This is a genomic window from Nocardioides sp. NBC_00368, from assembly GCF_036090055.1.
Classification (GTDB): domain Bacteria; phylum Actinomycetota; class Actinomycetes; order Propionibacteriales; family Nocardioidaceae; genus Nocardioides.
In genome coordinates this window covers 5,052,405-5,165,461 of sequence record NZ_CP107970.1, presented here as the reverse complement: position 1 = coordinate 5,165,461, position 113,057 = coordinate 5,052,405, and the positions used below count along the sequence as shown (strand labels likewise).

General features: G+C 69.1%; 112 protein-coding genes and 5 tRNA genes (1 of these 117 only partly in view). 44 read left to right on the top strand and 73 right to left on the bottom strand.

Features of this window, described 5'->3' with window-relative positions; genetic code table 11:
* The first annotated feature begins 44 nt into the window (after positions 1–44).
* Both OG984_RS24665 and OG984_RS24660 read left to right on the top strand, forming a co-directional pair.
* Positions 45–554 carry a hypothetical protein gene (locus tag OG984_RS24665; RefSeq protein WP_328528810.1) on the top strand — a complete coding sequence of 170 codons (510 nt, stop codon included), beginning with the start codon at positions 45–47 and terminating at the stop codon, positions 552–554.
* A 40-nt stretch (positions 555–594) separates the two neighbouring features.
* Positions 595–1,077: a MarR family winged helix-turn-helix transcriptional regulator gene (locus OG984_RS24660; RefSeq protein WP_328528809.1), complete on the top strand. Its 483-nt coding sequence runs from the start codon at positions 595–597 to the stop codon at positions 1,075–1,077.
* 22 nt (positions 1,078–1,099) lie between these two features.
* On the opposite strand, the gene OG984_RS24655 is transcribed toward OG984_RS24660, so the two are convergent.
* The 3 genes from OG984_RS24655 to OG984_RS24645 are packed head-to-tail and all read right to left on the bottom strand — an operon-like array spanning position 1,100 to position 2,090.
* The gene (locus OG984_RS24655; protein ID WP_328528808.1) at positions 1,100–1,366 is read right to left on the bottom strand and encodes a transcriptional regulator; all 267 of its coding nucleotides are present in this window, start codon (positions 1,364–1,366) and stop codon (positions 1,100–1,102) included.
* 5 nt (positions 1,367–1,371) lie between these two features.
* Complete coding sequence (locus OG984_RS24650; protein WP_328528807.1) at positions 1,372–1,716, bottom strand: zinc ribbon domain-containing protein YjdM; 345 nt, start codon at positions 1,714–1,716, stop codon at positions 1,372–1,374.
* 41 nt (positions 1,717–1,757) lie between these two features.
* Positions 1,758–2,090, bottom strand: a complete 333-nt coding sequence (locus OG984_RS24645) for an ArsR/SmtB family transcription factor (protein WP_328528806.1) — start codon at positions 2,088–2,090, stop codon at positions 1,758–1,760.
* A 115-nt stretch (positions 2,091–2,205) separates the two neighbouring features.
* Here OG984_RS24645 and OG984_RS24640 point away from each other — a divergent pair, with 115 nt between their 5' ends.
* From OG984_RS24640 to OG984_RS24625, 4 genes are all read left to right on the top strand, one after another.
* On the top strand, positions 2,206–2,445 hold the full coding sequence (locus OG984_RS24640) for a hypothetical protein (protein WP_328528805.1): 240 nt from the start codon (positions 2,206–2,208) through the stop codon (positions 2,443–2,445).
* A gap of 9 nt (positions 2,446–2,454) precedes the next feature.
* Positions 2,455–4,131, top strand: coding sequence for a SulP family inorganic anion transporter (locus OG984_RS24635; protein WP_328528804.1), 1,677 nt, complete (start codon positions 2,455–2,457; stop codon positions 4,129–4,131).
* A 122-nt stretch (positions 4,132–4,253) separates the two neighbouring features.
* On the top strand, positions 4,254–7,370 hold the full coding sequence (gene icmF, locus OG984_RS24630) for a fused isobutyryl-CoA mutase/GTPase IcmF (RefSeq protein ID WP_328528803.1): 3,117 nt from the start codon (positions 4,254–4,256) through the stop codon (positions 7,368–7,370).
* 91 nt (positions 7,371–7,461) lie between these two features.
* Positions 7,462–8,199: a helical backbone metal receptor gene (locus OG984_RS24625; protein WP_328528802.1), complete on the top strand. Its 738-nt coding sequence runs from the start codon at positions 7,462–7,464 to the stop codon at positions 8,197–8,199.
* On the opposite strand, the gene OG984_RS24620 is transcribed toward OG984_RS24625, so the two are convergent.
* The 9 genes from OG984_RS24620 to OG984_RS24580 form a co-directional block, all read right to left on the bottom strand.
* Complete coding sequence (locus tag OG984_RS24620; protein WP_328528801.1) at positions 8,147–8,542, bottom strand: YrdB family protein; 396 nt, start codon at positions 8,540–8,542, stop codon at positions 8,147–8,149. The two genes, OG984_RS24625 and OG984_RS24620, sit on opposite strands and share 53 nt — an antisense overlap.
* 31 nt (positions 8,543–8,573) lie before the next feature.
* Complete coding sequence (locus tag OG984_RS24615) at positions 8,574–9,572, bottom strand: cytochrome d ubiquinol oxidase subunit II (protein ID WP_328528800.1); 999 nt, start codon at positions 9,570–9,572, stop codon at positions 8,574–8,576.
* A complete protein-coding gene (locus OG984_RS24610; protein ID WP_328528799.1) occupies positions 9,569–10,954 on the bottom strand; it encodes a cytochrome ubiquinol oxidase subunit I in 1,386 nt (461 codons plus the stop codon). Before OG984_RS24610 ends, OG984_RS24615 begins: the two co-directional genes overlap by 4 nt.
* 89 nt (positions 10,955–11,043) lie before the next feature.
* Positions 11,044–11,799 carry a DinB family protein gene (locus tag OG984_RS24605; protein ID WP_328528798.1) on the bottom strand — a complete coding sequence of 252 codons (756 nt, stop codon included), beginning with the start codon at positions 11,797–11,799 and terminating at the stop codon, positions 11,044–11,046.
* Positions 11,800–11,846: 47 nt separating this feature from the next.
* Positions 11,847–12,605, bottom strand: coding sequence for an enoyl-CoA hydratase-related protein (locus OG984_RS24600; protein WP_328528797.1), 759 nt, complete (start codon positions 12,603–12,605; stop codon positions 11,847–11,849).
* A gap of 48 nt (positions 12,606–12,653) precedes the next feature.
* Entirely contained in the window at positions 12,654–14,030 is a 1,377-nt protein-coding gene (locus OG984_RS24595; protein WP_328528796.1) for an ABC transporter substrate-binding protein, read from the bottom strand.
* Positions 14,031–14,072: 42 nt separating this feature from the next.
* Complete coding sequence (locus OG984_RS24590; RefSeq protein WP_328528795.1) at positions 14,073–14,921, bottom strand: carbohydrate ABC transporter permease; 849 nt, start codon at positions 14,919–14,921, stop codon at positions 14,073–14,075.
* Entirely contained in the window at positions 14,918–15,832 is a 915-nt protein-coding gene (locus OG984_RS24585; protein ID WP_328528794.1) for a carbohydrate ABC transporter permease, read from the bottom strand. The genes OG984_RS24590 and OG984_RS24585 overlap by 4 nt, the downstream gene beginning before the upstream one ends.
* Before the next feature lie 97 nt (positions 15,833–15,929).
* Complete coding sequence (locus OG984_RS24580) at positions 15,930–16,604, bottom strand: dihydrofolate reductase family protein (RefSeq protein WP_328528793.1); 675 nt, start codon at positions 16,602–16,604, stop codon at positions 15,930–15,932.
* Positions 16,605–16,647: 43 nt separating this feature from the next.
* Here OG984_RS24580 and galE point away from each other — a divergent pair, with 43 nt between their 5' ends.
* Positions 16,648–17,625 (top strand): UDP-glucose 4-epimerase GalE, encoded by a 978-nt coding sequence (galE, locus tag OG984_RS24575; protein ID WP_328528792.1) that lies wholly within the window; start codon positions 16,648–16,650, stop codon positions 17,623–17,625.
* Positions 17,626–17,770: 145 nt separating this feature from the next.
* On the opposite strand, the gene OG984_RS24570 is transcribed toward galE, so the two are convergent.
* The 3 genes from OG984_RS24570 to OG984_RS24560 all read right to left on the bottom strand — a co-directional run bounded on the left by OG984_RS24570 (position 17,771) and on the right by OG984_RS24560 (position 19,877).
* Positions 17,771–18,358 (bottom strand): hypothetical protein, encoded by a 588-nt coding sequence (locus OG984_RS24570; protein WP_328528791.1) that lies wholly within the window; start codon positions 18,356–18,358, stop codon positions 17,771–17,773.
* Positions 18,336–18,779, bottom strand: coding sequence for a helix-turn-helix domain-containing protein (locus OG984_RS24565; RefSeq protein ID WP_328528790.1), 444 nt, complete (start codon positions 18,777–18,779; stop codon positions 18,336–18,338). The genes OG984_RS24570 and OG984_RS24565 overlap by 23 nt, the downstream gene beginning before the upstream one ends.
* Before the next feature lie 141 nt (positions 18,780–18,920).
* Positions 18,921–19,877: an asparaginase gene (locus OG984_RS24560; protein ID WP_328528789.1), complete on the bottom strand. Its 957-nt coding sequence runs from the start codon at positions 19,875–19,877 to the stop codon at positions 18,921–18,923.
* Positions 19,878–19,905: 28 nt separating this feature from the next.
* Here OG984_RS24560 and OG984_RS24555 point away from each other — a divergent pair, with 28 nt between their 5' ends.
* A complete protein-coding gene (locus OG984_RS24555; RefSeq protein ID WP_328528788.1) occupies positions 19,906–20,841 on the top strand; it encodes a sulfite exporter TauE/SafE family protein in 936 nt (311 codons plus the stop codon).
* A gap of 123 nt (positions 20,842–20,964) precedes the next feature.
* Here the strand turns inward: OG984_RS24555 and OG984_RS24550 are convergent, their stop codons facing one another.
* Positions 20,965–22,347, bottom strand: coding sequence for a bifunctional dTDP-4-dehydrorhamnose 3,5-epimerase family protein/NAD(P)-dependent oxidoreductase (locus OG984_RS24550; protein ID WP_328528787.1), 1,383 nt, complete (start codon positions 22,345–22,347; stop codon positions 20,965–20,967).
* The gene (rfbB, locus tag OG984_RS24545; RefSeq protein ID WP_328528786.1) at positions 22,348–23,346 is read right to left on the bottom strand and encodes a dTDP-glucose 4,6-dehydratase; all 999 of its coding nucleotides are present in this window, start codon (positions 23,344–23,346) and stop codon (positions 22,348–22,350) included.
* 94 nt (positions 23,347–23,440) lie between these two features.
* Here rfbB and rfbA point away from each other — a divergent pair, with 94 nt between their 5' ends.
* Complete coding sequence (rfbA, locus tag OG984_RS24540; protein ID WP_328528785.1) at positions 23,441–24,313, top strand: glucose-1-phosphate thymidylyltransferase RfbA; 873 nt, start codon at positions 23,441–23,443, stop codon at positions 24,311–24,313.
* Between the two features lie 64 nt (positions 24,314–24,377).
* Here rfbA and OG984_RS24535 read toward each other — a convergent pair whose 3' ends face one another.
* Both OG984_RS24535 and OG984_RS24530 read right to left on the bottom strand, forming a co-directional pair.
* Positions 24,378–24,749 (bottom strand): phosphomannose isomerase type II C-terminal cupin domain, encoded by a 372-nt coding sequence (locus tag OG984_RS24535; protein WP_328528784.1) that lies wholly within the window; start codon positions 24,747–24,749, stop codon positions 24,378–24,380.
* Between the two features lie 141 nt (positions 24,750–24,890).
* Positions 24,891–26,057 carry a nucleotide sugar dehydrogenase gene (locus OG984_RS24530; protein ID WP_328528783.1) on the bottom strand — a complete coding sequence of 389 codons (1,167 nt, stop codon included), beginning with the start codon at positions 26,055–26,057 and terminating at the stop codon, positions 24,891–24,893.
* A gap of 89 nt (positions 26,058–26,146) precedes the next feature.
* Here OG984_RS24530 and OG984_RS24525 point away from each other — a divergent pair, with 89 nt between their 5' ends.
* The 5 genes from OG984_RS24525 to cysC all read left to right on the top strand — a co-directional run bounded on the left by OG984_RS24525 (position 26,147) and on the right by cysC (position 30,915).
* The gene (locus OG984_RS24525; RefSeq protein ID WP_328528782.1) at positions 26,147–26,425 is read left to right on the top strand and encodes a type II toxin-antitoxin system Y4mF family antitoxin; all 279 of its coding nucleotides are present in this window, start codon (positions 26,147–26,149) and stop codon (positions 26,423–26,425) included.
* On the top strand, positions 26,425–27,276 hold the full coding sequence (locus OG984_RS24520; RefSeq protein WP_328528781.1) for a HipA N-terminal domain-containing protein: 852 nt from the start codon (positions 26,425–26,427) through the stop codon (positions 27,274–27,276). Before OG984_RS24525 ends, OG984_RS24520 begins: the two co-directional genes overlap by 1 nt.
* Positions 27,277–27,445: 169 nt before the next feature.
* The gene (gene cysD, locus OG984_RS24515) at positions 27,446–28,360 is read left to right on the top strand and encodes a sulfate adenylyltransferase subunit CysD (RefSeq protein WP_328528780.1); all 915 of its coding nucleotides are present in this window, start codon (positions 27,446–27,448) and stop codon (positions 28,358–28,360) included.
* The gene (locus OG984_RS24510; protein ID WP_328528779.1) at positions 28,360–29,610 is read left to right on the top strand and encodes a sulfate adenylyltransferase subunit 1; all 1,251 of its coding nucleotides are present in this window, start codon (positions 28,360–28,362) and stop codon (positions 29,608–29,610) included. Before cysD ends, OG984_RS24510 begins: the two co-directional genes overlap by 1 nt.
* Positions 29,611–29,721: 111 nt before the next feature.
* Complete coding sequence (cysC, locus tag OG984_RS24505) at positions 29,722–30,915, top strand: adenylyl-sulfate kinase (RefSeq protein WP_328528778.1); 1,194 nt, start codon at positions 29,722–29,724, stop codon at positions 30,913–30,915.
* 9 nt (positions 30,916–30,924) lie between these two features.
* Here cysC and OG984_RS24500 read toward each other — a convergent pair whose 3' ends face one another.
* Complete coding sequence (locus tag OG984_RS24500) at positions 30,925–32,076, bottom strand: FAD-dependent oxidoreductase (RefSeq protein ID WP_328528777.1); 1,152 nt, start codon at positions 32,074–32,076, stop codon at positions 30,925–30,927.
* 110 nt (positions 32,077–32,186) lie between these two features.
* On the opposite strand from OG984_RS24500, the gene OG984_RS24495 reads away from it, so the two are divergent.
* The gene (locus tag OG984_RS24495) at positions 32,187–32,765 is read left to right on the top strand and encodes a TetR/AcrR family transcriptional regulator (protein ID WP_328528776.1); all 579 of its coding nucleotides are present in this window, start codon (positions 32,187–32,189) and stop codon (positions 32,763–32,765) included.
* A 209-nt stretch (positions 32,766–32,974) separates the two neighbouring features.
* Here OG984_RS24495 and OG984_RS24490 read toward each other — a convergent pair whose 3' ends face one another.
* The 6 genes from OG984_RS24490 to OG984_RS24465 form a co-directional block, all read right to left on the bottom strand.
* Positions 32,975–33,799 carry a 3-keto-5-aminohexanoate cleavage protein gene (locus OG984_RS24490; protein ID WP_328528775.1) on the bottom strand — a complete coding sequence of 275 codons (825 nt, stop codon included), beginning with the start codon at positions 33,797–33,799 and terminating at the stop codon, positions 32,975–32,977.
* A gap of 117 nt (positions 33,800–33,916) precedes the next feature.
* Positions 33,917–34,216, bottom strand: a complete 300-nt coding sequence (locus tag OG984_RS24485) for a DUF1416 domain-containing protein (protein ID WP_328528774.1) — start codon at positions 34,214–34,216, stop codon at positions 33,917–33,919.
* Positions 34,217–34,218: 2 nt separating this feature from the next.
* Positions 34,219–35,067, bottom strand: a complete 849-nt coding sequence (locus tag OG984_RS24480; protein ID WP_045549622.1) for a sulfurtransferase — start codon at positions 35,065–35,067, stop codon at positions 34,219–34,221.
* 37 nt (positions 35,068–35,104) lie between these two features.
* The gene (locus OG984_RS24475) at positions 35,105–35,551 is read right to left on the bottom strand and encodes a DUF4395 domain-containing protein (RefSeq protein ID WP_328528773.1); all 447 of its coding nucleotides are present in this window, start codon (positions 35,549–35,551) and stop codon (positions 35,105–35,107) included.
* Between the two features lie 242 nt (positions 35,552–35,793).
* A complete protein-coding gene (locus tag OG984_RS24470) occupies positions 35,794–36,255 on the bottom strand; it encodes a thioredoxin family protein (RefSeq protein ID WP_328528772.1) in 462 nt (153 codons plus the stop codon).
* A 29-nt stretch (positions 36,256–36,284) separates the two neighbouring features.
* Positions 36,285–36,575 carry a MerR family transcriptional regulator gene (locus OG984_RS24465; RefSeq protein WP_328528771.1) on the bottom strand — a complete coding sequence of 97 codons (291 nt, stop codon included), beginning with the start codon at positions 36,573–36,575 and terminating at the stop codon, positions 36,285–36,287.
* A 93-nt stretch (positions 36,576–36,668) separates the two neighbouring features.
* Here OG984_RS24465 and OG984_RS24460 point away from each other — a divergent pair, with 93 nt between their 5' ends.
* Entirely contained in the window at positions 36,669–37,103 is a 435-nt protein-coding gene (locus OG984_RS24460; RefSeq protein ID WP_328528770.1) for an Hsp20/alpha crystallin family protein, read from the top strand.
* Positions 37,104–37,173: 70 nt separating this feature from the next.
* On the opposite strand, the gene OG984_RS24455 is transcribed toward OG984_RS24460, so the two are convergent.
* Positions 37,174–37,443 (bottom strand): MoaD/ThiS family protein, encoded by a 270-nt coding sequence (locus OG984_RS24455; protein WP_328528769.1) that lies wholly within the window; start codon positions 37,441–37,443, stop codon positions 37,174–37,176.
* A 122-nt stretch (positions 37,444–37,565) separates the two neighbouring features.
* Here OG984_RS24455 and OG984_RS24450 point away from each other — a divergent pair, with 122 nt between their 5' ends.
* From OG984_RS24450 to OG984_RS24440, 3 genes are read left to right on the top strand one after another with little or no spacing between them, the layout of a single operon-like run.
* Entirely contained in the window at positions 37,566–38,312 is a 747-nt protein-coding gene (locus OG984_RS24450; RefSeq protein ID WP_328528768.1) for a response regulator transcription factor, read from the top strand.
* Positions 38,313–38,321: 9 nt separating this feature from the next.
* A complete protein-coding gene (gene mshD / locus OG984_RS24445) occupies positions 38,322–39,158 on the top strand; it encodes a mycothiol synthase (protein ID WP_328528767.1) in 837 nt (278 codons plus the stop codon).
* An 11-nt stretch (positions 39,159–39,169) separates the two neighbouring features.
* Entirely contained in the window at positions 39,170–40,141 is a 972-nt protein-coding gene (locus OG984_RS24440) for an ADP-ribosylglycohydrolase family protein (protein ID WP_328528766.1), read from the top strand.
* A gap of 126 nt (positions 40,142–40,267) precedes the next feature.
* Here OG984_RS24440 and ygfZ read toward each other — a convergent pair whose 3' ends face one another.
* Genes ygfZ through OG984_RS24425 form a run of 3 tightly spaced genes read right to left on the bottom strand, consistent with a single transcriptional unit; the run spans position 40,268 to position 42,204 of the window.
* Entirely contained in the window at positions 40,268–41,251 is a 984-nt protein-coding gene (ygfZ, locus tag OG984_RS24435; protein WP_328528765.1) for a CAF17-like 4Fe-4S cluster assembly/insertion protein YgfZ, read from the bottom strand.
* Positions 41,248–41,682: a Fur family transcriptional regulator gene (locus OG984_RS24430; protein ID WP_328528764.1), complete on the bottom strand. Its 435-nt coding sequence runs from the start codon at positions 41,680–41,682 to the stop codon at positions 41,248–41,250. Before OG984_RS24430 ends, ygfZ begins: the two co-directional genes overlap by 4 nt.
* 21 nt (positions 41,683–41,703) lie before the next feature.
* A complete protein-coding gene (locus tag OG984_RS24425; protein ID WP_328528763.1) occupies positions 41,704–42,204 on the bottom strand; it encodes an FABP family protein in 501 nt (166 codons plus the stop codon).
* A gap of 60 nt (positions 42,205–42,264) precedes the next feature.
* Here OG984_RS24425 and OG984_RS24420 point away from each other — a divergent pair, with 60 nt between their 5' ends.
* Together OG984_RS24420 and OG984_RS24415 are read left to right on the top strand one after the other, a co-directional pair.
* Positions 42,265–42,624, top strand: coding sequence for a DsrE family protein (locus OG984_RS24420; RefSeq protein ID WP_328528762.1), 360 nt, complete (start codon positions 42,265–42,267; stop codon positions 42,622–42,624).
* Between the two features lie 105 nt (positions 42,625–42,729).
* Complete coding sequence (locus tag OG984_RS24415; protein WP_328528761.1) at positions 42,730–45,366, top strand: hypothetical protein; 2,637 nt, start codon at positions 42,730–42,732, stop codon at positions 45,364–45,366.
* Positions 45,367–45,454: 88 nt separating this feature from the next.
* On the opposite strand, the gene OG984_RS24410 is transcribed toward OG984_RS24415, so the two are convergent.
* Positions 45,455–46,513 (bottom strand): alpha/beta hydrolase, encoded by a 1,059-nt coding sequence (locus OG984_RS24410; RefSeq protein WP_328528760.1) that lies wholly within the window; start codon positions 46,511–46,513, stop codon positions 45,455–45,457.
* Between the two features lie 117 nt (positions 46,514–46,630).
* Between OG984_RS24410 and OG984_RS24405 the strand changes: the two genes are divergently transcribed.
* The 3 genes from OG984_RS24405 (at position 46,631) to OG984_RS24395 (ending at position 50,537) form a co-directional block, all read left to right on the top strand.
* Positions 46,631–48,826, top strand: coding sequence for an RNA degradosome polyphosphate kinase (locus OG984_RS24405; RefSeq protein WP_328528759.1), 2,196 nt, complete (start codon positions 46,631–46,633; stop codon positions 48,824–48,826).
* An 82-nt stretch (positions 48,827–48,908) separates the two neighbouring features.
* Positions 48,909–49,526, top strand: a complete 618-nt coding sequence (locus tag OG984_RS24400) for a DUF47 domain-containing protein (RefSeq protein WP_328528758.1) — start codon at positions 48,909–48,911, stop codon at positions 49,524–49,526.
* Positions 49,527–49,535: 9 nt separating this feature from the next.
* Positions 49,536–50,537 (top strand): inorganic phosphate transporter, encoded by a 1,002-nt coding sequence (locus OG984_RS24395; protein ID WP_328528757.1) that lies wholly within the window; start codon positions 49,536–49,538, stop codon positions 50,535–50,537.
* A 126-nt stretch (positions 50,538–50,663) separates the two neighbouring features.
* Here OG984_RS24395 and pstB read toward each other — a convergent pair whose 3' ends face one another.
* The 5 genes from pstB to OG984_RS24370 form a co-directional block, all read right to left on the bottom strand.
* Positions 50,664–51,437, bottom strand: coding sequence for a phosphate ABC transporter ATP-binding protein PstB (gene pstB, locus OG984_RS24390; RefSeq protein ID WP_328528756.1), 774 nt, complete (start codon positions 51,435–51,437; stop codon positions 50,664–50,666).
* Between the two features lie 9 nt (positions 51,438–51,446).
* Positions 51,447–52,526: a phosphate ABC transporter permease PstA gene (pstA, locus tag OG984_RS24385; protein WP_328528755.1), complete on the bottom strand. Its 1,080-nt coding sequence runs from the start codon at positions 52,524–52,526 to the stop codon at positions 51,447–51,449.
* Positions 52,523–53,479 (bottom strand): phosphate ABC transporter permease subunit PstC, encoded by a 957-nt coding sequence (pstC, locus tag OG984_RS24380; protein ID WP_328528754.1) that lies wholly within the window; start codon positions 53,477–53,479, stop codon positions 52,523–52,525. The genes pstA and pstC overlap by 4 nt, the downstream gene beginning before the upstream one ends.
* Before the next feature lie 100 nt (positions 53,480–53,579).
* Entirely contained in the window at positions 53,580–54,677 is a 1,098-nt protein-coding gene (locus tag OG984_RS24375) for a phosphate ABC transporter substrate-binding protein PstS (protein ID WP_328528753.1), read from the bottom strand.
* A gap of 177 nt (positions 54,678–54,854) precedes the next feature.
* Positions 54,855–55,721 carry an NUDIX hydrolase gene (locus OG984_RS24370; RefSeq protein ID WP_328528752.1) on the bottom strand — a complete coding sequence of 289 codons (867 nt, stop codon included), beginning with the start codon at positions 55,719–55,721 and terminating at the stop codon, positions 54,855–54,857.
* A gap of 50 nt (positions 55,722–55,771) precedes the next feature.
* On the opposite strand from OG984_RS24370, the gene OG984_RS24365 reads away from it, so the two are divergent.
* Complete coding sequence (locus OG984_RS24365) at positions 55,772–56,905, top strand: hypothetical protein (RefSeq protein WP_328528751.1); 1,134 nt, start codon at positions 55,772–55,774, stop codon at positions 56,903–56,905.
* A 13-nt stretch (positions 56,906–56,918) separates the two neighbouring features.
* Here the strand turns inward: OG984_RS24365 and OG984_RS24360 are convergent, their stop codons facing one another.
* The 5 genes from OG984_RS24360 to OG984_RS24340 all read right to left on the bottom strand — a co-directional run bounded on the left by OG984_RS24360 (position 56,919) and on the right by OG984_RS24340 (position 59,309).
* The gene (locus OG984_RS24360; protein ID WP_165111317.1) at positions 56,919–57,065 is read right to left on the bottom strand and encodes a hypothetical protein; all 147 of its coding nucleotides are present in this window, start codon (positions 57,063–57,065) and stop codon (positions 56,919–56,921) included.
* A gap of 240 nt (positions 57,066–57,305) precedes the next feature.
* Positions 57,306–57,509 carry a cold-shock protein gene (locus tag OG984_RS24355; protein ID WP_008360626.1) on the bottom strand — a complete coding sequence of 68 codons (204 nt, stop codon included), beginning with the start codon at positions 57,507–57,509 and terminating at the stop codon, positions 57,306–57,308.
* Between the two features lie 421 nt (positions 57,510–57,930).
* Complete coding sequence (locus OG984_RS24350) at positions 57,931–58,221, bottom strand: hypothetical protein (protein ID WP_328528750.1); 291 nt, start codon at positions 58,219–58,221, stop codon at positions 57,931–57,933.
* Positions 58,222–58,334: 113 nt separating this feature from the next.
* A tRNA-Lys gene (locus OG984_RS24345) sits at positions 58,335–58,407 on the bottom strand.
* Between the two features lie 32 nt (positions 58,408–58,439).
* Entirely contained in the window at positions 58,440–59,309 is an 870-nt protein-coding gene (locus OG984_RS24340) for a helix-turn-helix domain-containing protein (RefSeq protein ID WP_328528749.1), read from the bottom strand.
* A 145-nt stretch (positions 59,310–59,454) separates the two neighbouring features.
* Between OG984_RS24340 and OG984_RS24335 the strand changes: the two genes are divergently transcribed.
* On the top strand, positions 59,455–60,150 hold the full coding sequence (locus OG984_RS24335) for a TetR/AcrR family transcriptional regulator (protein WP_328528748.1): 696 nt from the start codon (positions 59,455–59,457) through the stop codon (positions 60,148–60,150).
* A gap of 65 nt (positions 60,151–60,215) precedes the next feature.
* On the opposite strand, the gene OG984_RS24330 is transcribed toward OG984_RS24335, so the two are convergent.
* The 8 genes from OG984_RS24330 to OG984_RS24295 form a co-directional block, all read right to left on the bottom strand.
* Complete coding sequence (locus tag OG984_RS24330) at positions 60,216–62,066, bottom strand: bifunctional metallophosphatase/5'-nucleotidase (protein WP_328528747.1); 1,851 nt, start codon at positions 62,064–62,066, stop codon at positions 60,216–60,218.
* A gap of 107 nt (positions 62,067–62,173) precedes the next feature.
* Positions 62,174–63,493, bottom strand: a complete 1,320-nt coding sequence (locus OG984_RS24325) for a M20 family metallopeptidase (protein WP_328528746.1) — start codon at positions 63,491–63,493, stop codon at positions 62,174–62,176.
* 25 nt (positions 63,494–63,518) lie between these two features.
* Positions 63,519–65,342 (bottom strand): serine hydrolase, encoded by a 1,824-nt coding sequence (locus OG984_RS24320; protein WP_328528745.1) that lies wholly within the window; start codon positions 65,340–65,342, stop codon positions 63,519–63,521.
* Between the two features lie 79 nt (positions 65,343–65,421).
* On the bottom strand, positions 65,422–66,897 hold the full coding sequence (locus OG984_RS24315; protein WP_328528744.1) for an amidase: 1,476 nt from the start codon (positions 66,895–66,897) through the stop codon (positions 65,422–65,424).
* Between the two features lie 38 nt (positions 66,898–66,935).
* Positions 66,936–67,997 carry an L-glyceraldehyde 3-phosphate reductase gene (mgrA, locus tag OG984_RS24310; protein ID WP_328528743.1) on the bottom strand — a complete coding sequence of 354 codons (1,062 nt, stop codon included), beginning with the start codon at positions 67,995–67,997 and terminating at the stop codon, positions 66,936–66,938.
* Complete coding sequence (locus OG984_RS24305; protein WP_328528742.1) at positions 67,994–68,398, bottom strand: DoxX family protein; 405 nt, start codon at positions 68,396–68,398, stop codon at positions 67,994–67,996. The genes mgrA and OG984_RS24305 overlap by 4 nt, the downstream gene beginning before the upstream one ends.
* Positions 68,399–68,410: 12 nt before the next feature.
* A complete protein-coding gene (locus OG984_RS24300) occupies positions 68,411–69,427 on the bottom strand; it encodes a type II toxin-antitoxin system HipA family toxin (RefSeq protein ID WP_328528741.1) in 1,017 nt (338 codons plus the stop codon).
* On the bottom strand, positions 69,411–69,653 hold the full coding sequence (locus OG984_RS24295) for a helix-turn-helix transcriptional regulator (RefSeq protein ID WP_328528740.1): 243 nt from the start codon (positions 69,651–69,653) through the stop codon (positions 69,411–69,413). The genes OG984_RS24300 and OG984_RS24295 overlap by 17 nt, the downstream gene beginning before the upstream one ends.
* Positions 69,654–69,989: 336 nt before the next feature.
* Between OG984_RS24295 and OG984_RS24290 the strand changes: the two genes are divergently transcribed.
* Together OG984_RS24290 and OG984_RS24285 are read left to right on the top strand one after the other, a co-directional pair.
* Positions 69,990–70,059 (top strand) — tRNA-Arg (locus OG984_RS24290).
* Between the two features lie 43 nt (positions 70,060–70,102).
* Entirely contained in the window at positions 70,103–71,053 is a 951-nt protein-coding gene (locus OG984_RS24285) for a ribonuclease Z (RefSeq protein ID WP_328528739.1), read from the top strand.
* A 55-nt stretch (positions 71,054–71,108) separates the two neighbouring features.
* Here OG984_RS24285 and OG984_RS24280 read toward each other — a convergent pair whose 3' ends face one another.
* The 4 genes from OG984_RS24280 to OG984_RS24265 form a co-directional block, all read right to left on the bottom strand.
* Entirely contained in the window at positions 71,109–72,098 is a 990-nt protein-coding gene (locus OG984_RS24280) for a hypothetical protein (RefSeq protein ID WP_328528738.1), read from the bottom strand.
* Positions 72,099–72,167: 69 nt separating this feature from the next.
* Positions 72,168–73,193 carry a 4-hydroxy-2-oxovalerate aldolase gene (gene dmpG, locus OG984_RS24275; protein ID WP_328528737.1) on the bottom strand — a complete coding sequence of 342 codons (1,026 nt, stop codon included), beginning with the start codon at positions 73,191–73,193 and terminating at the stop codon, positions 72,168–72,170.
* Entirely contained in the window at positions 73,190–74,149 is a 960-nt protein-coding gene (locus OG984_RS24270) for an acetaldehyde dehydrogenase (acetylating) (RefSeq protein ID WP_328528736.1), read from the bottom strand. Before OG984_RS24270 ends, dmpG begins: the two co-directional genes overlap by 4 nt.
* Positions 74,150–74,153: 4 nt before the next feature.
* On the bottom strand, positions 74,154–74,969 hold the full coding sequence (locus tag OG984_RS24265) for a 2-keto-4-pentenoate hydratase (RefSeq protein WP_328528735.1): 816 nt from the start codon (positions 74,967–74,969) through the stop codon (positions 74,154–74,156).
* 69 nt (positions 74,970–75,038) lie between these two features.
* Here OG984_RS24265 and OG984_RS24260 point away from each other — a divergent pair, with 69 nt between their 5' ends.
* The gene (locus OG984_RS24260) at positions 75,039–75,809 is read left to right on the top strand and encodes an IclR family transcriptional regulator (protein WP_328528734.1); all 771 of its coding nucleotides are present in this window, start codon (positions 75,039–75,041) and stop codon (positions 75,807–75,809) included.
* A 7-nt stretch (positions 75,810–75,816) separates the two neighbouring features.
* Here OG984_RS24260 and OG984_RS24255 read toward each other — a convergent pair whose 3' ends face one another.
* From OG984_RS24255 to OG984_RS24230, 6 genes are all read right to left on the bottom strand, one after another.
* Positions 75,817–76,098 carry a hypothetical protein gene (locus OG984_RS24255; RefSeq protein WP_328528733.1) on the bottom strand — a complete coding sequence of 94 codons (282 nt, stop codon included), beginning with the start codon at positions 76,096–76,098 and terminating at the stop codon, positions 75,817–75,819.
* Complete coding sequence (locus OG984_RS24250) at positions 76,095–76,628, bottom strand: GNAT family N-acetyltransferase (RefSeq protein ID WP_328528732.1); 534 nt, start codon at positions 76,626–76,628, stop codon at positions 76,095–76,097. The genes OG984_RS24255 and OG984_RS24250 overlap by 4 nt, the downstream gene beginning before the upstream one ends.
* Before the next feature lie 57 nt (positions 76,629–76,685).
* Positions 76,686–77,774 carry a PDR/VanB family oxidoreductase gene (locus OG984_RS24245; RefSeq protein ID WP_328528731.1) on the bottom strand — a complete coding sequence of 363 codons (1,089 nt, stop codon included), beginning with the start codon at positions 77,772–77,774 and terminating at the stop codon, positions 76,686–76,688.
* On the bottom strand, positions 77,771–78,706 hold the full coding sequence (locus OG984_RS24240) for a metal-dependent hydrolase (protein WP_328528730.1): 936 nt from the start codon (positions 78,704–78,706) through the stop codon (positions 77,771–77,773). Before OG984_RS24240 ends, OG984_RS24245 begins: the two co-directional genes overlap by 4 nt.
* The gene (locus tag OG984_RS24235; protein ID WP_328528729.1) at positions 78,703–79,542 is read right to left on the bottom strand and encodes an alpha/beta fold hydrolase; all 840 of its coding nucleotides are present in this window, start codon (positions 79,540–79,542) and stop codon (positions 78,703–78,705) included. Before OG984_RS24235 ends, OG984_RS24240 begins: the two co-directional genes overlap by 4 nt.
* A gap of 147 nt (positions 79,543–79,689) precedes the next feature.
* Complete coding sequence (locus OG984_RS24230; RefSeq protein WP_328528728.1) at positions 79,690–81,132, bottom strand: NAD(P)/FAD-dependent oxidoreductase; 1,443 nt, start codon at positions 81,130–81,132, stop codon at positions 79,690–79,692.
* A 312-nt stretch (positions 81,133–81,444) separates the two neighbouring features.
* Between OG984_RS24230 and OG984_RS24225 the strand changes: the two genes are divergently transcribed.
* The 3 genes from OG984_RS24225 to crcB are packed head-to-tail and all read left to right on the top strand — an operon-like array spanning position 81,445 to position 83,264.
* Entirely contained in the window at positions 81,445–82,389 is a 945-nt protein-coding gene (locus tag OG984_RS24225) for an ATP-binding protein (protein WP_328528727.1), read from the top strand.
* Between the two features lie 18 nt (positions 82,390–82,407).
* Entirely contained in the window at positions 82,408–82,902 is a 495-nt protein-coding gene (locus tag OG984_RS24220; protein WP_328528726.1) for a fluoride efflux transporter FluC, read from the top strand.
* Complete coding sequence (gene crcB / locus OG984_RS24215) at positions 82,899–83,264, top strand: fluoride efflux transporter CrcB (RefSeq protein ID WP_328528725.1); 366 nt, start codon at positions 82,899–82,901, stop codon at positions 83,262–83,264. Before OG984_RS24220 ends, crcB begins: the two co-directional genes overlap by 4 nt.
* A gap of 161 nt (positions 83,265–83,425) precedes the next feature.
* Here the strand turns inward: crcB and OG984_RS24210 are convergent, their stop codons facing one another.
* Positions 83,426–83,782, bottom strand: coding sequence for a metallopeptidase family protein (locus tag OG984_RS24210; RefSeq protein WP_008360579.1), 357 nt, complete (start codon positions 83,780–83,782; stop codon positions 83,426–83,428).
* 30 nt (positions 83,783–83,812) lie between these two features.
* Positions 83,813–84,160 (bottom strand): WhiB family transcriptional regulator, encoded by a 348-nt coding sequence (locus OG984_RS24205; RefSeq protein ID WP_328528724.1) that lies wholly within the window; start codon positions 84,158–84,160, stop codon positions 83,813–83,815.
* A 282-nt stretch (positions 84,161–84,442) separates the two neighbouring features.
* On the opposite strand from OG984_RS24205, the gene OG984_RS24200 reads away from it, so the two are divergent.
* On the top strand, positions 84,443–85,492 hold the full coding sequence (locus OG984_RS24200; protein WP_328528723.1) for a hypothetical protein: 1,050 nt from the start codon (positions 84,443–84,445) through the stop codon (positions 85,490–85,492).
* A gap of 179 nt (positions 85,493–85,671) precedes the next feature.
* On the opposite strand, the gene OG984_RS24195 is transcribed toward OG984_RS24200, so the two are convergent.
* The 6 genes from OG984_RS24195 to OG984_RS24170 form a co-directional block, all read right to left on the bottom strand.
* A complete protein-coding gene (locus OG984_RS24195; RefSeq protein WP_328528722.1) occupies positions 85,672–86,343 on the bottom strand; it encodes a hypothetical protein in 672 nt (223 codons plus the stop codon).
* Positions 86,344–86,981: 638 nt separating this feature from the next.
* Positions 86,982–87,055: transfer RNA gene (locus tag OG984_RS24190), tRNA-Asp, on the bottom strand.
* 76 nt (positions 87,056–87,131) lie between these two features.
* Positions 87,132–88,925, bottom strand: coding sequence for a PGAP1-like alpha/beta domain-containing protein (locus OG984_RS24185; protein WP_328528721.1), 1,794 nt, complete (start codon positions 88,923–88,925; stop codon positions 87,132–87,134).
* A 35-nt stretch (positions 88,926–88,960) separates the two neighbouring features.
* Positions 88,961–89,620 (bottom strand): response regulator transcription factor, encoded by a 660-nt coding sequence (locus OG984_RS24180; RefSeq protein WP_328528720.1) that lies wholly within the window; start codon positions 89,618–89,620, stop codon positions 88,961–88,963.
* Entirely contained in the window at positions 89,593–90,714 is a 1,122-nt protein-coding gene (macS, locus tag OG984_RS24175) for a MacS family sensor histidine kinase (RefSeq protein WP_328528719.1), read from the bottom strand. The genes OG984_RS24180 and macS overlap by 28 nt, the downstream gene beginning before the upstream one ends.
* Before the next feature lie 108 nt (positions 90,715–90,822).
* Positions 90,823–90,895, bottom strand: a tRNA-Glu gene (locus OG984_RS24170).
* 115 nt (positions 90,896–91,010) lie between these two features.
* On the opposite strand from OG984_RS24170, the gene OG984_RS24165 reads away from it, so the two are divergent.
* The 3 genes from OG984_RS24165 (at position 91,011) to OG984_RS24155 (ending at position 95,984) form a co-directional block, all read left to right on the top strand.
* Positions 91,011–91,084, top strand: a tRNA-Phe gene (locus OG984_RS24165).
* A gap of 122 nt (positions 91,085–91,206) precedes the next feature.
* The gene (locus tag OG984_RS24160; protein WP_328528718.1) at positions 91,207–94,635 is read left to right on the top strand and encodes an SCO7613 C-terminal domain-containing membrane protein; all 3,429 of its coding nucleotides are present in this window, start codon (positions 91,207–91,209) and stop codon (positions 94,633–94,635) included.
* A gap of 50 nt (positions 94,636–94,685) precedes the next feature.
* Positions 94,686–95,984 (top strand): hypothetical protein, encoded by a 1,299-nt coding sequence (locus OG984_RS24155; protein WP_328528717.1) that lies wholly within the window; start codon positions 94,686–94,688, stop codon positions 95,982–95,984.
* Between the two features lie 50 nt (positions 95,985–96,034).
* Here the strand turns inward: OG984_RS24155 and OG984_RS24150 are convergent, their stop codons facing one another.
* Positions 96,035–96,226, bottom strand: coding sequence for a DUF3073 family protein (locus tag OG984_RS24150; RefSeq protein ID WP_008360564.1), 192 nt, complete (start codon positions 96,224–96,226; stop codon positions 96,035–96,037).
* Between the two features lie 287 nt (positions 96,227–96,513).
* On the opposite strand from OG984_RS24150, the gene OG984_RS24145 reads away from it, so the two are divergent.
* Positions 96,514–98,631: a PhoX family protein gene (locus OG984_RS24145; RefSeq protein WP_328528716.1), complete on the top strand. Its 2,118-nt coding sequence runs from the start codon at positions 96,514–96,516 to the stop codon at positions 98,629–98,631.
* A gap of 111 nt (positions 98,632–98,742) precedes the next feature.
* Here the strand turns inward: OG984_RS24145 and purM are convergent, their stop codons facing one another.
* Entirely contained in the window at positions 98,743–99,810 is a 1,068-nt protein-coding gene (gene purM, locus OG984_RS24140) for a phosphoribosylformylglycinamidine cyclo-ligase (RefSeq protein WP_328528715.1), read from the bottom strand.
* Between the two features lie 14 nt (positions 99,811–99,824).
* Positions 99,825–101,342, bottom strand: coding sequence for an amidophosphoribosyltransferase (gene purF / locus OG984_RS24135; RefSeq protein WP_328528714.1), 1,518 nt, complete (start codon positions 101,340–101,342; stop codon positions 99,825–99,827).
* A 179-nt stretch (positions 101,343–101,521) separates the two neighbouring features.
* Between purF and OG984_RS24130 the strand changes: the two genes are divergently transcribed.
* From OG984_RS24130 to OG984_RS24120, 3 genes are all read left to right on the top strand, one after another.
* Entirely contained in the window at positions 101,522–103,411 is a 1,890-nt protein-coding gene (locus tag OG984_RS24130; protein WP_328528713.1) for a sensor histidine kinase, read from the top strand.
* 47 nt (positions 103,412–103,458) lie between these two features.
* Positions 103,459–105,303, top strand: coding sequence for a sensor histidine kinase (locus OG984_RS24125; protein ID WP_328528712.1), 1,845 nt, complete (start codon positions 103,459–103,461; stop codon positions 105,301–105,303).
* Positions 105,304–105,443: 140 nt separating this feature from the next.
* A complete protein-coding gene (locus OG984_RS24120) occupies positions 105,444–107,249 on the top strand; it encodes a sensor histidine kinase (protein WP_328528711.1) in 1,806 nt (601 codons plus the stop codon).
* On the opposite strand, the gene OG984_RS24115 is transcribed toward OG984_RS24120, so the two are convergent.
* Positions 107,246–108,610, bottom strand: coding sequence for a dipeptidase (locus OG984_RS24115; RefSeq protein ID WP_328528710.1), 1,365 nt, complete (start codon positions 108,608–108,610; stop codon positions 107,246–107,248). The genes OG984_RS24120 and OG984_RS24115 overlap by 4 nt on opposite strands.
* Before the next feature lie 9 nt (positions 108,611–108,619).
* The gene (locus OG984_RS24110; RefSeq protein ID WP_328528709.1) at positions 108,620–108,976 is read right to left on the bottom strand and encodes a sterol carrier family protein; all 357 of its coding nucleotides are present in this window, start codon (positions 108,974–108,976) and stop codon (positions 108,620–108,622) included.
* Between the two features lie 62 nt (positions 108,977–109,038).
* Here OG984_RS24110 and OG984_RS24105 point away from each other — a divergent pair, with 62 nt between their 5' ends.
* From OG984_RS24105 to OG984_RS24095, 3 genes are read left to right on the top strand one after another with little or no spacing between them, the layout of a single operon-like run.
* Positions 109,039–109,767, top strand: coding sequence for a hypothetical protein (locus OG984_RS24105; RefSeq protein WP_328528708.1), 729 nt, complete (start codon positions 109,039–109,041; stop codon positions 109,765–109,767).
* Positions 109,768–109,777: 10 nt separating this feature from the next.
* Complete coding sequence (locus OG984_RS24100) at positions 109,778–110,542, top strand: serine hydrolase (RefSeq protein WP_328528707.1); 765 nt, start codon at positions 109,778–109,780, stop codon at positions 110,540–110,542.
* A gap of 34 nt (positions 110,543–110,576) precedes the next feature.
* Entirely contained in the window at positions 110,577–111,128 is a 552-nt protein-coding gene (locus OG984_RS24095) for a GNAT family N-acetyltransferase (protein WP_328528706.1), read from the top strand.
* Here OG984_RS24095 and OG984_RS24090 read toward each other — a convergent pair.
* Entirely contained in the window at positions 111,108–112,064 is a 957-nt protein-coding gene (locus OG984_RS24090; RefSeq protein ID WP_328528705.1) for a helix-turn-helix transcriptional regulator, read from the bottom strand. The two genes, OG984_RS24095 and OG984_RS24090, sit on opposite strands and share 21 nt — an antisense overlap.
* 216 nt (positions 112,065–112,280) lie before the next feature.
* Between OG984_RS24090 and OG984_RS24085 the strand changes: the two genes are divergently transcribed.
* Positions 112,281–113,057, top strand: the 5' portion of a protein-coding gene (locus OG984_RS24085; RefSeq protein WP_328528704.1) for an ATP-binding cassette domain-containing protein. The gene runs 234 nt beyond the window's last position; only the first 777 of its 1,011 coding nucleotides appear in the window; it begins with the start codon at positions 112,281–112,283; its stop codon lies off the right edge, out of view.

The window sequence follows — 113,057 nt, the reverse complement described above, 5'->3', positions numbered from 1 at the left end:
TCGTGTCCCCTCATACGAGGCCTTTCTTCGAACATGTCGCGCGCGTGTGCGACGGCACGCCCTACAAGGCGACCGAGACGGCGCGCGGGTTCGACGTCGAGCTGGACCTGGCCGATGAACGCTGGCACTCCACGCTGCTGGACGCCAAGCTGAACTGGGTCTTCACCTACCACGTGTCGATGCCGTCGCGGAACTCCTACGCGATCATCGAGGACACCCGCAGCATCGTCTGGTTCGGCGATGTGCCCCACACCCAGAAGACCGGCGTACGCCGGATCGAGGCCGACGACGACCAGACCGACCAGGGCGTGTGGACCGTGCACGACCCCGCGGCGGTCCCCGACCTGGACCAGTACCGCTTCGACGCGGAGGAGGGCCGCACGCTGATCACCAGCGTCGCCCGGCTCTACGCGTTGCAGCAGCGCGGCGCACGGCACGAGGGGGCCGGTTTCTCCGTCGCGGTCGGCCTGGTCGTGACCCTCTCGGCGATCGCGACGGTCATCGGCGTAGCCGTGATCCTCAACCTGATCGGCACCTTCGGCGCGCCATCGTGATCACCGTCTCGCATGGCCGATCTGTGTGATGCTGGCCCGCATGGATCCGATCCGCGAGGCGACACGGCAGTGGATCGCGCACGGCTGGGCCGACGCTGCCGACGGGATGGCACTGGTGACCTCACTCGTGCGCGTGCACCAGCTCGTCATGGAACGCGTCGACGCAGCACTGCGCCCCCACGACCTCTCCTTCGCCCGCTACGAGGTGCTCCGCCTCCTGTCCTTCACCCAGGAGGGCCAGCTCCCGATGGCCAAGCTGGGCTCCCGCCTCCAGGTCCACCCCGCCTCGGTGACCAGCGCCGTCGCCCGTCTGGAGAAGCAGGGTTTCGTACGCCGCAGCCGCTCCGACGCCGACGGGCGAGTCGTCCTCGCCGCCATCACCGGCGCGGGACGTGAGGTGGTCGAGGCGGCCACGGTCTCGCTCAACACCGAGGTCTTCGAGAAGCCTGGGATCGAGGACGTACCCGGCGTGACCGCGCTGCTCACCCAGCTCCGCGCGGCCTCCGGCGACACGGTCGACTAGCGCGGGGTAGCTGCGGAGCCGGCTATCTCCAGAGCACGAAGTAGTAGACGAACAGCGGGATCACGGGCGCTACCAGAAACCAGGGCGTGACCAGGGAGATCTTGTTGATCAGGCGGACGCCGGCCACAGCCATCACGCCGAGAAGCACCGAGATCACGAAGAGCCCCTCGCGCGCGCCGCCCTTGTCGGCACCGGTCGCGCCCAGCGCGGCCATCGCCAGGGAGTGCAGGAGCACCACCGCGCAGAGCAGCGAGGATGCGACGTACTTCTTGACCTGCTCGATGTGCATCGGGCTCAGCTCTTCTTGACGTATTCCGACTTGAGCTGCATCGGCCCGATGCCCTCGATCCTGCAGTCGATGTCGTGACCGCCGAAGCCGTCGCCGAGTCGGATGTTCTTGACCTTGGTGCCGACCTTGACGACGAGGGAGGATCCTTTGACCTTCAGGTCCTTGATCACGGTGATCGAGTCGCCATCGGCGAGCGGGGTCCCGTGGGCGTCGGTGATCTGCCCGGCATCGGTGGTCTCGGTGTCCTCGGGGTTCCACTCGTGTCCGCACATCGGGCAGACGAGCAGGGCACCCTGCTCGTAGGAGTAGGCCTCGGAACATTCCGGGCATGGGGGCAGTGCGTCGGTCATCGGACTCTCTTCGATGTCGCTCACGGTCAGGGTGGTCGGTGTCAGTCGTCGGCGACGGTGAGTTCGTCCTCGAACTCGCTGCGGGTCTCGGCGAGGTTGACCAGGATGGTGCGGGCGGAGAACAGGAGGTCGCGGACCTCGGGGATGCTGATGGAGTACACCACCTCGCTTCCCTGTCGGTAGGAGGCCACCAGCGAGGTGCGTCGCAGCACCGAGAGCTGCTGCGACAGGTTGCTGGGCTCGATCGCGATCCGCTCCAACAGCTCATGGACGGCGTGGTCGCGCTCGGCGAGAAGCTCGAGGATGCGGATCCGTGCCGGGTGGCCGAGGGTGCGGAAGAACTGCGCTTTGGCCTGGTAGAGCGGGACGCTCATCGAGGCCTCCGTCGAACAGGAATGAAGGGGAGTTCCGCCATGGGGCTATGATACATGAATTGAAGATATCTTCATGTCATGTATTCGTTCTTCGCTCGACCTTCAGGAGCACATCGTGGCCAACGTGAGTGCCAGTCGGATCGAGATCGGCGATGTCATCACGATTCCGGGGACACCGATGCGTCGGTGTCGCGTGCGCCTGATCCGAGCAGCCGCTCCGGGAGTCGTGTGGCTGTATCTGACCGATTCCACCGGCGAGCGGCTCCGTCGTCACGTCGCCCTCCCGCTGGACCAGAGCGTCCTGCGCCACCACACGACACCGTTCGATCCCGATCAGATCCCGGAAGACGGCTAGGTGTTCGACGTGCCGTCGGTGTCGCTCGCGCAGCTGAGGGATCGTGTCGTCGCCCTGTTGCCGGGCCGCGAAGACTGGGAGGCCGTCACGCGGGACCCGAGGAGAGACCTGCTCGCCGGGCTCACGGTCGCCGTCGTGGCGCTGCCGCTGGCGCTCGCGTTCGGGGTGTCCTCCGGGATGGGAGCGTCGGCAGGGATCGTGACGGCCGTGGTCGCCGGCATCGTCGCTGCGGTGTTCGGCGGCTCGAACCTGCAGGTCTCCGGGCCGACCGGGGCGATGACGGTCGTGCTGGTGCCGATCATCCACGACTTCGGCCGCGACGGGGTGCTGATGGTCGGGCTGCTGGCAGGGATCATGCTGCTGATCGCCGCCGGACTCGGTCTCGGGAAGCTGGTGCGCTACCTGCCGATCCCCGTGATCGAGGGATTCACCGTTGGTATCGCCGTGGTGATCGGCCTGCAGCAGGTGCCGGCGATGTTCGGGATCGACGGCGGCGAGTTCGAGCACACCTGGCAGGTCGCTCTCGACGTGGTCCGCCGCTGGCTCGGGCAGCCACAGTGGGCGCCGGTGGTGATGACGCTGCTGGTGGCGACGTTCATCCTGGTCGCGCAGCGGTGGCGGCCGGCGGTTCCGTGGTCGCTGGTCGCGATCGTGCTGGCCACCGTCGGCGGGTTGTGGCTACCCGTCGCCGGGATCGGCGAGCTGCCGCCCGGCCTGCCTGCGCCGAGCGCCGGATTCGTCTCGATGTCCGGGCTGACCGCACTGGTCCCGGCGGCCGCGGCGGTTGCCGCTCTTTCTGCACTGGAGAGCCTGCTGTGCGCGACCGTGGCGGACTCGATGACCGTGGACGAGTCCCACGACCCCGACCGCGAGCTCGTCGGCCAGGGGCTGGCGAACCTCGCGGTGCCGTTCTTCGGCGGCGTGCCCGCGACGGCGGCGATCGCACGCACCGCCGTGAACGTGCGCGCCGGGGCGCGCTCCAAGCTGGCCGCGGTCACCCATGCGGTGGTCCTGCTGGTGATCGTGAGCGCGTTGGCCGGTCTTGTCGCCCATATCCCGCTCGCGGCGCTCGCCGGCGTGCTGTTGGCCACCTGCGTACGCATGATCGAGGTCGCCTCCGTCCTCGCGCTGCTGCGCTCGACCCGTGGCGACGCGGCCGTCCTCGTGCTCACCTTCGTGGTGACGGTCGCCTTCGATCTCGTCGATGCGGTGATCGCGGGCCTCCTGGTCTCGATCCTGTACGCACTGCGGCAGGTCGCGCGGAGCGCGGTCGTCGAGCGGGTCGAGCCGTTCGGACCCGCTCACGGAACCCACTCCGAGGAGGAGCACGAGCTGCTGAAGAAGCACATCGTCGTGTACCGCTTCGACGGACCACTCTTCTTCGCCGCCGCCCACCGCTTCCTGCTCGAGCTCTCCGAGGTCTCCGATGTCCGGGTCGTGGTGCTGAGGATGTCCCGGGTGACCACGATCGACGCGACCGGCGCAAAGGTCCTGGACGAGGTCGTCTCCCGTCTCGAGCGACGGGGCAAGGTCGTCATGATCTCGGGCATCTCGCCAGAGCACGCCGAGGTCCTGGCTCGCCTCGGGGTCGCCGACCACCTGCGCCGCGACAACCGCATCCACAGCACGACCCCGGAGGCCATCTCACGCGCGTTGGAACTGGTCGCCGAGCACGCCGCGACCTGAGGCAGCGGACCCACCGAAGAAGGTATCCCGACCACACCCGGAGCCGCGTACTGGCGAGTATGTGATCCACGACCTATCCTGGAAATACTTGGACGTCCAACTATTCCCTGGGAGACCCGCCCATGTCCGACCTCCACATCCCCCAGCACCACGTGCGGATCGTGACCGCGAGCAGCCTCTTCGACGGTCACGACGCCGCGATCAACATCATGCGCCGGATCTTCCAGTCGCAGGGGTGCGAGGTGATCCACCTCGGTCACAACCGCTCGGTGACCGAGATCGCCGACGCCGCTGTCCAGGAGGACGCCCACTGTGTCGCGGTCTCCTCCTACCAGGGCGGCCACGTGGAGTTCTTCGAGTACCTGGTCAGCGCGCTCAAGGACCGCGGGGCCGGCCACATCAAGGTCGTGGGTGGTGGCGGCGGCGTCATCGTTCCCTACGAGATCGAGCGGCTGGCCAACTCCGGCGTCAAGATCTTCTCCCCCGAGGACGGCCAACGGCTGGGCCTGCCGGGGATGATCAACTCGGTCGTCCGCGACATCGACCACGACCTGTGGCCGACCTTCAAGTTCGCCGCCCAGGACGTGCTGGCCGGCTGCCCGCTCTCGCTGGCGCGGTCCATCACCGCGGCCGAGCAGGGACGGCTGCCTGCCGAGATCGCCGATCCCCTGCGTCAGGCCGACCAGGCGATCGTTCTCGGCATCACCGGCACGGGCGGCTCCGGCAAGTCCTCGCTCACCGACGAGCTGGTCCGGCGTCTGCGCACCGACCAGGAGGACAAGATCCGCATCGGCGTGCTCGCCATCGACCCGACCCGCCGCCGCGGTGGCGGTGCGCTGCTCGGCGACCGGATCCGGATGAACTCGCTGGCCGCGATCACCGACGGCGGTTCGACGACGTTCTACCGGTCCCTGGCCACCCGCGGCGGTCACGAGGTGCCCGAGCACTTCGCCGACGTGCTCGCGGTGATGAAGTCCGCCGTCGACCTGGTCATCGTCGAGACGCCCGGCATCGGCCAGGGCGACACCGGGATCAGCGACTTCGTCGACGTCTCTCTCTACGTGATGACGCCCGAGTTCGGCGCCGCCTCGCAGCTGGAGAAGATCGACATGCTCGACTTCGCCGACGTCGTGGCGATCAACAAGTTCGAGCGGCGGGGGGCCGAGGACGCGCTGCGCGACGTGTCCCGCCAGCTCGTCCGCAACCGCGAGGCGTTCACCTCCTCCCCCGACGACATGCCGGTCTTCGGCACCTCGGCCGCCGCCTTCGACGACGACGGCGTCACCGCGCTCTACCAGCACATCAAGGGCCTTCTCGGCGAGGCCGGCCTCGCGCTGAGCGAGGGCACGCTCCCCCGCGTCTCGACCCGCCACTCGACGGGTCTGCACCCGATCATCCCCGAGAAGCGGGTGCGCTACCTGGCCGAGATCGCCGGCGACGTACGCGACTACCACGCGCGCACCGTCGAGCTGATCGCCGCGGCGCGCAAGGAGCAGGCCTACGAGATCGTGTCGGCGGACCACCCCGAGCTCGAGGTCCCCGCCTCCGAGCTCCCCGAGGACCTGCGCACGCAGCTGGACTCGTGGCAGGAGACGAAGGAGACGTACGCCGCCGATGACAGCGGCCGGACCTCGCTGGCCGGCAACTACATCCCGCGGGTGGCGACCCCGGGCTACACCGACCGCGGTGAGTTGACCCGGTTCCTGCGCAACGAGAACCTCCCCGGGTTCTTCCCGTTCACCGCGGGCGTCTTCCCCTACAAGCGGGCCAACGAGGACCCGGCGCGGATGTTCGCCGGTGAGGGCGACCCGTTCCGCACCAACCGCCGCTTCAAGCTCCTCTCCGAGGGCCAGCCCGCCACCCGGCTCTCGACCGCGTTCGACTCCGTCACCCTCTACGGCCGCGACCCCGACGTACGCCCCGACATCTACGGCAAGGTCGGCACCTCCGGCGTCTCGGTGGCAACGCTGGACGACATGAAGGCGCTCTACGACGGCTTCGACCTGCTCGCCCCGACGACCTCGGTCTCGATGACGATCAACGGTCCGGCGCCGACGATCCTGGCGTTCTTCCTCAACACCGTGATCGACCAGGCGCGCGAGCGCGGGATCGACCCGGCCAAGGCGCTGCAGACGGTCCGCGGCACGGTCCAGGCCGACATCCTCAAGGAGGACCAGGGACAGAACACCTGCCTGTTCTCCACGGAGTTCTCGCTGCGCTGCATGGCCGACATCCAGGAATGGTTCATCGAGAACGGGGTGCGCAACTTCTACTCCGTCTCGATCTCGGGCTATCACATCGCCGAAGCCGGCGCGAACCCCATCTCCCAGCTCGCCTTCACCCTGGCCAACGGCTTCACCTACGTCGAGTCCTACCTCGCCCGCGGCATGAACATCGACGACTTCGCGCCCAACCTGTCCTTCTTCTTCTCCAACGGGATGGACCCGGAGTACTCCGTCATCGGCCGCGTCGCCCGACGGATCTGGGCCATCGCGATGCGGGAGCGCTACGGCGCCTCGGAGCGCTCGCAGAAGCTGAAGTACCACATCCAGACCTCGGGCCGGTCCCTGCACGCGCAGGAGATGGACTTCAACGACATCCGCACCACGCTGCAGGCCCTCATCGCGATCTACGACAACGCCCAGTCGCTGCACACCAACGCCTTCGACGAAGCCGTCACCACCCCGTCGGAGGAGTCGGTGCGGCGCGCCCTGGCGATCCAGCTGATCATCAACCGCGAATGGGGCCTGGCGTTCAACGAGAACCCGCTCCAAGGCTCCTTCATCATCGACGAGCTCACCGACCTCGTCGAAGAAGCCGTCCTGAAGGAGTTCGACCGGATCTCCGAACGCGGCGGCGTCCTCGGCGCCATGGAGACCGGCTACCAGCGCGGCAAGATCCAAGACGAGTCCATGCTCTACGAGCACCGCAAGCACGACGGCACCCTGCCCATCGTCGGCGTCAACACCTTCGTCCGCGACACCAACGGCACCCCCGCCGGCCCCGTCGAGCTCGCCCGCGCCACCGAGACCGAGAAGAAGTCCCAGCTCGACCGCGTCCACGCCTTCCAAGCCGCCCACTCTCGCGAGGCCGAAGAGGCGATCACCCGCCTCAAACAAGCCGCCACCTCCGACGAGAACATCTTCGCCGCCCTCATGGACGCCGCCCGCGTCTGCTCCCTCGGACAGGTCACCGAGGCCTTCTTCGAGGTCGGGGGCCAGTATCGGCGGAACGTCTGATGGATGTTCGTCTAGGTATGCAGCCGAACCGTCACTCCCCGGGCGGAGTTCCGCACGGGGAGTGACAACCGACCTGCATACCTTGATGAACATGCGCGACGACCTAGGCACCCCGTACGACGGACCGCACCCGGCGACCCGGGTGGTCTCGCTGGTCCCGTCGCTGACCGAGGCACTCGCCTCGGTCGCGGCGGACCGGCTGGTCGGAGCCACCGACTGGTGCACGCACCCGGCGGGCCTGGACGTGCCACGAGTGCGTGGCACAAAGAACCCGGACCTGGCCGCGATCACGGCGCTGGCACCGGACGTCGTGGTCGCCAACAAGGAGGAGAACCGAGAGCTGGACGTACGCCGCCTGCGGGAGCGTGGCGTCCGGGTCTGGGTGACGGACATCGAGACGGTTCCCCAGGCGGTCGCGTCGATGGAGAGCCTCCTCGACGGCCTCGGCTGGGAGCGCCCCGACTGGCTCGCGGAGGCCCGCCGGCTGTGGTGCGGCCCGCTCCCCCGGGTCAGCCGCCGGGTCGCGGTGCCGATCTGGCGCGACCCGTGGATGGTGGTCGGGTCACGGACGTTCACCGGGGACCTGCTGCGGCGGCTGGGCTGGGAGAACGTCTACGATCCCCACCCGGATCGCTATCCGCACGTCGACTTGGCCGACATCGACGGCGCCGGGGCCGATGCCGTGCTGCTCCCCGACGAGCCGTACGTCTTCACGGCCGAGGACGGTCCGGAGGCCTTCACGCGGACGCCGACGGAGCTGGTCAGCGGTCGGCTGATCACCTGGTACGGGCCGAGTCTCCTCGAGGCACATCGGTGGGCAGCCGGCTGATCGCCGGCAGCTGAGCCAGGCCGTTGACCACGACCGAGAAGACCAGCAGGGCGAGCGCCCATCCCGGCTGACCGGCATGGAGCAGCGCCAGCGAGGCGAGCCCGAAGACGATCACCTTCACGACCGGCCGGATCACCGGCCCGCCACGAGGCGCCTTCGGCGAGGCGAACGACCACCAGACGAGCATCGCCGCCAGCGGCAGCAGCCAGACCAGCAGCCATCGCGGCTCGTGCTGCCAGCCCCACACCCCGAAGGCCGCCATTGCCAACAGCTCGTCGACGAACACCAGAGTCAGCACGAACCAGCCGAAGACCTTCACGGCGACATCGTAGGATCGGCCCACGCGTACGGCGCCTGAATATCGTCGTCGCGGGTTACCTGCTCCACCGCTCGGTCTGAGTGAGGCGGAACAGCAGGACCAGCGGAGGTCCGACCACGATTCCCGCGATCGCGACGGCCACCAGCAGCGCCTGCAAGGTCGCATCGGCGCCGCCCGCATCGGCGAGACGAACCTCGTCGACCAAGAGCCACGGATACTGGCCGATCCCCCAGCCTGAGATCACGGTGGCCACCGCGATCAGGGCGGGCAGCCGAGCGATCGCGAAGCGGCTCTTCCAGAGCAGCCGCAAGGTGGCGACTCCGGCCAGGAACGAGCAGACGATCAGCGGTGCGGCCTGGGTCTCCAACCCCTCGGCCAGCGTCGGCGCATCCCTCTGGATCGGGATCAGCGCGATGAAGACGATCGATCCGGTGGCCAGACCCACCCCGAGGGTCCGGACCCGGAGGGTCGAGGCAAGAGCGGGCTTCCCGGCACGTACGGCGTCAGCGCAGAGGAACACACCGGCGAGGAAGGCACAGGTGCCGACGGCGATGATCCCTCCGAAGACCGAGGTGGGGTTCACCCACGACGACCAGCGGTCGCCATACCCCTCCGCGGGGACCCTGCCGGAGGCGATCGCACCCGCGACGGTCCCCAGGAAGAACGGCGTGATGATGGAAGAGACCGCGAAGACGGCACCGAAGGTACGGGCCTGCGACAGCGTCGCGGAGTACTTGCGGAACGCGAACGAGGCACCTCGGAGCACGATCCCCAGCAGCGCGAACAGCAACGGCACGATCAGCGTCGTCATCACCGCTGCGAACGACTCGGGGAACGCTGTCCACCACACCACCAGGCAGTAGATCAGCCAGACGTGGTTGGCCTCCCACACCGGGCCGATGCTGTGGTCGACCAGCGTTCGAAGCTCCGCGCCCCGCCGCGCCCCACCAGCGGTGAGGTCGAAGAAACCGGAGCCGAAGTCGGCTCCGCCGAACAGGGCGTACGCCAGGACCCCGACGAACAGCGCCGCGGCGACCGCCACCTCCAGGCTCATGACCGGCTGTCCGCAGAGATCGCAGCCGGACCGTACGGGCTGGGAAGGTCCTCGCCGCCCTCGCGCCATCGCCGCGCCATCGAGCGGAGCACCAGGACGGCGCCGATCGTCAGGAGCGTGTAGACGACCACCATCGTGCCGAAGACCCACCACAGGCCGGGGTTGTCCCCGGCCGCGTCTATGGTGCGCATGACGTCGTAGACGACCCACGGCTGGCGGCCGACCTCGGTGGCGACCCAGCCTGCCTCGAGCGCGATGACGGCAAGCGGTCCGGCGACGACCGCGAACCGGCAGAACCAGCGGCTCTCCAACAGGTCCCGGCCACGCCAGCGAAGCAGCCAGTAGACGATGGCGGCCAGCATCATCAGGCTCCCGATGCCGATCATCGTCTGGAACGCGAGATGGGTGATGTTGACCGGCGGGATGTCGGAGGCCGGGAAGGTGTCGAGTCCGCGCACCGGCAGATCGAAGCTGCCGCGGGCGATGAAGGACCCCCAGTTGGGGATCTCGATGTAGAAGCGCGGCTCGCCGTCGATCATCAGGCCACCCAGGCGCAGCGGCGCCGGTTGCTCGGTGGTGGCGGCGAGCTCGAAGGCAGCCAGCTTCGCCGGCTGTGTCTCGCCGAGCCGGATGCCGAGGACGTGGCCGACGACAGGCTGGAGAACGGCCGCGACCGAGGCGAAGGCGAACGGCACCGTGAAGCCGAGCCGGTGATGGCGGTCGCGCCGGCCGCGGAGGACGCCGGCGGCGTAGACCGCAGCGACCACGAACCCCGCCACCATGAAGGCTGCCAGCCACATGTGCAGGAACTGCAGCAGTGCGCCCTCGTTGAACATCGCCTTCCAGGGTTCGACGTCGACCACGTCTCCGTCGGCGTCGATGCGGAAGCCGGTGGGCATGTTCATCCAGGCGTTGACGGAGATCACGCAGAAGGTGCCGAAGATCCCGGCGGCCGCCATCGGCACCAGGCAGAGCAGGTGCAGGCGGGGCGAGATCCGTCCCCAGCCGTAGAGATACAGGCCCAGGAAGATCGCTTCGGTGAAGAACGAGAGCCCCTCGAACGCGAACGGCAGCCCGAGGACATCGCCGAACTTGCCCATCAGTCCTGGCCAGAGCAGCCCCATCTCGAAACTGAGCACCGTGCCCGAGACGGCGCCGATCGCGAAGAGCACCGCGGAGACCTTCGCCCACCGTTTCGCCAGGACGAGCGCCACCTCGTTGCCACGAAGGCCGAGGAGGTGGACGACGAAGATCATGCTCGGGAAGGCGACGCCGAAGCAGGCCAGGATGATGTGCCATCCGAGCGAGAAGGCCATCTGCTGTCGCGCCGGTAGGAGCCCTGCGGGCTCCTCGGCGGCGAAGGCAAGCGCTTCGGCGATCACGGTTCGACCCTACGCACTCCCCGGGCCGACTTGCCACCCGCAGCGCGGCGTCCGGCCCTGATGACCGGGCGGACGCTCCGGGCGGACGCTCAGCTGCGCGAGGTCAGAACGGCCAGATCGCGTGCGGCGTAGCGGTGGTGCTCGGCCTCCTCCGCGAGCACGACCTTGAGGCAGCGGCGTACGGAGTAGTCGGCCTCGGGATCGTTACCGACCGGCGGGCGGGAGCACAGCCGTTCGAGGTCCGCATCGGTGAGTCCCGCGACGAACGCGCGCATCGTGCCCATCCGGGCGAGACGGGGCTCCAGCACCGCGGCCAGCGAGGGGTCGGCGTCGACGGTGAGCCCTGTGCCGGTCTCGTCCACGCCGGCCGGCCCGTAGCCGAGCGGGTGATAGGGGTCGTCCTCCTCGAGGACCGGGTTGCCGAGCCACTTGTCGCTGGCATGGAGCAGGTGGCGCAGGGTCTCGATGAACGACCACTCGTCGTCGACCCGCTGGTGGAGCACCTCCTCCGGCAGCGCCCGCACCTGCTCGACCGTTGCCGCCCAGGTCGCCTCGATCGCCGCCCAGGCGGCGCGGATCTCCTCCGCGGTCTCCGCCTCACGGGCCAGCACCCGGTTGGGCTCGACGCGGTCGAGCTCGGACGCCACGTACGCGGTGACGTCGACATCGTTGACCACGACCCGGCCGAAGTCGCCACCCAGATAGACGTCGCGGCCCCAGCAGTCGACGATCTTGAGCCGCTCCTCGAACCAGCAGTCCCGGATCTCCAGACCGCTGAGATCGCTCTGCGTGATCAGCGCTCGGCGGAACTGGTCGGTCTCGGCGTACGTCTGCTCAGAGGGCATACGCCATCGTCGACCGACGTGGCCCACCCGTCAACGGACTAAACGGCCTAGCGGAAGGCGGGCTTCTCCTTGGCCAGGAACGCGCGCACGCCCTCCTTGAAGTCAGCACCGGTGTAGACCTCGCGCAGCAGGTCCTCGTCGCCTTCGGGCGAGGCCTCGGTGCGGGCGGCGTACGCAGCGAGCTGGCCCTTCGTGGCCCGGACGGTGACGCCGGAGAGCGCCAGGATGCCCTCGACCAGCGCGTCCACCTCGTCGGCCAGCGAGTCCGTGACGGCGGTCAGCGCGCCGGTGGCATAGGCACGGTCGGCGTTGATCAGGCGAGCGGCGAGGAGCATCTCCCGCACGATCGGCTCACCGAAGACCGCGGCCGCGCGGTAGACGATGGAGGCCGCGAGCGCGTTGCCGAGCGTCTTCGCGATCGGGTAGCCGAAGCGGGAGTGGGGCGTCGCGACCCGCAGGTCGCAGTGGGTCGCGACCGCGAGCCCGCCACCGACGCAGACCCCGTCGATCGCGGCGATGGTGACCTGCGGGAGGGCGAAGAGCTTCTCGAGCAGCGCGCGGATCCAGTCCTCGTAGTCCACCGCGTCGCGAGAGAGGAAGTCGGAGATCTCGTTGCCGGCCGCGAACGCCCGTCCGCCGGTGCCGGTCAGCACCAGCACCTTCACCGACTCGTCCGCAGCGAGCTCGTCGCACAGATCGTGCAGCGCACCGTACATCGCGTGCGTGAAGGCGTTGTGCTTCTGCGGCCGGTTGAAGGTCACCTGCACGACGCCGGGGCGCCGCTCCACTACCAAGTCCTCGCTCACGGGAACCGAGCGTAGGGCACCCCTGCGGGTGCCCTACGGTGGCGTTCGTCACACGTGCGGCTTCACCTGGTCGGTGTAGATCTTCTCCAGCGCCGCCTTGAGGCTGTCCATCTCGGTCTGGACGTCCTTGTTCTCGGTGAGGACGGCGGCCATGTGGTTGGCCATCTCCAGGTCGCCGCCGGGCAGGAAGACACGGGCGTAGTCCTGCGAGCGGGTGTTGGGGAGCTGGTCGATCGCGACCTGGGCCTGCGGGGTCTTCTTCAGGATCGCGGCGGGGTCGGCGGACTTGCGGATCGGCACGTAGCCGGTCGCCTCGGAGAACTTGATCGCCTGCTCGGGCTCGGTGAGGAACTTGATGAAGGTGCCGGCCGCGAGCTGCCGCTCCGGGCTGATGTCCTTCGGGATGCCGACGCCGGACCCGCCGGTCGGGCAGATCTTCTCGGTCTCCGCCGGGCCGGCGGGCAGCGGGGCCACGCCGACGTCGAACTTCGCGGAGGTGATCGCGGTGATCAGGTCGCCGGTCGAGCCGACGGTGGCGCTGGCGACACCCGCCGCGAAGTCCTGGATCTGGTCGACCCCGGCGACCCCGGCGACCTTGTCCTTGTAGACCCAGTCCTTGAGGAAGGAGAGCGCCTCGACCGACTCGGCCGAGTCACAGGTGATGTCGAACGACTCCTCCTTCGACCAGCCGCCGCCCCAGCCCCACAGGTTGTTCTGCAGGGTCCAGCCGGCGTAGCCCGCCAGGGCCGGGAACTGGAAGGCGAACTTCGCGCCGCTGGCCTGGGCGAGCTTGGTCTTCCACTCGCCGAACTCCTCCCAGGTCTGCGGGCCCTGATCGGACAGTCCGGCCTTCTTCCAGTGGTCCTTGTTGTAGTAGAAGAGCGGCGTCGAGCGCGCCCACGGCACCGCCCAGTGGGCGTCGTCGTAGAGGTAGTCGCCCAGCAGCGAGTCGACGTAGTCGTCGGTGTCGAACTCGAGCGCCTCGAAGAGGGAGTCGAGCGGGATGATCTGGTCGTTCATCTTGTAGCGGAACCACCACACGTCCGACAGGTTGATGATGTCGGGCAGGTCGCCGCCGGTCTGCGCGGTCTGGAACTTCTGCGCGATCTCCTCGTAGTCGGCGCCGGCCGTGACCAGCTTGACCGTGATGTCGGACTGCGAGGCGTTGAAGGCGTTGACGATCTCGGTGCTGACCTTGATCGAGTCACCGGGGTTGGAGGTCCAGAAGGTGATCTCCTTGGCCGGCTTCACTCCACTGAAGTCGATCTGCTCGACGGTGCTCGCGCCGCCTCCGCCGCCGCTGGTCGAGGGGCCGCCGCCACAGGCGGAGAGCGCCGCCGCGGAGATGCCCAGGGCGCTGAGGCCGAGGAACCGTCGTCGGTCCAGGATCAGGCCCGAGCGATGCAGGTTGGACGAGGTGTTCATGAAGCATCCTTTCCCTGTTGTGCCAACTGTGGGCTGAGAACGTCAGCCTTTGACGCCGCCTTGGGTGAAGCCGTTGACGATGTGGCGCTGCAGGAGCGCGAAGACGGCGAGGATCGGCAGCAGCACCATCACGGTGCCGGCCATCAGGACCCCGAACGAGCTGGCCGCGGACTCGCTGTTCTGCAGCAGCGTCAGGCCGCGCGGCAGCGTCATCATCTCGGGCTCGGAGATGATGATCAGCGGCCACAGGTAGTCGTTCCACTCGTAGACCACGTTGACCAGCGCCACGGTCGCGATGCTCGGCAGGGCCATCGGCACGACGTGGTGCCACAGCCGCTTCCAGTGGCCGGCGCCGTCGAGGTGGGCCGCCTCGATCACCTCGTAGGGCAGTTGCAGGAAGGCCTGGCGGAGCAGGAACGTACCGAAGCCGGTGCCGAGGCCCGGCAGGATCAGGCCCCAGTAGGTGTTCTCGCCGCCGAGGCTGCTGATGAAGACGTAGTTGGGCAGCGCGGTGACCTGCGGCGGCACCATCATCGTGGCGAGCACACCCCAGAAGAGGTACTTCTTGCCGGGGAACTCGCAGAAGACCAGGCCGTACGCCGTCAGGATCGCGAGCAGCACCTTCAGTCCGGCGCCGACGACCGTGACGATGCCGGAGTTGAGGAAGAGCCGCCCGAAGGGGACCTTCTGCGCGGCCTCGGAGTAGTTCTCCGGCTTCCAGACCTCGGGGAAGACGACCAGGTCGGTCGTCGCCAGGTCGCCCGGGCCCTTGAAAGAGGCCAGGATCATGTAACCGAGCGGCAGCACCACGACGAGCACCGCGAGCAGCAGCACCAGGTAGTCGCGTACGGTCAGCGGCGTCAGCCGCACTCTGCGTGAGGGAGCGCTCATCGGTAGTGGACCCGCCTCTCCACGACGATCAGCTGGACGAGCGTGAGCATCACGAGGATCGCGAAGAGCACCGTGGACAGCATCGCGGAGTAGCCCGCCTGGCTCTGCTCCTTGAAGCCGGTCAGGTAGGCGTCGAAGATCAGGGTGCGGGCGCCGCGGCCGAGCTTGTCCATCGCGATCAGCAGGTCGAAGGCCTGCAGGCTGTTGAGGATCGTGGTGACCATCAGGAAGAAGGTGGTCGGCGACAGCAGCGGCAGGGTCACCGTGAAGAACCGCCGCACCGGCCCGGCACCGTCGAGGTCGGCCGCCTCCAGCAGGTCGCCCGGGACGGCCTGGAGACCGGCGAGATAGACGACCGCGGCGTAGCCCAGGTTCTTCCAGACGTAGACGATGATCACCATCGTCAGCGTCCACGGCGGGGAGTTGATCCACTCCGGGCTGTTCAGGCCGACGTCACGCAGGATCGCGGAGAGGGCGCCGATGTTCGGATCGAAGATGTAGAGCCAGGCGAGCCCGACGCCGTAGCCGGAGAGGATGTACGGCGCGAACACCGTCGCCTGCGCGAACCCGGCGCCCGGGAGCCTGCGGTTGAGCGCCAGTGCGACGCCGAGGCCCAGCGCGAGGGTGAGGCCGACGGTCGCGACGGTGAAGATCGCCGTCGTGGTGAGCACCTTGCTCGCCTCGCCGGAGGAGAAGAAGTCGCGGTAGTTTCCCAGCCCGACCGGCGTCGCGAACTTCGAGCCCAGGGTCCAGTTGAGCGTCGAGTAGTAGATGTTCTGGAAGAGCGGGCGGTAGATGAAGACCGCGATCAGGGCGACGTTGGGCAGCACGAACGCCAGAAAGATCAGCCACTCCCGTACGCGTCTTCCCGAGAGTGCCTGACGTGGTCGCTTGGTCGTGACGGCCGTCATACCTGGCACGATCGGTGAGTCAAGCGGCTGGGTCGGACCCCGTCAAGAGTAAAACTCTCGGTCTCAAGATTTCGTTACCGGAAACTGATGGTGAACGTCATCTGGTTACCAGCCAACGTCCGAGCAACGTGCCGTCGTGCTCGATGAGCGATCCCAAGGACACCGGTACGTCGGTGGGCGGCCCGGTCACGATCCGCCGGCCGTCACCGGCGAGGAGCTTGGGCGTGATCGTGTGGCAGAGCTCGTCGACCACCCCGGCCTCGAGCAGCGAGCCGAGCAGGCTCGGCCCGCCTTCGCACAGCACGTGGCGCATGCCCTCCTCGTGGAGTCTGCGCATCAGCGCGGGCAGGTCGACCTCGGAGGCGCCGACGACGTAGACGTTCTCCTCGCCGATCTCGTCGCGGGCGGCGTCCAGTCCGGGCGCATCCGCCACCGTGGCAAGCCGCACCGCGCCCGGCTCGCACCCGCGGAGCTCGTCGGGCACCCGGCCCCGACGGGAGACGATGACGATCGGCGCACCCTTGGCCGTGTAGGTCTCGGCGTCGGCGGTCCCGGCCCCGACCAGGACCACGTCGGCGAGCTCGCGCAGGACATGGAAGACGTCCACGTCGACGGCGTTGTTGACCGTGCCGGAGAGGCCGTCGGAGCCGGTCGCCGCACCGTCCAGGGAGCTGACCATGTTGACCCGTAGCCAGGGTAGGCGCCGAGGCGTGTAGATGGCCCGCAGGCCTTCGCGGGTCGTCGGGTCGCCGTCACCGTGCAGGAGGATCACCCTGCCAACGTTAGGCGCTGGGACCTGCCGCTATCTTCTTCGCATGAGTTGGTTGGTTACCGGAGGCGCGGGCTACATCGGATCGCACGTCGTACAGGCGCTGCTCGACGCAGGCCTGGAGCCGGTCGTCATCGACGACCTGTCGTCGGGCTTCGCGAAGTTCGTGCCCGACAACGTCGCGTTCGTCGAGGCGACGCTGCTGGACAAGGCAGCGATCGAGCAGGCGATCACCGACAACGGCGTCGAAGGAGTCATCCACCTCGCCGGCTTCAAGTACGCAGGCGTCTCGGTGCAGCGGCCGCTGCACACGTACGCCCAGAACGTCACCGGCACCGCCAACCTCCTCGAGGCGATGGTGGCCACCGGTGTCGACAAGCTGGTCTTCTCCTCCTCCGCCGCCTGCTTCGGCACCCCCGACGTCGACCTGGTCACCGAGACCACGCCGACCAACCCGGAGAGCCCCTACGGCGAGTCGAAGCTGATCGGCGAGTGGCTGATCGCCGACGTGGCGCGCGCCGAGGGCCTCTCCCACACGTCGCTGCGTTACTTCAACGTGGTGGGCTCGGGCAGCAAGGACCTCTACGACACCAGCCCCCACAACCTGTTCCCGCTCGTCTTCGACGCGCTGGCCAAGGGCAAGACGCCGCAGATCAACGGCGACGACTACCCGACCCCCGACGGCACCTGCGTACGCGACTACGTGCACGTCGCCGACCTCGCCCACTCCCACGTCGTGGCCGCCAAGCGGCTCGCCTCGGGTGCGGATCTGGAGGCCGTCTACAACCTGGGATCCGGCGACGGCTCCTCGGTGCGGCAGATCATGGACGCCATCCGCGAGGTGACCGGCATCGACTTCGAGCCGGTCATCAAGCCTCGCCGTGCCGGCGACCCCGCCCGCATCGTCGCCACCGGCGAGCTCGCCCGGCGCGACCTCGAGTGGGAGATGCGCCACGACCTGCGCTCCATGGTCGCCACCGCGTGGGAGGCTCGCCAGGCGGCGGGTGCGGACTACCCGAGTTGACGTCGGGCGGGATGTTCACCGAGGCGATGTCCTGAGCTTGTCGAAGGGTAACTCGGTCAGCGCCCGCTCCCTTCGCGGAGCTCCACGAAATCAGCGACGGCTCACCGAGTCACCTCGGTGAGCCGTCGGGCGTGCTGGGCCAGGATCAGGCCTTCTTGGCAGCCGTCTTCTTGGCCGGAGCCTTCTTGGCGGGAGCCTTCGGCTTCTCGGCCGGAGCGGCCTCGGCCTTCGGGGCCTCGGTCTTCGGGGCCTCGGTCTTCGGGGCCTCGGTCTTCGGGGCCTCAGCCTTGGGGGCCTCGGTCGCAGCCTCGGTCTCGGCCTCGGCCTTCTTGAACTTCGCGACGAAGGTCTCCCCGCGGGTGGCGAGCTTGTCGTAGGTGCCGGTGGCCGAGCCGGTGGTCTCGTCGAGCTTGGCCTTGACGGTGGTCTTCAGCTTCTCGGGAAGGACGGTGTACTGCTCCTTGGCCAGGGCCGGGAGGGTCTTCGGGTCGAAGCCGGTCACGGTCGCCTTGGCGGCGGTGGCCCGCTCGGTCGCGTGGGTGCGGTAGGCGGTGGCCTTCTCGGTCGCCTTGGTGCGAGCGTCGGTCAGCTTGGTGGTCGCCTCGGAGCGGTAGCCGTCGACCTTCTTCTGCAGGTCGGTGGCGAGGTCCTTGACGGTCTCGTAGGCCAGGTCAGCGACGCCGGCGACGGCGTTGAGGGGCTTGGTGGTCTCAATCTTGGGCAGCGTGGGCATCTGGGTTCTCCTCGTGATGGGGTTCTTCGTCGGTTTCATCGGCGGCCGGCGCATCGTCGGTGACACGACTGTTGAGAGCAAGGAACGAGTGGTAGACGTCGAGCAGCGAGTGCTTCTGCCGCTCGGTCAGACTCGGATCGGCGAGCACCGCGAGCTCCACGGATCCTCCGACGTTGGAGTCGGGGCTGAGGATCCCGGCACGGACATAGACCTGCTCCGCCGAGATGCGCAGCGCCTTCGCGATCTGCTGGAGGACCTCAGCCGATGGCTTGCGCAGACCGCGCTCGATCTGGCTGAGGTAGGGGTTGGACACGCCTGCCTGGTCGGCGAGCTGACGCAGAGACATCTCGGCAGAGATCCTCTGTTCCTTCAGATACTCGCCGAGCGAGCCGACCGCACTCGTGACCTTGCTCTTGACCATGACTCCAGTGTGCTAACAATTGCTAGCAAACACAAGTCCCGGGCAACCGAAGTGACACACATCACCCACTAGTTGCCCCGTCAACCGGCGGAAACACGCCTGAAACCTGGATCGGGGTCTCGCTAGCCGCCCGCTAGCAACTCACAGCAGCGCACGGATCTCGCCCACCGGGTGGCCACCACCGAGGATCCGCGCCTCCCCCGTCGCCCGCAAGGCGTCGGCGTCGACCCCGTCCAGGTCACCGACCCCGTCGCGCAGCAGCGCGGCCGCCATCACGACCGCGCGCGCCCGGTCACCGCCATCGTCGGCCTTCAGCGCCCAGGCACGGCCGTCGGGCAGCGCGACCGCGTAGACCGCCTCGGCGCCGAGCTTGCCGATCAGTCCCGGCACCGCCCTGTGCAGCGCGACCTCGTCCCGTGTGGTCCCCGAGACGTACTCGGGGTGGGACCGCATCGCCTCGGCGACCCGCGCACCCGGTCCGTCCACCGCCGAGGCGATGGTCGAGAACGCCCGCGCCAGCCCGGTCAGCGACGTCGACAGAGCCGGTGCGCCGCAACCGTCGACCGTGACGTACGCAGCCTCGCCGGTGCACGCCTCGAGGATCTCCTGGATCCCCTCCTGAAGCGGGTGCTTGGGGTCGAGATAGTCCTCCAGCGGCCACCCGGCGGCGACGCAGGTGGCGAGCATCGCGGCGTGCTTTCCGGAGCAGTTCATCGCCAGCCGGCTCTTCGCCTCGCCGCGACGGAGCGCCTCCTCCCGCGCCTCCACGCCGAACGGGTAGTCCTCGATGTTGCCGAGCGCGGACTCGTCGAGGCCGACGGTGGCGAGGATGCGACGTACGCCGTCCTGGTGGAACGCCTCCCCCGAGTGGGAGGCGCAGGCGAGGGCGAGCAGGTCGGGCGGCAGATCGAGGCCGAGGATCACCATCGCCAGGGCCTGCACCGGCTTGTTCGACGACCGCGGGAGTATCGCCGAGTCGACGTCGCCGAGCGACCACTCCACCGTGCCGTCGGCCGACAGGGAGAGGGCGGATCCGTAGTGGTGTCCCTCGACGAAGTCGGAGCGGATGATCTCGGCGAACGGCACAGGTGCTGGCATGGGGGCGAGACTATGTGAGAGTTGCCCCGTGTTCGCCGACCTCCTCACCCAAGACGCGCTCAGCGTGCTCGTGGTCAGCTTCGGCATCGGCATCGTCGTCGGGCTGACCGGCATGGGCGGTGGCGCCCTGATGACGCCGGCGCTGATCTTCCTCGGGGTGCCCCCCACGACCGCGGTCGCCAACGACCTCGTCGCCGCCTCGGTCAACAAGTCGGTCGGCGCCGCGGTGCACTGGCGCCACGGCTCGCCCAACATCCGGCTGGCGACCTACCTGATCATCGGCTCGGTGCCGTGCGCGTTCCTGGGCACCTTCGTCCACAAGCTCGCGCCGGGCGACACCGACCACTTCCTCAAGATGATCCTCGGCGGTGCGCTGCTGTTCGCCGCGGCGTCCTACATGTTCCGGATGTACCTCCAGCTGCGCCAGGTCGCTTCCGGCAACGTGGCTCCCGAGGACGACCCCGACCTGAAGCCGGTGCTCACCATCGTCATCGGCGCGCTCGGCGGCCTCCTGGTCGGCATCACCTCGGTCGGCTCGGGCTCGGTCATCATGATCGCGCTGCTGCTGCTCTACCCGACGCTCTCGGCGGTCAAGCTCGTCGGCACCGACCTGCTCCAGGCCGTGCCGCTCGTGCTCGCCGCCGCGATCGGCCAGGTGATCAACCACGGCGTCGACTGGGCGGTGCTGATCCCGCTCATCCTCGGCGGCACCCCCGGCACCTTCCTCGGCTCCCGGATGGCGCGCTGGGTCTCGCAGTCGGTCATCCGCCGCGGCATCGTCATCATGCTGACCCTCTCGGGTGCCAAGATGCTCGGCGCGGACGCCACCTTCCTGCTGCTTCTCGGCGGCGCGATGCTGCTCCTCGGTCCGCTCCTGTGGGGCTTCATCCGCCAGTCGCGCGGTCTGGCCCCCTTCGACAACAACGCCGCCGCCTGGCGGCTGCCGGAGCGCTCGGAGAAGTAGCCCCCGTCGAGTCGGCGCATCTGTCTCACCACAGAGCATCGAGTCGGCGCGTCTGTCCCACTTTCCTGGGACAGACGCGCCGACTCGGCGTCATTTTCTGGGACAGACGCGCCGAGTCGGCGGTCAGGCCTTCAGGTAGCGGCGCAGCGCGTCGAGGTGGTCCTCGGGCTCGAAGCCGGTGGCGGTGAGCTTGTCGAGGGACATCACCGAGTTGAGCGGCCGCGGGGCGACGCCGTCCTTGCCGGCGAAGTAGGCCTCGGTCGAGGTGGCGCCGACGTCGGCCCGGTCACGCCCGGACAGCGAGAACACCTCGGCGGCGATGTCCCGCCACGAGCACGGCTCGCCGGCGTTGGTGCAGTTGTAGACCCCGTACGCAGCCCCGGACCGCAGCAGGTGAGCGGTGGCCGCGGCGAGCGTGTCGGTGAAGGTGAGCCGGCCGATCTGGTCGTCGACCACGGTGGGCGAGACACCCTTCTCGGCGAGGGTCGCCATGGTGCGTACGAAGTTCTTGCCGTCGCCGACGACCCAGGAGGTGCGCAGGATGTAGTGGCGCGGGGTGCCGGCGACGGCGATGTCGCCGGCGGCCTTGGACTGAGCGTAGACGCCGAGCGGCGAGACGGGCTCGTCCTCGGTGTGCTCGGCGGCGGTGCCGTCGAAGACGTACTCGGTCGAGTAGTGCACCAGGGTCAACCGGTGCTCGGTCGCGACCCGGGCGAGCAGCGCCGGCGCCGTCGCATTGGCGGCCCAGGCGGTGCGCCGGCCGTCGGGAGTCTCGGCGACGTCGACGGCGGTGTAGGCCGCGGCGTTGAGGACGAGCTGGTAGTCGGCCCACGGCCAGGCCGCGACCGCCTTCTCGTCGGAGATGTCGAGCTCGTCGAGGTCGACCGCGTCGGCCTCCGGGAAGACGGCGGTCAACGCGCGGCCGAGCTGGCCGTTGGACCCGATGATCAACGTCTTCTTCGGCTTCATCGGGGTGATCTCGGCCAGGCGTGGGTTGGCCTTGTCCTTCTCGGAGATCTCGGCGGAGTCCAGCGGGATCGGCCAGGCGATCGCGGCGGTCTCGTCGGCCAGGTTGAGGGCCGGGTAGGCGAACCCGGGACGCCAGTGGTCGTTGACCAGGTAGGAGTAGACCGTGAGGTCCTCCAGCGCCTGGTAGGAGTTGCCGACTCCGCGCGGCACGAAGACGGCGGTCTCCGGGCCGATCTCGACCGAGAACGTCGTCCCGAACGACGAACCCTCGCGCATGTCGACCCAGGCCGCGAAGACCCGCCCGCAGGCCACGGAGACGAACTTGTCCCACGGCTCGGTGTGGATGCCTCGGGTCGCCCCGCGGCTGGCGTTGAAGGACATGTTGTTCTGCACCGGCCCGAAGTCGGGCAGCCCGAGCGCGATCATCTTCTCGCGCTGCCAGTTCTCCTTGAACCAGCCGCGGGCGTCTCCGTGCACGGGCAGGCGGACGACCAGCAGACCCGGAATCGGCGTCCGCTCAACGGCGAGCTCCGACATTCACTGCCCCTTCGCGGCGTACTTGGCTTCGGTCTCGTGCTTGAGCGGCGACCACCAGGCCTCGTTCTCCTGGTACCAGGCGATCGTCGCGGCCAGGCCCTTGTCGAAGTCCTGGTACTTCGGCTCCCAGCCGAGCTCGCTGCGAAGCTTGCCGGACTCGATGGCGTAGCGGCGGTCGTGTCCGGCGCGGTCGGTGACCCACTCGATGTCGTCCTCCGGCTTGCCGAAGTGGCGCAGGATCGCACGGACCACATCGACGTTGGACTTCTCGCCGTCGGCGCCGATCAGGTAGGTCTGCCCGATCCGGCCCTTCTCCAGGATCGTCCAGACGGCCGAGGAGTGGTCGTCGGTGTGGATCCAGTCGCGGACGTTGAGCCCGTCGCCGTAGACGCGCGGCCGGCGCCCCTCGATCACCTCGGTGATCTGGCGCGGGATGAACTTCTCGACGTGCTGCCAGGGGCCGTAGTTGTTGGAGCAGTTGGAGATCGTCGCGCGCACGCCGAAGGAGCGCACCCAGGCGCGGACGAGGTGGTCGGAGCCGGCCTTGGTGGCCGAATAGGGCGAGGACGGCTGGTAGGGGGTGTCCTCGGTGAACCGCTTGGGGTCGTCGAGGTCGAGGTCGCCGTAGACCTCGTCGGTGGAGACGTGGTGGAACCGCACCTCGTGACGACGGACCGCCTCGAGCAGGACGAAGGTGCCGACGATGTTGGTCTGGACGAACGGCGCCGGGTCGGAGAGCGAGTTGTCGTTGTGCGACTCGGCCGCGTAGTGCACCACGGCGTCCGACTCCGCGACCAGCGGCTCGACCACCGCGGCGTCCGCGATGTCGCCGACCACAAGGCGAACCCGGTCCTCCGGGAGCCCGGCGAGCGATGCCTCCGAGGAGGCATAGGTCAGCTTGTCGAGCACCGTCACGTACGCATCGGTGTTGGCCACGAGGTGGTGCACGAAGTTGGAGCCGATGAACCCGGCCCCGCCTGTCACAAGAATCCGTCTCACCGGCTCATCGTAGGCAGAATTAACCACCCGGTGGTCGCCTCGCCCCGGTGGGTTCCCTAGAACGTGGGGTGAACATCCGTAGGATCAACTGATCATGAAGGGCATCATCCTTGCCGGAGGCACCGGCTCACGTCTGCACCCGATCACTCTCGCGATCAGCAAGCAGCTGATGCCGATCTACGACAAGCCGATGATCTACTACCCGCTGACCACGCTGATGCTGGCCGGGATCCGGGACATCCTGGTGATCACCACGCCCCACGAAGCCTCCGGCTTCCACCGGCTCCTGGGTGACGGCAGCCACCTCGGCGTCAACATCAGCTACGCCGAGCAGCCCTCCCCCGACGGCCTCGCCCAGGCCTTCACGATCGGCGCCGACGTCGGCTTCCTCGACGAGTCCGAGGACGGCGTCGGCCTGGTCCTGGGCGACAACATCTTCTACGGCCCCGGCCTCGGCACGCAGCTGGCCCGCTTCAAGACGATTCACGGCGGCGCCGTCTTCGGCTACCGCGTCGCCGACCCGCGCGCCTACGGCGTCGTCGAGTTCGACGAGAATCGCAAGGCCGTCTCCTTGGAGGAGAAGCCCGAGAAGCCGAAGAGCCCGTACGCCGTCCCCGGCCTCTACTTCTACGACAGCTCGGTCGTCGAGCACGCTCGCAACCTGCGCCCGTCCGCGCGCGGCGAGCTCGAGATCACCGACCTCAACCGGATCTACCTGGAGGCCGGCACCCTCTCCGTCGAGGTGCTGCCCCGCGGCACCGCGTGGCTCGACACCGGCACCCTCGAGGACCTCAACGAGGCCGCCAACTTCATCCGCGCCATCGAGCACCGCCAGGGCACCAAGATCGGCGCCCCCGAGGAGGTCGCCTGGCGTCAGGGCTGGCTCTCCGACGAGGAGCTCTCCGAGCTCGCCCAGCCGCTGCTGAAGAGCGGCTACGGGAAGTACCTGCTCGGTCTGCTGGCCTGACCTCCGCCTCAGATAAAGACGTACGCGGCGGGGCACTGCCCCGCCGCGTACGTCTTTCGTGGTCTCAGGCCGTCGCGGTCTTCTCGGCCTCGGCCCGGCCGAAGTCGTCCTCGAGCCGGACGATGTCGTCCTCGCCGGTGTAGCCACCGCGCTGGACCTCGATGATCGAGAGCGGCTCGTCGGTCTCGTTGCAGATCCGGTGGGCCTGGCCGACGGCCACGTCGACGGACTCACCAGGGCCGGCGATGGTGGTCACGCCGTCGATGATGCAGGTCGCCTTGCCGTAGATGACCACCCAGTGCTCGGAGCGGTGGGTGTGGGTCTGATAGGAGAGGCGGCTGTTGGGCAGCACCTCGATCCGCTTCACCTTGTAACCCGGACCGATGTCGATGACATGCCACGAACCCCAGGGGCGGGTCTCGGAGTCACCAGCCATGATGTTGCCTCATTCCTAGACACTGAACAGAAGACGCGACCATAACTGTACGCATTCGCGCACGGTTCATTGCGAGCCGATGTTCACCGGTCCGTTACCCGCAGGTCGCCCACGGGAGCAGTTCTCCCCCGCCGGAGCGGCTCAGTCGCGCCCGTAGATGTCGCGTGTGTAGACCTTGTCGGCGACGTCGGCGAGCACCTCGGTGCGCCGGTTGGCGATGATCACGTCGGCCCGCTGCTTGAACTCGTCGAGGTCCTTGATGATCTCGGAGTGGAAGAACTCCGGCTCGTCGAGCTCGGGCTCGTAGATGACGACCTCGACGCCCTTGGCCTTGATCCGCTTCATCACACCCTGGATCGAGGACTCGCGGAAGTTGTCCGAGCCGGACTTCATGATCAGCCGGTAGACGCCGACGACCTTCGGCTCACGCCGCAGGATGTCGGTCGCGACGAAGTCCTTGCGCGTGGTGTTGGCCTCGACGATCGCCGAGATCAGGTTCTGCGGGACGTCCTGGTAGTTGGCCTGCAGCTGCTTGGTGTCCTTCGGCAGGCAGTAGCCGCCGTAGCCGAAGCTCGGGTTGTTGTAGTGGGAGCCGATCCGCGGGTCCAGGCCGACGCCCTCGATGATCTGGGTCGTGTTGAGACCGTGGGTGGCGGCGTACGTGTCGAGCTCGTTGAAGTAGGCGACCCGCAGCGCCAGGTAGGTGTTGGCGAACAGCTTGATCGCCTCGGCCTCGGTGGCACCGGTCATCAGCACCGGTACGTCGGGCTCGAGGGAGCCCTCGAGCAGCAGCTCGGCGAAGCCCTTCGCGGCCGCGGAGTCGTCGCCGACGACGATGCGGGAGGGGTGCAGGTTGTCGTGGAGCGCCTTGCCCTCGCGGAGGAACTCGGGGCTGAAGAAGAGCATCGCCTCAGGGTGCTGCTCACGCTTGGCCGCGACGTAGCCGACCGGGATGGTCGACTTCACCACGATAGCCGCCTCGGGCGCGTAGGTGACCGCGTCCGCGATCACGCCGTCGACGGTGGAGGTGTCGAAGTAGTTCGTGGCCTCGTCGTAGTTCGTCGGGGTGGCCACGATGACGTACGCGGCGTCCGCGTAGGCGTCCTCCTTGTCGAGGGTCGCGCGCAGGTCGAGCTCCTTGGTGGCCAGGAAGCTGGTGATCTCGGCGTCCTCGATCGGCGTCCGGGCCGCGTTGACCAGGTCGACCCGCTCCTGGGAGATGTCCAGGACGACGACCTGGTGCTTCTGCGCGAGCAGGACGGCGAGCGACATCCCGACGTAGCCCACGCCGACAACGGTGATCTTCATGCTCGGACTGTAAGCAGCGGATCGGACGACCTCCCAGCGACTTCTGCCGTTGATGTTCCCGTACGGGAACATCACGTAGAGTGTTCATCGTGCCGTCGCCGTACCTGACCTCACCGGCCGCCTTCGGGTCGGCCGTGCGCGCGGCCCGACGCCGTGCCGGCCTCACCCAGGGCGACCTGGCGCACCGCGCCGGCGTGGGCCGGCGGTTCGTCGTCGACGTCGAGTCCGGCCACCCGCGCGCCGAGCTCGGGAAGGCTCTCGCGCTGCTGGAGGTCCTCGACGTCTACCTCGCGCCCACGCAGCTCTCCCCGATCGCCCCGCCGCTGGAGGACGTCGACCTCGACGCCGTCCTGGCCCACCACCTGTGATGCGTGAGCTGTACGCCTTCGCCGGCCGCCGCCGGATGGGCACCTTCCGCCAGGTCGGCGACCAGGTCGACTTCACCTACGCGGAGACCGCCGGCCCCACGCCGATCTCGCTCTCCCTCCCCCGCACCGGCCCGGCCCTCTCCCCGGGAGCCGCCCGCGCCTGGCTCGACAACCTGCTCCCCGCCCGCGAGGAAGTACGCCGCCGATGGGCGCGCGAACGAGGGCTGCCGGACACCGAGCCGATGACGCTGCTCGCCTCCTACGGTGATGACCTCGCCGGGGCGGTCTCGCTCTCGGCCGACCCCGACCTGCCCTGGCGCCGGGCGCCGCATCCCGTCGAGGCGCCGCTGCCCGAGATCGCGACCCGGCTCGCGGCGCTGCGCAACCAGCCCACCTCGTGGCTCGACCAGCGGGCCCGGCCACGGTTCTCCCTCGGCGGTCACCGGGGGAAGTTCGCGCTGCGACGGGCCTCAGGAAAGTGGTTCTGGCCGACGTACGAGCATCCGTCGACGCACATCCTGCGGCCGACGACGCCGGAGGCTGCCACCCAGCAGCTCGCGGACCTCGACCTCGCCCGCGCCCGCGAGATCCCTGCCACCCGCACCGAGCTGGTCACCTTCGGCGCGCAGCCGGCGCTCGTCGCGGAGCGCTGGGACCGCCTCGGCGGCCGGCGCATCCATGCCGAGACGATCCGGCAGGCGCTGGGGCTGCGGCCCGACGAGGACGTCGAGCCCGGCGGCGTACGCGATCTGTTCCTGCGCCTCGGGCAGGCTCAGCCGCCGGTCGACGACATCGGCCGGATCGCCTTCCTCCTGGCCGGGGACCGGGTCGTGGTGGCGCCACGGCGCTGAGGCATCTCGCCGGCCACATCTCACCGTGCGGGTGCGGCTACCGAGGTGGGCCCCGCTCCTGCGTACACTCGGAGTCCAGCCCACGCGGGGATGGGACATTTCGCCGTGCCGTGGAAGCCGCCACTAGCATGGGCGCCTCAACCTGACGGAGAGGTCCTCTGGTTCCGTAATGACTGCAACACACGCCGACTACCGGCTCAGCCAGCTCGACCAGCTGGAAGCCGAGTCGATCCACATCTTCCGCGAGGCCGCGGCAGAGTTCGAGAAGCCTGTCCTGATGTTCTCGGGCGGCAAGGACAGCATCGTGATGCTGCGACTTGCGGAGAAGGCTTTCTTCCCTGCCAAGATCCCGTTCCCGGTCCTCCAGATCGACAACGGCCTCGACTTCCCCGAGGTCGCCGAGACCCGTGACCGCTGGGTCAGCCGCCTGGGCGTACGCCTGGTGATCGCGAGCATCGATGACGCCATCGCGCGCGGCATCGTCGTCGACGACGGCAAGACCTCGCGCAACCGCCTCCAGACGCCCACCCTGCTGAACGCGATCGAGGAGAACGGCTTCACCGCCGCCTTCGGTGGCGGTCGTCGCGACGAGGAGAAGGCCCGCGCCAAGGAGCGCGTCTACTCCCACCGCGACGAGTTCGGCCAGTGGGACCCGAAGAACCAGCGCCCCGAGCTCTGGTCGCTCTACAACGGCCGCCTCCACGAGGGCGAGCACATGCGGGTCTTCCCGATCTCCAACTGGACCGAGCTGGACATCTGGGACTACATCGGCCGCGAGGGCATCGAGATCCCGTCGGTCTACTTCGCCCACCAGCGCCGGGTCTTCGAGCGCGACGGCATGCTGCTCACCGAGACCCCGCTCAACCCGCTGCGCGAGGGCGAGGTCGTCACCGAGCGCACCGTTCGCTACCGCACCTGCGGCGACATGACCCTGACCGGCTGCGTCGAGTCGACCGCCGCCACCATCCCCGAGATCATCGAGGAGGTCGCCGCCGCCCGGGTCACCGAGCGCGGCGCGACCCGCGGTGACGACCGGTTCTCCGAGGCCGCCATGGAGGACCGCAAGAAGGAAGGTTACTTCTGATGGCCATGGACCTCCTGCGGTTCGCCACCGCCGGCTCGGTCGACGACGGCAAGTCCACCCTCATCGGGCGGCTGCTGTTCGACTCGAAGTCGATCTTCACCGACCAGCTGGAGTCGGTCGAGAAGACCTCGCAGGACAAGGGCCACGGCTACGTGGACCTCTCGCTGCTGACCGACGGTCTGCGCTCCGAGCGCGAGCAGGGCATCACCATCGACGTGGCCTACCGCTACTTCGCGACGCCCAACCGCAAGTTCATCATCGCCGACACGCCCGGCCACGTGCAGTACACGCGCAACATGGTCACCGGTGCTTCGACGGCTGACCTCGGGCTCGTCCTGGTCGACGCTCGTCACGGCCTCACCGAGCAGTCGCGCCGCCACGCGGTGCTCCTGTCCCTGCTGCGCGTGCCGCACCTGGTGCTGTGCATCAACAAGATGGACCTCGTCGACTACTCCGAGGAGGTCTACAAGAAGATCTCCGCCGAGTTCACCGCGTTCGCGACCAAGCTCAACATCCCGGACCTCGAGGTCATCCCGATCTCGGCGCTCCAGGGCGACAACGTGGTGACCCGGTCCACCAGCATGGACTGGTACTCCGGCCCGACGCTGATCCACCACCTCGAGCACGTCCACGTCGCCTCCGACCGCGACCTGGTCGACGTGCGCCTCCCGGTGCAGTACGTCATCCGGCCGAAGTCGGACGACCACCACGACTACCGCGGCTATGCGGGCCAGGTGGCCGGCGGCGTGCTCAAGCCGGGTGACGAGGTCATGGTCCTGCCCTCCGGGATGACCAGCAAGATCGCCGGGATCGACCTGTTCGACAAGGAGATCCCCGAGGCGTTCCCGCCGATGTCGGTGACGGTCCGCCTCGAGGACGACGTCGACGTGAGCCGTGGCGACATGATCTCGCGGGTCAAGAACGCCCCCGAGCCGAGCCAGGACATCGACGCGATGATCTGCTGGATGACCACCGCTCCGCTGCGCCCACGGCAGAAGCTGGCCATCAAGCACACCTCCAACTCGGCTCGAGCGCTGGTCAAGGACATCCAGTACCGCCTGGACGTCAACTCGCTCCACCGTGACCTGGAGACCAAGGAGCTCGGCCTCAACGAGATCGGCCGCGTCCAGCTGCGCACCACCAAGCCGCTGCTGTGCGACCCCTACTCGAAGAACCGCACCACCGGCTCCTTCATCCTCATCGACGAGGCGACCGGCGTCACCGTCGGCGCGGGCATGATCAACGACTAGCGAGCGTTCAGCGAGACACGAGTCGGCGCGTTTGCATCGCCGTCTTTCGAGCGAAGCGAGAAAGCAAGGTGCGAACGCGCCGACTCGTGGTGAGCCCCATAAGGTTGCCCCGTGCCAGTGCCGCAGTTCTCCCCGTCCCCGCGCGAGCTCGACGACATCGAGCTGATCGTCTCCGGCGTCCTCCCGGGCCCGCTGAACGCCCCGGGCTCCCCGCTGACCCTCGATCTTCCGTCGTCGGTCGCCTCGGCCGCGGCCGAGGACGGCTCGGTGGAGATCGTCGACCCCGAGGGTCTCCCGCTGGCACGTGTCACCTGGCCCGCCGGCGAGGTCACCGGCCTCTCCTCCCCCGCCTACGGTCCGTTCCGGAGGCTCTACCTCACCCCGGAGCAGACCCGGAAGGCGTACGCCGGGAGGACGGTCGTCCCGGTCACCGATGCACTGACCACCGCCGAGGTCGCCGAGATCGCGGACCTCGGGCCGGTGCTGTTGCTCGCCCTGGTCGGCCACGGCACCCCGGCGCTCTCGCCGGTCGCACTGCTGCGCGCCTCGTTGCTGGCCGCTGAGACCCTGCCCGACGCGGCCGTCGTCGCGGTGCCCTTGGCAGCTCACGACGACCCCGAGGCCGATCATGCGCTCGGCGTGGCGGTCGTGGAGGCGTACGCGGGTGGGGAGGCGGTGCACGCGCTGGCCTCTCCGGCGTCGGACGACTACCCCGACGACATCGCCGCGGTCATCGACGCCGACCAGCCCGCCCCCGAGGACCAGGGCCTGGTCATCTTCTTCACCGGCCTGTCGGGCTCCGGGAAGTCCACCCTTGCCCGCGCGCTGATGGATCGGATCCTCGAGCAGGGAGCGCGCACGGTCACCTCCCTCGACGGCGACGTCGTGCGCCGCAACCTCTCCGCCGGGCTGACCTTCTCCAAGGAGGACCGGGAGACCAACATCCGCCGGATCGGCTGGGTGGCCGCCGAGATCTCCCGCCACGGCGGACTCGCCGTCTGCTCGCCCATCGCACCCTTCGACTCGACCCGCCAGGACGTCCGCGGGTTCGTCGCCGATGCCGGCGGCGCCTTCTTCCTGGTGCACGTGGCCACGCCGCTGGAGGAGTGCGAGCGGCGCGACCGCAAGGGCCTCTACGCCAAGGCCCGACGCGGCGAGATCCCGGAGTTCACCGGGATCTCATCACCCTACGAGGAGCCGGCCGACGCCGACGTCCGTGTCGACACGACCGGACGCTCGATCGACGAGGCGCTGGAGGACGTCATCGCCGGCCTGCGCGAGGCGGGCTATCTCGACCTCGCCTGAGCTGCTGGCTCAGCGGTCCCGGTAGACCAGCCCGGACAGGCGCCAGGCGAGCATCCGGCGGAAGCGCGGGAGCTTCGCGAGCGTGGACAGCACCAGGTTGCGTACGCTCCGCCGGACGCCCTGCGCGATGCCGAACCGGGTCAGCCGGTCGGAGAGCTCGATGACCTCCTCGGCGACCGGCCGACGACGGTTGGCGTAGTCGTCGAGCGCGGCGTCGTCGCCATCGGTGATTGTGGCGACGAGGGCGTCGCCGAGCACGACCGCGTCCTGGAGGCCGGTGTTCATGCCCTGGCCGCCGGCGGGGCTGTGCACATGGGCGGCGTCTCCGGCGATCAGCACCCGTCCGGCACGGTAGGCGTCGGCGACGCGGTGGTGGACCCGGAACCGGGATCCCCACACCACCTCGGTGACCTTGACCGGGCTGATGACGCCACCGCGACGGTCGAGAAGACCCTGGACGTAGTCGACGTCGGGCTCCTCCGGAGCCTCGGGGACCGGCGCCACGAACCGGAACGAGCCGTCGGGCAGCGGCGCTGAGACCAGGGTGCCCTCGGGCGAGAAGTAGAGGATCACCTCGTCGTGCGGCAGGTCGCCCTCGACGCGGACGTCGGCGAGGCTGAACGACTCGGCGTACTTGCCTCCCGGGAACCCGATCCCGGCCCTGTCGCGCACGGTCGAGTGCATCCCGTCGGCACCGACGAGGTAGCGGGCGCGGATCTCGGTGCCGTCCTCGGTGGTGGCGGTGACGCCGGTGTCGTCCTGGACGAGATCGACGAGGGTGAGCGGCCGGCGTACGTGGCCACCGAGCTCGGTGAGGCGCTCCAGGAGGATGCGCTCGGTGACGGCCTGGGAGACCATGAGGGCGTAGGGGAAGTCGCTGGGCAGGTCGTCGAAGCGGATCGGGACCAGGACCTTGTCGCGGTCGCGGATGGTGAAGCGCGACGCCTCGATCCCCTCCTCGACCAGGCGCGCGGAGACGCCGAGCTCGGCGAGCACCTCCAGCGTGCGGGCGTGGACGACCGCGGCCCGGGAGGTGTTGTCGCCGGAGGCCTGGTTGTCGATGACGGTGACGTCGATGCCAGCGGCGGCCAGCTTGGCCGCCACCGCCAGCCCGGTGGGGCCGGCGCCGGCGACGAGGACGTCAGTGGTGATGGTGGACATGATGCGCTCCTTGGTCTCGTTGTTGGTCAACACGTGTTGGCCAACCGGTGTTGACCAAGCTAGCGCGCCATCGGATTGACGTCAACAGGTGTTGGCCTACACTTGTTGGCATGACCGATACGCGCCGATCCGGAGCCGAGACCCGCGAACGCATCCTCGCCGTCGCACGAGAGCACTTCGCGAGGCGGGGATATGACCGCACCACCATCCGGGCGATCGCGTCCGAGGCACAGATCGACCCGTCGATGGTGATGCGCTACTTCGGCAGCAAGGAGGAGCTCTTCACCGCCGCCGCCTCGATCGACCTGGCGCTACCCGACCTCACCACGGTCCCCGAGGGCGACGCGGGCCGCGTGATGACCGCCCACTTCGTACGCACCTGGGACTCTGAGGGCACCCTGATGGCCCTTCTCCGCCGGGCCGCCTCCGACCCCCAGGCAGCGGAGCAGATGCGGGGCATCTTCGCCACCCAGGTCGCCGCCGCCGTCGCACCGCTGTGCCCCGACCCCGCCCAGGCGGCGCGCCGGGCAGCCCTCGTGGCCACCCAGCTCCTCGGCATCGCACTGGGCCGCTACGTACTCGATCTTCCACCCATCGTCGAGATGGACGCCGAGGAGATCGTCGAGTGGGTCGCCCCGACGATCGACCGCTACCTCACCGCCGACCCGGCGCAACTGCCCCGCCCCTAGCACCCGAGTCGGCGCGTCTGCCCCACAAACTCCCGCCGAGTCGGCGTGCATGTCCCGCAAGAGTCCATCGAGTCGGCGCAAATGTCCCAGCCCCGAACTCGTTCGCAGCGGAGACCGGAACAGACGCGCCGACTCGAGAACCCGAAACGAGACAAACGCGCCGACTCGGCGGCTTGAAACGGGACAGACGCGCCGACTCGGCGGGACGGTTAGCGCTTCAGACCGAGGAGAGCCCAGGCCTCGTCGGTGCTCATCGGCGTCCGCTGGGCGACCGCGGCAGCCTCGACGGCACGCTCGACGAGCTGGCGGTTGGCGTCGACCGGGACACCCTTGGCCAGCGTGAGGACGTCCTCCATCCCGACCCGCAGGTGCCCGCCCATGGCCAGCGAGGTGAGCATGACCGGGAGGGTCGAGCGGCCGATGCCGGTCGCCGACCACGAGGTCACCTCGGCCGGCAGGGCGGCGACGGCCGCGACGAGCGCCGCGGAGGTGCCGGGCATGCCGCCGGGCACGCCCATGACGAAGTCGACGTGGACCTTGCCGCCGGCCGGCAGTCCGTACTTCCCCAGCAGCCGCTGCAGCGCGGCGACGTGCCCGAGGTCGAAGAGCTCGAACTCCGGCACCACGCCGCGCTCCTGGGTGAGCTGGTAGAGCTCGGTGATGAACGGCCACGGGTTGGAGAAGACGTCGTCCCCGAAGTTGGTGGTGCCCATCGTCAGCGAGCACGAGTCAGGCCCGGCGTCGAGCACCTTCAGCCGCTTGTCGAGCGGGTCGTGGACCGAGCCGCCGGTGGAGAGCTGCACGATCAGCTCGGTCTTCTCGTGGAGTGCGTCGACCGTCTCGGTGAGCCGCCCGAGGTCGAGCGTCGGCGCATGGTCGTCGTCGCGGATGTGGACGTGGATCATCCGCGCCCCGGCCTCCTCGCACTCGACGGCCGTCGCCACCAGCTCCTCCAGCGTCGTCGGCAGCTGCGGGCAGTCTTCCTTCGCGGTCTCCGCCCCGGTCGGCGCCACGGTCACAAGCAGTCCAGTCACCCGGACAATCTAGCGCCATTCACATGATTCGCCGCAATATCTCCATCACAGGACGGCAAAACGACATGGGAGCCCCGGTGTCAGCCAGTGACATCGGGGCTCCCACGTCAGAGATCGTCAGCCGATCGGGATCGTCACCTCGGCGACGTTGCCGATCGCGGCGTGGACCTTCTTGTCCACGGGCTCGGCCTTCGGCGCGAGCGTACGCAGGGTCCACTCGCCGTCCCCGGCGAAGAACCGGAAGTGGCCGGTGGCCGAGGTGGGCACCTCGGCGGTGAACTCGCCGGTGCGGTCGAGGAGCCGCACGTAGGCGCCCTGGACCGGCTGCCCCTCACGGGTCACCTGACCCTGGATGACTGCTTCCTTGGCGACGTCGACGCCGGCGAGCGAGAGCCCGCCCTCAGTTGCTCCGCACATGCTCAGGCCTCCCCGGGCTCGTCGCCGGTGACGACCGGAACGCCGACGAGGGAGCCGTACTCGGTCCACGAGCCGTCGTAGTTCTTCACGTTCTCCTGGCCGAGGAGCTCCTTGAGCACGAACCAGGTGTGCGAGGAGCGCTCGCCGATGCGGCAGTAGGCGATGGTGTCCTTGCTCCAGTCGACGCCGGCCTCGGTGTAGATCTCCTTGAGCTCCTCGTCGGAGCGGAAGGTGCCGTCGTCGTTGGCCGCCTTGGACCACGGGACGTTGGCCGCGGTCGGGATGTGACCGGCGCGCTGGGCCTGCTCCTGCGGGAGGTGAGCCGGGGCGAGGAGGCGGCCCGCGAACTCGTCGGGCGACCGCACGTCGACCAGGTTCTGGGTGCCGATGGCCTCGACGACCTCGTCACGGAAGGCGCGGATCGAGTGGTCCTGCTCCTGCGCGGTGTAGGTGGTCGCCTCGCGGGTGACGGCCTCGTCGGTCAGCTCGCGGGAGTCCAGCTCCCACTTCTTGCGGCCGCCGTCGAGCAGCTTGACGTCCTGGTGGCCGTAGAGCTTGAAGTACCAGAAGGCGTACGCGGCGAACCAGTTGTTGTTGCCGCCGTAGAGCACCACGGTGTCGTCGTTGGCGACGCCACGCTCGGAGAGCAGAGCGGAGAACTGGTCCTTGTTGACGAAGTCGCGACGGACCTGGTCCTGCAGGTCGGTGGTCCAGTCGAGCTTGATGGCACCCTTGATGTGGCCCTTGTCGTAGGCGGTGGTGTCTTCGTCGACCTCGATCAGCACCACCTTCGGGTCATCGAGGTGCTCCTCCACCCACTGGGCGGAGACGAGGGAGTTCTCGCGGGTCATCTAGGTACCTTTCGTTGTGTTTCTTGCGTTCAGGGGACTAGGCGAAACGCCTGATCAGCAGGTAGATCTCGCAGCCGAGGCAGAACCGGAAGACGGCATTGAGCACGGCCGCCACCAGCGCGAGGCCGAGGGCGATCTGCGCCACGAGCGTGGCGCCGAGGAGGTAGCCCACGAGCGCGACCACGAGGAAGGCGAGGCCTACCCCCTGGGCGAACCGGGGCGGGGCCGGGTCCTCGAGCTCGTCCGGCGCACCTAGGCGGGGACGTACGAACTTCTTGAAGAGCCAGGCATGAGGGGTCCGCTGAACGCCGAGACCTGCCCCGATCGCGAAGAGCACGGTCTGGATGGCCGTGACCACCAGAGCCCACGGCTGCGGAAGCAGCAGAGCCAGGAGGATCACGACAACGGTCAGCGCCGCAGCGAACTGCGGGCCACGGGGGTCGATTCCGGTCTGTGTAGCCGTCGTGCTCGAGGTCTCGGACATAGGTGTGCTCCTGCGAGAGTGGAGGGGAGGTCGTCAGGACGAGCCTGACAGGCGAAAGCGATCCCCGGTGTCGACTGCGTCGACAAATCTCAAGGAATCAGCGGCAGGAACGACACAGCGCCGAGCGCACGCGGCAGTGATCCACTGCGCGGCGCTTGGTCAGCATGGTCGAGAACATGCGATGACAGTAGCGCGATGCTCGACGGGCACGAAACGAATGTCTCGGAATACGGACGAGCGTGTCAGGATTCGAGATCGTAGGCCGGGATCGCGCTCAGGACCTGCTCCTTGCGCGGGGCACCGGAAGCCCGCGCCACCTCGTTGCCGGCGCCGTCCAGCACCAGCGTCGTAGGAGTCCGCAGGATGTCGAGGCGGCGGACCAGGTCGAGGTGGTGCTCGGCATCGATCTCGATGTGCACCACGCCCGGGACGATCTCGGCGACCTCGCCCAGGATCCTCCGCGTCGCCCGGCAGGGCGCGCAGAAGGCGCTGGAGAACTGCACGAGCGTCGCCCGTTCACCGAGCTCGGTCTCACCCAGCGCGTCGGTGACCGCATCCCAGGCGTGCGGCTCGGGCGGATGATCCTCGTGGGCCACGTGGAGCTCCTTCGTGCCTCGGAAGCGGCCGTCGGTGAGCAGTCGGAACACGCCGAAGGCGAGCGCGACGGCTATCGCGATGACGGCGATCCAGGCTCCGGTGCTCATGTGACCATTCAACCGGTAACCCGCCCCGCTCATTCCCCCGAGGCGCGCCGAAGTCTCTCGTTGGCGGCTCTCAGACGGCGTACGTCCTCCTCCAGGGCGAGCACGCGGGCGATCCCGGCGAGGTTCAGACCGTCGGCGAGAAGGTCGCGGATGCGGATGAGGCGCTCGATGTCGGCGACGGAGTAGAGCCGGGTGCCACCGGCCGTGCGCGCGGGGTCGACCAGCCCTCTGCGTTCGTAGACACGGAGGTTCTGGATCTGCATCTCGGCCATCTCGGCTGCCACCGAGATGGCGTAGACGGCCCTGGTTCGCTCCTTCACAGGAGCGATTCTGACATGTGGACTTGAAATTCCCTAGGCACTGGAATATATAAAAGGTGTATCCGCTGATATAGATCCCGTGAGGAGGGAATCATGCTGATCCGAAGCACCGATCCGTTCCGCGAGTTCGACCGCATCACCCAGCAGCTCCTGGGCGGCGGCACCACCAACCGCCCGGCCGTGATGCCGATGGACGCCTGGCGCGAGGGCGACCGGTTCGTCATCGAGTTCGACCTTCCCGGCGTCAGCCCGGACACGATCGACCTCGACGTCGAGCGCAACGTGCTCACGGTCAGGGCCGAGCGCGTCGCCAGGAACGGCGACTGGCAGATGCTGGCCAACGAGCGCGTGCGCGGCAGCTTCAGCCGTCAGCTCGTGCTCGGCGACAACCTCGACCTCGACCACATCGAGGCGGCGTACGACGCCGGCGTGCTGCGCTTGGTCGTGCCGGTCGCCGAGAAGGCCAAGCCGCGCAAGATCCAGATCGCCACGGGGGGCCAGCCGGAGCCCGCCGCGATCGAGAGCTGAGGACCTGCCCGCCCCGGCAGGCCCTTACGCAGGTGAGTCGCCGGGCGCGGGCTCCCCAGCCATCTGTGATCTAGCCACCCGCGAACGGCGGGAGGAACTCGACCGTCGACCCCGGTGGGACCTCGATCCCACCGGGGTCGGCCGTTCCTGCCGGACGGTCACCGATGAGTGCCGAGCAGACCTTCAGCACCTCGGGGAGGCGGGTGCCGGCGTGCAGCTCCGCGGCACGGCGTACGACCTCGGCCAGGGTCAACGGACCGTCGACCTCGATCTGGTCCGACGCGGTTCCGGCCGCGGACTTGGCTGCCGCCCAGTAGCGGACCTCTATAACATTCGTCACTTTCTCGTGGACAACCTTCCTATGTCACCGCGAGGTTTCGTTAATATGGTCCAACGATCACCTCACCGAGGCTCAATGTTGCGTTTCGGTGCTCCTCTTTCTCTGACCGAGAGGCACCCCCAATGAGCTCGCTTCTGTTGCTGACCAGTTCGCTCCAGCCTTCGGCAGACGTCCTTCCGGGGCTCTCGCTCCTCGGCCACCAGGTGAAGATCCTTCCTGCTGAAGGTAGCGCGCTTCTCGAGGCGCCCGACTCCGACCTGCTGCTGGTGGACGGCCGACAAGACCTCGCCCAGGCCCGCGACCTGTGTCGTCTGATCCGTACGACCGGCACCGACATCCCCGTGCTGCTGATCGCCACCGAGGGTGGGCTCGCGGTCGTCTCGCACGACTGGGGCATGGACGACGTCGTGCTGCACACCTGCGGTCCGGCCGAGCTCGAGGCCCGGATCAAGCTCGCGATCGGCCGCAACTCGGCTGCCCGCGAGGCTTCCGACCCCGAGGCCCACGTCATCCGCTCCGGCGAGGTCGTCGTCGACGACGCCACCTACACCGCCAAGATCGGTGGCCGCCCGCTCGACCTGACCTTCAAGGAGTTCGAGCTCCTGAAGTTCCTCGCCCAGCACCCCGGCCGCGTCTTCTCCCGCCAGCAGCTGCTGCAGGAGGTGTGGGGCTACGACTACTTCGGCGGCACCCGCACCGTCGACGTCCACGTACGTCGCCTCCGCGCCAAGCTCGGCCCGGAGAACGAGACCCTCATCGGCACCGTCCGCAACGTCGGCTACCGCTTCGTGCTGCCCTCGAAGAACAACGAGGCCGCGGCTGACGGCGCCCGCCTGACCCCGTCTCCTCGCCTGGGGGCCGACGCCTAGGCTGCTCCTATGGCACTCAGCGTCGAGCAGGTCCTGGACATCGCGAAGGCGACCGAGGCGTACGACGGGGTGGCACCGCTCGACGAGGCGACCCTGCTCACGCTGCGCAACCGTCCGGAGGACGCCACGATCTGGGGGGACGTACGTGGCTTCGGGCTGTTGGTCTCGACAGGCTCGACCACCGGTGGAGAGCTGTCGCTGGTGGTGCTGACCCAGCATCGCGGCGTGGGCCTGGGGCGCCAGCTGCTGCTCCGCGCGCCTTCGCTTCCGGCCGGGACGACGGCGTGGTCACACGGGGACAACCCGGCTGCGGCGCGGCTGGCCGCGAAGCAGGGCTGGGAGCGCACGCGTGAGCTGTGGGTGATGCGGCGCCCCGCATCCGGACTGCCGGCCGCTCCCGAGCCTCCCGAAGGGATCGTCGTGCGCGGCTTCGAGGCCGGTGACGAGGCCGAGCTGCTCCGGGTCAACGCCGCCGCCTTCGCGCACCATCCCGAGCAGGGCTCGCTCGACGAGGCCGGGCTGCGGGAGCGGATGTCGGAGCCGTGGTTCGACGCATCGGGGCTGGTCACCGCGTGGGAGGGCGGGAAGCTCCTCGCGTTCCACTGGACGAAGCGCCACAGCGAGACCGAGGGCGAGGTCTACGTCGTCGGCGTCGATCCTGCCGCCCAGGGTCGCGGGCTCGGCAAGCTGGTCACCCTCCTCGGGCTGCGTCACCTGGCAGATGCCGGGGTGGATGCGATCCACCTCTACGTCGAGGGCGACAACACCCCGGCCGTACGTCTCTACGAAGGGCTCGGCTTCACCCGGGCCGCGGCGGACACGCACGTCCAGTACACGCGCAGCTAGTGTCTGGTCGCGTGGAGCTGAACGAGTCTCAGAGTGACCGGGCCGTCGGGGCCATCGTCGGGACCGCGGTGGCGGATGCGCTCGGGGCTCACTACGAGTTCGACCGGCCCCCGCTCGGGGCGGACGAGAAGGCTCAGATGCTCGGCGGCGGGCTCGGCCCGTTCGCGCCCGGGGAGTGGACCGACGACACGACCATGGCGTGGTGCATCCTCGACGCTGCCGCCGGCGGGCTCGACCTGCGTACCGAGGAAGGGCTGACCGCGGTCGCCCGCAACTTCCGGACCTGGGCGGAGTCGGAACCGAAGGACATCGGCAACCAGACGGCCCGGGTGCTCAACACCGCCGGCCCCGCACCGACCGCCGCGGACCTGCGGCTCGTCTCGGAGAAGCTGCACGAGATGACCGGTCACACCGGTGGCAACGGCTCCCTGATGCGTACGGCTCCGGTTCCTCTCCGCCATCTCGGCGACCGTCCGGCCGTCGCGGAGGCCGCGGCGGCGGTGAGTGCCCTGACCCACTGGGACGAGCACGCCCGGTCCGGCTGCGTGCTGTGGTCGCTGGCCATCGAGCACGCGGTGATGCACGGCGAGATCGACGTACGCTCCGGCCTCTCCCTCCTCTCCCCCGCCGAGGCCGGCTTCTGGACCGAGAAGCTCGACGAAGCCGAGACCGCGCCGCCGGCGACCTTCAACCCCAACGGCTGGGTCGTCACCGCGCTGCAGGCCGCGTGGTCCTCGATCGCCCAGACCCCGGTGCCCGAGGCCGATCCGGGGAGCCACTACGTCGAGGCGCTGAACACCGCGATCCGGATCGGCAACGACACCGACACGGTCGCCGCCATCGCCGGCGGCCTCCTCGGCGCCCGCTGGGGCGCCTCCGCCATTCCGGCCGAGTGGCGCGCCCTCAGCCATGGCTACCCCGAGATCTCCGGCAACGTCCTCGCCACCCTCGCCCTCGACGCCGTTGCCGCGACCCGTCCCTGACGGTCGAGTCTGCAGAACTGGCGGGCCGAGAAGGTAGTTGTGGGCGACGAATCTCTACTTTCGTCGCCCACAACTACCTTCTCGGCCACCACTACTGCAGGGTCGAGCCCAACGGGCTGGACCCGGTCAGCGCAGCGGGCGGATGTGGAGGCCGATCTCGGGGTCGACGAGGACCTCCTGAGCGACCGGCATCCCGTCCACGACAAGCTGTGCGTCCACAGGTACGTTGCGCTTGACCAGCCCCAACGCGATCGGGCCGAGCTCGTGGTGACGAGCGGACGAACCCACGAACCCCACCGTCTTCTCCCCGAAGACGAGCTCGGAGCCGGCTACAGGCAGCCGGTTCTCGGAGCCGTCGAGGTGGAGCAGCACCAGGCGCCGCGGCGGGCGGCCCAGGGTGTGGACGCGGGCGACCGTCTCCTGGCCGCGGTAGCAGCCCTTGTCGAGGTGGACGGCGTACTCCGGGCCGACCACGTCAGCAGCCCCCGGCACCCAGCCGACCTCGTTGGGGATCGTGCGCGCGTCGGTGTCCACGCCGAACCGTGGCTCACCACGCTCGATCCGGAGAGCCTCGAACGCCCAGAATCCGCAGGCGGGGCCCGCGGCAGCGGCGTACGTCTCCAAGGACTCGCGCGGGACAAAGGAGTAGCCCTGCGCCGGACGCCAGACGGACGCCTGCGACGACTCGAGCGTCACGGTGACGTCGGACCAGAACTTCATCCGCTCCAGGTAGTCGACCAGCGCCGAACCGGCACCCGGCTCGGTCCACGCCAGGAAGGCGGTGCCGTCGTCGACGCCGGAGAAGAAGTGCTCGACATGTCCCTGCGGCGACAGGATCAGGGCCGAGGTCCAGGCGCCCGGGGCCAGGCCCTCGAACGCCTGCGAGGTCAGCGAGTGCAGCCAGGGCAGCCGATCGGGCCCCGCGATCCGCAGCACGTCTCGGTGGGAGAGGTCGACGAAGCCCTCACCGGAGGCCAGCGTCCGCTGCTCCAGGTTGAACGAGCCGTAGTGCGCGGCGACCGGCGCGTCGGCACCATCACCCGCGACCGCACCGGGCAGGGACAACAGTGGGCTGATCATGCTGTGCTCAGTCAGACCGTGCTCGTTCATGTGGGCTCCTCGGCAGAACAGTCGACGCACGCCCCGAAGACGGTCAGATGAGCGACATCTGCCTCGAAGGCGTACTCCTCACGCAGCCGCTCGCAGATTCCGTCGGCCACAGAGGGGTCAACACTCGTGACCTTCTGACACTTCCTGCACACCGCATGAAAATGCGGGCGCCCGGAGACCGAGTGGTAGGTCGAGGCCCGCTCGCCCAGGTGTGCGTGGCGCACCAGGCCGAGCTCCTCGAGCACCTCGAGGTTGCGGTAGACGGTGGAGAGGTTGATCGCGGAGGACGACTCGCGCACGACCGCGAGCACCTCCTCGGGGGTGGCGTGACGCAGCCGCTCGACGGCTCCGAGGACCAGCTCGCGCTGGGGCGTGAGGCGATAGCCCTTCGCCCGAAGGGCCTCGCGCCAGTCCTCAGCCGCCTCGGTCATCGCGACTACTTCCTCCGCCTGTTACCTGGCTCGCTTGAGCCGCGCCCACAGGTGCGGCTGCAGCGCCTGACCCATCGCGGCCATGTCGTACGCATAGAGCAGGTCACCCTCGACGTTGCCGTAGAGGCGCTTGCCGGCGGTGTACTCCTTGGCCGTCTCCGTGCGAGCGACCGCGTCGGTGACGACGTCGAGCTTGCCGCCCTCGGCCTTGCCGTACCAGACCTCGATGATGCCGCTGCTGTGCGTCATCACCCACTCGACCTCGCCCTCGGGGCGGAAGCGCAGGAAGCCGGTCTCGAGGGCGGCGTCGCGCACCTTCTCGCCGGTCTCGGGGTCGATGATCCACGAGCGCGAGAAGTAGTGGAAGAACGGCCGGCCGTCGTGGGTGAAGATCAGCTCCTGCCCGAACTCGAACTTGTCGATCGTCGGATAGTCACCGTGCCCGTTGCCCTGCCAGGTGCCGAGCATCCACGCGCAAGGACCGGCGTCGGGGTGAAGGTTCTCCGGAAGTTCGAAAGCCACACACCGAGTTTAGGCCGTACGTCGCCTACGACCCGAAACGCAAGCGCTAGTGTGCTCGTCATGCAAGAACTCGTGGTGAAGGTGACCGTGGGCGCCGAGACGCCCGAGCGCACGAACCAGGCCTTCACGGTCGCCTCGGCGGCCGCGACCGCCGGAGCCAAGGTGTCCCTGTGGCTCACCGGCGAGGCGACGTGGTTCGCCGTGCCCGGGCGCGCGGAGGAGTTCACGCTGGAGAACGCGGCGCCCCTGCAGGAGCTGCTCGCCCTGGTGATCGAGGCCGGCGAGGTCACCGTGTGCAGCCAGTGCGCCTCCCGCCGAGACCTCACCGAGGACGACCTGATCAAGGGCGTCACCATCAAGGGTGCGGTCGTGTTCGCCGAGGAGATCCTCCGCGACGGCGTGCAGGCTCTCGTCTACTGATTTCGACGCCGTCCGGAATTACACCCATGTAGTTCCAGGTAGCACGCGTGTTAATCCTCTCGGAGACTCCACACGCCGCCTACTTCGCCGTTAGCATTCACCCTCGTGAGCACGCAGACCCCCAGTGGCAAGTGGTGGAGCCGGGATTCGGCCGCCCAGCCGGGTGACGACGAGGACCTGACGGCGCGCGCTGCGGAACTGGCCCGCGCGGCCGCCGCAGCCGAGTCACTTCGCATCGCAGCCGAGCAGGCGGCCGCCGAGCAGGCGGCCGAGCGGCTGGTGGCCGAGGAGTCCGCCGCCCAGCACGCAACCGCCCGCGCCAAGGCCGACGAGACCGCCAAGCTCCACGCCGAGCTGGCCGCCGACGCCCACCAGGCGCGTGAGGTCGCCGAGAAGGCAGCCGAGGAGTACGCCCGCGCCCGGGTCGAGGCCGAGAAGCTCGCCGACACCCGCGCCAAGGAGCGCGCCGAGGCCGAGGAGGCCGCGGTCGCGAGGGGCAAGGAGCTGGAGGCGGCCGAGCGTCGCCTCCTCGAGGCTGCCCGCACCGCCGAGGAGCAGACCCGCGCACGCAGCGAGGCCGAGGAGGCCGCCCGTGCCAAGGCCGAGGAGGCCGCCGCCGCGGCCACCGCCGCGGCCGAGGCGCACACGAAGGCTGCCGAGCACGCCGAGCTGGCCAAGGCCGCCTACGCCGCGCGCAGCGTCGCCGAGGCAGCCGCCGAGGACCGCCTCGAGGAGATGGACGAGCTTCGCGACGCGCTGGCGGCGGCCGAGAAGGCTGCCCGCAAGGCCGCCGACGAGGCACGCGCCGCCTACGAGGCCCGCAGCGAGGCAGAGGCAGCGGCCGAGGCCGCCTACACCGCCCGCACCGCGGCCGACGCGCGCTCCGAGGAGCTCGCGCGGATGCGCGAGGAGGCCGACGCCGCCGCGGCCGGCCGGGCCGACGAGGCGCTGGCGGCGTTCACCGCGCGCCAGGCCGCCGAGCAGGCCGCGAACGACCGCGCGACCGAGGCCGAGAAGGCAGCGGCCGCACGCATCACGGCCGAGGAGTCCGCGGTCGCGATGGCGACCCAGGCCGAGAGGGCCGAGCAGGCCCGCAAGGAGGCCGAGGCAGCCGCCGAGGCTGCCTACGCCGCCGCCGAGGAGGCTGCGACCGCCCGCACCAAGGCCGAGGAAGCGGCGAAGGAGGCCTTCGAGGAGCGCAAGGCCGCCGACGCCAATGCCGAGGACCACGCGATGACGCGAGCCGCGGCCGAGGCCGCGGCTGCGGACCAGTACGCCGTGGCGGCCGAGGCGCTCGCCGCCCGCACCGAGGCGGAGGAGGCGGCACTGCGCGCCTTCAAGGCCGCCGACGCCGCCAACGACGCCCGGCTCGAGGCCGAGAAGAGCGCGAAGCAGTACGCGGAGTTCGCTGCTGCCGCCGCGCACGAGGCCAACGAGAACGAGGAGCGCTACCGGCAGCTCACCGAGCTCGCCTCGCAGGCCGAGCAGGCGGCCGAGGCCGCCAACATCGCCAGGATGGCGGCCGACCAGCGCGCCTCCGAGCACGCCGATCTCGCCGTCCAGGCCCTGGAGGGCCGGCGCGCCGCCGAGCGCGCTGCGACCGAGGCCAACGAGGGTCGTCGCGCGGCAGAGACCGCGCTGCGTACCGCCCACGAGTCGATGACCGAGGTCATCACCGGGCAGGCCCGCGAGCGTGAAGAGGCCGAGCGCCGGATGACGGAGATGATGAACCGTCTCGCCGAGGTGCAGGAGCAGGCCGCCGAGGCCGTACGTCTGCGGGCCGAGGCCGAGGAGGTCGCCGGCCAGAAGGCGATCGACCGTCAGGCCGTCGAAGCCTCGATCCTGCACAACACCCAGCTGGTCGAGCAGGCCATCGTGGACCGGCAGATCGCCGAGCGCCGCAGCGCCCAGCTCGCCAAGCAGCTCGCCGACCTGCGCGAGGCCGTCATGCTCGCGGTCAAGGGCGGCAGCACCAACAAGCGCGCGATGCAGGCCCTCGAGCTCACCCTCGCCGCGACCCCGAACCCGCCGGAGGCGAGCCTCCCCATCCCGGACGCTCCTGAGGAGCCGCTGGTGGTCGAGCCCCTCGAGACCGTCGCGCCGGTCCACAACGACAAGACCACCGCCCCCGCGCCGGTCGGCTCATCGGCCGCACCGACGGCAGGTCCCCCGACCGCGCCGGTGAACCTTCCCGAGCGCCCGACCGGCAAGAAGCAGGGCAACAAGAAGGCGCCCTCCAACGACGCCGCCGCAGGCCAGGCCGACCTGCCCGACACCCCGAGCGACTCGCTCCCCCAGCGCTCGAGCGGCTGGCTGGCAGCGGTCAAGCTCGCCGAGTCCGGCAAGTTCCCCGGTGCCAAGATCCCCGGTGCCGACTCCGTGCCCGAGCCCGCCAAGCCCGCCGGCGAGGTGTCTGACGCCGACCTGGAGGGCGAGCCGGCCGGCACCAAGAAGCTCACCGTCCGCACCTTCAAGCCCGAGGACGGCTCGCTCATGACCGAGAGCACCGTCACGGTCACCGAGGAGGGTGTGCTCGACGTACGCAAGGACGAGCAGACCCACACCTACGACCTCTACGACACCCACACCGACATCACCATCAAGGGTGAGCCGGCCACCGACGAGTGGGTCGTCGAGTTCAACACGGACGAGGCCGGCGCGGTCCAGGTCGACAAGTCGATGGTCGACCCCGAGGCGTTCCAGCGCGAGGTTCTCCGCTGGCGCCCGGATATGGCCGGCTGAGCGGCTCGCTGGAATACCCGGTCAACCGGGTATTCCTGCACTTCTCAGGCATTGCAACACCTGAGAAGTGCAGGAGTTGCCCGAGAAGTCAGAGGTTGTCGCGCAGGACCTGCGCGATCTCGAGCACAGCGGCACGTGACGTACGCCCGGCGCCGACCACGTTCAGGAAGCCGTGGATCTGGTCGGCGAAGCGCTTGTGCGCGACCTTGACCCCGGCCTCCTCGAGCTTGGCGGCGTACGCCTCACCCTCGTCGCGCAGCGGGTCGAAGCCCGCGGTCGCGACGTAGGCCGGGGCGACCCCGCTCGTCGGGATCTCTGCGTGCAGCGGAGCGTGGCGCGGGTCGCGGCGGTCGATGCCCTGGGGCAGGTAGTTGTCGGTGGCGGCCGCGATGAAGTCGGCGGTCAGGTAGAAGCCCTCGCGGAGATCCTCGCGGCTGCGGGTGTTCGCCTCCGACTGCGTCACCGGGTAGATGAGCAGCTGGAACGCGCAGGCCTCGCCGACCGCGAGAGCGACCCCGGCCGCCAGGTTGCCGCCGGCGGAGTCGCCGCCGACCCCGATCCGGGCCGGGTCCGCACCGAGCTCGGCCGCGTGCTCGACCACCCACCGGAACGCCGCGACCGAGTCGTCGTATGCCGCCGGGAACGGCGACTCCGGCGCCAGCCGATAGTCGACGGAGAGCACCTTGACGCCGGACTCGCTGGCCAGCAGCCGGCAGGGAGCGTCGTGGGAGTCGAGGTCGCCGAAGATGAACCCGCCGCCGTGCAGGAAGACCAGCAGCGGAGCGTTGCCCGAGACTCCCTCGGGGACGTAGAGCCGCGCCTTCAGGCCCGCGACCCACAGCTCGCGCACCGACCCGATCTCCTGGCGACCACCACCGAGCTGCGACTGCCGCAGCAGTGCGACCCGCCCCTTCGGGATCGGCAGCGTCGACGGGTCCGGCTCCCCCGACACCTTCATCAGCGCGAGCATGATCTGGGTGTCCACGGCGAGCGTCTGCCCGTCGTACGTCACCGGCTTGCCGACGATCCGCCGCTGCACCGAGGCCGGCAGGTTCAGTGCCGCCGCGAACGCCAGCCCCTTGATCGGGGTCACCACAGGCGCCACCAGCGGATCGATCACGGACGACGCACGCTCAAGAATCGACATGCGCCCAAGCTACCGGTTACCAGGGACATCGTGTAGCAGGTAGTTCATCAGACGATCGCCGGAACGTACCGTGGAATCGACGCTCCCGAACCCACCCTCGGATGAAAGACTGTTCCCATGAGTCTCGACCCGCAGGCCCCCACCCGCTCGGCCGAGGACACCGTGAGTCTGACCGCGGTTCCCGACCAACCCTTCGACGTCGAGCCCGAGTACCTCCCGGACCACGAGGCGCTGGCCGAGGTCGAGAAGTACGAGGACCGGTTCCTCGACCGCGAGCTGTCCTGGCTGAGGTTCAACGAGCGGGTGCTGGAGCTGGCGGAGGACGACACGCTGCCGCTGCTGGAACGCGTACGTTTCCTGGCGATCTTCACCTCCAACCTCGATGAGTTCTTCATGGTCCGCGTCGCCGGGCTGAAGCGGCGGATTGCGGCCGGGGTGGCGGTGCGCGCGGCGTCCGGGCTGATGCCGCGCGAGGTCCTCGAGCTGATCTGGCGGAAGACGCGGGAGCTCTCCGAGCGGCATGCCGAGGTGTTCCGCGACAAGGTGAAGCCAGCGCTGCTCGGAGAGGGCATCCAGCTGCTGCACTGGGAGGACCTCACCCCCGAGGAGGTCAAGGCCTGCAAGAAGCTGTTCAAGGAGCGGGTCTACCCGGTGCTGACGCCGCTGGCGGTCGACCCGGCCCACCCGTTCCCCTACATCTCCGGTCTCTCCCTCAACCTGGCGGTCCGGCTGCGCGACCCGAAGACGAAGAAGAAGCACTTCGCCCGCGTGAAGGTGCCGCCGATCTTCACCCGCTTCGTGCCGCTGGGCGACGACCGCTTCGTGCCGCTCGAGGAGATCATGCGCGAGCGGCTGCACAAGCTCTTCCCGGGGATGGAGATCCTCGAGGTGCACACCTTCCGGGTGACCCGCAACGAGGACCTCGAGGTCGAGGAGGACGACGCCGAGAACCTCCTCACCGCGCTGGAGAAGGAGCTGCTGCGGCGGCGCTTCGGCCCTCCCGTACGCCTCGAGGTGCAGGAGTCCATGACCGACTCGACCCTCGACCTGCTGGTCTCCGAGCTCGGCATCTCCGACAAGGAGGTCTTCCGGCTGCCCGGCCCGCTCGACCTGCGCGGACTGCACGGCATCGCCGACATCGACCACGAGCAGCTGAAGTATCCGGCCTTCGTGCCGAGCACCCACCCGGCGCTGGCGCCGGTCGAGAGCGCCGCGCCGGTCGACGTCTTCAAGGCGGCCCGTCGTGGCGACATCCTCCTGCAGCATCCCTACGACTCGTTCGCGACGAGCGTGCAGCGCTTCATCGAGCAGGCGGCGGCCGACCCGCGGGTGCTGGCGATCAAGCAGACCCTCTACCGCACCTCCGGCGACTCCCCCATCATCGACGCCCTCATCGACGCCGCCGAGGCCGGCAAGCAGGTCCTGGTGCTGGTCGAGATCAAGGCGCGCTTCGACGAGGTGGCCAACATCCGCTGGGCGCGCAAGCTCGAGCAGGCCGGCTGCCACGTGGTCTACGGCCTGGTCGGCCTGAAGACCCACTGCAAGCTGGCGATGGTGGTGCGCGAGGAGCCCGACGGCACCATCCGCCGCTACACGCACATCGGCACCGGCAACTACAACCCCAAGACCTCTCGGCTCTACGAGGACATGGGGCTGATCACCACCAACGAGAACATCGGCGAGGACGTCGCCCACCTGTTCAACAACCTCTCCGGCTGGAGCCGGGAGGCGACGTACGAGCAGCTTCTCGTCGCACCCGGAAACGTACGCAGCGGCCTGATCGAGCAGATCCACGCCGAGATCGCCCACCACCTGGCCGGGCGGCCGGCACGGATCCGGCTCAAGGCCAACTCCGTCGTGGACGAGGCCGTCATCGACGCGCTCTACCTGGCCTCCCAGGCAGGCGTGCCGGTCCAGCTGCTGGTGCGCGGCATCTGCGCGCTCCGCCCGGGTGTGGAGGGGCTCAGCGAGACCATCGAGGTGCGCTCGATCCTGGGCAGGTTCCTGGAGCACTCGCGGATCTTCTGGTTCGAGAACGGCAACGCCGACGACGGGGACGGCCCGACCGCCTGGATCGGCTCGGCCGACATGATGCACCGCAACCTCGACCGCCGGGTCGAGGCCCTCGTACGTCTCCCCACCCCGGAGCTCGTGGCGGAGGTCGGCGCACTGTTCGACCTGGCATTCGAACCGTCGACGGACGCCTGGATCCTCGGGTCCGACGGAACGTGGACCCGAAACCACGCTCCCGACCATCTCCAGGCGATGTTGATCACACGTCAGCGGCAACGCAGGCGCGCCTCGGCGGGCTGAACACGCCCCTGGCTTTCGTCGTGTCAAGCGGACTCGCCTAACATGAGCCCGCAGGTCTGCCTCATCCAGCCAGGAGCCCCCCGTGCGTTTCCGAATCCGCCCGGTCGACACGTCGTTCTACGACCTGTTCACCGAGTCTGCCAACCACCTCGTCGGCGGTGTCTCGCTGCTCGCCGAGATGCTCAGCGACAATGCCGATCGTGAGGACGTCGCGCGACGGATGCGCGACGCGGAGCATGCCGCTGACGAGACCACCCACGAGCTGGTCAAGAAGGTCAACTCGACCTTCGTCACGCCGTTCGACCGCGAGGACATCTACGCCCTCGGCTCCGGTCTCGACGACGTGATGGACTCGATGGACGAGGTCGTCGACCAGATCTTCGTCTACGGCGTCAACATCCTCCCCCCGGAGCTCTCCGACCAGGTGACCGTGCTCCAGCGCTGCGCGGAGCTGACCGCGTCGGCCATGCCCAAGCTGCGCTCCATGAAGGAGCTCTCGGAGTACTGGATCGAGATCAACCGTCTCGAGAACCAGGGCGACAAGAACCACCGCCGCATTCTCGCCAAGCTCTTCTCCGGTGAGTACGACGCACTCGAGGTCCTCAAGCTGAAGGACATCGTCGAGTCCCTCGAGGACGCGATCGACGGCTTCGAGAAGGTCGCGAACACCGTCGAGCAGATCGCCGTCAAGGAATCCTGAGCCTGCTCAATGGAACTCGCCATTGTCATCGCGGTGGTCGTCGTCGCCCTGGTCTTCGACTACACCAACGGCTTCCATGACGCCGCCAACGCCATCGCGACCTCCGTGTCCACGCGAGCGCTCACACCGCGCATCGCCCTCCTGCTTGCGGCGGTGATGAACTTCGTCGGCGCCTTCCTGGGCCAGAAGGTCGCCCACACCGTCTCCGACACCATCACGCCACCATCGGGCGCCCATGGTCTGACAGTCGTGATGGCCGGCCTGCTCGGCGCGATCGCCTGGAACATGATCACCTGGTACTTCGGGCTGCCCTCGTCCTCCTCGCACGCGCTCATCGGCGGTCTGGCCGGCTCGGCGATCGCCGCCGGTGCGTTCGTCAACTGGTGGACGGTGCTGCAGAAGGTCGTCATCCCCATGTTCGTCTCGCCGTTCGTCGCCTTCAGCCTCGGCTTCGGCGTGATGCTCGCGATCATGTGGATCTTCCGGCGCGCCAACCCGCACAAGGCGCAGAAGGGCTTCCGGATCGCGCAGACGATCTCGGCGGCCGCGATGGCGCTCGGTCACGGCCTCCAGGACGCGCAGAAGACCATGGGCGTCATCTTCCTCGCCCTGGTCACCGGCGGCTTCCTCTCCGAGGGCGACGGTCTCCCGTTCTGGGTCATCGCCGCGGCCGCCACGGCGATCTCGCTCGGCACCATGTCCGGTGGCTGGCGCATCATGCGCACCCTCGGCCGCCGCATCATCCACCTGGACCCCTCCCGCGGCTTCGCCGCGGAGTCGGTCGCTGCTTCGGTGCTCTACACCACGGCGTACGTCTGGGAGGCCCCGATCTCGACCACGCACACGATCACCTCTTCGATCATGGGTGTGGGCGCGACCAAGCGGTTCTCCGCGGTCCGCTGGGGGGTCGCGAAGTCGATCGTCGCGGCCTGGATCTTCACCTTCCCGGCCGCCGGCGGTGTCGCGGCGCTGACCTACCTGATCTGCCACTTCGTTTTTCAGCTGCCGTAGACGACAACACGCCGAGTCGGCGCATCCGACCCAAAATCACGCCGAGTCGGCGCATCTGACCCCGTGCCTCGCGAAGCGAAGCGAGCGAGAGGGGTCGGATGCGCCGACTCGGCGTTTTGATCCGGTTTACCCGAACCGACCCGAGATGTACGCCTCGGTGTCCGGGTTGTCCGGGTTGGTGAACATCTGCTTGGTGGGGTTGAACTCCACCAGGTGGCCCGGCTGGCCGGCGGCCTTCAGGTTGAAGAAGCCGGTGTCGTCGGAGACACGGGCGGCCTGCTGCATGTTGTGGGTGACGATCACGATCGTGTAGTCGGACTTCAGCTCGTGGATGAGGTCCTCGATCGCGGCGGTCGAGATCGGGTCGAGCGCGGAGCACGGCTCGTCCATGAGCAGCACCTCGGGCTGGACCGCGATCGCGCGGGCGATGCAGAGCCGCTGCTGCTGACCACCGGAGAGCCCCATGCCGGGCTTGCCGAGACGGTCCTTGACCTCGTTCCACAGGTTGGCGCCACGCAGCGCCTTCTCCACGATGGCGTCCGCCTCGGACTTCTTGATCCGCTTGGAGTTCAGCTTGTTGCCGGCGAGCACGTTGTCGTAGATCGACATCGTCGGGAACGGGTTCGGCCGCTGGAACACCATGCCGACCTTGCGGCGCACCGCGACCGGGTCGACGTTGGGGCCGTAGATGTCCTGGCCGGCGATCTGGATCTTGCCCTCGACGTACGCACCGGGGATGACCTCGTGCATCCGGTTGAGGGTGCGCAGGAAGGTCGACTTGCCGCAGCCGGACGGGCCGATGAAGGCCGTCACCGACTTCGGCTTGATGGACATGGAGACGTCCTCGACGGCCTTGAAGTCGCCGTAGAAGATGCTGGCGTCCTTGACTTGGATGGACATGTGTTTCTCCTAGCGCCCGGTCTTGGGGGCGAAGATCGTGCCGACGATACGGGCGATGAGGTTGAGGACCATGACGAGGATGAAGAGCACCAGTGCTCCACCCCAGGCGTACTCGACGCCCTTCTGCGTGGCCTCGGACAGCTGGGTGTAGATGAAGACTGGCACGGTCATCATCGGGCTGTCGTCGAAGGCGCTGGTGTTCATGTTCGGGTTGAAGCCCGAGGCGACCAGCAGCGGAGCGGTCTCGCCGATCACGCGCGAGATCGCGAGCACGACACCGGTGACGATGCCGCCGATCGCGGTCGGGAGCACCATCCGGGTGATGGTGCGCCACTTCGGCACCCCGAGGGCGTACGCAGCCTCCCGCAGGTCGTCGGGGACCAGCTTGAGCATCTCCTCGGTGGAGCGGACGACCGTCGGGATCATCAGCAGCGAGAGCGCGACACCGCCGCCGAAACCGAAGCGCGTGCCCGGCCCGACGAGCAGGGTGAAGAGCGCGAACGCGAACAGACCCGCGACGATCGACGGGATTCCGGTCATGACGTCGACCAGGAAGGTGATCGCCTTGGCGAGGCGGTTGCCCTTGCCGTACTCGATCAGGTAGATCGCGGTCATGATGCCGATCGGGATCGAGATCAGCGCGGCGATGCCGGTGACGATCAGGGTGCCCGTCAGCGCGTGGTAGAGACCGCCCTGCTCGTCGCCGGTGACCGAGCGCATCGAGTAGGTCAGGAACTCCGGGTTGATGGTGGCGGCACCGCGAGCGATGACCATGTAGACCAGCCAGATCAGCGGGATGACCGCGACCCCGAAGGCCGTCCACACCAGCCCGGTGACGAGCTTGTCGGTCGCCGAGCGCTTGTTCTCCACCAGCAGGGCCCAGAGCGGGTAGCCGATGAGGAACGCGAGGACGCCGACGACGACGGCCCCGACGAGGCTCATCCCGAGCACCAGGGTCAGGCCGCCGAGGGCGACGGCCGCGATGCCGACCAGCCACTGGGCGCCGCGCGGGAGCGTGGCGTGGGACAGCTTGGTCTCCTCGTTGGAGAGGTCGACGCGATGTCCTGAGCTTGTCGAAGGGTTGCTCACTTGGCCCTCCCTCGGGCGACGATCCAGCGGGCGAGCGCGTTGATCAGGAAGGTGAAGGCGAACAGCACGAGGCCGGTCGCGATCAGCACCGACAGCCGGTCGGGCGTGCTCTCCTTGTAGCCCTGCGCGATGTGCGCCGCGATGGTCTGCGGGTTGTTGGTGCCGACGATGAACAGCGAGATGAGGACCTTCGGCGAGGCGATCATCGCGATCGCCATGGTCTCGCCCAGTGCCCGGCCGAGACCGAGCATGACCGCGGAGACCATCCCCGAGCGGGCGTAGGGGAAGACCGCGTAGCGGATCATCTCCCAGCGGGTGGCGCCGAGCGCCAGCGCCGCCTCCTCGTGCAGGCGCGGCGTCTGCGCGAAGACCTCGCGGCAGATCGAGGTGATGATCGGCAGGATCATCACGGCCAGCACGATCGAGGCGGTGAACAGCGTGCGCCCGTTGCCGGAGGGCTGGCCGTCGAAGAACGGCAGCCAGGCGAGGTTGCTCGCCAGCCAGGCGTGGGCAGGCACCAGGTACGGGCCGAGCGCAACCGCACCCCACAGGCCGAAGACGACCGACGGGACAGCGGCGAGCAGGTCGATCACGTACGCCACGGGGGTCGCGATCCGGCGCGGCGCGTAGTGGCTGATGAACAGCGCGATCGCCACGGAGAACGGCACCGCGATGATCAGGGCCAGGACAGCCGCGTACATGGTGGCGAACAGCAGCGGCACCACCAGGCCCAGGAACGAGCCCTGGCCGGCGTAGTGCTGCTCGTCCACGTTGAAGCCCGGGATGCCTTCGATGCCCAGGAAGATGAAGACGGCTGCCAGCGCCACCAGGATCAGGGAGGCGGCGGTTACGGCAAGGCCTCGGAAGACGACATCACCCACCGAGCCACGGCCGGACAGCTCCGACTTCGGTTCAACGCCAGGGTCGGCGCCGGGGTCAGCGGCGACAGTCACAAGGCATTCCTCGACTTTCTTGTTTCGGTTCTCAAGACAGCCGTACGGGCGGCGGCCGCAGCCACCGCCCGAACGGCGATCACGTCAGACTGGTCGGCACTTACTTGATCGCGCCGACGAGGTCGAGCGCCTTGTCGGCGGTCTCGCGGTCGAGCGGCGCGGTGCCGGCCTCGTCGGCCGAGACCTGCTGGCCCTCCTCGGAGAGGATGTACTCCAGGTAGCCCTTCACGTTGGCCGCGTCCTCGGCGTTCTCGTAGGTCGGGCAGGCCAGCAGGTAGGAGACCAGCACGACCGGGTAGACGCCGGCCTCGGTGGTGTCGCGAGCGAGCTCCACGGCCATGTCGTTGTCGTTCAGACCAGCCGGCTTCGAGGCGCCCAGGATCTTCGCGGCGGCGTCGGCGGACGGCTCGACGAACTCCTCGCCCACCTGGATCTTGGCGGTGGCGAGGTCGTTCTCGCGAGCGGCGGACTCGTCCATGAAGCCGATGTAGCCGGCACCCTGCATGGCGGTCACGACACCGGAGGTGCCGTCGCCGCCCTCGCCGCCCTTGATGGAGGCGGGCCACTCACCCGAGGGCTCCTCGGCCCAGCCACCGGCGGCGGCCAGGTACTCGGTGAAGTTCTCCTGGGTGCCGGAGTCGTCGGCACGGTGGACCGGGGTGATCGCGGTGTCCGGCAGCGTGGCGTCCGGGTTGGTCGCGGCGATCGCCGGGTCGTTCCACTTGGTGATCTTGCCGGAGAAGATGCCGACAAGGGTCTTGGGGTCGAGGTTGAGCTCGTCGACGCCCTCGACGTTGAAGACGACGGCGATCGGCGAGACGTACGCGGGGACCTGGATCGGGTCGCCGCCGCACTTCTCCTTCGCGCCGCTGAGCTCACCCTCGTCGTCGTTGAGGGCGGAGTCGGTGCCCGCGAACAGGTAGCCGCCGGAGATGAAGCCCTCACGGCCGGAGCCGGAACCGACCGGCTCGTAGACGACGCTGAGGTCCGGGTTCGCGTCCTGGATCCCGGCGACCCAAGCCGCCTGGCCCTTCTCCTGCGAGGTAGCGCCGCCACCCTTGATGGTGCCCGAGAGGGTGCCTTCTTCGCCGCCGCCGCTCTTGGGCTCGTTGCCGGCGCCGCAGGCGCTGATAGCGAGAGCAAGGGCCGCAGCCGTGATGCCCGGGACGAGTGCCCGGCGCAGCGAGGTGGTGTTCACGCAAGTCTCCTGATTGATGAAGCAGTCGATTCGGAGTTGTCGCGATGACCGTAGGGACCCGAGGTGGACGGGAAACTCGGTGAAGGTGAACGCAGGCTTAACGAGGAACACAAAGTCGGTGGCAAATCAGTGTCAGTTCCGGGCACAGGAGATGAACAGGTCGGCCTCAAGCCTCTGTTAGGCCTGAAATGCCTCAGCAGTTCGCACTTCACCTTCTTGCACGTGCAGGACCATCAGCTCGCCCTTCTCCAGCTTCGGGTCGCGTACGCCCAGCCCGTCGAAGATCCACGGCAGCACCGGCCGGTGCGTGCAGATCACCGTCGGAACGGCCAGATCGCGCAGGATGTCCGCGGCCAAGGCCGACACGCTACCTCCCTCCGCGCCCTCCTCGCTGAGCAGTCTCATCTGCTCGGACGCGATGCCGGCGAGCCCGGCGTACGGGGCCACGGACTGCGTGCAGCGGACGCTCGTCGAGGTGATCACCCGGCGGATGTCGTAGGCCATCAGCAGGCCGGCGAGCGTGACCGCCTGGGTCCGGCCGGTGTCGTCGAGCGGCCGCTCCTGGTCCTCCCCGGACCAGGCCGAACGACCGAGAGCCGAGGCGTGGCGGAGGATCACGAGGGGCGTGGTGGGGTGGCGTACGTCGAAGGCCTGCTGCAGCGTCTCCCGGTCGTGCGGGTAGGTGAGCCGCTTGCGCGCCTTCTCCACCGACATCCACTCGACCTCGTCGATCTCGTCGTTGATCTGGTAGCTGTCGACGTCGTCGTCGGCTCCGATGGCGGTGCGGCCCACCCAGTAGTGGACCACCTTCTGCCCCGCCTCGACGGGATAGCGCTGCGTCCGCAGCGGGCGGCCGAGAGCGACCCGCAGGCCGGTCTCCTCATGCACCTCGCGGATCGCGGCCACCGGCACCGTCTCACCGGGATCGACCTTGCCCTTGGGGAAGGACCAGTCGTCGTACTTGGGTCTGTGGACCAGCGCCACCTCGGGCAGGTCGTGGAGCTCGCGAAAAACCACTACGCCGGCGGCCGGGATCTCGGGCATGGGCACAGGGTATGTCGGATGGGCTACCGGTTCGTCTAAGGTTCGTCGGGATGCTCCACACCCCCCAGCTTCTCGACGGTCCCCGGATGTGGGCCGGTCGGTCATCCCGAGTCGTACGCGCCCACCCCCTGTTGACCATCGCGGTGGGCGTTGTCGTCGTCGCGCTGGTCATCTTCCTGGCCCGGGCGTGGGCGACCCGCGGGGGCGATCTCGACGAGGCGCTGCGGCTGGCCCCGGCCGAGGCGACCCGCGTCTCGTTCACCGACTGGGCGGCCATCCGCGAGAGCGTCGGCGCCGATCTCGATGCCGACTCCACGCCGGAGGAGGTCCACGAGATGATCGACGAGGCCTATTCGAAGGACCTCACCTCGACCTCGGTGCTGCCCGACGCCTCCGGCCTGCTGCAGCAGCACTTCGGGTGGTCGCCGGCGACCCTCGACTGGGAGCTCTACACGCAGTCGACCGAGGGGGCCCTGATGGTCGGGCACCTCGAGGACATGGACGCCGACCACCTCGTCGACCAGCTCACCTCGATGGGCTTCACGGCTCCCGAGGACGATCCGGCCGACGGCGGCGTCTGGGACGGCACCCTGGTCCCGTTCTCCTCCTTCACCGACTCCGGCATCGACTCGACGATCACCCCGCAGGTCACCTACATCGCCTTCCTGCCCGAACGCGATCTGATCCTGGCCTCGGACGGCCGTCGCTACCTGGGCGACCAGGTCGAGAGCCTCGGCGACGGCGACCTGCACGAGCCGATGACGGATGCCGCCGACCGGCTCGACGACCCGCTGTCGGCGTTCATCTACGACGGCGACTTCACCTGCAGCGAGATCGGCCTGGGCGGGGCCTCGGCCGCCGACCAGGACCAGGCCGACGGCCTCATCGACGCCGCCGGCGACCTCAACCCCGTCGCGGGATTCGCCATGGCGGCCGAGCGGAACGGCGACGTACGTGTGGCGATGTCGTTCGAGAACGAGGACCAGGCGCGTACGAACGCCGACACCCGGGCCAAGCTCGCCGTCGGGCCGGCGCCCGGCCAGGGCGGCACGTTCGACGAGCGGTTCGAGCTCGGGAAGGTCGCGGCCGAGGACGCGGTCGTCACGATGCAGCTGCGACCGAAGGACGGTACGGCCGTGCTCTCCGACCTGGCGAACGGGCCGCTGCTCTTCGCGACCTGCTGAGGGCCTGGACGCCCTACGGGATGATCCCGAGGATGCGGTCGATCTCCTCCTGGGAGAGGTGATCCTCGGACTCGCTGGCGGCGACGATGAGGTTGGTGGTGAGCTCGACCTCGAGAAGCAGCTCCGGATCTTCAAGCGTCACATCGAACTGATCAGCCACGCCCGCCGCCTCCTCACGTCACCTGGAAAAGCTCGTCTTCACATCATCGCCCAGTCTTGGTGGATCTGCGCGCTGATCCACCAAGAACCATCAAAAGTTGTCACATCAAGCGTGACACAGAAGCCTGAGAGGGCCCCAATCAGACCACGAGGCCCCAGCCGAAGGGCTGGGGCCTCGTTGCAGATGATCAGTGTCGGCTCACGCCGAACCCGAGATCGCCTTGATATCCATAGAGCCCAATCAGAGAGGACGAACGTTCTCCGCCTGCGGACCCTTCGGGCCCTGCGTGACGTCGAACTCGACCTTCTGGTTCTCGTCCAGGGTCTTGTAGCCCTGCGTCTGGATCGCCGAGTAGTGCACGAAGACGTCGTCGCCGCCGTCCTCCTGCGCGATGAAGCCGAAACCCTTCTCGGCGTTGAACCACTTAACAGTGCCCTGAGCCATCTGCTCGTTACTCCTTAGTCGGGGCGAGAGGCCACCAGGTTCGGTAGCCCCGCATCAGGGGCGGGTGACACGTCGCTCCGACCTGTGTTCCCGAACCGGGGCCCGGGCGAGCACAGAGCAGAAACGCCGTTGGATCACAAACTCCGCAGGCGTCAGACCTTCTGGAACTTGCACCCTGTTGCGGGAGTGACATTAGCAACTCGTGAGCCGGTGCGAACCCCCCTTCGCCGATCGTTTTACGCGCGAAGCGGTGAAGGTTGTGCAACAGAGCCGTGAAACCGGCGCTCTTCGGGTGCGTCGCGACCGGTATCCGGACGGCAATAGACCTCCGCGCGACTCCTTCACCTCATTGACCGGCCACGGGCGAAACCCCGAGTCTTCCGGTCAACGAGACACCGGTCGACGCACCAGCAAGCTCGATTCAAAGCTCCAGAAGCAGCAACGCGTGCAGTCGGTCGTGACTCTTGGCGAGCTCGACAAGACACTGTTGCTGATCGAGGAGCAGGTTGATCCGGGCGCGCGTCCGGCCTGGCGTAGCAGCTTTCGCAACCTGATCGCGTGCCCAAGCGACGACCGCGGAGAAGGCAGCATCGTGATGGACGCTGCTTTCAACCATCAGACTGCGATCGTTGAAATGGTGGGTGAGTTCGACCCAGAAGGTGGCGACCGCCGAGTCGGTCACAACCCTTCGCTCGTCAAAGATCTCGACCATGGCTCGATCCTCTCATCGCACCAGGGTGGCGACGAGCATGGATTCGAGCTCGCGACAGTGTCGCAAATGCCCGAAACGCCCCTCGCCTCACGAAGGAGGAGGGCGCGAATCCGTAGGCCGTGTCGGTCTCGAACCGACGACCCATGGATTAAAAGTCCACTGCTCTACCAACTGAGCTAACGGCCCGCCCGGGAGTCTACCGGAGCAATGACCGCAGCCTATTCGCGGACACCCCGCGACGGGCTCCGTCGCTCGCTGATGATCCGGGCACATCGCTCGGCGGCGGCCGCACCGGTCAGCGCGTGCTCGAGCAGGAGCTGGGTCCAGTGCTCGTAGCGGGCGACCTCGACCGGGTCGGCGATCTCGAGGTCGCCAGCGCTGGTCTCGAGGGTGACGATCCGGTCGCGCTGGTCCCAGCCGTGCTGGACCAGGACGGGAAAGCTCTCGAAGGGGACGATCCCGATGGTCGCCTGGGTCGTGGTCGCCAGCTTGGCGATGTGATCGATCTGGGCGCGCATGATGTCGGGCGATCCCACCAGATGGTGGAGGGCGGCCTCGCCGACCAGGATCGTGATCGATCGGCCGCCCTCGTAGAGGATCGCCGAGCGCCTGAGCCTCGCCGCGATCACGGTGGAGGCGTCCTCGTGATCCGCATCCTGGCCGCGGGAACCGCCTGCCAGGGCCAACAGGGCGCGGGCGTAGTCGGGGGTCTGGAGCAGCTCGGGGACGCTGTGGGGCTGGAAGCTCATCAGGACCCTCGCGGCCGCCTCGGTCGCGGCGTAGGCCTCGTGGTGCGGCTCCATACCGCCGCCCGCGGGACGAGCGTCCCGGAACGCCGCCTGCTCCTGGTCCGCGCGGGCGCGCAGGGCGAGCAGCATCTGCTTGTCGGCACCCACCGCGGCCGCCCAGGCCCGGACCTCGGCCTCGGAGACCGCCTGTCGACCAGACTCGATCTTGGACACCTTCGGCTGCGACCAGCCCGACCCCAGGGCATCTGCCAGGTCGGAGCCGGTCAGGCCCGCGGCTCGGCGGGTGTCGCGGAGGGCCTCGGTGAGCGCTTCACGGGCTCGACGGCTGGGGCGGGACACAGCGGCATCCTCCTTCGACGGAACAGACGGAGCCATCCTGCCCCATGTGCATAGCTCACGTCCAGATGCACATCATGGTTGGCCGAGTCGACATATTATGCTCTACTGGTTCCGGGGTCGACGTCGACAGGAAGGCAGTGTCTCGATGAGCATCCGACGAACCCAACCCGGACGACCACGTCTCATTCCCACCACCACGGCGGGCCCACCTCGTGAGCAGGTCCTCCATGCCGCCGCGCAACTGTTCGTGACCCAGGGCTTCGCGGCCACCTCCACCCGCGAGATCGCCGAGAAGGTGGGGATCAGGCAGGCCTCGCTCTACTACCACTTCACCGGCAAGGACGAGATCCTCGCCGAACTCCTGGAGCGATCCGTCCGACCCACTGTCGACCGGGTCGAGCTGATCGAGCAGGCCGCGGCCGAGAGGCCCGAGACCGCGCTCTACGCGCTGGTGCTCGTCGACCTTCGCACACTGGCCGAGGCGCCGGACAACATCGGCGTGCTGGCCACCCATCCCGACGTGACCAGCAGCGAGGCGTTCGACGCCTTCCGGAGCATCCGGGACGAGCTCGCCCGCGCCTACGGGCGGATCGCGACGCAGGCCGGGGACCCCGGCGCCGCGCACGCGGCCGAGCCTCGTCACCTCGGCGAGATGCTCATCCACCTGGTCGAGGTCACCACCAGCCTCCGCAGCATCGGTGTGACGATCGACGAGGAGACTGCCGATGCCATCGCCTCGACCTGCCTTCGCGCCTGTGGGATCCCCGAGAGCCGGATCACCTCGGCGGCCTCGTCCGCGGCGGCCCTCGTCGCCGGGTTGCCGGCGAGTTCCCACGGCTGACAGCACAGCGGGCCCGACCAGCTCAGAGCTGGACGGGCCCGCTGCGTACGAAAGAAGTGGTTCTTTCAGTGGGTTCCGGTGATGCGGTCGAGCGGACCCGGGGTGTAGGGCGAGTTGGCCTCCAGGTAGGCGGAGAAGGCGTCGATGTCGAGACCGCCGTAGTAGGGGTCGGTGCCCTTGGTGAAGGCCGCGAAGGCGTCGCCGCCGCCCTGCAGGAAGTTGTTGGTCACGACCCGGTAGGACGCGGCCTTGTCGATCGGCTGACCGTTCAGCATCACGGAGCCGTCGACCGGACCCGTGGGGCTGATCTGGTAGGAGAAGCCCTTCGAGACCTGGAGGATCTTGTGCGAGGCCGCGTTGGCGCCGGTGACCTGCTCGGTGAGCAGGTCGTAGATGTCCTGGCCGGTCATGGTCAGCGAGACCAGGTAGTTGTTGAACGGCTGGACGTTGAACGCCTCGTCGTAGGTGACCTCACCGACGGCCTCGCCGTAGGACGAGGTGGTCGCGGTCAGGTCCGCGCGGATGCCGCCCGGGTTCATGAATGCGACCACCGGCACCTGCCCGTTGACCACCGTCGACTGGTCGGCGAGCTGGGCGTCGGCGATGAGGTCACCGAGGGCGCTCTCGCCGGAGGCGGTGGTGGTGCGGGTGACGTCACCGGAGATCGACCCGAGCACGCGGGAGGCGATCGGCGTGACCAGCTCCTTGTAGGTGTTGATCAGCGTGGTCTGCTCCGGGGCCTTGGCGACGTCACGGGTGACGAGCAGGTTCGAGCCCTTGACCGAGGAGCGGACGATGTCGCGCGACTTGAGGTTGTACTTCAGGTTGGTCTCGGTGTAGAGCCGGCCGGAGGACGAGGCCGAGGTGACCAGGCGGGACTTGCCCTCGGGGTCGGGTACGTCGCAGACGTAGGGGTTGTGGGTGTGGCCGGTGACCAGCATGTCGATCTCGGGGTCGAGGTTCTGGGCGATCGGCACGATCGGCGAGCCGGCGACCAGCTCGCCGCCGCCCTCGCAGGTGTAGTCGTAGCGGGCGTTGACGTCGTAGACCTTGCCGGTGGCCGGGTCGGTCCACTTCTCCTTCGGCAGGTTGGCCCCCTCGTGGATGAGGGTGACGATCGCCTTGACGCCCTTCTTCTTCAGCACCGGCACGAGCGCGTTGGCGGTCTCGACCTCGTCCTTGAAGGTGAGGCCCTTGACGCCCTCGGCGGTGACGATGTCGGGGGTGGCCTCGAGGGTCATGCCGATGAAGCCGATCTTGACGCCGTCGACCTCCTTGATGGAGTAGGCCGGCAGGATCGTCTTGCCGCTGGCGTCCTCGATCACGTTGGAGGCGAGGATGTCGAAGTCGGCGCCCTGGTACTCGTGGGCGGCGCAGGAGTTCTGGTTGTCCTTGCCGTCGCCGTCGTCGATGCAGCCGCCGGCGTCGATGCGCTGCAGCTCCTTGTAGCCCTCGTCGAACTCGTGGTTGCCGACCGCGGTCACGTCCAGACCGAGCTTGTTGAGCGCCTCGATCGAGGGCTCGTCGTGGAACGCGGCGGAGAGCAGCGGCGAGGCGCCGATCAGGTCGCCCGCGGCCACGGTCAGGGAACGGGCGTGACCCTTGCGCGCCTCCTCCAGGTGGGACGCGAGGTATTCCACGCCGCCCACGTTGACGGTGTCGTCGACCGGCTTGCCGGTGGTCGGGTCGATGTGGTGGCCGGTGATCAGGCGCCCGCTCGAACCCGACGGCGCCTCGAGGTTGCCGTGGAAGTCGTTGAACGAGAGCAGCTGGACATCGACCAGGTGCTTTCCGGCGCTGTTCGAGCCGGCCTGCGCCGAGGCAGAGGTCGCAACCGGAGTGGCGACTGCGGCGGCCGCGAGAGCGACGGCGGCAACGGCCACAGCGGGGCGAAGCTTTCGGGTGTTACGAGGCATTGCGGGGCTCCCCATCTCAGTGATCGACGAAGGGAACAATGCCCCTTCGGGTTCCGATTGTGAAGAGGTAACAGGATTACCGCCGCCGAATCGTCATCAACCGTTAATCAGCCGAAAAATTCGGTAACGTCCACCGCTCCGCCGGCCTCCTCGAACTCCTCGCGCACCGTCTCGCGCAGCCTCGCGTCGGAGAGGTAGTCGGCAGCCACCCCGGCGAGACCGTAGGCGGCATCGACGAGCACCTCGTCGGCGTACGGCGTGACCGCGGCAGCGGCGAACTCGCGGCTGTGCAGGGAGACATCGGGCTCGGCGATCTTGACCATCGCGTGCAGTCCGGGGACACGGAAGGAGACGTTGCCGAAGTCGGTGGAGCCGGCGAGCAGGTCCGGGACCACGCCGGGAGCGAGGACGGTGTGGTTGCGCTCCTGGTAGCGGCGGTTCCAGGCCTGCGCGAGGCCGCTGTTGTTGCGGATCGGCAGGTAGACAGGAGACTCGTCCCAGCTGAACTCGACCCCGCAGCCGGTCATCAGCGCCGCTCCCATCGCCATCTCCTCCAGCCGCTGGGAGAGGACCTTGAGGGTCTCGGGATAGGCGGAGCGTACGTAGAACTCGATGGTGGCGTGCTCCGGGATCACGTTGGGGCGCAGGCCGCCGTCGGTGATGATCGCGTGCACCCGGTCGGTCGGCGGCATCTGCTGCCGGTTGAGCGCGACGCCGGTGTAGAGCAGGTTGGCCGCGTCCAGGGCGTTGCGCCCCATGAAGGGCTGGATCGAGGCGTGCGCCGGCACCCCGACGTACGTCACCTTCAGCTGCCTGCGGCCCAGGAAGACCGGCTCGGAGCTGTCGTAGGTGAAAGGGTGGACCATGATCGCCGCGTCGACGCCGTCGAAGGCGCCCTTCTGCGCCATCAGCTCCTTGCCGCCACCGCCCTCCTCGGCCGGCGTGCCGAGCCAGATCGCGCGGCCGCCGAGCTTGTCGATCACGCTCGCGATGGCCAGGAACGCCCCCACGCCGACGGTCGCGATCAGGTTGTGGCCGCAGCCGTGGCCGATGCCGGGAAGCGCGTCGTACTCGGAGAGCACGGCGATCGTCGGACCGTCCTTGGCGCCGCCCGCAGAGGCGTAGAGAGCGGTCGGCAGGCCGTAGGCGCCACGGGCGACCTCGATGCCGTGAGCCTCGACGAACTCCGCCAGTCCGGCCGAGCTCCGGTGCTCCTCGAAGCCGGTCTCCGGGTGCTCGGCGAGGTCGTGGGAGACGGCCACCAGCTCAGGCCCGAGATCCACGAGCCGGTCGCGGATCGCGTCCAGGATCCCCCGCGGCGCACCCGGCGAGCTCGACTCGACCGCCTTGGTGACGAGCGCCCTGGCGTCCGCCTCGTCACGAAGCTGGTTGACCAGGAACGGATTCGGCTGCTGCGGCTGCGTCATGCCGCCAGAGGCTATCGGTGACATGTCACCCGTCGCTGAGACCCCAGCCGTCGGCGACGATTCGGGCCTCGTCGGAGGGTCGCGAGGAGTCGAACAACGTACGCCACCCCTGCCGCACCACGATGCCGTCGAGGTAGATCCCTCGGCCCTGCGAGGAGGAGTCGGTCTCGTAGGTCCACCTGACCGCGGTGGTGCCCGCCGGGAGGTCGGCCCGGCCGCGCAGCCACCGGCGACCGCCGTAGCCGTTGACCGCCTCGCTGGTCTCCCAGCTCCAGTCGCCGCCCTCGAGGGTCCACGGCAGGGGGCTGAAGGTGGTGCCGTCGGTGGAGTACTGCAGCCGGCCGAAGTCGTAGCGCGGCTCGGTGTCGAACCAGTAGTCGAAGCGGAGCCTCGCGTCCTCGGTGGCCGCGAGCGGCACGTCGAGCGTCGCCTTCTTCGCGTTCGTGCGACCCGAGAACCACGACGTACGTCCGCTCGCGGGCCGGACCGCCGAGGCCATGCCGAGCGCGTCGGAGACGGCACGGCGGGAGGGGTTGTTGCTGCCCCAGTCGCGGCTGGGATGGACGCGGTTGGTCATGAGCACGACGAGCTGGTGGCCGATCGGGTCCATCACGATGCTGGTGCCCGTGTAGCCGGTGTGGCCGAAGGAGACCGGGGACCAGATCGGGCCGTGGTACCAGGTCGTGGCGAGCTCCCAGCCGAGGCCGCGCGAGCTGGTGAACCGGGCGCCGGTGTAGTCGCGCAACGAGAGCCTGACAGTGTCCTCCTCCAGGATCCTGGTGCCGTTGTAGACACCGCCGTTGAGGAACATCTGGCCGAACCTGGCCATGTCGGCGGCGGTCGAGAAGACGCCCGCGTGGCCAGCGACGCCGCCGAGCGCCCAGGCGTTCTCGTCGTGCACCTCGCCGCGGATCATCGGCCGCCCCGCCCACGGCTGATATTCGGTGGCGGCGACGCGGTCGAGGCGGGCGGCGGGCGGGTTGTACATCGTGTCCCGCATCCCGAGCGGCTCGGTGATGTGGTCGCGTACGTAGGTGTCCAGCGTCTTCCCCGACAGCCGCTCGACCAGCAGTCCGAGCGTGATCAGGTTGATGTCGGAGTAGCGGTAGATCTGCTCGGGCGCGTGCGTCGGCGTCGTGTCCATGATCGCCGCGACCCGCTCCTCGTAGGTGTCGTAGCCCGCCCACAGCGACGGTGAGGGGCCGGCGAGCAGTCCGGAGACGTGCGTGAGCAGGTGGCGGACGACGATCGCGTCCTTGCCGTGCGGCGCGAACTCGGGCAGGTAGGTGACCACCGGCGCCTCGAGGTCGAGTCGACGCCGCTCCATCAGCTGGAGGATCGCGGTCGTGGTGAAGAGCTTCGACATCGAGGCGATGTCCCACATCGTCTCCGTGGTCGCCGCGACCTGCTGGTCGGCCGGAAGCTCCACGACGCTGGTGCCGTCGAGCCCGTACCTGAGCGCCTTGCCCACACTCTCGTGCGCCACGACGACGCCGTCCTTGACCGCGATCGCGGTGGCCCCGGCGTACAGCGGGTGGGCAGGGTTCTCCGTGGTCGGCTCGAGGAACCGGGTCAGCTCCGTGCGGATCTTCGCGATCTGTGCCGGGTCGAGGCCGACCTGGCGGGGGTGGCCGGGACGCAGGACGGTGCCCGGGGTGAAGGTGAGCTCCTCGGGAGTGATCGTCGGCGGTTGCCCGGCCAGCGAGGCGAGCGTCCGGGGCGCCCTGGTCGGGTCCTCCGGCGTCGAGGCCACCGCGGCGCCGCCGAGGAGAGTCATCGCGACTCCCCCGAGAGTGCCACCGAGAAGGGCGCGCCGAGAGGTCATGAGCATGTCCGGAGACGGAGTCATACCTCGATAGTGCCGTCCCGGCACCGGCTTCGGACGTGAAAGGAAATTTTCTTTCATGGCCGGGCCCTCATCGCCGGCATCAGAGCTTGGGCCAGTACTCCGCCCACGGCTTCGACTCCTCCAGCTGGGCGGCGACCTGCAGCAGCAGCCCGTCGTCACCGAGCTGCCCGGAGAGCTGGATACCGAGCGGCAGCCCGGCCGCGGTCCGGTAGGTCGGCACCGAGATCGCCGGCCGCCCGGTGATGTTGGCGAGCTGGGTGTAGGGCACCCAGCCGAGGTTCTCGTCGACGAGCTGGTCGATCATCCCGGTCGCCCGCATCACCCGCCCACCGTGCACCTTGTGGAGCACCCGCGCCGCGGTCTGCAGCGCCTTCGGGGTGGTCAGCTGCCCGACCTTCAGCGGCGGCTTCGCCAGCGTCGGGGTGAGCAGCAGGTCGTACGTCTCGTGGAACTCGCTCAGGCGGCGTACGTGGTTGCGGCGGTTGATGTGCGCGAGCTCGACGGCGACCACTCCCCCGGCTCGGCCGAGCTCGGCCACGGCCAGGGTGTCGGCCTCGAAGGCGGCGTTCTTGGCGCCGACGCGGAGCTTGGCCTCGGCGACCTCGGCAGCGGCCGAGGCGAACCAGATGGTGAGGAAGTCCCGGCCCAGCTCGGCGGCGTCGTAGGGCGCCTCGACCTCCTCGACCTGGTGACCGAGCGCTTCGAGGGCCTTGGCCGCGTCCTCGACCGCCGCGATCGCCTCCGGGTCGGGCTCGGTGATCGAGGACGTCGAGGTGAATCCGATCCGGAGCCGGCGGGGTGGGGCCGAGATCGCTTCGGAGAACGGCCCGTCGGGGTGCGGGGCGTGCAGCATCGCCAGCGACCGGTCGCCGAGGAGCGCGTCGTAGAGACCGGCCGCGTCGCGCACCGTCCGCGTCACCACGCCCTGGACGACGAAGCCGTTGGAGGCGTCCAGGCTCTGCGGGCCCAGCGGCAGCAGACCGCGGGTGGTCTTCAGCCCGACCAGACCGTTGCAGGCGGCCGGGATCCGGATCGAGCCGCCGCCGTCGTTGGCGCCGGCGGCCGGCACGATCCCGGCCGCCACCGCGGCCCCGGACCCACCCGACGAGCCACCCGGGGTGTGGTCGGTGTTCCACGGGTTGCGCGAGGGCCCGAACAGCTCCGGCTCGGTGATCCCCTTCGACCCGAACTCCGGGGTGTTCGTCTTGCCGAAGATCACCAGACCGGCGTCGAGGGCGCTCCGGGTGAAGTAGGAGTGCTCCTCGGCGACGTCGTCGACGAGCGCCCGGGAGCCGTAGGTCGTCGGGTGGCCCTGATACTCCTGGGCCAGGTCCTTGACCAGGAACGGCACCCCGGCGAACGGCCCGCTGGGGCCGTCGCCGGCGACCTGGGCGTCGGCCTCCGGGATGTCGGCGACGATCGCGTTGATCCGCGGGTTCACCGCCTCGGCCCGCTCCCGCGCCGCGGCCAGCACCTCGGCCGCGGTCACCTCCTTGGCAGCGACCAGCTGCGCCAGCCCGGTGGCGTCGTACGTCAGATACTCATCGACCCGCATGAGCGCAGGCTAGCGCTCATCGCGCTCCCGCGGAGGCCTCAGTTGAAGATCTCCCGGTAGTCGCCCTCGACCCGCTCGCGCTTCCACAGGTCGATACCGGTCGCGGTGGCGTACTCGTCGATCCTGGCCAGTTCCTCGGAGGTGAACTCGGGACCGGAGAGCGCGCCGATGCAGTCGGTGACCTGCTCGGGGCGGGAGGCGCCGATGACGACCGAGGTCATCCTCGGGTCGCGCAGCGCCCAGGCGAGCGCCATCTGGGCGAGGGTCTGGCCACGGTCGACGGCGAGGGCGTTGAGCGACTCGATGCCGGCGAGCGTCTCGGGCGTGAGTGCCTCCGGGGTCAGGAAGCGGGCCTTGGCGGCGCGGGAGTCCTCCGGGATGCCACCGGCCCCGAGGTACTTGTTCGTCAGCAGACCCTGCGCCAGCGGCGAGAAGGAGATCGCACCGGCGCCGACCTCGTCGAGGGTGTCCAGCAGCCCGTCGGTCTCGAGCCAGCGGTTGAGGACCGAGTAGGACGGCTGGTGGATCAGGAGCGGGGTGCCGAGCTCGCGCAGGATCGCCGCCGCCTCGCGGGTCAGCGCCGAGGAGTAGGAGCTCAGCCCGACGTAGAGCGCCTTCCCGGACCGCACGATCTGGTCGAGCGCGCCCATCGTCTCCTCCAGCGGCGTGCTGGGGTCGGGGCGGTGGTGGTAGTAGATGTCGACGTAGTCGAGCCCCATCCGCGTCAAGGACTGGTCGAGGCTGGAGATCAGGTACTTCCGCGAGCCGCCGATCTTCCCGTACGGCCCAGGCCACATGTCCCAGCCGGCCTTGGTCGAGATCACCAGCTCGTCCCGCAGTCCGGCGAAGTCCCCGCGCAGGTGGCGGCCGAAGTTCTCCTCGGCCGAACCGTAGGGCGGCCCGTAGTTGTTGGCGAGGTCGAAGTGGGTGATGCCCGCGTCGAAGGCCGTACGCAGGATCGCCCGCTGCCGCTCGAACGGCAGGTCGTCACCGAAGTTGTGCCACAGCCCGAGGCTGACCGCGGGCAGGTCCAGGCCGCTGTGCCCGGTCCGCCGATACTGCATCGCGTCGTAGCGGGACTCCGCAGGAACGTACGTCATGCGTCGCTCTTCTTTCCGGCGCGCAGCGCCACCTTGATCATCGGCCACTGCATCGGCAGCCGGGCCAGCGTACCGGCGAAGAATCCGGCCGACTTGGCGGTCCGCTTCCGGTTGGCGCGCTTCCCGGCGTCGACGCTCATCTGCACGTTGGCCGGGAACACCCCGACCAGCAGCGCGGCACTGGCGAGCCCCGCGATCCGGCGGGTCTTCGGGTGCAGCAGCCCCAGCCCGCACGCGATCTCCGCGACCCCGGAGACCTCCACCACCTTGCGCGCCTGCGGCAGCTGCGGCGGCACGATCGACTCGAAGACCTGGGGCCTCACCAGGTGCAGGGTGCCGGACCCGAGGAACAACGCCGCCAACCCGACGAGCGGGAGATCGAGAGAAGAATCAGTTCGCACGGGAAGACTCTGTCATGCTCCGCCAACTTGTCTTCCCGCCCTCAGATTCTCCGTGAAGGTTGCGATGTCCTCCTGAAGGGTCGGGTGCGCAGCAGGCAGCGGAGTCTCCTTCGCGACCACCTCGGCGATCTCGGCAAGGCAGTCATCGACGACTCGGTCGGCGCGGCGCACACCCCACCTCGTGATCTCGGCCTTGATGTCCGAGGCCGTGAGCACGGAGTGCCGGTAGGTCCCGTCCACAGCCAGAGCCATCTTTCCGTCGATCCCTGGCAGGTGGGACTGCGGAACCACGTCGTACGCCGGCGCGAGCCCAGGTTCGTCGTCCAGCGGATGCAGGATGCCGAGGTTCTTCGAATGCATGTCGAGATTGCCGATCGCGACGGCCAGGACAACCATCCGCGCCAAGCTGACCAGGTCGGAGGATCGAGTCGTCCGCTGCAGGGTGTCGGCGATTCGACGCAGGCTCACGAGACCTCCGTACTCCTGATACTTCTGGTCGCCCGAGGCGCCGAGCGCCTGGCTGAAGTCCTGCGCCCATCCGGCCTCGGCGCGCACGAGAACGACCTTCGGCTGCACACCTGCCAACGAGGACTTGCCGAGCAGCGACTCGTTGGCGAGGGGTGACCCCACCGGATCCTCGAGCAAACGCCTGATCTCGGTGTCATCGACTGGCCGAAGAGATGGCGTCTTTGGTTCGGTCGGGTCCTCGAGATCCCAGACTTGCAGCGCCCCAGCGACGTCACGGCCATAGCGGGCAAGGAATCCGAGGGTGTCCCCACGTCGCAAGCCGGCTTGGCGCAGCATGTAGTCGTACTGGTCGCCCTCGGGAAGCAACTCACTGAACCAGTTACGCCGCCGAGCGGCCTGATGCTTGCGCGAGATGCCGACCAGAGGTGCGACGACCGACAGGATCAAGCTGTTGACGCCGAATCGATCGATGCCTTCGGCACTCGGGACGAAATCGTACGTCGCAGGATGGCCGGTCAGCTCACCCACGACGGTGCCGTAGAGCTCAACCGCGAGCCGCATCCGCCTCGTCCTCCCAGGTCGCCGAGAGCTCGACCCCGGTCGCCTGCATCAGGTCGAGAAGGCGACGCATGAAGATCGTGGACTTCCCCGCCTCGATCTCACTGATCGTGCTCTGGGGGACGCCGACCTCCCTCGCGAGATCGGCCTGGGTCATCCCTCGCCCCAAGCGTGCCTGCTGAAGCGCAAGCCCGAAGTCGGCCGGCACCCGCAGCCGCGTACTCGTCACAGCCGCCTCCTATCGTGATTCCGCGATATCTCTACTGTATCGCGAAATCACGATACTCGCGTCGTATCGCGGAATAGCGATAACTTCGCGTCGTAAACCACTCGCATCACGGTCTGTCCTCAACCTACTGTTGTCCGCATCGGCCGAGCAGGCACCGGACAGATCGCAGGGGGTGAGGACAGTGGGAAACGACGTGCGCGACGCAGCGGCTGCTGCCCGACGCCCCTCGCAGCGAACCCGGTAGGTACCGAGGCGAACGCCGCGCGCCTGACGCGGACGGACGGCAACGCCGTGGCCCCATGTGCCCGGTGGCCTGGCTCGACGCCAGGCCGCAACGCCCTCGTGGTCCAAATCATGACGCCGGCCTACGAAGCCGGAGATGGAGGTTCGACTCCTCCCGAGGGCACTACGCTGCCATCGCCAACACCGACCATCAAAGGACTCTGACCGTGCCCCGCAGCTCTGCCCGCGAACTGGTCGTGCTCGGCACTGCGAGCCAGGTGCCGACCAAGCGCCGAAATCACAACGGCTATGTGCTCCATTGGGACGACGAGACCCTCCTGTTCGACCCGGGCGAGGGCACTCAACGACAGATGACACATGCCGGCGTCTCAGCCTCAGACCTCACTCGGATCGCGATCACCCATCTCCATGGTGACCACAGCCTCGGTCTGGCCGGCGTGGTGCAACGGATCAGCCTCGACGGCTCGCCTCGCGAGGTGCCGATCTCGTTCCCGGCCTCCGGCGAGCAGTGGGTGCGGAACCTGTGCGAATCGACCGCTTTCCACCACCGCGAGCAGCTGCTGCTCCAAGGTCTCGAAGCGGACGGCAAGGTCGAACGGCTCCCCGGTGAGTCCGGCACGACGCTCACCGCGCGGCGTCTCGACCACACCATCGAGGCGTTCGGCTACCGCGTCGACGAGCCCGACGGCCGCTCCTTCGACACCGCGAAGCTCGCCGAGGCGGGCATCAGCGGACCCGCCGTCGGGCGACTGCAACGAGACGGCGTGATCGCGTCGGACGGCCGCCTGATTCACCTCGCGGACGTGACGGTTCCGCGCCGAGGACAGTCGATGGCCTTTGTGATGGACACCCGGTTGTGCGACGCCGCCGGTGAGCTCGCGGACGGCGTCGATCTGTTGGTCATCGAGTCCACCTTTCTCGACTCCGATCGGCACCTGGCCGTCGAATACGGCCACCTCACCGCGCTGCAGGCGGCCGAGATCGCGGCTGCTGCCGGCGTACGTCACCTCGTCCTCACGCACTTCTCGCAGCGCTACCCCGACTCCGAGGACGGCGAGTTCGAGCGGGTCTTCGAGGCCGAGGCACGCGAGGCGTACGACGGACCGCTGACGATTGCCCGAGACCTCGACCGAGTGACGCTTCCCGCGAGGCGATAGCCCGACCCGAGGAGCGTGAGGCGCACCTGGTACGCCTCACGCTCCCCGGGTCACCTCAGGCCTCCTTCATTCGACACGCCTCGCCGCAGGCCTTCATCGTGCCGTTCCAGCCGTTGCGCCTCAGGATCCTGGCGATCCTCGTGGCGGTCTGACACGGGGTGTCGAAGACCTGGTGGAAGCGGAGCCGCGCGGTGAGCACCCCGGCCGACGCGAGGTCATCGAGGGCGCGGTCGGCGTCGCGGGACTGGTCGCGCCAGGACTCGTGACCGACAGCGCCGTCGAGCTCGACGACAAGGCCATACGCCGTGTACTCGACGTCCCGGAACTGATTGCCGGTCGGGCCGGATCGCGGTGCCTGGCGCGTCCCGACGGGTAGGCCGTGGGCCCGCTCGACCTTGGTGAGGTAGCCGTGCTCGAGCACGGAGTGGGTGCCAGCCTCGAGGTCGTCGATCAGGCCGGCGAGGAGCGCACGGCGGCGTACCGACGGATAGCGGTCGAGCGCGGCGCGGAGGGAGTCAGCGGTGACGTAGCTCCTCCCGGCCGCCTCCGCGAGCCGGGCGATCGCGTCGATGTCCTTGGCGGCCTCGTGTGCCATCGCCAGCGCGTTGTCCTCGGCGGTGAGTCGGGGCGGCGTGCCCCCATAGGCGCGCAGCTCCAGGTCCTTCATCCGATGGATGACGATGCCGTCCTGGGGCCGGATCCGGCGGCTGTGATCGACGGCGACGTGGATGGGGGCACCGTCGTCGCGCGTCCGTGGCTCCTCGACGCTGGTCCAGCACAAGTAGGCGGGCTCGGCGTAGAGGACGGCGGCCCAGGCACGCTGGCGCCAGGTCATCGGGCCGGCGTGGTCGACATAGACCCGCGGGTGGACGCGGCGGAGCTCCTTGCGCCGTACCTTCCGCTCGATGTCGGTCTTCGTGACCCCGCCGGCAGTCAGCTGCGCGTGGCTCGCGACCCCGTCCTGCATGAGCAGGTGGGCACGCAGCAGCCGAGCAGCGTCCTCGCGCCGCTCCCGCGCCCTGTGCTCGTCCGGCGCTTCGGTCACGGAGTGACGGTAACCCGGGGAGCGCCAGGCGCACCACGTACGCCTGGCGCTCCCCGGGCCACGGAGGACTCAGCTCGCGGCGGCCTCGCGCTCGGCGAGCTTGGTGAGGCAGATGTCGACGATCATGTCCTCCTGGCCACCCACGAGACCGCGACGGCCGCACTCCATGAGGATGTCGCGGGTGTCGACGCCGTAGCGGGCGGAGGCGTTCTCGGCGTGGCGCAGGAAGGACGAGTAGACGCCGGCGTAGCCCATGGTGAGGGTCTCCCGGTCGACGCGGACGGGGCGGTCCTGGAGCGGGCGGACGATGTCGTCGGCGGCGTCCTGGAGCTTGAACAGGTCGCAGTTGTGCTTGAAGTCGGACAGGTTCGCGACCGCGATGAACGCCTCGATCGGGCAGTTGCCGGCACCGGCACCATGACCGGCCAGCGACGCATCGACCCGGTAGACACCGTTCTCGACCGCGACGACCGAGTTGGCCACGGACAGCGACAGGTTCTCGTGGGCGTGGATGCCGATCTCGGTCTCATCCTTCAGCACCGAGCGGTAGGCGCGGGCGCGGTCACGGACGTCGTTCATCGTCAGCCGGCCGCCGGAGTCGGTGATGTAGACGCAGTGGGCGCCGTAAGACTCCATCAGCTTCGCCTGCTCGGCGAGCTGCTCGGGCGGCGCCATGTGCGAGAGCATCAGGAAGCCGGAGACGTCCATGCCCATCTCGCGCGCGGCGGCGATGTGCTGGGCCGAGACGTCGGCCTCGGTGCAGTGGGTCGCGACCCGCACCGAACGCACACCGAGGTCGTAGGCCCGCTTCAGGTCGTGGATGGTGCCGACGCCGGGGAGCAGCAGGGTGGTCAGCCGGGCGTTCTTGATGACCGAGGCGGCGGCCTCGATCCACTCCCAGTCGGAGTTGGACCCAGGACCGTAGTTGACCGAGCCGCCGGTCAGACCGTCACCGTGGGCGACCTCGATGGCGTCGACGCCAGCCTCGTCGGCGGCGATCACGATCCGCTTGACGTCCTCGGGCGTGATCCGGTGGCGAACGGCGTGCATGCCGTCGCGCAGCGAGACCTCTTGGACGTAGATGGGCGTGCTCATCGCGCGGCCTCCTTGGACGAAGCGATCCGGTCGGCCATCTGCAGCGCGGCCGAGGTCATGATGTCGAGGTTCCCCGCGTACGCCGGGAGGTAGTGCGCGGCGCCCTCGACCTCGAGGAACACCGACACCTGATGCGTGGGTCGCGCCTCCTCGGCCGAGACGAGAAGGGTCTCCACGGGCTGATCCGAAGGGATCGGATGCACCTGGACCTTCTGCTTGAGGCGGTAGCCGGGGACGTACGCGGCGACGTCGCCGACCATCTTCTCGACCGACTCGGTGATCTCCGCGGTCAGCTCCTCCAGCGACCGGGACCCGCCCTCGACCAGCGCATACACCGTGTCGCGCATGATCAGCGGCGGCTCGGCCGGGTTGAGGATGATGATCGCCTTGCCACGCCTGGCACCGCCGACGGTGACGATCGCGCCCGAGGTGGTCTCGGTGAACTCGTCGATGTTGGCCCGCGTGCCGGGGCCGGCCGACTTCGAGGAGATCGAGGCGACGATCTCGCCGTAGGCGACCGGGACCACGCGGGAGATCGCGGCGACGATCGGGATCGTCGCCTGTCCGCCACAGGTCACCATGTTCACGTTGGGGGCGTCGATGTGCTCGTCGATGTTGACGGCAGGGATCACGTACGGCCCGATCGCCGCCGGGGTGAGGTCGATCAGCCGCTTGCCGTAGGGCTCGAGCGCAGCCGCGTTGGCGACGTGCGCCTTGGCAGAGGTCGCGTCGAAGACGATCTCGATGTCGTCGAACTCCGGCAGCCCGATCAGCCCCTCGACGCCGTCCGACGTCGTCGCGAATCCGAAGCGTTCGGCGCGGGCCAGACCGTCGGAGGCCGGGTCGATCCCGACCATCGCGCCCATCTCCAGGTGCTGGGACGTACGCATCACCTTGATCATCAGGTCGGTGCCGATGTTGCCCGACCCGATGATCGCCACTTTCACCTTGCCCATGGATTCACTTCCCTACGCTGAAGGCCACCGAGCCGAGGCCCGACACGGTGGAACGAACGGTGTTGCCGGCGGCGATCGGCCGCATCGGGCCGAGCGCGCCGGAGAGGATCAGCTGGCCGGCACGCAGCGGCTCGCCGAAGTCGCGGGCGTAGCGAGCCAGCCACTGGACCGCGTTGACCGGGTCACCCAGGCAGGCGGCGCCGGTGCCGGTCGAGACCTCCTCGTCGTCGATCGACATCGACATGGTCACCTCGCGCGGCTCGAACTCGTCGAGCGTCCTCCGCTCCGTGCCGAGGACGTAGGCGCCGGCGGAGGCGTTGTCCGCGACGGTGTCACCGAAGGCGATCTTCCAGTCCGCGATCCGGCTGCCGCAGATCTCGATGGCCGCGACGGCGTAGTCGATGGCCTCCCTGACCTGGTCGTAGGAGAGGTCTCCGTCGGCCAGGTCGTCCGCCAGGACGAACGCGATCTCGGCCTCGGCCCGCGGCTGCAGGATCGCGTCGGCCGGGAGCGTGTCCCCGTCGGCGTACGCCATGTCGTCGAAGAGCACGCCGAAGTCCGGGGTGTCCACGCCGATCTGCTCCTGCACCGCCTTGGAGGTGAGCCCGATCTTGCGGCCCACGATGGTCGCGCCACCGGCGACCCGGGCGGCGGTGAGCCGCTCCTGGATCGCGTACGCAGCAGCCAGATCGGTCGGTTCGAGCAGGTCCCGCATCGGCGGCACAGGGGTGCCCGTGGCGGCGGCGGTCAGCAGCCGGTCGGCGGCGGCCGCGATGGCGGCGTCGCCGGCGACGGCAGCCGGGGAGGTCACTTCGTTCATGCGACCACGGTCTCAGCAGATGGGCCGAAGCGGCGGGCCCGGCGTCCCGCTGACCGGTACGGTGATCACATGCCACACGAGCCTGCCGATCTCGACACCGTGCTCGGCAAGGCGGTGACCATCCTGCGAGCCTTCACGGTCGACGACCAGGTGCTCTCCCTGGCCGAGCTCGTCCGCCGCACCGGACTGCCGAAGGCGACCGTCCACCGCGTCGCCGGCGACCTGGTCACCAACCGGCTCCTGGACCGCACCAACCTCGGCTACCGCCTCTCCGGCGGCCTCTTCGAGCTCGGCATGCGCGCCTCGGTCGAGCGCTCGCTCCTGGAGCTGGCGATGCCGTTCCTCCAGGACCTCTACGAGCGCACCCATGAGACCGTCCACCTGGGCGTGCGTGAGGGCCACGACGTCGTCTACGTCGCCAAGATCGGCGGCCACCGCCAGGCCAAGTCCCCCTCCCGGCCGGGCGGGCGGATGCCCGTCCACTGCACCGCGATCGGCAAGATCCTGCTGGCCTTCTCCGACCCGGAGGTGCAGCAGGAGGTCCTCAGCAGCCCCCTGGAACGGCGTACGCCGCACACGATCGTCGCCCCTGGCCTCCTCGAGCGGCAGCTCACCGCCGCGCTCGAGAACGGCGTGGCCTTCGAGCGCGAGGAGTCTGCCGTGGGGCTGCAGTGCGTCGCCGCCCCGGTCCTCACCGACGGCGGCGACAGGGCGCTGGCGGCGATCAGCATCACCGGCCCGGTGGGTCGCTTCCGGCCCGAGGCCCACGTGACCCTGGTCCGCGCCGCCGCCCAGGGACTCTCCAGCCTGGCCAGCCGCCGCCGCTCCCTCTCCAGCTGACGCAGCGTCAGTCGGTGCGTGCCGGAGGCAGGTCTGCCAACCGGGCGTCCGGGTGCGCCCGGACGGCGTCGAGGAGCTCCAGCCAGGCCCGGCCGATCTCGTCGAGCCGGTCCTCGGAGACGAGCCGGAAGGCCGCAGCTCGCAGCACGTCGACGTCCACCTCCGGCGTACGCCCGGTGGTGCGCAGACCGGTCAGCACCTCTTCGACGAGCTCGGTGGACGCGGAGGACTCACCGGCGAGCGCCCACTCGAGCTCGACCTCGGTGGCGACGACATCCTCCTCGTTCACAGCTTGACCCAGTAACGCCGAGTGAGCCCGTAGCCGTACGCAGCCGCGTCGATGACGTCCTGGAGCTCGCCGCCCTGGGACTCGATGGTCCGCGCGGAGGCCTCGTTGTCGTCGTCACAGGTGAGCAGGACCCGCTCCAGGCCGAGCTCGCGGGCCTCGTCGAGGACCAGGCCGAGAGCCCGGGCGGCGTGACCGCGGCGGCGGGCCGAGGCACGCACCGAGTAGCCGATGTGGCCACCGACGTTCTCGAGGAACTCGTTGAGCGCATGCCGCAGCTGGACGAACCCGACGACCTCGGAGCCCTCGGTGATCCAGAAGGACGAGGCGTGCACCCGCCCGGGCGGCGGCGGAACCGTGAGGTCTCGCTCCTGGGCGGCCTTCGCGACCAGCCGCTCGCACGCCTCCCGGCTCACGTCGGCGGCCTCCTCGTCGGGGATACCGGCGCCGTCGACATGAGCTCCACCGAACTCGGCGACGCACGCCGCCCACGAGTCGTAGAGATCGATGGACGGAACGGCGAGGGCAGTCATGGGCACAGGACATCAGGCCGCGGCCCGCCGGGCAAACCGTTATCGATCAGCCGGAGATCAGCCGTCGATCACCACGGTCCCCTTGGCCCGCGAGACGCACAGCATCATGTGGCCGTCACGCTCGTAGTCGGTCAGCACGTGATCACGGTGCTCGACCTCGCCCTCCAGGACCCGGACCCGGCAGGTGCCGCAGAATCCCTGCTGACACGAGTACGCCTGGGCCGGCCGCACCCGGCGGACCGCGGTCAGCGCCGACTCCTCGGCGCCCACCTCCACCTCGACGTCGGAGTCGCCGAGACGTACCCGGAACGGGCGGCCACCGAGCACCGGCGGCGGCGAGAACCGCTCGTAGTGGAGCGTGTCGATCAGCGGGTCGGGGATCTGCGCGCGGATCGCCTCGATCATCGGCATCGGCCCGCAGCAGTAGAGCGCGGCGCCCTCGGGCGCCATCGAGATGATCTTGGCGGCGTCGGGCACGCCCATCTCGTCGTCGGGCCACAGCTGGATCTCGTGGTCACCGACGATCTCCCGGATCTCCTCCAGGAACGGCATGGTCTCGCGCGAGCGCCCGGTGTAGACGAACTCGTACGGCACACCCCGCCGCACCACGTCGCGCAGCATCGGCAGGATCGGGGTGATCCCGATGCCGCCGGCCACGAAGAGATAGCCGGCGGGCGAGTCGACGAACGGGAAGGCGTTGCGCGGCCCCTTGAGGACGAGCCGATCGCCGACGGAGAGGAAGTGGGCCTCGACCGACCCACCGCCTCCACCCGCGGTCGGCTCGATCCGGCGCACGCTGATCCGGTAGGCCGACAGGTCGTCGGGGTCGGAGTTGAGCGAGTACTGCCGCAGCCGGCCGCTGGGCAGCACCACGTCGACGTGGGCGCCCGGATCCCAGGCCGGCAGGTCGCCGCCGCCTTCACGCTCGAACCAGATCGCCTTGACGTCGAGGCCCTCCTCGTCGATCCGGCTGACGCGTACGCGCAGGTCCCGGTCGATCCGCCCGAGCGGCCTGCGGCGGCGCCAGGAGCGGTAGGCGGCCTTGGTCCAGTAGCCCGCGACGATCGCCTCGAAGGCCCGGTAGAGCCGCGAGTCCGGGATGTCGGGAACGCTGTAGTGCGCGGGCCCGCTGGTGACCTCGTTCACTGGCCCTCCGCGATGGCGTCGGCGCGCAGCGCTGCGGGCGACTTGGCCAGGTAGCTCACCGCCTGGGCGGTCGAGCCCTCCTTGGACGGGTCGTAGTCGGGCAGGAAGAACTTCCAGGTCGCCCATCCGATACGCACGATCCCGGGCGCCAGCCCACGACGCTCGGCGTCGATCAGCTTCAACAGGCTCGCCTTCGGCCGCTTCGCAGGGTCCGGCTGTGCCGGATCGAGCGGGGTCGGATCGTTCTTCATCAGGTAGCTCGCCCCGCGCCACCACAGCATGAGCAGCGCGCTGCCACCGAGCAGGTAGGAGCGGACGCGGCGCAGGTAGCGCCCGTCGACGTGCTGGAACACGTCGTAGGCCACGTTGCGGTGCTCGACCTCCTCGGCCCCGTGCCAGCGCAGCAGGTCGAGCATCGTCTCGTCGGCACCGGCCTTGTCGAGGGCCGGCGAGTTGAGCACCCAGTTGCCGAGCACGGCGGTGAGGTGCTCGAGGCCCGCGATGATCGCGGCGCGCTCGATCAGCCACTCCTCCAAGGCTTGGCCGGTCAGGTCGCGGTCACCCAGGATCTTGCGGAACAGCGCCTCGATCTCGGCCGCGAAGGGACGTACGTCGAGCCCGTTGTCGTTGAAGTAGTCCTGCACCTCCTGGTGAGCGGCGGCGTGCACGCCCTCCTGACCGATGAAGCCGATCACGTCCTCGCGCAGCTGGTCGTCCTCGATCAGCGGCAGGATCTCGGAGAACACCTTGACGAACCACCGCTCGCCCTCGGGCAGCAGCAGGTGCAGCACGCTGATGTAGTGGGACGCGAACGCCTCGCCCGGGATCCACACCAGGGGCAGTCGGCTCCAGTCGAACTTCACGTTCCGCGGGTGGAGGGCCACCTTGGCCGGCTCGTGCCCGCGCTTGGATTCCTTCGTCTCCCTGCTCATCGACCCGCCTCCTTTTCGATGAAGGCCGCGATCTCGCCCGCGATCAGCTCGGGTTCCGCGGCCACCACCCAGTGTCCGCCTTCGATGACCTGTGTGACCAGCGACGACGCGTACGCCCGGGGTGCCTCCGTCTGCAGCGGCACCGTCACGTAGTCGTCTCCCCGCGGGGCGATCACCAGCACCGGCACGTCGGTCGACCGCGGCTCGGGGCGCAAGAGCTTGCCGAGGAAGTTGGCCCGGTAGAGCTCGACTCCGTTGACCTGGTCCTTGGTCGGGCGCGGCCCGCCGCCGACGAACCGGGCGAGCAGCCCCGAGCGCACCATCGCCTCGGGAAGCAGCGGCAGCTGGAAGACGAAGACGTACCAGGAGTGGGCCAGCTGCCGCACCGAGCTCCCCAGATGGGTCCGCTCCCGCAACCAGGTGGTCGCCATCCCGAGGTCGGGCCCCGAGATCGAGACGTACGTCGCGATCCGGCTGCTCAGCGCCGGGTCGGTCACCGACTCCCAGGTCTGGATCGAGCCCCAGTCGTGCGCGGCGACGTGCACCGGCCGATCGGGCGAGACGGCGTCGATGACCGCCTTGAAGTCTGCGGAGAGCTGCGCCAGGCGGTAGCCGGAGGTCGACTCGGGTACGCCCGACTCCCCCGTGCCGCGTACGTCATAGGCGACGACGTGGAAGCGCTCGGCCAGCACCTCCGCGACCCCGTCCCAGACGGAGTGGTTGTCGGGGTAACCGTGGACGAGCACCACGGTCTCGGCATCGACCGGTCCCTGCTCGTAGACCGCGAGCGTCAGCCCGTCGGTGGTCTCCACCAGCCGTTTGGTCGTCTCGGCCACGCCATCCTCCTCCGTTGGGTGTCATCAACAGATTAATGAGACACCGCGTCCGCAAACAATAGCAAGCACAGGTCTTGGATCGCGGAAATGACCCCGGCCCGCCGCAGACATTCGTCTGCGGCGGGCCGGTTGGAAGGCAGCGTGAAGCTACGAGGCGCTGTGGGAGTCGGCCAGACGGGACTCCTCGGCAGCGTGGTCCTCGAGCTCCTTGCGGCGGCGCTCGACCTGCAGCGCGACCTCGGCCGGGTCGTCGATGAGCGCGGCCATGCCGCCGGGGACGCGTTCGAGCGCCTCACGGGCGAAGATCTGCTGCATGGTGGTGGTGCGCTCGGAGCGGTCCTTGCCGATGAACGACATCATCCAGTGCAGGGTCGCGGTGAGCCGGTTGCGGAACCCGGTCATGTAGGCCAGGTGGACGAGCAGCCAGCCGAACCAGGCGAGGACGCCGGAGAGCTTGAAGCTGCCCATCATCAGGACCGCGTTGAAGCGGGAGATGGTGGCCATCGAGCCCTTGTCGAAGTACTTGAAGTTGCCGGGCTCCGGCTTGTTCTTCAGGCGGGCCTTGATGGTCTTGGCCGAGTGCTTGCCGCCCTGGATGGCGACCTGCGCGACACCGGGAAGGTGGTCGAGGCTGATCATGTCGCCGACCACGAAGATCTCGGGGTGGCCCGGCAGGGTCAGGTCGGGGTTGACCGCGATCCGGCCGGCGCGGTCGAGCTCGGCACCGGTCTGCTCGGAGAGCGTCTTGCCGAGCGGGGAGGCCTGCACGCCGGCGGCCCAGATCTTCGCGATCGACCCGATCCGCTCGGTCCGGCCGTCCTTGAACTTCATCTCGATGCCGAACTCGTCGACGTGAGTGACCATCGCGCCGAGGACGACCTCGACACCGGCCTTCTCCAAAGCCTTCTCGGCCTTGGCGCCGAGCTTCTCGCCGAACGGCGGAAGCACCTGCGGCGCGGCGTCGACCAGGACGACCCGGGCCTTCTCGGACTGGATGTGGGTGAAGTCCTTCTTGAGCACCCGGCGGGACAGCTCGGCGATCTGGCCGGCCATCTCGACACCGGTCGGGCCGGCACCCACGACGACGAAGGTGAGCAGGTCACCGATCGGCTCGCCGCGCGAGGCGGTCAGCTCGGCGATCTCGAAGGCACCGAAGATGCGGCCACGCAGCTCGAGCGCGTCGTCGATCGACTTCATGCCGGGCGCGAACTCGGCGAAGTGGTCGTTGCCGAAGTAGGACTGCCCGGCGCCGGCGGCGACGATCAGCGAGTCGTAGGGAACGTCGATCTCCTGGTTGAGGATGCTCGCCTTGACCGTCTTGGCCTCGGCGTCGATCTCGCTGACCTCACCCAGCAGCACCCGGGCGTTCTTCTGCCGGTGCAGGATGTCGCGGGTCGGCGGGGCGATCTCGCCCTGCGACAGGATCCCGGTCGCCACCTGGTAGAGCAGCGGCTGGAACAGGTGATGGGTCGTCTTCGCGATCAAGGTCACCTCGACGTCGTCGCGGCCCTTGAACGCCTTCGCGGAGAAGAGCCCCCCGAAGCCGGAACCGATGATGACGACCCGGTGCTTTGCCTGGTCCGCTGACATTGCCTAATCCCCTACCTCAAACGAGACCTTTTGAACGTTCCACCCATATTCTGAACCATCGCGGCGAATCTGTTCATTCCCGGGCGCGACTACTTCGTCACAGTTGCCAGACGGCCGATGAGCATGCGTTTCCGCCGCGTGTCCGTTACCGACTCGAGACCCACCGACTTTAATCTGTGAGGGCTCCCGGGACCTTGTGCCCTAGTCGTCCATGGCCCGGATCAGACACCTTCAAGTGCGGAAAATTCTTGCAACGAACAGCACACAACGCCATCGTGCGTATCCCGACCCGCGAGATCGGAGGAGGAGAACATGCCGTTGAGCCGGCCAGCTCTCCTGCTCCGCACCGGTTCCCGCGCCGTTCAGGACGCCCGCGCCTGGGTCCGGGCGGCCTGTGAGGAGATCGAGCGCACCGACCTGGTCGACTGCGCCGAGTTCGGTGTCTCCGAGCTGGTCTCCAACGCGCTCTTCCACGGCACCGCACCGGTCACGATCCGGATGCGTGGCACCGTCGACCATCCCCGGGTGGAGATCCGCGACGCCTCGACCGAGCCTCCGCTGCTGCCGGTCCCCCTCGCCCTCGACGACGAGGACGAGGTGCTGCTGACGGTCGGTCGTGGGCTCTCGATCGTGGCCAGCGTCTCCGACGCCTGGGGTGCCGACATCGACGCGGCCGGCAAGACCGTCTGGTTCACCCCGGCGGCCGAGATCAGCGAGGGCGACGGGGTCGAGGGCGTGATCACCGGCCCTGCCGGCGCTCCGCCCAAGCCCGAGCGCCTCGGCTCCGAGACCGTTCAGGTCAGCATCCTCGGCGTACCGCTCGCCCTCTACCGAGGCTTCCAGCACCACTTCCGCGAGCTGCGGCGAGAGGTACGCCTCCTCTCGCTCGCCCATGCCAACGACTACCCCCTCGCCGCCAGCCTCTCGGCGCTGTTCGGCTCGCTGGAGCGCCAGCTCCTCGACGGCCTCGGCCACGGCCAGCTCTCCGGTGTGATCGGGCAGGGATCGGGCAGCCACCGGGAGACGGCCGACCTGCACGTGCGCATGCCGCGATCCGCCGCCGAGACGATGCGGCGTTTCCTCGACATGCTCGACCTGATCGACGAGTTCTGCCGCCAGGAGCGACTGCTCGTCCTCGCCCGCTCCCCCGAGCAGGTCGCCTTCCAGCGCTGGTTCCTCGGCGAATACCTCACCCAGGCCGCCGGCGGCCGCCCCACCCGATGGAGCGCCGCCCAGATGGCCGGACCCCGGTTCTAGAACCCGTACGCTGTCCGCGTGCTGCGTGAGCATGGCGACCTGCTCGCCCCCATCGCTGCCGGCGGAGCGCTCGGCTCGCTGGCCCGCTGGGGACTCGCGACGGCCCTTCCCCACGATGGCCACACCTGGCCGTGGGCGACCCTCCTCGCGAACGTCTCCGGCTGTCTGCTGCTCGGGGTGCTGATGGCGTTCGTCCTGGGCCCGTGGTCCTCTGTCCCGTTCTGGAGCCGCTACCTGCGCCCGTTCCTCGGCGTCGGCGTCCTCGGCGGCTACACCACGTTCTCGACCTACGAGCTGGAGACGTACGTCCTGGGCGGGCATGCGCCCGCGCTCGCGATGGTCTACCTGCTCGTCTCGGTGGTCGCCGGGATCGGCGCGGCCTGGCTCGGGCTGATGATCGGCCGGGTGCTCGTGCTCGACAGCGGTCACCAGGTGGTGGTCGACGGCATCGACCCCGATCTCGACCCCGACCTCGATCCCGCCCCGGATCCGGGCAGAGGAGAGGATCGATGACCGCGCTCCTGGTGCTGCTCGGCGGCGCGATCGGGGCGCCGGCCCGCTACCTGACCGACCTCTACGTCCGCGAGTGGACCGGCACGGACTTCCCGTGGGGGACGATGGCGGTCAACGCCGTCGGCTCCTTCGTGCTGGGTGCGCTGGCCGGGGCAGCCGCGGGCGGCGTACTTCCCGGGTGGGTGCTCACCCTGGTCGGCACCGGCTTCTGCGGGGCGCTGACCACGTTCTCGACCTTCTCCTACGAGACCGTCCGCCTGGCCGAGAACGGCCGCTGGCGATCAGCCGCCCTGAACGTCCTCGGCTCCCTCGCGATCGGGACCGCTGCGGTCACCCTCGGCTACCTCCTGATGCATCACTGACCCACCAGCACTGTGCGAATGGCGAAGCGATCGCCAACAACCCAGCGCTGAAGCGCCCCTCGTCTGGACGCAGCGCAGTGAGGAGCGCAGCGACGAACGGAGCGGAGGAAGACGAGGGTCAAGCGCAAGCGCTGCGCGAATTGCGAAGCAATCGCAAATGGTCAAGCCCAGCCCAACTGGTGGAGCTTCTCGTCGTCGATGCCGAAGTGGTGGGCGATCTCGTGGATCACGGTGATGCGGATCTCGGCGGCCAGGTCGGCCTCGTCGACGCACATCTGCTGGAGCGGCTGGCGGAAGATGAAGATGCGGTCGGGCAGGGTGAGGCCGTAGAGGTCGTTGCGATCGGTCAGCGCCACGCCGTCGTAGAGCCCGAGGGTGTCCTGCGGCTCGCTTTCCGGCGGCCACTCCTCGACGAGCACGACGAGGTTGTGCACCTGGGCGGCCAGCTCGTCCGGGATGGCGTCGAGCGCCTGGTCCACGAGTGCGTCGAAGCGCTCTGGGCTTATCTCAATCCCCACAGGGGCTATTCTGCCGGGTGACAGATACGGCTACGCAACTGCTTCCGAAGTATTTTTCCGAAGGTTTGCGCGAGCCTGGCGCTCCAGGTCCCGCTGGTGGAGCTCCCCGTTGCGCGGACGGCCGCGGGTGCGCTTGCGAGCGACCACGATCCCCTCGTAGAAGACCTCGCCGCCCCATACGCCGTGCGGCTCCTGCCGGGCGATCGCACCCTGCAGGCAGGAACGCTGCAGCGGACACGTACGGCACAGCTCCTTGGCCCGGTCGGCGTCTGCGCTGGTCGCGGCGAACCACAGGTCCCCGTCCTCGATCGCACAGGGCAGCTCGCTCCAGTGCACTCCCGACGTCTCCCGTGCCGTCGCCACAGGCGAAACAGTCATCTCAGTCCCATCCCCTCGCTGATCCCCCTCGTCAGGGATACCCACCAAAGAGGGTGGTCGGATGGCCTGTCAGTTTTCTGTCAATAGGTAGGTGCTTGGGTCGGTCACGCAGAGTTGAGGTGTCATCTACATCAGGGGATTCCACAACATCGCGACCCTGCTGGTACAAACTGTCCACACTAGAGGGAGGAAGGGCTAGGGTTTGCGACCATGCGCTCAATGAGAAGGGCCTCGGCGTCCATCACCGTGGGCCACCGACCCGTGGAGGACTTCCACCGACGGATGGCGCATGATCCCAACAGCCGAGCCATCGCCTCGGAGACCCGCGACTGGCTGCTGGTGAAGTCCCTTCTCCAGCCTGGCGAGGTCCAGTGGGTGCGGGTCGCGGTCAAGTTCCCCCACGAGGGAAATGCCTCGGGCCACGCGTTCCTGACCGACCGCCGGGTGATGTTCGAGTTCCACGAGCGCGTCTTCTCGGTCAACCTGGCCGTGGTCACCTTCATCGGTGTGCCCCCGCCGCCCAGCCTGGGTGACTTCATCATCGAGGCCCTCGTACCCGGCTCGTCCTACTCCACGACGATGAAGATCCGGGACAAGGACGCCTTCCACGACTTCTTCCCGACCCTCGACTACGCCGCCCGGGCAGCCGGCGCGCAGCTGAACGTCGACGCCAGCTGGGGCGGCGAGTACGGCGCCGCCGGCAACGCCTACGGCCAGCCCTCTCCCAACAGCTACGGCGTGGCTCCGGCCCCGGGGTCCTACCCGCCGCCGGGCTCTTCCTACCCGAACACCGGCTCCTACTACCCCAACCAGGGCCCGTACGGCACCAACACCGGTGCCTACGGCCAGGCACCGAACACGGGCGCCCAGCGCGCCGTCGGCAGTGCTTACGGCGGTCAGCAGGGAGCCCAGCAGCGTGCCCGCGAGGAGGCCGCGCTCGTCGAGGCCAACCTCGCTCACGCGCTCCCCGCCTTCCTGCACGAGGGCGAGTCGATCCTCGCCGGTGCCGACATGATCCAGAACATGACCGACGTCGAGATGAAGGTGATGGCCACCGAGTCACGCCTGATCGTCGTCGAGGGCAACATCCTGTGGGCCTCTCCGCTCGAGCACACCCACGTCATCTACGCCGGTGGCGAGCGCAGCCACCTGCGCCTGCTCGCCGAGCGGGTCACCGAGACGATGGCGCTCACCCCCGGACCGCCCACGGCCAACCCCTCCGACCAGCGCCGCCTGGTGCTGCGTACGCTCCGCGACGCCGCCGCCGGAGAGCAGCTGCACAACCACCTGACCACCAACGGTGGCCAGGTATTCGACGCCTGGCCTGAGTAATTTGCGATTGCTTCGCAATTCGCGCAGCGCTTCCGCTTGACCCTCGTCTTCCTCCGCTCCGTTCGTCGCTGCGCTGCGTCCAGACGAGGGGCGCTCCAGCGCTGGGTTCGGATGTAGCGGTCGCAAATGAGCGAGAGCCCCAGCCGTTTCGGCTGGGGCTCTCGTGCGTGTGGTGTGGATCAGTCCTGCGGGTTGAAGAACAGGCCGAGGGCGACGGCCCAGACGACGTGCCACAGGTAGACACCCAGGACGGTGCCCCACCCGAGGTTGATCGAGAAGAAGCCCGGGTCGATGCCGATGACGTCCTCCGGGTGCAGGGCGGGGATCCACCAACCGCAGGACGCGGTGGCGAGGAACATGCCCATGCCGAGCGAACGCGCGAGGTTGCTCGAGGTGGTGTGGGTCTTGCCGAGCCACGGGAAGATCACCAGCGCGTAGGCGAGCGCGAAGACCATGCCGTTGAAGTAGTGGAAGCCCATACCGGCGAACCACTGCGAGACGGCGAAGCCGGCCTCGTTGGCGGTGGCGTTCGGGGTCAGGATGACGCCGTTGAAGAACGCGAAGTCCAGCGGGCCCTCCATGATGCCGAGGCCGTAGATCCAGTAGCCGAACATCGTGGCGAGCTGGGTGGCGCCGAAGCCGGCGACGAGGGCACCGACGAGACGGTTGTTGTTGACGAACTGCGGCCAGTGCGTACCGGTGGTCTGCGCCATCACGGCCGGCTGCTGGATCGCCGGCTCCTGGTACTGCGGCTGGGCCTGGGACTGCTGCGGACGCTGGTCCCACCCGAGTGCGGAGGGCTGCTGCTGCGCCGGCGCGGCCGGGGTGCGGTAGGCACCGTTCGTCTGCATCCGTGACGCAAGCTCGTCCGCACTCGCCGCATGGGGCGGCCGATGCGGGTAGTACGACGACATGGTGGTGTTGCCTCCTGAATACCGAACGTCTTAGTCGTTCCCCCGTGCCATGCCGAGCTGCGACGTCGACACAAGCGGCAGAATCCTCTCACGAGAGGACAGCAGCCCGCACGTTACCGCTAAATCGGCTTATATCCCACAGGGTCGAACGGCCCGAGCCGGGGGGTGAGATCTTGGGATCTCTGGCCCGAGACTCCTACCGAAGCAGGACGACCACCCTCCCACGCTCGAGCCCCCTCGCGCTCGCCACAGCCCGGCGTGTCCCACCGTCCCGGAACAACACCCGACTCACAAGTCACAGCAGCCGAAACAAGACCCTCCAGCCACACCCAGAGGAACAAAACACCCACAGCCGCTCGATCCGACGGCAACCGACCACCCGACCGATCCAACGAGCGACTCAAGCGAACGACCAACCCCGAGCAACCGAGGGGAACAGCCAAAGCCCCCACCATGCGACACTCGCCCCGAGCAACTAAGGGGTGCGGGGATATCCCCGCCGCGGCCGAAGGCCGCCATATAAATCGAGAAACGACGTGGGCTGCTTTGCAGCCACACGTCGTCTTCGTTTCGAGCGACCCTGACGAGACTTGAACTCGCGACCTCCGCCGTGACAGGGCGGCGCGCTAACCAACTGCGCTACAGGGCCTTGTTGTTTCCGCTCTCTGCGGCAACGGGAAAAACATAGCCCATGGGTGCGGAGGATTCACAATCGGGGACGCGTCCTACTCCTCGAAGGGCTCCTCACCCTTCGGTTCCTCGTCGGTGAGGCCCTCGACGAGACGGTTCTTCACCATGTACGCCATCGCCCGTTCGGCCGCCCGGGCCTTGCGCCGGAGGGCCTCGACGCCGGGGGCCTTCTCGTCGCTGTAGGCCGCGAGCCGGGCGACCTCACGTCCGGTCTGACGCTGGATCTCGGACATCGCGAGCCACACCCCGAGGTCCTGCTCGAGGCCTTCGCGGGAGCGCAGGATCGCGGCGGTGAGGAGCTGGATCACGGTGACCTCGACGTCCTCGGCGGTGGACGAGCTGGAGACGAGGGTGGCGGCGATGGTGCCGGCGCCGGTGGTGGTGATCGCACCGGCGGTGACGAGCCCGCCGACCATCCCACCGGGCCCGAAGGCGGAGAGAGCGCCGATGATCGCCGCTCCCCCGGCGAGCCCGGCGGGCGCGGCCAGCGCGAGCCCGATCGGCCCGGCGACCAGCACGGCGGCACCGATCCCGATGCCGACCCACAGCTTCCACTGGTCGACCGGGTAGACGGCCTTCGACGCCGACTGCATCGCGATGTGCAGGTTCTCGCCGAGCCCGCCGCCGAGTCCCATCCAGACGGTCAGGTCGTGGAAGGCCTGGCGGCGTACGTCGTCAGGCACGTCGATCTCGTAGGGCCGCACCGGGTTGGCGGTCGCCAGCGCCACCAGGGCGAGGACCGCCTCCTCCTTGGAGAGCTGGGTCAGCGGCTTGGGACGAGGCAGGTCCTGGTCACCGGGGATGTCCGGGGAGACGCGCAGGTCGAGGAGCTGTTGCGGGATGCGTACGTCATCGGCCTGGTAGTTCTCGATGAGGCGCTCGAGGACCTCGTGCTGGACGACGCGGAGGGCGGCGCCGAAGCGCTCCTGCGTGGCGCCCTTGAGGTGGTCGCGGACGAACTGGGCGTAGGCGAGCCACAGCGCCAGGCGCACCTCGAGCGAGTTCAGGGCGACGTCGGGGGTGCCCTCGACGACCGCGATCTCCTTGGAGAGCGAGCCGAACAGGCCGCGGCCGATGGCGGTGGCGACCGGCTTGGAGCGGAGATAGGTCGTGGTGCGGTGGTCGAGGCCGAGGCCGACCTGGAGGTCGAGCGCCCACGGGAAGTGGCGCCAGATGCCGCGCAGGCCGGTGACCGCGTCGCCGTTGCTCCACACGTTGACCCACCAGCCGACGTGATCGACCGGCGCCTTCATCTCCAGCCGGTCGGAGTCCTCGTGGAGGTTGGGATGGGCGGCCGGGCTGCCGATCGTCACCAGGCCGGTCACCGTCAGCTTCGGCGGGAGTCGGCGGAGCAGGTCGATGGCGATGATCGAGCCGAGGCTGTGCCCGACGATGACGATCTCCCCCTCCTCGGGGAGCTCGTCGAGGACCATCCGCAGCGTACGGGCCCGGATCCCGGGCTTGGTCACGTAGTTGTGGGCCTGGCGGAGCACCCGCAGCACGATCGGCGCGAACGAGTCGGTGACGCCGACCGGCGAGGCCGGCACCGGCTCGCCGAGGATCGTCTCGAGCTCGGCGGTGGCGCGCTCGACCCGGCGACGTACGATCCGCTGCTCCTCGGCGCTCAGCCTGGGGGCCGTGATCGGCGGGAGCTTGATGGTCCGGTCGCCGTCGTCGGTGCGGAGCACGTCGGGGTACTTCGGCGCGATCACCTCGACCTCGTCGAGCCCGGGATAGCCGGCGTCCTGCAACGACTTGTCCAGCGCGCGGCGCCAGGCGTCGCGGGGGTCGCCGTTGCCGACGCCGTGAAGATAGAGAAGCGAGACCACCCCTGGATTCTCCCCCATGCCGGGCGGCCAACAGGTCAGTCGTCGCCGTCGAGGCCCTGCTCGATGGCGTAGCGGGTGAGCTCGACCCGGTTGTGCATCTGGAGCTTTCGCAAGGTGTTCTGTACGTGGTTCTGGACCGTGCGGTGGGAGAGGACGAGCCGGTCGGCGATCTGGCGGTAGCTCAATCCCTTGGCGACGAGCTTGAGGATCTCGGTCTCGCGGTCGGTGAGCGTCGGCTTGTCGCCACGCACCTCGGTGGCGGCGCTGTGCTGGAACTCGCCCAGGACCAGCCCGGCGAGGCCGGGGGTGAAGACCGGGACGCCGGCGGCGACGCGCTCCACCGCATCCAGGAGCTCCTCGCGCGAGGCCGACTTGACCAGATAGCCAGTCGCGCCCGCCTTGACCGCGGCGAGCACGTCGTTCTGCTCGCCCGAGGCGGAGAGGATGAGCACCTTGGTCGCCGGATGCAGGGCGATCACCTCGGTGGTGACCTGGACGCCGTCGGGCTCGGGGATCTGCAGGTCGAGCACCACGACCTCCGGCCGGGTCGCGGCGAACCGGGTGATCGCCTCACGGCCGGTGCTGGCGGTGGCGACGACCTCGAACCCCGCGGTGGCCAGGTCGCGCTCGACCGCGTCGCGCCACATCGGGTGGTCGTCGACGACCATCACCCTCGCGGAACTGTCAGTTCCCATTCCGTTCCCGTCCTTCCAGTGATGAGTTCGGCCGTGCCCCCGAGATCGAGGATCCGACCACGGATCGAACCGACGATGCCGAGCCTTCCGTCCTGCTCCGCCTCCGCGACGCGACCGTCGGGGATCCCCGGCCCCTCGTCGCGCACCGAGACCTCGACATGGTCGGGAAAGGCCTGCAGGAGCACCCACGCGCGGGCGTCCTCCCCGACATGACGGCGTACGTTGTCCAGCGCCGCACGGGTCGCGGCGACGATCTCCTCGGCCGGGTGGGCGGGCATCTCGACCGCCGTCGCGGGTCCGGACACGGTCACGGTGCCGGTCTCGAGCTCGGCGAGAGCAGCTGCCAGATCGGTCATGCCGACCGCCGGGCCGCGGCCGGGCTGCTCACCGCGGATCAGCGTTCGCAGCTCCCGCTCCTGCTCCCCCGCCAGCCTGCCCAGCTCGGCGGCGTCACCGCCCAGCTCGCCACCGCGACGCTGGACGAGGGCGAGGACCTGGAGCACACCGTCGTGGACCGCCCGGGCGAGCCGCGCCCGCTCCTCCGCCCGCGCGGCCGCACGCTGCGCCTCGTCGCGCTCGAGCGCCATCCGCTGCACCGACTCGCACATGTAGCCGACCACCGGTCCCCCGATGACCAGCAAGAACGCGTTGCCGTAGATCGACTGGTCGATCTCCTGACGGAGTGCGAGGTCCACGGCCGCCAGCGCGACGCCGACCAGGAGGCCACCGATCCAGCGGTAGTGGATGGCGCACGCGAGCAGCGCGCCGCTCACCCAGAAACCCGGCACGCTCGCCTGGAACGCCGGCCCCTTCAGCAACGGGGTCACGAGCATGAGTCCCAGCGCGATCGCCAGGTCGGCACCGACGAGCACTGCCGTGCGGCGGCTCGGCGCTGCGTACGCCCAGACGACGAAGGCGGTCCAGCCGACCATGACGAGCGCGCAGACCAGCGCCGCCGCGGGCGAGACGAAGTTGCCGGCCCGGTAGACCGTCAGCCCGACGGCGTTGATGAGCACGACCACGCGCAACACCGCGAGAGCCCGGAAGAGCCTGCTCTCGACCTCGATCGCCGCCGGCGACGTCCACGCACTCACAGTGCGAAGTGTGGCACCAACCTCGCGGCGTACGCCTTCGATATGAGTATCCGTACGGATGCCGACCGCGCCGGCGGCGGACGAGACTCGAGACATGAAGAGACTGTGTACCCCCTACCGGATTCGAACCGGCGCTACCGCCGTGAAAGGGCGGGGTCCTGGGCCGCTAGACGAAGGGGGCCTGCCGGGACATCCTAGAGGCCCGCGTCCGGGGCCGCCAAAGCGAGGCCGTACGTCCGAGTGCGGGTCCCGATTCGGAACGTCGCGGTCGCTTCCGGTAATGTTTCACCTCGCTTGGGCAGGTAGCTCAGTTGGTACGAGCGATCGCCTGAAAAGTGATAGGTCGGCGGTTCGACCCCGCCCCTGCCCACAAGCAACAACCGGCTCCGACCAGCAGTTATCGGTCGGAGCCGGTTGTCATTTCGCGACGCTGTCCCGTTGCTCTGCGTTTCCCGCACGCTCGTCGGCGGAACTACGCAAGGATGGTTGGCTGTGAAGTACGCCGATCCTGGTCGCTGCCCCGACTGCCGGGAGGCCTTCGAGCCCGGCACCAGCCCGTGCCCGCACTGCGGGCTGCCGCTGGAGAACGCCGTCGCCCAAGAGCTCTACGGGACGCTGCTGCGGGCTGACGTACTCATGACCCGGCTGCGCTCGATCCGCGAGGAGGCGAGCCGCGCGGCGCGGCCGACCCCGCCGCCCGCACCCGCTCCCCTGCCGGTCGGCGGCCCGCCCACGGCGCCTCCGCAGATCCAGCCCGAGCCCGTCGCCGTCCCGCTCGCCGACCCGGCCGCGAGCGCCGTCGCCGCGCCGGCGCCGTTCCCCGGCGCTCCGGTCCCGCGGCGTGCGCCGATCACGGTGCCGCTGATCCTGGTCGGCGTCGGCGTCCTCTTCCTGCTGGTCGCGGGCGTCATCTTCCTGGCGGTCGCCTGGGCCGCCATGGGTGTCGGCGGGCGGACCACGATGCTGCTCGTCTTCACCGCGCTGTTCACCATCGGTGGCGCGGTGCTGATGCATCTCGAGCTGCGGGCCGGCACCGAAGGCGTCTGGACGTTGGCACTGGGACTGCTCGCCCTGGACATAGCCGGGATGAAGTACGCCGGTTGGCTCGGTGGAGCCGACTGGGACCGTGGCTTCCTGGTCGTCGTCGGCGTCGTCGTCTTCCTGGCAGGCGCCGCGATGTCGCTGGTCGGCGCCCGCACCGAGAAGCTCGACTCGGTGATCGGACCGCAGGTGGCGGCCGCTGCCGGCGTGCTCAGCGCACTGATCGGCCTCGAGCTCATCTCCGACCTCATCTGGTTCCCGCTGGTCGCCGCGGTGATCGCGCTCGTCGTGGTGATCGTCGCGAGCAAGACAGACCTGCAGGCACTGACCATCGGTGCGATGGTCGTGATGGCCGGCTTCTGGCTGATGCTGATCGTCCGCGGTCTGGCCGACCCGGCGCTGACCGGCTCCGAACTGCTGCGCGGCGGCACCCTGCCCCTGCTGCTCGGCGCGGCCGCGGTGCTCACCATCGTGGCGCTGTTGTTCCCGCTCCCCAAGGATGCCAAGGTCGCGATGGTCGGGGTGTCGCTCCTGATCGCCGCCTACACCTTCACCCAGCCCGCGCTCGACGACGGCGCGGTGACCCTGACCGTCGTGGCCGTGGTGGTCACCCTGGTCGCGGCCGGCGCGCTCATGACACTCCCCCGGCCGTGGCGCTGGTCGGCTGCCGCGCTGACGCCGTACGCCGTCGGCCTGGGCATCACCGTCCTCATCCTGGCCATCTCCGCCGCCGTCCGGCTCGCGGCCGTGCCCTGGACCGAGTCGGCGTTCTCGCCGGTCACCGGTCCGGAGCCGTTGCTGCCCGGTTGGCTGACGCTGCCGGCGATGCTCGCGATCCTCGCCCTCGGCACCGCCTGGTTCTACCGGTCCAACCCGCCCGCGTTCCGCAGCTACCGGGACACGGTCGGCTGGTTCACGTTCTCCGGCGGCGTCTCCGGGTTCGCGATCACCGCCGCCTGCTACGGCGCGCCGCTCCTGGTCCCGGCCCTGCTGCTGCTCGGCGTCGCCGTCGCTCTGGCCTGGTGGGCGGAACGGTGGCCACGCCTCCTCGCCGCCGGCATCTTCGGCCTGGTCGCGCTCGCCACCGCGCTGCCCAGCGACCTGCTCACCGTGCTCGTCGCGCTCGCGCTGGCAGGGGTGGCTGCGTACGCGGGTCAGGGTCTGGTCGGTGCCGACCGCGAGGTCACCGCCAGCTACTCGGTCGCGACGCTCACCCTCGGCCTGTGGTCGCTCGCGCCGCTGATCGACGTGGAGCGGCAGTGGGCCGCCTGCGGGATCGTCACCGTCCTCGGGCTGATCACGCTCTTCCGCTTCCGGGGCTCGGGCTGGTGGGCGGCTGTCGCGTGCGCCGCGATCTCGATCGGCATCGGCGCGGTCGACGTCACCTGGGCGGCGGTCATGCTGATCATCGCCACCGTCCTCGCGGCGGCCATCGGCCTGCACCACCGCCAGCCTCCCGCGTTGGCCGTGGCGGGCACCGTCGGCATCGGCGCCGCGACGGCGGCGGTCCTCTCCGACGACGTCCTCGCGCTGGCCGTGACCGTGATCCTCACCGCCCTCGCCGTCGTCGTCGACCGGGTCCAGTCCGGCGCGACCAAGGAGGTCGCGACCTCCTACTGGATCCTCGCCCTGACCGCAGCCGTCTGGCAGGCGGCCCGCCTGGCCGACGTGGACCAGCCCTACACCGCGGTCGCGGTCGTCGTCGCCATGGGCATCATCGTGCTCGTACGCCGCAGCCCAGCCACCGAGGCGGCGGCCGCGGCTGGTGCGGCCGTGTCCATCGTTCTGGGCGCCTTCGGCCCGGGCTGGTCGCTGGACACCGACTGGCTGTCGATCCTGCTGCTGATCGCCGGCGTCATGTGCATCGCCACGATCCTGCGCCACGAGGCCCAGCAGTCGGGTCCCCGTCTCACGGTCGCCGGTCTGCTCGGTCTGGGCTCGCTCGGCGCCGCCTTCGGCAACGAGCTGCTCGCGCTGATCGTGGCCGGGATGCTCACCGCCGCGGCGATCGCGGTCGACCGCCTCTCCCCGGAGCACCAGACCAAGGCGGTCACCGCTCCCTACTGGGTCATCACGCTGACCGCGTTCTGCTGGATGTTCGCCAACCTCAACGACATCGCGAAGCCGCACGCCGCCGCGGGGATCATCGTCATCCTGACCCTCGTCACGATCTTCCGAGTGCTGCCCTCGGTCGAGATCGCCGCCGCGGTGGCCGCGGTCGTCACGATCGTCGTCGGCACGGTCAGCCTCGGTCCGACGATCGTGCTGACCCCCGACGGACCGGTCGCGGTCGGGTCCCGTGGTGTCGACCTCCCCTGGCTGAGCATCCTGCTGGTCCTGGCCGCTGCCGGCGTCTCGGCGCACGCGATCGCCCGTCCCGAGCGCCGTTGGCTCGGCTGGGTCGGCCTCTCACTGGCCACCATCGCGCTGTGGATCCGACTGGTCGACACCTCGGTCACGACCTGGGAGTCCTACACCCTGCCGCCCGCGATCGCACTGATCGTCTTCGGTGTGGTCAAGCTGCGGCTCGACCGGGAGGTCGGATCGCTGGCGGTCCTCGGACCCGGGGTCTTCCTGGCTCTCGTCCCGTCCGTCCCGGCAGCCCTGCAGGACCCGGTCTCGATGCGGACCGCGGTGCTCGGCATCGCCTGCCTCGCCTTCATCATCGGAGGCGCCTGGCTGCGCTGGGCCGCACCACTGGTCGGTGGCGCCCTGGTCGCCTCCGTCCTGGCCCTGGCGCAGATGCCGTCGGCGCAGACGCTGCAGCAGTGGTGGGTGCTCGGCGCGGCCGGACTCCTGCTGCTCTTCCTCGGGATCACCTGGGAGGCACGGCTCCACGACCTGCGGCGGGCCACCGCCTATGTCCGGGGGCTGCGTTAGGGCGGGCCCCGCCCTCAGGCGGTGCCCACGCGCCCGGAAGACTGGAGCCGATGTTCCCCGAATTCAAGGTCGTACGTCGCCAGCGCCCCGTCACGATCGCGGTCGAGTCCACCAGCACATCCCGGCCCGCGGCCAACGCCGCGATCGAGGCGGCCTGTGACGGCCCGGTCTCGCTGACGTTCTCCTCGGGTGGGGACGTGCTCACCGGGAGCTATGACGGGCGGCGGGTCTCCTTGGAGGTGACGACCGGGTCGCTGCGTACGTCTCATGCGAGCCGTCGCCACGGCCGGGCCGGCGGTGGGGTCGACCGGTTCGCGCTCACGCTGACCGGGACGATGCTCACCGCGCTGACCCGTGCGGACGGCTCGTGGGTCGCGAGGGCACGGGTCGACCTCTCCGAGGTCGGCATCGAGCCACGGGACGAGTCCTGGCTCGCCGGCCTGACCGCCGGCCACGAAGGCGCTGTCCAGGACGTGCGCACCGGCGCCTTCGGCCAGCTCGGCCTGCGCGACATCCGGGCGGTGACGTACGCCGACGGCTCGCCGTTCCTCGACGCCGACGGCAGCGTCCTGCTCACCGCCACCAGTGCTGGCCCGGGCTTCTTCCCGACCGCGCACACCTCGGTGTGGGCGCTGGACCCGGTGACGTACGACCTCGCCCACCGGGGCGCGCTCTACTTCCGCCGGGACGGGCTGATCTACGGCGACCACGCGACCCACCTCGTGCGCGAGGGCGACGAGTGGCTGGTCGCGACGAGCACCTGGGCGGGTTTCAAGGCACCCGACAAGACGGACCCGAGCAAGCCGTGGAGCCCGGTCGGCGTCACCATCGCCCGCTCACGCGAGGACCTGACCCGAGGCGAGCACGTCCTCGACGCCACACCGCTCGCGCTGCCCACCGACGGGGTCGGTGTCTGGGACCCGCACCTCGTCCGCCGGGACGGCGAGTGGCTGGTCGGCTACGTGAGCGCGAGGAAGTACTTCGACTTCCATCCCATGCTCGCCAGCGGGCCGAGCCTGGACGCGCTCAGCCTACGGGCAGCACGAACCGACCGGACGGCCACCGAGGGCACCACGCTTGTCCCGCTGGGCGGCACAGTCGTGGTCGGCGCCAGCGACGGACGCGACAACCCGCGTCGCGTCCGTGCTCGCTACCCGATCTTCGACCTGGACCTCAACGAGGTCGCAGAGCTCCGGTCGGCGTACGTCACCAACCTTCCGTGGCCCACCCTGATCCCGCTCGGGGAGGGGTGGTTGCACGTCGCCTTCGACGGCACGCCTCACGGCGGCCGGCTCACCGGCTACGGCACTCACGGGGAGGTTGTCCTGAGCCGATCAACCGAGGGCTGACCGGCTGAAGGTGGTGTCGACCAAGGCGTCACCGCTTTGGCCGACCGACCCTAGTCGCGCGAGGATCCCGCGTCGTAGTCCGACCAGTCGTCGTAGTCGTCCGGCTGCTGATCGGACTTCTGACTGGTGTCGTCATCACCGTGAAGTTCGCGCGCAAGGGCCCCGAAGTCCGTCTCATAAGTCCGGTACTTCAGGTCGCGTGCGACCTTCGTCTGCTTGGCTTTCGCTCGGCCGCGCCCCATAGGGTCCAGCCCCCTCGTCGCACTTGGCCGGGATAGTCCCGGGCTGTTCACAGGTTTCTCGTAGAGACAACGCTACCGGTTCATCCCAAGAATCCGCACGCCGGGGTGTCGAAAATCCGTTCGCTGGGAGCGAATGTTACCGAGGTCACACGATTCCACGCCTGGTGACTCGTCATCGCGCGTTCACCTCGGCGACAGATTGAGGGGTCGGGCGGTTGTCCCGCCGGGCATAGCCTCCCTTCCGATTCTTGGGAGACCTGACAAAACGCGTCTTGAACGGAAATGCAGTGACCGAACTGAGCGACATCCAGACCGACACCGCCGCCTGCCCCTCGTGCAGCGACGCGCACCGTGGCTCATCCGCCCCCCGCGCTCTGCTTCCCATGGCCGGCCACACGCGCGGCAAGCGCAGCGCCGTGACCTGCGCCCTCAAGTGCGACAGCGCTTGTGCCAAGCCGGCGCCGAACACCTCCGACAACGGCTACTTCCGTGACATCGCCGGCAAGGCCCTCAGCCGCCGTCACGCGCTCGGCCTCGCCGGCGCGGGCGCCGTCGCCCTCGCCGTCGGCAGCAGCGGCCTGGCCGCCGCTGCCAGCCCCCTCGAGGCAGCTCTCGCGGGCCGGGGTCACGGCGGGCGTACGAACCTCCCGTTCAAGCCGATCACCCCGGTCGCGGCCACCGAGGACACCTTCGTGGTGCCGCAGGGCTACACCTGGGAGCCGATCATCCGCTGGGGCGACCCGATCCTGCCCGGCGGCGTCCCCTTCGACGTCGACAACCAGACCGCCGAGAAGCAGGCGCTCGCCTGGGGCTACAACAACGACTACACCGACGTCATCGTGACCAACAAGGCCGGCACCAAGGCCCTGTTGTGCTGCAACCACGAGTACGTCAACGCCAGCATCATGTTCCCGCCGGGGCTCGACGCCACCGAGCAGCTGAAGATCGCGATGGCCGCCCACGGCTTCGGGATCGTCGAGCTCGAGCGCTCCGCGCCGGGTGAGAAGTGGACGTACGTCCCCTCGGCTCCGAAGAACCGCCGCATCACCGCCTCGACGCCGTTCGAGATCACCGGCCCCGCGGCCGGCAGCGACCTGCTCAAGACCGCCGCCGACCCGACCGGCACCGTGGCGCTCGGCACGATCGGCAACTGCGCCGGCGGCACCACGCCGTGGGGCACGATCCTGTCGGGCGAGGAGAACTTCAACGGCTACTTCCGCGCCACCGGCACCTCGGCGCAGGAGAAGCGCTACGGCCTGGCCGACAAGGCGTCGACGTACGGCTGGGAGGCCATCGAGCCGCGCTTCGACGCGCGCTCGGCCGACTACGCCAACGAGCCGAACCGGTTCGGCTACATCGTCGAGATCGACCCGACCGACCCGACCTCGACCCCGCGCAAGCACACCATGCTCGGCCGTCTCAAGCACGAGGGCGCGAACGTCGTCATCGCCAAGAACGGCAAGGTCGTGGCCTACACCGGCGACGACGAGCGGTTCGACTACCTCTACAAGTTCGTCTCCAAGGGGACTTACAGCCCCCGCAACCGGGCGAAGAACCTCGAGCTGCTGACCGAGGGCAGCCTCTACGTCGCCCGCTTCCACGGCGACTCCCCCGCCGCCGAGATCGACGGCACCGGCACGCTGCCGAGCGACGGGAAGTTCGACGGCTACGGCCAGTGGATCCCGCTCGTGGTCAACGGCCGCAGCAAGGTCTCCGGGATGAGCGTCGAGGAGGTGCTCGTCTACACCCGCCTGGCCGCGGACAAGGCCGGCGCCACCAAGATGGACCGCTGCGAGGACGTCGAGCCCTCGCCGAAGACCGGCAAGGTGTACGTCGCCTGCACCAACAACTCCCAGCGCGGCACCACCGGCAAGGCCGGTGTGGACGAGGCCAACCCGCGCAACACCAACCGCGACGGCCACGTCATCGAGATCACCGAGGACGACGGCGACCACACCTCGCGCGTCTTCCGGTGGAACCTCATGATCGTCGCCGGTGACCCGGCGACCAACGCGTCCACCTACTTCGCGGGCTACCCGAAGGACAAGGTCTCCCCGGTCTCCTGCCCGGACAACCTGGCCTTCGACTCCGAGGGCAACCTGTGGATCTCGACCGATGGCCAGCCGAGCTCGATCCAGAAGAACGACGGGCTGTTCAAGGTCCCGCTCGAGGGTCGCGAGCGCGGCCACGTCCAGCAGTTCCTCTCGGTGCCCCGCGACGCCGAGACCTGCGGCCCGGTCATCCACGACCGCGACGGCTCGGTCTTCGTCGCCGTCCAGCACCCGGGCGAGGAGGGCACCTGGGACGCGCAGAACTCCCTGTTCCCCGACTACGTCGAGGGCGCTGCCGGTGAGGGCGAGTTCGCCGGTCCGCGGCCGTCCGTGGTGCAGGTGCGCAAGGCCTGATCGTCACACCAGCCCCAGGAATACCCGGTTGACCGGGTATTCCTGGGGCTGAAGGGTGTTTCAGTGCCCGTCAAGTCCAGGATTCCCCGGTCGACCGGGTATCCAGTGAGCTCACCAGCCCGCGTACGCCCCGGTGAGCTCGACCGTGCCGCCGGGGGTCGCGGTGACCTCACCGGCGGCCCAGGCGCGGATGTCGTAGCCAGCGAGGATGCGGACGGCCTCGTCGACGTCCTCGGGATCGATCAGCGCGACCATGCCGACGCCGCAGTTGAGGGTCATCTCCAGGTCCTCCAGGGCCACGTCGCCGGTGCGGCGGACGAGGTCGAAGACCGGCGCCGGGGTCCAGGTGGTGCGGTCGATGCGCGCGGAGAGCTCGGCGGGCATGACCCGCTCCAGGTTGGCCGCAAGGCCGCCGCCGGTGACGTGGGACATGGCGTGGGTCCTGGTGCCGCGGGCCAGCTCGAGGCAGGCCTTGGCGTAGACGCGGGTCGGGGTGAGGAGCTCCTCACCGAGCGTACGGCCGAACTCGGAGACCTGCGCGTCGAGCGTGTAGGCGCCGGAGTTGAGCAGCACGTGGCGCACGAGGGAGAAGCCGTTGGAGTGGAGGCCGGAGGCCTCCATGGCGAGGACGACGTCGCCCGGCTTCACCAGGTTGGCGCCGAGCAGGTTGTCGGCCTCGACGACACCCGTGGCCGCGCCGGCCACGTCGTACTCGTCGGCCGCCAGCAGGCCCGGGTGCTCGGCTGTCTCGCCGCCGACCAGCGCGCAGCCGGCCTCGACACAGGCCTCCGCGATGCCCTTGACGATCGCGGCGACCCGCTCGGGGATGACCTTGCCGGTGGCGATGTAGTCGGTCATGAACAGCGGCTCGGCGCCGCAGACGACCAGGTCGTCGACGACCATGCCGACCAGGTCGAAGCCGATCGTGTCGTGCTTGTCCAGCGCCTGCGCGATCGCGACCTTGGTGCCGACACCGTCGGTGGAGGTGGCCAGCAGCGGACGCTCGTAGCCCTTCAGGGCCGAGGCGTCGAAGAGGCCGGCGAAGCCACCGACCCCACCGAGCACCTCGGGGCGCCGGGACTTCTCGATCCAGACCTTCATCAGATCCACGGCGCGGTCACCGGCGTGGATGTCGACACCTGCTGCGGCGTACGCGTTGGTCGGCTCGGTCTGGCTCACTGATGGATCTCCGATCACGGGTTGTTCAGGACCGGAAGGGCCTTGCCCTCGGTCGGGGACTGCAACGAGACCTCGAGGAGGTGCTTGCCGAGCATGCTCTGGTCGGGCAGCTCCACGGGGTATTCACCGGTGAAGCAGGCGGTGCACAGCGTCGAGCGCTCCTGGCGGGTCGCCGAGATCATCCCGTCGAGCGAGATGTAGCCCAGCGAGTCGGCACCCACGGAGGCGGCGATCTCCTCGACGGAGAGGCCGTTGGCGATCAGCTCGGCGCGGGTGGCGAAGTCGATGCCGTAGAAGCACGGCCACTTGACCGGCGGCGACGAGATCCGGACGTGGACCTCCAGGGCGCCGGCCTCGCGCAGCATCCGCACCTGGGCACGCTGGGTGTTGCCGCGCACGATCGAGTCGTCGACCACGACGACCTTCTTGCCGCGCACCATGTGCTCGAGCACGTTGAGCTTGAGCCGGATACCGAGCTGGCGCAGGGTCTGCGAGGGCTGGATGAAGGTGCGCCCCACATAGCCGTTCTTCACGAACGCCTGCCCGAACGGCAGGCCGCTCTCCAGGGCGTAGCCGGTCGCGGCCGGGATGCCGGACTCGGGCACCGGGATGACCAGGTCGGCGTCGACCGGGAACTCCCGGGCCAGCTCGCGGCCCATCTCGACGCGGGACTCGTGGACGTTGCGGCCGGCGATGTTCGCGTCGGGGCGAGCCAGGTAGACGTACTCGAAGACGCAGCCCTTGCGGTCGGCCTCGGCGAACCGCACCGAGCGCAGACCGGACTCGTCGATGATGATCATCTCGCCGGGCTCGACCTCGCGGACGACGCTCGCGCCGACGGTGGCCAGCGCGGCGTCCTCGGAGGCGATCACCCAGCCGCGGTCGAGACGGCCCAGCACCAGCGGACGGATCCCCTGCGGATCACGCGCGGCGAACAGGGTGTCCTCGTTCATCCACACCAGCGAGAAGGCGCCCCGGATCGTCGGCAGCACCTCCAGCGCGCGCGCCTCCAGCGAGGAGTCGGGGTGGTAGGCGAGCAGCTCGGTCAGCAGCGAGGTGTCGTTGGTCGACACCGGGGCGTGGCGGCCCTCGGAGTGCTCGGGCAGCGCCTCGACGGCGGTCCGCATCTCGGAGACGTTGATCAGGTTGCCGTTGTGGCCCAGCGCGACGGAGCCGTCCGGCGTGGGCTTGAAGATCGGCTGCGCGTTCTCCCACACCGAGGCACCGGTGGTGGAGTAGCGGGCGTGGCCGATGGCGACGTGGCCCTTGAGCGACTCGAGGGTCGGCTCGTCGAAGACCTGCGAGACCAGGCCCATGTCCTTGTAGACGAGGATCTGGCGTCCGTTGCTGACCGCGATGCCCGCCGACTCCTGGCCACGGTGCTGCAGCGCGTACAGGCCGAAGTACGTCAGCTTCGCGACGTCCTCGCCCGGCGCCCACACACCGAAGACGCCGCAGTGGTCCTGAGGACCCTGGTCGTGGGGGTCGAGGGCGGCGGTGAGCCGGCCGTCGCCACCCTTGCGTCGGGACACGTGCCTACCTGAGCTGGTGAGGTTGACCACGGCATCGAGTGTAAGGCCGCACTCTGGCGATCAACGAACCCTTGACCGTCCTGTAAGAGTGGTCACATGAACGTCTCGGGATCATGATTGCAAAGAACTCTCCACGTCTGCCCTACCGCCCGGGACGCTCTTCCCGGATAATCGCCCCGATGACTTCTTCTGCGCCCCCGCCCGCCGGTGGTCACCGACTGACGGTGCCACCGGGATTCGCCCCACCACCGTTGGGCGGGAAACGCGCCAGGAGCGACCTCACCACGACGATGACGACGATCACCACCGATCTCGCCGAGCTCGGGGGGCTGCTCACCCCTGGCGAGGACCTCTCCGACCTCCAGCTGATCGCCGACAGCCTGACCGCCCTGGCGGGCTTCGAGATGGCCACGATCAGCGTCGCCCGGGCCGACGGCCACCTCCACATGGTGGTGGTCTCCGGCCAGGAGTCCGCCCGCGCCGACCTGCTGGGCACCGTCACCCCGATCGAGCGGCTGGAGGCCGAGCTCGCCCGTGCCGACGACTGGGGCATCTTCAAGTTCGTCCCGGCGGAGCGGCTGGACCCGACCGCTGATGTGTACGGCTGGATCCCGACGATGAAGCCGAGCAACGCTGCCGGCGCCTGGAACCCGCTCGACCTGCTGGTCGCGCCGCTGCGTGACGACGCCGGCAAGCTCCGCGGGACCCTGATCGTCGACGTACCCACCGACGGGCTGCGCCCCAACCGGGAGAAGCGCGCCGTGCTCGGTCGCCACGCGGTGCAGGCGCAGCGCGCGATCCTGCTCGCCCTGGAGCGCGAGGAGCTCTCCGAGCAGGTACGCCTCGCGGAGGCCGCCCGCGACGTGATCCGCCGCGCCGGGCGCGAGCTGGACCCCGACGAGATCCTCAACTCGCTGAGCACCGGGCTGGTCGACGTCCTCGACCTGACCGACTTCTGGCTCCACATGTCCAAGCCAGGTGGCCGGGGCATCCGCACCAAGGTCTACCGGGAGGACTTCAAGCTCCCGATCGGTGACCTCACCAGCCCGTTCATGGTCGACTACGGGCAATACCTGTGGGACCAGCGCAGCATCACCGTCCAGACCCCTGACGGCGCCGAGCGACTGCCCCACCCCGACCCGGAGGCGCAGCAGCGGATCACCGAGTGGATCCGCTACTACAAGGTCGGCTCGATCGTCGGGGTCCCGATCGGCTCCGGCCAGACGTGGTACGGCGCGATGCTCCTCGGCCGCGGTCCCGACAAGCCGCACTGGAGCGAGCTCGAGCTGATCACGGCCGCCGACCTCGGGCGCGACTTCGGTCGTGTGGTCCACAACTCCCGGGCCTACCTGCGTCAGAAGGCGGCGGTCGACTCCCTGCGCGAGCTCGAGGCCCACAAGAGCCGGCTGATCGCGACGGTCGCCCACGAGCTGAAGAACCCGCTGTCCGCGTTCCGGTGGAACATCGAGTCGCTGCCCTACGCGGAGTCCGAGGAGGAGTACGCCGAGGTCCTGACCGCGCTCACCCGCAACCGCGACCGCACCGAGAAGATCGTGGCCGACCTCGCGATGCTGTCGAAGGTCTCCGACCCGGACCACCTGCCGACCACGGTGCCGATCCAGGTCGCGCGCGTGCTCGAGGAGATCCACGACCAGCTCAGCGCCGAGATGCCCACCAGCGACGCCCACGAGCTCGTCTTCGAGATGCCCTCCGACGACGTCTACGTGACCCTGGCTCCTGGCGACCTGGACCGGGTCGTGATCAACCTGGTGACCAACGCGATCAAGTACAGCCCCGAGGGCGGTCAGGTCATCGTGAGCACGCGCACCAGCCCGGGCTGGTTCGAGCTCCGGGTGACCGACCACGGTCTCGGGATCTCACCGGAGGATCAGGACCGCCTCTTCACCGAGTTCTTCCGTTCGACCAACCCCACAGCGCTCAAACAGCCGGGCACCGGGCTCGGTCTGACCATCGTGTCGCGGATCGTCAGCCGTCGTGGCGGACTGATATCGGTCGACTCCACCCCTGGCGTGGGAAGCACATTCCGTGTGACGCTGCCCGTTGTTTAACCTTACGCCCCGGGAACGGGTTGCATTTTCATCTCGGCGGAGAACTCATGACCAGTACGCCCTCAGAGGGTCCGGACGCGCCAGACGGCGCCTCCGAGGCGTACCCGACCCCGGATCCCGGTCTGCAGCTGATCGCGGAGGGCGTCACCGAGCTGGTCGGCTTCGGCGCCGCGGTCATCAACATCCGGCGAGGTGACGAGTTCGAGATAGTCGCCGCCTACGGTGACGAGACCGGCCACACGGTCGAGGGCGAGATGACCGTCGCCGAGATGCTCGGCACCCGGTTCCCGGTCTCGGTCGTCACCGACCTGCTGGACATGTCCGAGGACTGGGGCGACATCAAGTTCGTCCCGCACGAGAAGAACACCATCGGTGAGGCGGAGGGCTACTGGGTCCCCGACACCGACGAAGACATCCTCAAGGACCCGCAGGACTGGCACCGGCTCGACGAGCTCCTGGCACCCTTCTACGACGAGAACGGCGAGCTCGTCGGCGTACTGTCGATCGATCGCCCCACCAACGGCCGCCGGCCCGGCCGGCGGCAGCAGCGGATCCTCAACCGGTTCGCCCGCCAGGCCCGGCGGGCGGTGCTGCTGTCGTTGGAGCGCGAATACCTCGAGGAGCGGGCCAACAATCTGATCGAGGCCCAGAGCTTCCTGCGCGAGGCCAACTCCCAGCTCGGTCTCACCGGGGTGCTCGAGGCGACCCAGGAGGCGATGAGCCGAGGCCTCGACGCCGACGGTCTCTACGTGCAGGCCCAGGACGGGGAGGGCGGATCCGTCGTCTACTCCTCACCCGGGCTCGGCTGGAACGCCGGCGACACCAACAACATCGCCGCTGGGCAGGCCTACCAGGCAACCCGGCTGTGGAACGAGGGCCAGCACGCCATCGTGAACCGCGACCTGCTCCTCCACGCTCTGCACCACGGCGATGCCGAGCGGAAGATGTTCGCGAGGATCGGCATCGAGTTCCTCGACACGGTCGGGGCCGACTCGCTCCTGGTCGTTCCGATCGGGGTGGAGACGACGGCGCTGGGTCACCTCGTGCTGGTGCGCGGCTCGGGCAGGCCGCGCTGGACCGACGCCGAGGGGCGCCTCGCGATGGAGTTCGGCCGCGACTTCGGTCGCATCGTGCTGACCTCCAACGCCTACACCCAGGAGCGAGACCTCGCCCAGCGCCTCGCCACCGCCGACAAGGTCCACAGCCGGCTCATCGAGTCCGTCGCCCAGGAGCTGCACAACCCGCTCACCGCGCTCACCACCGGCATCGACGCCATGCGCCACGAGGACCGCGGCTCGACCACCTGGTTCCAGCAGGTCGGCAACCTGATCAGCCGGTCCGACCAGCTGGTCTCGATGGTCGACGACCTGCTCCTGTTCTCCCGCTTCTCCGACCCCTCGTCGCGGCCCACCCTGACCTACGTCGACCTGGCACCTCTCCTGCGCGAGATCTTCGAGCAGAGGACGTACGAGTCGGAGAAGCGTGGCATCGAGGTGAGCATCGACGTGCCCTCCCACCCCGTCCAGGTCCTGTGCGACCGCAGCGAGATCAAGGCGGCGATCCTGCGCCTGGTCGACAACGCCCTGGTCTACACCCACCGCGGCGGCCACGTGCGCCTCTACATCGTGGAGAGCGCGAGCGAGGCGGCGATCTCGGTGACCGACAACGGCGTCGGCATCCCCGCGGCCGAGCAGCTGCAGGTCTTCACCGAGTTCTACCGCGGGACCAGCCAGGCGATCGGCGGCCGGAAGGGCGTCGGGCTCGGGCTCAGCATCGTCGACCGGGTCGCCCGCCGCCACGACGGCCGCGTCACGCTGCGCTCGGAGCCCGGCACCGGCACCCGCGTCTCGCTGGTCCTTCCGCTGGCCAACGACGCGACCTCGTTTGGTTAACCGAACGTCACAATTGGGTCGAGACGACCGTCTACGCCTGCACAGAGCGGGTGTTTCGTGCAACACTCCGTGGTGCCCAGGTCCTCAGGACTGCCACGCCGTTGCAACACCCGCCCTGACCGACCTACCTGAGAGCAAGGATGCCCCCACCACAGTCAGTCGATGCCCTCGACGTGCCGCCGAGCACGCCGAGCAGGACGTCGCTGTCGGTGGTCGATCCTGCTCTCCAGATGATCGCCGAGGGCATCTGCGAGCTGCTCGGCTTCGGCATCGCCGCGATCAACGTGGTCCGTGGCGACGAGCTCGAGGTGGTCGCCGTCCACGGCTTCATCAGCGGCCTGAACGCCCATGGCCGGCGCGAGACGGCCGAGGAGATCCTCGGCACCCGGTGGGCTCTCTCCGACCTTCGAGACAACCTCTCCCGCGGCGAGAACTGGGGCGCTTGGCGCTTCGTCCCCCAGGAGCGGGTGAACCTTCACGAGGGCAGCTGGGTCTCCACCACCAACATGATCGACGCCGCCGACGCCTGGCACCCCCACGACATGCTGATCGCACCGATCCTCGGTGACGACGGCTCCATCCAGGGCTGTCTCTCCGTCGACATGCCGGTCAGCGGCCGGCGACCCGACTTCACCCAGCGTCGAGTGCTCAACCGGTTCGCGAAGCGTGCCCAGCGGGTCGTGCTCGGCTACCTCGAGCGCGAGCGTCTCTACGAGCGCGCCGCGAACCTGGAGACCGCCAAGGAGTTCCTGCGCGACGCCAGCTCCAAGCTCAGCCTCGCCGACGTGATCGACGCCAGCCATGACGCGCTCATCCGAGGCCTCGGCGCCGACGGGATCTGGATGGCGACGAAGGGCCCCCGCCGAGCGATGGTCGTGCACGCGACCCCGGGCCTCGACTGGGAACCCGACCCCGGCCTGGCCGCGCTCACCTCGAGGAACACGTCCCGCTACTGGGCCGAGGGCACCTACTCGATCCTGTGCCGCGACCGGATCACCGACTCCGCGGAGTGGAACGAGCAGGCCGCTGTCGTCGACAGGTTCTTCGAGACCCTCGGGGCAGCGAGCGCTCTGGTGGTTCCGGTCGGCGCCGACCACGAGTGGCTCGGCCACATCGTCCTGCTCCGCTCCCCCGGCCGACCCACCTGGACCGACGCCGAGGGCAGGCTGGCGATGGAGCTGGGCCGCGACTTCGGCCGCATCGTGCTCACCGCCAACGCCTACACCCAGGAGCGCGACCTCGCCCAGCACCTCGCCGACGCCGACCGCGAGCGCAACCAGCTGATCGAGGCTGTCGCCCGCGAGCTCCGGATCCCGGTGAACGCGCTCGGCACGTCGCTGAACGCGCTGAGCGCCGAGCAGCCCAACACCCTGCCGTGGATCGTGCAGGTGGAGACGCTCACCGTACGCAGCGCCCAGATCGAGGGCATCGTCAGCGACCTGCTGCTGCTCTCCCGGATCCGCGACCCAGCCAACGCTCCCGGCGAGACCACCATCGAGGTCTCCGAGATGCTCGACGACGTCCTCGACGAGCTCGATCCCGACGCCGCCCAGAAGGACATCGAGTGTGTCCTGACGACCCCGACCGGTCCTGCGTACGTCGTCGGTGACCCTCGCGAGCTGCGGGCCGCCTTCCTCCACCTGGTGAAGAACGCGCTGACCTACAGCTACCGCGGATCGCGGGTGCAGGTGATGCTCTACAGCGCCGGCAGCGAGGTCACGATCATCGTCGCCGACGCCGGTGTCGGCATCGCCTACGAGGAGCAGTCCGAGGTCTACAAACCGTTCTACCGAGGCTCCAACTCCGCGCTCGGTGGTTCGCGCGGAGCTGGGCTCGGGCTGACGTTGGTCGATCAGATCACCAGCCGCCACCACGGGTTGGTCGAGCTCGACTCCCGCCCCGGAGAGGGCACCCGGGTGGCGCTGACGCTGCCTGGTGTGTCCTAGGACGCGCCCAGCTTCTGGAGCAGCAGCGCCTCGGCGACGACGACCCGGCGGAACTCGGCGAGGTGAAGGCCCTCGTTGGCACCGTGGGCTCGGGTGTCGGGGTCCTCGACGCCCGTGACCAGCACGCTGGCCTGCGGGAACGCCTCGAGGAACTCCGCGATGAACGGGATCGAGCCGCCCACACCCATGTCGATCGGCGCGGTGCCGTCCCAGGCCTCGGTGAAGGCGGAGCGGGCCGCGTCGTAGGCCGGGCCGGTCGCGTCCAGGGCGATCGGCTCACCGGTGTCGACGACCTTGGTGGTCAGCTCGGCGCCCCACGGGACGTGCTTCTCCAGGTGCTTGGTGAGCGCGGCGACGGCGTTCTCGCCGGAGTCGCCGGGCGCGATCCGGATGGTGACCTTGGCGCGCGCGCTCGGGGACAGCGTGTTCGAGGCGCCGTCCACCTTGGGGGCGTCCAGTCCGGTGATGGTGATCGCCGGCTGCGTCCACATCCGCTCGACCGCGCTGCCCTTGCCGACCCACTGCAGGCCGGCGATGGCCCCGGACTCGGCACGGAGCCGCTCCTCGGGGTAGTCGACGTCGGCCGCCGGACCGGAGACGAGCCCCTCGACCGCGGGAGCGCCGTCCTCGTCCCAGAGGGTGTTGAGGAGGCGTACGAGAGCCATGATCGCGTCGGGGGCCAGACCGCCCCACATGCCGGAGTGGACCGCGTGGCCCAGGGTGCGGAGCTCGACGTCGACGCGGATGAGGCCGCGCAGCGACGTGGTCAGCGCAGGGACGCCGATGTCCCAGTTGCCGGAGTCGGCGATGACGATGACGTCGGCCTTCAGCTTGTCCTGGTACTTGCCGAGCAGCTCGGGCAGGGTCGCGGAGGCGACCTCCTCCTCGCCCTCGATGAACAGCCGAACGGTGACCGGGAGCTCACCGTTCTCGTCGAGGCTGGCGAGGGCGCGGATGGCGCCGATGTGGGCAGCGATGCCCGCCTTGTCGTCGGCCGCTCCGCGCCCGTAGAGGCGGTCGCCCACCTCGGTCGGCTCGAACGGCGGGGTGTCCCAGTCGGCGTGGTCGTTCTCGGGCTGGACGTCGTGGTGGGCGTAGAGCAGCACCGTCGGGGCGCCCTCGGGACCCTTCTTCTCACCGACGATCGCCGGCGGGGCGCCGTCGAAGGCGCGCACGATCTCCACCTCGAAGCCCTCGGCCGCGAAGAGGTCACGCGTCTTCTCCGCGCTCTTCTCGACCTCGCTCAGGCGCTCCGGATCGGCGCTCACGGACTCGATCCGCACCAGGTCCTCGAGGTCCTTGCGGATCCCGGGGAAGAGCTCGTCTACACGGGTCTTGATGTCTTCGGTGGAGAGGGTCATAGGGTGAGATTACAAGGGCAGATAAGGAGACAGGTCGGTGCGTTCTCCCGACGCCCTCACGTGGGCCTGGTCGACGGCATCGGACCAGGTCATCACCCCGGTGGCGAGGGCGATCCAGGTGAGCGCATCGGTCTCGATCACCGCCGGCGGGGTGCCCCGGGTGTGCCGGACGCCTTCGACGCACTGCACCGCGGCGTACGGCGGGACCCGCACCTCGACGCTCCTGCCCGGTGCACGCTGCTCGAGCACGGCGAGGAAGTGCTTGGTGAGGAGCCGTAGATCGGCCTTGGCGGACTCCCCGGCGCGTACGCGACCGAGAGCGTCGGCCACGTCGGCAGCTGCCGCGGGCTTGAGTCGGGCTGGCACCTGGACAGCCTATCTACGCCAGTTGGCCGCGGTGGCGGCGCGCGACCACTACGCTCCGTGAGGTGGGACTGGAGAGACTCGAGTCGGCGATGGTGTTGACGACCGTCGAGACCCTGCACGGGCGGATCGCGGCGCGCTTCCCCGACCGTGGCCTGGTGAAGGTCGCCGAGGAGCTGGCGGGCCTGATCCGGGAGTCCGCCGGAGTGGGCGACCGGCTCCGGCAGCGGCTGGTGTGGACCCGCGCGGTCTCTCGTACGCTGATCGTCGCCGTCCTCGCGCTGACGTTGGTCGCCATCATCTGGGCCCTCGCGACGGCGTTCGGCGACGAGACGCTCACCGGCGTCCAGTGGCTGCCGCTGATGGAGAGCACTGTCAACGACCTCATCTTCGCCGCGGTCGCGATCTTCTTCCTCTACACGATCCCGGAGCGGCTGCTGCGGTCGCGCGCGCTGAGGCTGCTGCACCGGCTGCGCTCGCTGGCCCACATCATCGACATGCACCAGCTCACCAAGGACCCCGAGCGGCTGCGTACGGGGTTCAAGGAGACCTCGGCCAGCGTCAAGCTCACCCTCGACGCCGACCAGCTGATCCACTACCTCGAGTACTGCTCCGAGCTGCTCAGCCTCGTCGGCAAGACGGCCGCACTGTGTGCCGAGGACTCCCAGGACAACGTCGTCCTGGACACGGTGAGCACGGTCGAGGGCCTGACCGTCGACCTCTCCCGCAAGATCTGGCAGAAGATCCAGGTCGTGGGCGAGCTGCGCGAGGACCAGTCGTCGACTTCTGTTTAGTCTCAGGTTCATGAGTTCACGGATGGACTGGTCGATCCTCGCGGTCGACACCGGCTCCGGCAAGACCCTCGTCGAGTCCGAGCCGGACCGGCTGCTGCCGACCGCCAGCGTGGGCAAGATCTTCCTGCTGCATCATCTCGCCGAGCTGCTCGACGAGGACCCGTCCCTCGGGCAGCTGATGCTGCGGAAGGACGGCACGGTTCCCGTGGCCGACAGCGGGCTGTGGCAGCACCTCGACGCTCCCGCGCTGACACTGAGCGACTGCGCCCGGCTGGTCGGAGCGGTCTCGGACAACCTGGCCACCAACGTGCTCCTCGACCATGTCGGTCTCGCCCGGGTACAGGCCGTCGCCTCGCGGCTCGCCCCGGGCGGGTCGATGCTGAACGACTGGGTCCGGGACGTACGGACGCCGGATCATCCGCCGATGCTCTCCATCGGCTGCGCCGCCGACTGGGTCTCCTACTTCCGTACGCCGCACCCCACCGTCCTGTCCTGGCTGGCACCATCCGTCGACCTGTCGATGGTCTCCTCGGCCTTCGGCCTGGACCCACTGGCCCACACCGAACCTCTCCGTTCCGATCTGGCAGACGGCCTCCAGGTGTGGAGCAAGACCGGCAGCGACGACGGCGTCCGCGCCGAGGTCGGGCTGCTCGACGTGGGTGAGCGGCAGGCGGCGTACGCGGTCATCTGCCGTTTCGAGGGCGATGTCGTCCCGGTGCTGGGGCAGATGCGTGCCTACGGAACGCTGCTCCTGGATGCGTTGCAGGACGGCTAGGATCCAGACTTCGGACCGGCCAGTAGGAGCACAGTTGTTCAGCATCGACCTCGGGAACGGCGCGGAGATGGTCCTGCGCGACCGATCGACCGACTTCGCCGTCCACCAGCTCATCAACGCCAACCTGGACCACCTGCGCGAGTGGGAGCCGTGGGCACATGCCGATCAGTCCATGATCAGCATCTCAAGCTTCGGCACCTATCTGCTCACCCAGTGGGTCAAGGGCGAGGCGATCCCGTGCGTGATCCGCCAGGACGGTCAGGTGGCCGGTGCCACGACCGCGCGGATCAACCTCTACGAGAAGTCGGCCACGATCGGCTACTGGCTGGGCGAGGCCTACGAAGGCCGTGGCCTCGTCACCCGCGCCGTCTCGGCGCTGCTCGACACGCTCTTCGACGAGTACGACATCGCCCGGGCGATCATCGACACCTCGGTCCACAACAAGCGCAGCCGTGCGGTCGCCGAGCGACTGGGGTTCACCCACGAGGGCACCATGCGCGGCGCGCAGGCCTACCCGGGCGAGCGTCGGGACCTGGTGGTCTACGGGCTGCTGCGCGAGGAGTGGCTAGCGCGCTCCGGCAGCTGAACGGACGAACCGCTCCCCCGCCTGCTTGACCAGCTCGGCCAGCTCGGCCGGCTGCTCGACCGTGAACTCGGCCTCGACCCCGGCGAGGATCATCATCGGCCAGCCCAGGTCGTCGGCCTGCATCCGCAGCCGGCAGCCGCCCTCGGCGGCCTCGACCTGGCCCCAGCGTCCCACCCGCCGCGAGACCAGGTCGGGCTCGACCCGGAAGTGGATGCAGATGTCATGGGCCGCGGGGCGGGACCGGATCCCCGCCTGCACGTAGGTCGCCGCATCGCCGCCGGGGATCTCCCGTGGACGGAACGTCTGACCGGTGGTCGTCGGGTCGCTGATCCGGTCGACGCGGAACGAACGCCAGTCATGGCGGACGCGGTCGTAGGCGAGGAGGTACCAGCGGTTGCCGATGGTGACCAGCCGGTGCGGCTCGACGCGGCGCTGGGTCGGCTCCGACTCGGGCGCCCGGTAGGTGAAGGAGAGCGCCTCGTCGTCACGGCAGGCCTGCGCCAGGACACCGAGCACACCGGCGTCCAGCGGCACCCGGCCTCCCCAGGGGAGCGAGTCGGTCTGCGAGGTGACCGCGTCCATCCGCCGGCGCAGGCGGGGCGGCATCAGTGCGACGACCTTACCCAGCGCCTGGGCGGAGGTGTCGCCCATCCCGGCGACCAGGCCGGCCGCCGCGGTGCGCAGCCCGACCGCGATCGCGACCGCCTCCTCGTCGTCGAGCAGCAACGGCGGCAGCGCGTTGCCGGCCCGGAGCTGGTAGCCGCCGGCCACCCCACGGGTGGCATCGACGTCGTAGCCGAGATCGCGCAGCCGCTCGATGTCGCGACGCAGCGTACGCTCGCTGACCTCGAGGCGTACGGACAGCTCCGTGCCGGGCCAGAAACGGTGGGTCTGCAGCAGCGACAACAGCTGCAGCATCCGGGCGCTCGTGCTCATGATCTCGACGATAGACGCCATTGCGGCCAGCTCATGACCTGATTCCCAAGGAACGAGCCGGCCCGAGATCGCGCGACGGTCGGCTCGCCCCCTCCTCGAGCCGACCGTCGTCGCGCTACCTCCCTCTTACCCACTCACCGGACTTCTAAACCGGATCTCGCAAAGAATTTTCAAAAGCGGACAGAAACTGGCCGGATGACCTCAGATGCTGGAGTCATGACGAACCACACCAACCAGCGGCCGGTGATCCGCACCGAGGCTCTGACCAGGCACTTCACCCGCGGAAAGAAGACCGTCGAGGCCGTACGCGGGCTCGACCTCGAGATCCACCAAGGCGAGCTCGTCGCCTTCCTCGGCCCGAACGGAGCCGGCAAGTCGACCACCCTGCGGATGCTGACCACTCTCATCCCGCCCACCTCCGGCACCGCCGAGGTCGCCGGACACGACGTCGTACGCTCGCGCGCGGCGGTCCGGCGCTCGATCGGCTACGTCGGCCAGGGCAACGCCGCGGCCTTCGTCCAGCGCGGTCGCGACGAGCTGATGTCCCAGGCCCGCGCCCACGGCATCCCGCGGACCGCCGCGAAGGCGCGCATCGACGAGCTGCTCTCCGCCTTCGACCTCCAGGAGTACGCCGACCGCCCGGTCCAGACGCTCAGCGGTGGCCAGCGGCGGCGTCTCGACATCGCGATCGGGCTGCTCAACCACCCCGAGGTGCTGTTCCTCGACGAGCCGTCGACCGGGCTCGACCCGCAGAACCGCGCCAACCTGCAGGAGCAGATCCGCCGGCTCCACGAGGACGGCACCACGATCGTCCTCACCACCCACTACCTGGAGGAGGCGGACGCGCTCGCCGGCCGGGTCATCGTCGTCGACCACGGCGTGGTGATCGCCGACGACACGGCCACCCGGCTCAAGGAGCGGCTCGGCGATCTGGTTCTCCTCGGCTTCGGCAGCGAGGCCGACGCCACCGCCGGCGCGGCCCGCGCCGAGTCG

Coding starts and splice junctions, on each gene's coding strand:
- OG984_RS24660 (WP_328528809.1), top strand. CDS start 595: ATGGATCCGATCCGCGAGGCGACACGGCAGTGGATCGCGCACGGCTGG.
- OG984_RS24655 (WP_328528808.1), bottom strand. CDS start 1,366: ATGCACATCGAGCAGGTCAAGAAGTACGTCGCATCCTCGCTGCTCTGC.
- OG984_RS24650 (WP_328528807.1), bottom strand. CDS start 1,716: ATGACCGACGCACTGCCCCCATGCCCGGAATGTTCCGAGGCCTACTCC.
- OG984_RS24645 (WP_328528806.1), bottom strand. CDS start 2,090: ATGAGCGTCCCGCTCTACCAGGCCAAAGCGCAGTTCTTCCGCACCCTC.
- icmF (WP_328528803.1), top strand. CDS start 4,254: ATGTCCGACCTCCACATCCCCCAGCACCACGTGCGGATCGTGACCGCG.
- OG984_RS24625 (WP_328528802.1), top strand. CDS start 7,462: ATGCGCGACGACCTAGGCACCCCGTACGACGGACCGCACCCGGCGACC.
- OG984_RS24615 (WP_328528800.1), bottom strand. CDS start 9,572: ATGAGCCTGGAGGTGGCGGTCGCCGCGGCGCTGTTCGTCGGGGTCCTG.
- OG984_RS24605 (WP_328528798.1), bottom strand. CDS start 11,799: ATGCCCTCTGAGCAGACGTACGCCGAGACCGACCAGTTCCGCCGAGCG.
- OG984_RS24595 (WP_328528796.1), bottom strand. CDS start 14,030: ATGAACACCTCGTCCAACCTGCATCGCTCGGGCCTGATCCTGGACCGA.
- OG984_RS24590 (WP_328528795.1), bottom strand. CDS start 14,921: ATGAGCGCTCCCTCACGCAGAGTGCGGCTGACGCCGCTGACCGTACGC.
- OG984_RS24585 (WP_328528794.1), bottom strand. CDS start 15,832: ATGACGGCCGTCACGACCAAGCGACCACGTCAGGCACTCTCGGGAAGA.
- galE (WP_328528792.1), top strand. CDS start 16,648: ATGAGTTGGTTGGTTACCGGAGGCGCGGGCTACATCGGATCGCACGTC.
- OG984_RS24570 (WP_328528791.1), bottom strand. CDS start 18,358: ATGCCCACGCTGCCCAAGATTGAGACCACCAAGCCCCTCAACGCCGTC.
- OG984_RS24565 (WP_328528790.1), bottom strand. CDS start 18,779: ATGGTCAAGAGCAAGGTCACGAGTGCGGTCGGCTCGCTCGGCGAGTAT.
- OG984_RS24560 (WP_328528789.1), bottom strand. CDS start 19,877: ATGCCAGCACCTGTGCCGTTCGCCGAGATCATCCGCTCCGACTTCGTC.
- OG984_RS24550 (WP_328528787.1), bottom strand. CDS start 22,347: ATGTCGGAGCTCGCCGTTGAGCGGACGCCGATTCCGGGTCTGCTGGTC.
- rfbA (WP_328528785.1), top strand. CDS start 23,441: ATGAAGGGCATCATCCTTGCCGGAGGCACCGGCTCACGTCTGCACCCG.
- OG984_RS24535 (WP_328528784.1), bottom strand. CDS start 24,749: ATGGCTGGTGACTCCGAGACCCGCCCCTGGGGTTCGTGGCATGTCATC.
- OG984_RS24530 (WP_328528783.1), bottom strand. CDS start 26,057: ATGAAGATCACCGTTGTCGGCGTGGGCTACGTCGGGATGTCGCTCGCC.
- OG984_RS24520 (WP_328528781.1), top strand. CDS start 26,425: ATGCGTGAGCTGTACGCCTTCGCCGGCCGCCGCCGGATGGGCACCTTC.
- cysD (WP_328528780.1), top strand. CDS start 27,446: ATGACTGCAACACACGCCGACTACCGGCTCAGCCAGCTCGACCAGCTG.
- OG984_RS24510 (WP_328528779.1), top strand. CDS start 28,360: ATGGCCATGGACCTCCTGCGGTTCGCCACCGCCGGCTCGGTCGACGAC.
- OG984_RS24500 (WP_328528777.1), bottom strand. CDS start 32,076: ATGTCCACCATCACCACTGACGTCCTCGTCGCCGGCGCCGGCCCCACC.
- OG984_RS24495 (WP_328528776.1), top strand. CDS start 32,187: ATGACCGATACGCGCCGATCCGGAGCCGAGACCCGCGAACGCATCCTC.
- OG984_RS24485 (WP_328528774.1), bottom strand. CDS start 34,216: ATGTGCGGAGCAACTGAGGGCGGGCTCTCGCTCGCCGGCGTCGACGTC.
- OG984_RS24480 (WP_045549622.1), bottom strand. CDS start 35,067: ATGACCCGCGAGAACTCCCTCGTCTCCGCCCAGTGGGTGGAGGAGCAC.
- OG984_RS24475 (WP_328528773.1), bottom strand. CDS start 35,551: ATGTCCGAGACCTCGAGCACGACGGCTACACAGACCGGAATCGACCCC.
- OG984_RS24470 (WP_328528772.1), bottom strand. CDS start 36,255: ATGAGCACCGGAGCCTGGATCGCCGTCATCGCGATAGCCGTCGCGCTC.
- OG984_RS24460 (WP_328528770.1), top strand. CDS start 36,669: ATGCTGATCCGAAGCACCGATCCGTTCCGCGAGTTCGACCGCATCACC.
- OG984_RS24450 (WP_328528768.1), top strand. CDS start 37,566: ATGAGCTCGCTTCTGTTGCTGACCAGTTCGCTCCAGCCTTCGGCAGAC.
- mshD (WP_328528767.1), top strand. CDS start 38,322: ATGGCACTCAGCGTCGAGCAGGTCCTGGACATCGCGAAGGCGACCGAG.
- ygfZ (WP_328528765.1), bottom strand. CDS start 41,251: ATGAACGAGCACGGTCTGACTGAGCACAGCATGATCAGCCCACTGTTG.
- OG984_RS24430 (WP_328528764.1), bottom strand. CDS start 41,682: ATGACCGAGGCGGCTGAGGACTGGCGCGAGGCCCTTCGGGCGAAGGGC.
- OG984_RS24420 (WP_328528762.1), top strand. CDS start 42,265: ATGCAAGAACTCGTGGTGAAGGTGACCGTGGGCGCCGAGACGCCCGAG.
- OG984_RS24410 (WP_328528760.1), bottom strand. CDS start 46,513: ATGTCGATTCTTGAGCGTGCGTCGTCCGTGATCGATCCGCTGGTGGCG.
- OG984_RS24405 (WP_328528759.1), top strand. CDS start 46,631: ATGAGTCTCGACCCGCAGGCCCCCACCCGCTCGGCCGAGGACACCGTG.
- OG984_RS24395 (WP_328528757.1), top strand. CDS start 49,536: ATGGAACTCGCCATTGTCATCGCGGTGGTCGTCGTCGCCCTGGTCTTC.
- pstB (WP_328528756.1), bottom strand. CDS start 51,437: ATGTCCATCCAAGTCAAGGACGCCAGCATCTTCTACGGCGACTTCAAG.
- OG984_RS24370 (WP_328528752.1), bottom strand. CDS start 55,721: ATGCCCGAGATCCCGGCCGCCGGCGTAGTGGTTTTTCGCGAGCTCCAC.
- OG984_RS24365 (WP_328528751.1), top strand. CDS start 55,772: ATGCTCCACACCCCCCAGCTTCTCGACGGTCCCCGGATGTGGGCCGGT.
- OG984_RS24355 (WP_008360626.1), bottom strand. CDS start 57,509: ATGGCTCAGGGCACTGTTAAGTGGTTCAACGCCGAGAAGGGTTTCGGC.
- OG984_RS24350 (WP_328528750.1), bottom strand. CDS start 58,221: ATGGTCGAGATCTTTGACGAGCGAAGGGTTGTGACCGACTCGGCGGTC.
- OG984_RS24335 (WP_328528748.1), top strand. CDS start 59,455: ATGAGCATCCGACGAACCCAACCCGGACGACCACGTCTCATTCCCACC.
- OG984_RS24330 (WP_328528747.1), bottom strand. CDS start 62,066: ATGCCTCGTAACACCCGAAAGCTTCGCCCCGCTGTGGCCGTTGCCGCC.
- OG984_RS24325 (WP_328528746.1), bottom strand. CDS start 63,493: ATGACGCAGCCGCAGCAGCCGAATCCGTTCCTGGTCAACCAGCTTCGT.
- OG984_RS24320 (WP_328528745.1), bottom strand. CDS start 65,342: ATGACTCCGTCTCCGGACATGCTCATGACCTCTCGGCGCGCCCTTCTC.
- OG984_RS24315 (WP_328528744.1), bottom strand. CDS start 66,897: ATGCGGGTCGATGAGTATCTGACGTACGACGCCACCGGGCTGGCGCAG.
- mgrA (WP_328528743.1), bottom strand. CDS start 67,997: ATGACGTACGTTCCTGCGGAGTCCCGCTACGACGCGATGCAGTATCGG.
- OG984_RS24300 (WP_328528741.1), bottom strand. CDS start 69,427: ATGCGGCTCGCGGTTGAGCTCTACGGCACCGTCGTGGGTGAGCTGACC.
- dmpG (WP_328528737.1), bottom strand. CDS start 73,193: ATGAGCACGCCCATCTACGTCCAAGAGGTCTCGCTGCGCGACGGCATG.
- OG984_RS24270 (WP_328528736.1), bottom strand. CDS start 74,149: ATGGGCAAGGTGAAAGTGGCGATCATCGGGTCGGGCAACATCGGCACC.
- OG984_RS24265 (WP_328528735.1), bottom strand. CDS start 74,969: ATGAACGAAGTGACCTCCCCGGCTGCCGTCGCCGGCGACGCCGCCATC.
- OG984_RS24260 (WP_328528734.1), top strand. CDS start 75,039: ATGCCACACGAGCCTGCCGATCTCGACACCGTGCTCGGCAAGGCGGTG.
- OG984_RS24250 (WP_328528732.1), bottom strand. CDS start 76,628: ATGACTGCCCTCGCCGTTCCGTCCATCGATCTCTACGACTCGTGGGCG.
- OG984_RS24240 (WP_328528730.1), bottom strand. CDS start 78,706: ATGAGCAGGGAGACGAAGGAATCCAAGCGCGGGCACGAGCCGGCCAAG.
- OG984_RS24230 (WP_328528728.1), bottom strand. CDS start 81,132: ATGTCAGCGGACCAGGCAAAGCACCGGGTCGTCATCATCGGTTCCGGC.
- OG984_RS24225 (WP_328528727.1), top strand. CDS start 81,445: ATGCCGTTGAGCCGGCCAGCTCTCCTGCTCCGCACCGGTTCCCGCGCC.
- crcB (WP_328528725.1), top strand. CDS start 82,899: ATGACCGCGCTCCTGGTGCTGCTCGGCGGCGCGATCGGGGCGCCGGCC.
- OG984_RS24205 (WP_328528724.1), bottom strand. CDS start 84,160: ATGACTGTTTCGCCTGTGGCGACGGCACGGGAGACGTCGGGAGTGCAC.
- OG984_RS24200 (WP_328528723.1), top strand. CDS start 84,443: ATGGCGCATGATCCCAACAGCCGAGCCATCGCCTCGGAGACCCGCGAC.
- OG984_RS24195 (WP_328528722.1), bottom strand. CDS start 86,343: ATGCAGACGAACGGTGCCTACCGCACCCCGGCCGCGCCGGCGCAGCAG.
- OG984_RS24180 (WP_328528720.1), bottom strand. CDS start 89,620: ATGGGAACTGACAGTTCCGCGAGGGTGATGGTCGTCGACGACCACCCG.
- OG984_RS24155 (WP_328528717.1), top strand. CDS start 94,686: ATGTTCCCCGAATTCAAGGTCGTACGTCGCCAGCGCCCCGTCACGATC.
- OG984_RS24150 (WP_008360564.1), bottom strand. CDS start 96,226: ATGGGGCGCGGCCGAGCGAAAGCCAAGCAGACGAAGGTCGCACGCGAC.
- OG984_RS24130 (WP_328528713.1), top strand. CDS start 101,522: ATGACTTCTTCTGCGCCCCCGCCCGCCGGTGGTCACCGACTGACGGTG.
- OG984_RS24125 (WP_328528712.1), top strand. CDS start 103,459: ATGACCAGTACGCCCTCAGAGGGTCCGGACGCGCCAGACGGCGCCTCC.
- OG984_RS24120 (WP_328528711.1), top strand. CDS start 105,444: ATGCCCCCACCACAGTCAGTCGATGCCCTCGACGTGCCGCCGAGCACG.
- OG984_RS24115 (WP_328528710.1), bottom strand. CDS start 108,610: ATGACCCTCTCCACCGAAGACATCAAGACCCGTGTAGACGAGCTCTTC.
- OG984_RS24100 (WP_328528707.1), top strand. CDS start 109,778: ATGAGTTCACGGATGGACTGGTCGATCCTCGCGGTCGACACCGGCTCC.
- OG984_RS24090 (WP_328528705.1), bottom strand. CDS start 112,064: ATGAGCACGAGCGCCCGGATGCTGCAGCTGTTGTCGCTGCTGCAGACC.